Source organism: Rhodoferax sp., assembly GCF_028688795.1.
Classification (GTDB): Bacteria; Pseudomonadota; Gammaproteobacteria; order Burkholderiales; family Burkholderiaceae_C; genus Rhodoferax.
Genome location: NZ_JAQTXM010000012.1, coordinates 1 through 112422 on the forward strand (window position 1 = coordinate 1; position 112422 = coordinate 112422).

The window sequence follows — 112422 nt, forward strand, 5'->3', positions numbered from 1 at the left end:
TGATCAGCTCATCCTTTTGTGCATGGCTGAGTTCGGTGAGGTCGGGCAGGGTTGGCATCAAAACTAATTCTCGCTCACTATTTCATAGCGAACTCAAATTAATCTCCGTTGGGAGCTGAGTAGTTACAAAAAATACGTCACCATCAAGCTGACTTTGTTTGTGTTGATCAAATCGATCGTTTTGGCCATAATGGCCAAAACACGTAAAGGAGTTCAAGTCAAATGCAACATTCCATGAGAACCATGACATCGTCCGAGGCGAAGACAAACTTTGGCGAGGTGTTGTCGTCGTTGAACAGCAGTGGGCCGATTGAAATCACTCGCAATGGTAAATCCGTGGGCCTTTTGACCCTGCCACCGGCGCAGGCCGCCGATGCGGGTCGGCTGGCGGCGTTGGCTTCTGCCTACGCACAGGGTCGGGTGTCCTGGCCCCAGATTACCGAAGAAACCGGTGCGAGTTTTGGCGAGTTGTTGCTGGCGCTGGGGTTGCAAAAACTCTCTCTGCCCAAAGTGATGGCCAAAAAAAGCCCTGAGCAAACAGCGCTGCTAAACCAGGTGTTTGATGCAGCGGCTGGTCTGAAGGCGCAGGCATGAAACTGTCTTTGATCGTGACGGACTCCGGGCCACTGATCACGCTGGCCGTGTCCGGGGCGCTTGACGTGTTGTTTTTGCCGGGTCTGCCGGTCATCGTGCCTGACATGGTTCGGCATGAGGTGATTGCAGATTTGTCTAAACCGGGGGCGATGCGGGTGGCTGACTGGATTCGGGCCAACAACCCGCACCGGCTCACTGTGGCCCCCACTGAGGTGTTTGAAGAATTCATGCTGCTGAAGTCGCTCAACCCGGCTACCAAAACCAAAAATCGGGGTGAACAAGCCGCTGCAGAGGTGTTGGCCAAGGCGCTTGAGGGGCAGGACTTTGGCGCGGTGCTGGTGTTTGAGGACAGCGCGGTGCGCAAAACCAATTTTTTGCTGCGGTTGCCCGATGCCGTGGTGGTGACTTCCACGTCCGAGTTTCTGTTTGGGTTGGAAAGCCGTGGGGTGATCGCCAGCGCGCAGGCGATTCTGGACCGGGCGGTGGATGTGCGTGGCAATGAGGTTCTGGCCAGGTACCTTGCGGGCACGGACGACAGTGGCCCCTTGCCGGATTGGCCGCAGACTTTGCGCCCAAGTTAAACAGATCCACGCCCGCCGATAATGCGCAAAACTGCAATCAACACACATCGGAGGTTCGCTTGACAGCCACGCAAAACATTTTTTCGGATATCCCGGTCGACGTGGTCATCATGGCCGCAGGCAAGGGCACACGCATGAAAAGCAAGTTGCCCAAGGTGCTGCACTTGCTGGCCGGGCGTGCCCTGGTACAGCATGTAGTGGACACCGCAGCCGAATTGCACGCCCGCCAAGTGACCGTGATCATAGGTCATGGTGCTACAGAAGTAGAAGCTGCTCTCGCAGGTAATACGGTGGCTACAAGCCAATTTGTCTTAAATTTTGTGCGTCAGGAGCCACAACTTGGCACCGGCCATGCAGTGCAGCAGACCGTGCCGGTGCTGCAAGATGACGGCATCGTGGTGGTGCTCTCAGGTGACGTGCCGCTAACTCAGGCTGACACCTTGCAACAACTCATCAACGCCTGTGACGGCAACAAGCTGGCGCTGCTGACCATCGACTTTGCCGACCCCACGAGTTATGGCCGCATCGAGCGCGCGGGCGACAAAGTGCAGGCCATCGTCGAGCAAAAAGATGCCACGCCTGAGCAGCGCAAAATCACTGAGGTCTACAGCGGCATCATGGCCGTGCCCGCTGCGCCACTGAAAAAATGGCTGGCGCGGCTAGACAACAAAAACGCCCAGGGCGAGTTTTACCTGACCGACATCGTGAAGTTTGCTGTGGCAGACGGTGTGCCGGTCGTGGCGTACAAAATCTCTGATGCGGTTCAGGTGGCCGGCATCAACAGCCCGGTGCAACTGGCCGAGCTGGAGCGCGCTTACCAAAAACGCATTGCGCTGGCGCTGATGGAGCAAGGCGTGCGCCTGGCCGATCCGGCACGGCTTGATGTGCGCGGCACGCTCACCTGTGCGCAAGACGTGTCGATTGATGTGAACTGCGTCTTTGAAGGCCAGGTCAGCTTGGGCGAAGGCGTGCGCGTGGGCCCCAATTGCGTGATTCGTGACGCCACCATTGCCGCTGGCGCCGTGATTCATCCGTTCACCCACATCGAAGGCGGTAAACCCGGCAGCAAAGACGCGGTGGAAGTGGGCGAGGGCGCGCTGATTGGCCCGTTTGCCCGCCTGCGCCCCGGCGCCAAGCTGGGGGCCGAGGTGCACATTGGCAACTTTGTCGAGGTCAAAAACTCCACGCTTGCCAAGGGTGCCAAGGCCAATCACCTGGCGTATCTGGGTGATGCCACGGTGGGTGAGCGCGTGAACTATGGCGCGGGCTCCATCACGGCCAATTACGACGGTGCCTTCAAACACCGCACCATCATCGAGGCCGATGTGCACATTGGCAGCAACTGTGTGCTGATTGCGCCGCTGACCATTGGTGCGGGCGGCACAGTGGGTGGCGGCTCCACACTCACCAAAGATACGCCGCCGCTGGCCTTGGCGGTGGCGCGCGGCCGCCAGGTGAGCATTGCCAACTGGAAACGCCCGAGCAAAAAATGAGCACCGTGCAAGAACTGCAGCGCCAACTCGATGCCGCGCGCGCTGAGCTGCAGGACTTCACTTACACCGTGTCGCACGATCTGCGCGCGCCGCTGCGCCACATCCACGCCTTTGCCAAGATCATGCAAGAAGACTTGATCAACCCGCCGCCCGACATCCTGAGTCACCTGGCCACCATTCGTCAGTCCGCGCAGTTGCTCACCAACCAGCTTGACGGGTTAACGCGGTTTGCGCGCTTGGGCGCGCAGCCCATGCAGCCGCAGGCCGTGGATGTGTCGGCGCTGGTGCAGGTCTTGGTCAATGATTTGGCGCAGTTGCATCCGGCTGTGACGTGGCAGTTGGCACCCGACGTGCCGCTGGTTTGGGGCGATGGGCAAGCGTTGCGCCAGGTGTTGGCGCTGGTGCTAGACAACGCTGTCAAGTTCAGCCGCAGCCGCCCGGTGCCGCAGATCACACTGTCGTGGCAGTTGGCTGAAGCGCCCGAGCTAACCGCAGATGTGTTGCCAGGCACAAGTCAGCCAGCCCAGGCCAAGCTGTGCCAGATCAGCATCACTGACAACGGTATCGGCTTTGCGCCAGAGCAGGCCAGCAAGCTGTTCAAGGTGTTTGCCAAGCTGCACCCAGTGCGTGACCATGAAGGCTTGGGGCTGGGTTTGGTGAGTAGTCGCAAAATCGTGGAGCGGCTGGGCGGCAACATCGACATCACCGCGCAGGTGGATGCCGGCTGCCGGGTAATGCTCGCGTTGTCAATCGCGTAATGCTACTAAAAATAGAGCTATCTGCGCTTTATTTATAAGGGCTAGAGCCCTAAAACGCTTGTAATTTCAAACCGCAGGGGGCAATGGCAGGCGGGCGCCAAACTTACTGCGTTTGAGGCTGAAGAAACTCTTGACGTTGCGCACATTGGCATCTTCGGTGAACAGACGCTGCGTCAAGGCCAGATAGTCGGGCATGTCGCGCGCATGCACCACCAGCACAAAATCCGGCCCGGGCGACACGCGGTAACACTGCTGCACGGCATCTTCCAAAGCCACTTTTTTCTCGAACGCTTCCAGCGCGGTCTGGTCTTGCCGGTCGAGTGTGATTTCCACCAACGCGCACAAACCAGCGCCAATCACGCTGGCCAGTGTGTCGACGCTGAGGATGGCGATTTCGCGCTCAATCAGACCCGCTTCCACCAACCGCTTGACGCGGCGCAGGCAGGTGGGAGGCGACACATGCACCCGTTCGGCCAGCGTCTGGTTGCTCATTGAAGAATCGTTTTGCAGATGTTCCAACAGCTGCAGGTCAATGGCGTCAAGGTCGATCGGGTTCATAGGGCGCTCCGAAGTTAGTGGTGATAGCGTTGGCGTACCCAACACGGCCACAACAGGTTCAGCGCCAGCAGGAAATGTCGCAGTGAAAGGGTGTCGCTCATCGGGCGATTGTCAACCACGCCGCAGTGACTCGCAGCCGACTGGCTGGCTCAGCTCCCCGGTGCTTTGGCCAGAGTTGCCCGGGTCACGTCTAAGTTTTGGACGCCGTCGTAGCGTGGCGGCGCCGCTCCAGCCAGGCTTGCAATTCACCAACCACGCCTTTGCGAAAGGCCAGCACACACAGCACAAAGATCACGCCAATGATCACATTGACCCAGGAGCCCACTTTGTCGGCCAGTGTGTCTTGCAGCGAGATCACGATGCCTGCGCCCATCACCGGGCCAAAGAAGGTGCCCATGCCGCCCAGCAGCGTCATCAAAATCACCTCACCCGACATTGTCCAATGCACATCGGACAAGGTGGCAAACCCCATGATCAGGGTTTTGACCGAGCCAGCCAGCCCGGCCAGTGCGGCAGACAGCACAAACGCCAGCAGCTTGTAGCGGTCGACCTCGTAGCCCAGCGAAATGGCGCGCGGCTCGTTTTCGCGAATCATCTTCAGCACCTGGCCAAATGGCGAGTGCACGATACGCGACACAGCCAGAAAGCCGGCCACAAACAAAGCTACCACCAGGTAATACATGGAAGTGTCCGACTGCAGTGACAGCACGCCAAACAGCGCACCCCGCGGGACGCCTTGCAGGCCGTCCTCTCCGCCGGTGAAAGGCGCCTGCAGGCAAATAAAGTAAACCATTTGTGCCATCGCCAAGGTGATCATGGCGAAGTAAATGCCCTGTCGTCGAATGGCCACCAGACCGACCAGCAGCCCGATCAGGCCTGCGCCAAGTGCGCCGGCCAAAATGCCCAGTTCTGGCGTGAAGTTCTGCGACTTGATCAGGTAGCCGGTGATGTAAGCGCCCGAGCCAAAGAATGCGGCGTGACCAAAGGACAGCAAGCCGGTAAACCCCAGCAACAAGTTGAAGGCGCAGGCAAACAGTGCGAAGCACAGCAGCTTCATGACAAACACCGGGTAAAGCCCGAGCATGGGTGCAACGAGTGCCAGGATCAGCAGCGCGATGTAGGTGAATTGAAGAAGTTTTGAGGCTTTGGTCATCTTTTTGCTGTCATGGAGTGGGGTCGCGGCGCTGCTCATGGCTCAGGCCTCCTTGCCGAACAGGCCGGCGGGCCGGATCATCAGCACGATAACCATGATGATGAAGACCACGATGCTGGATGCTTCAGGGTAAAACACCCGCGTCAAACCCTCGATCACCCCCAGGCCCAGGCCGGTCAGGATCGAGCCCATGATGGAGCCCATGCCACCAATCACCACCACGGCAAACACGACAATGATCAGGTTCGAGCCCATCAATGGATTGACCTGGATGATGGGGGCCGCCAGCACGCCGGCCAGCGCTGCCAGTGCGGCACCGGCGCCGTAGGTCAGCATCACCATCAGGGGCACATTGATGCCAAAGGCCTGCACCAGCGGGGCATTTTCGGTGCCAGCTCGCAGGTAGGCACCCAGGCGGGTGCGCTCGATCAGGAACCAAGTGCCCAGGCACACCGTGAGTGACACCAGCACCACCCAGGCGCGGTAGTTGGGCAGCACCATGAAGCCGAGGTTGGTGGCACCAGACAGCAGTTCGGGAACGTTGTAGTTTTGGCCAGACACGCCGTAAAGCTCCCGGAAAATGCCCTCGGCAATCAGCGCCAGGCCAAAGGTGAGCAGCAAACCGTAGATGGGGTCAATTTTGTAGAGATGTTTGAGAAATAGTCGCTCGATCACGACACCCAACACACCGACGCTCAAAGGTGCCAGCAGCAGCGCCCACCAGTAATTGATGTCGAACTTGTCGAGCATGATCCAGGCCGCAAAGGCGCCGAGCATGTAGAGCGCGCCGTGTGCAAAATTAACAATACCCAGCAAGCCAAAGATCACCGCCAGCCCAAGGCTGAGCAGGGCATAAAACGCGCCGTTGACCAGGCCCAGCAGCAGCTGGCCCAGAAAAGCTTGAAGGGGGATGCCAAAAATTTCCATGGAGGCCCGTGGGTTGATGTCCTTGAGGGAAGGTGTGACAGTCGGCAGCCAGCGCCGCCGACCGTCTTGGATGTCAATTTATTTCTTGATCAACGCGCATTTGGAGTCGGCCACGGTGGTGAAGGCCTGTTCCCCTGGTACTTTGGCAATCATCTTGTAGTAATCCCATGGCGTGGTCGATTCTTTGGCCGACTTGACCTGGTACAGGTACATGTCGTGAATCATTCGGCCATCCGCACGAATCTGGCCCTTGTTATAAAAATCGTCAATCTTCATGCCTTTGAGGGTGCTCATCACCTTGTCGGCATCGGTGGTGCCGGCGGCTTGCACGGCCTTCAGGTAATTGGTCGCGGCTGAATAGTCGGCGGCCTGTACGCTGGTTGGCATGCGCTTGTATTTTTCAAAGAAACGCTTCGCAAATTTGCGTGACGCGTCGTCCTGGTTCCAGTACCAGCTGTCAGCCAGTTGCAGCCCTTCGGCGTTGGCCAACCCCAGGCTGTGCACGTCGGTGATGAACACCAGCAAACCAGTCACCTTCATGGTTTTGGTGATGCCAAATTCCTTGGCGGCCTTCATGGCGTTGGTGAAGTCGCCGCCCGCGTTGGCCAGCGCCAAGACCTGGGCTTTAGATGACTGGGCCTGCAGCAAAAAAGACGAGAAGTCAGAGGCATTGAGCGGATGCCGCACGGCACCCGCAACGGTGCCGCCGTTGGCCTTCACAACGGTGGAGGCATCGGCTTCAAGCGAATGGCCAAACGCATAGTCGGCGGTCAGAAAAAACCAGTTTTTGCCACCTGCCTTGACCAGGGCGGTGCCTGCCACCTTGGCCAGTGCCACGGTGTCATAAGCGTAATGCACGGTGTAAGGTGAGCAGGCTTCATTGGTCAAGCGGGCGGAGCCTGCGCCAATCGAGAAGAACGGGCGCTTTTTTTCTTCTGCAAGTTTGGCCATGGCCAGTGAGGTGCCGGAGTTGGTGCCGCCAATCAACATTGACAGGCCGTCCTTGTCGATCCATTCACGGGCTTTTGCGCGGGCAATGTCGGCTTTGTTTTGGTGGTCGGCGGTCACCACTTCAATCGGGCGGTTATGCACCTTGCCGCCAAAGTCCTGCGCTGCCCACTTGACCATTTCGCCGCCAGCCGGGCCGTCCAGGTCGGCATAGACGCTGGACATGTCGGTGATGAAGCCAATCTTCACGGGGCCGGTGTTTTGCGCCGATGCGGCGCCAGCAAAGCCAATGGCCATTGCGGCAACGAGGGTCTTGAATTTCATGTTGTCTCCTGAGGGGTGGTTGTTGAAAGGCGGGGGAATCGATGATTTTTATTAAAGGAAACAGTCTCAAACGCCAAGATAGTCCTGCAGCATGCCCATGTTTTGGGCCAGCTCATGTTGGGCAAATTGTTTGACGATGGCGCCATGCTCCATCACGTAAAAGCGGTCGGCCAGTGGCGCCGCAAAACGGAAGTTTTGCTCCACCAGCACGATGGTGTAGCCCTTGGCTTTGAGCGTCAGAATCATTTCGGCCAGCTTTTGCACAATCACCGGGGCCAGGCCTTCCGAGATCTCATCCAGCAACAACAAACGTGCGCCTGTGCGCAAAATGCGCGCTACCGCCAGCATTTGTTGCTCGCCGCCCGACAGGCGAGTGCCGGGACTGGCAGCGCGTTCTTCTAGGTTGGGGAACATGGCGTAAATCTCTTTCACGCTCATGCCGCCGGGCGCAATGACGGGTGGCAGCATCAGGTTTTCTTGCGCCGTCAGGCTGGCAAAAATGCCACGCTCTTCCGGGCAGTAGCCCACGCCGAGGCGGGCCACCTTGTGCGGTGCCAACTTGATGGTCTCAACGCCATGGATCTTGATACTGCCCTTGCGGCTACCAGTCAGGCCAACGATGGCGCGCATGGTGGTGGTACGCCCGGCGCCGTTGCGCCCCAGCAGTGTCACCACTTCGCCTTCGTTCACGGCTAAATTGACACCATGCAGGATGTGCGACTCGCCGTACCAGGCATGCAGGTCGTCAATGCGAAGCAATTCTTTGGTCATCAATGGGCACCCTGCAATTCAGTGTTGACGGTGCCCATGTAGGCTTCAATCACCAGAGGATTTCTGGACACCTCGGCATACGGACCGTCTGCAATGATGGCGCCGCGTTGCAGCACCGTAATGCGGTCGGCAATTCTGGACACCACATTCATGTTGTGTTCAACCATCAGAATGGTGCGCCCGGCAGACACCTTTTTGATCAGCTGAGTGACTCGGTCCACGTCTTCGTGGCCCATGCCTTGGGTGGGCTCGTCAAGCAGCATCAGCTCTGGCTCCAGCGCTAGCGTGGTCGCCAACTCCAGGGCGCGTTTGCGACCGTAGGGCAGGTTGACCGTTAGTTCGTTGGCAAACTCCTGCAAATCAACCTCGACCAACAACTCGTGGGCACGCTGATGCAGTGGTAGCAAGGTGCTTTCGGTCTTCCAGAAGTGAAACGAGGTGCCCAGATTGCGCTGCAGTGCCGCCCGCACGTTTTCCAGCACGGTCATGTGCGGGAAAACTGCCGAGATCTGGAACGAGCGAACAATGCCCCGGCGGGCGGTTTGCGCCGGCTTCTCTGATGTGATGTCTGCACCGTTGAACAGGATGCTGCCTTTGGTGGGCTGCAAAAATTTTGTCAACAAGTTGAAAAAGGTGGTTTTGCCAGCACCGTTTGGGCCAATCAGCGCGTGGATGTGGCCGCGCTGAACCTTCAGGTCCACATGATTGACGGCCACAAACCCCTTGAATTCTTTGGTCAAGCCGCGGGTTTCGAGAATAAATGTCTCTGACAAATTGCACTCCGGCTGGCAGGACTACGTTGAAAGACACGGTGGTCTGCAACACGAAGGTTCATGCTAACGAGTTGCATTGCGCCGCGTGAGCGGGTTAGCCCCTAGGTAGTTCTACGTGGGTGAACTCAATACTTGTCGTCATTGGCGTGGTGTTGCCTCATTTGGATGGCTGATGCGGTGCCACTCCACTTTTTAAAATAATTAAATTCCTAAAATTGAAAATTAATGAAATATAAAGTCAATTTACATAGTTAATGAAATTAAAGTTCAAAATGTAATAAATGTAATTTGCATATTTCTTTGGTTGGCTTGTACCATTGCACATTCATTTTTGGAGCAATCACTATGTGTGGCATCGTCGGCGCAGTATCCAGCCAAAACATCGTTCCCATTCTGGTCCAGGGCCTGGCCCGGCTGGAGTACCGGGGTTATGACTCCTGCGGCGTGGCGGTTTACGCCAACGGCTTGCAACGTGCCCGTAGCACCGCGCGCGTGTCTGAGCTGATGGATCAAATTGCTACCACGCATCTGGAAGGCAGCACCGGCATTGCCCACACTCGCTGGGCCACCCACGGCGCCCCTGCCGTGCACAACGCCCACCCACATTTCAGCCATGGCCCGGGTGCAGACGCAGCCAGTCGACCCGGCCGTATTGCCTTGGTGCACAACGGCATCATTGAAAACCATGACGAATTGCGCGCCGCCCTGCAAGCCAAAGGCTACGTGTTCCAGAGCCAGACCGACACCGAAGTCATCGCCCACTTGGTTGACAGTATTTACGACGGTGACCTGTTTGAAGCGGTTAAAGCAGCGCTGGGCTCACTGCGCGGTGCCTACGCCATTGCTGTGTTTTGCAAGGACGAGCCGCATCGCCTGATTGGTGCGCGTGCTGGCTCTCCGCTGATTTTGGGCGTGGGTCAAGGCGGCCAAGCCCATTACCTGGCCAGCGATGCCATGGCCCTGGCCGGCGTCACAGACCAGATTGTTTACCTGGAAGAAGGCGACGTGGCCGACATCCAGCTGGGCAAATACTGGCTGGTCGACAAAACCTTCAAGCCGTTGACTGCCGCGCAGCGCCCAGTCAAAACCGTGCATGCCCACAGCGGTGCCGCCGAGCTGGGCCCATACCGTCACTACATGCAAAAAGAAATTTTTGAGCAGCCGCGCGCCATTGCCGACACGCTGGAAGGCGTGACCAGCATCGTGCCGGAGCTGTTTGACGGCGCAAACGCCAGCGCCGCTCGCGTGTTCAAAGACATTGACTCGGTGTTGATCCTCGCCTGTGGCACCAGCTACTACAGCGGCTGCACGGCTAAGTACTGGTTGGAGAGCATCGCCAAAATCCCGACCCAGGTTGAAGTGGCCAGCGAATACCGCTACCGCGACTCGGTGCCCAACCCCCGCACCCTCATCGTCACCATCACCCAAAGTGGTGAAACGGCCGATACGCTGGCGGCCCTGCGCCACGCGCAAAGTCTGGGCATGACACACACCCTGACGGTGTGCAACGTGTCTACCAGCGCCATGGTGCGCGAATGCGAGCTGGCCTACATCACCCGCGCCGGCGTTGAGATTGGCGTGGCGTCCACTAAAGCGTTTACGGCGCAATTGGCCGGGCTGTTTTTGCTGACGCTGGCGCTGGCCAAAACACGCGGCCTGCTCAGTGAAGCAGAGGAAGCGCGCCACATCAACGCCATGCGCCACTTGCCGGCTGCGCTGCAGGCCGTGCTGGCGCTGGAGCCACAAGTGATTGCTTGGGCGCAAGACTTTGCGGCCAAAGAAAACGCCTTGTTCCTGGGCCGTGGTCTGCATTACCCCATTGCGCTGGAAGGCGCCCTGAAACTGAAAGAAATCAGCTACATCCACGCCGAGGCTTACCCGGCGGGTGAACTCAAGCACGGCCCGCTGGCGCTGGTGACCAGTGCCATGCCGGTGGTCACCGTGGCACCGAATGACGCCTTGCTGGAAAAGCTCAAGAGCAACATGCACGAGGTGCGCGCCCGTGGCGGCGTGCTGTATGTGCTTGCCGATGCCGATTCACACATCGCGTCCGCTGAGGGCCTGCATGTGATCCGCATGCCAGAGCACTACGGCGAGCTGTCGCCCATGCTGCACGTAGTGCCGTTGCAGCTGCTGGCCTATCACACCGCTTGCGCACGCGGCACCGATGTCGACAAGCCACGCAATTTGGCCAAGAGCGTGACCGTGGAGTAGTGTGTTTAGGGGCTCTATTTTTTCTGGTTTGACTGAAGGTAGTCATGAATGACTTCTGACACCTTTTCAAGCTTCTGCAGCGCTTCTGGCACAAACTTGGTGATCGGGTGCGCTGCCCGGTACTTGGTCAGGAAATCTTCCGTGGTCTCGTGCTGATCTGCTGGCAGGCGGGCGTCGAGTTCCCTCTTGGTGCTGTAAGCGTGTTGTTGTCGCAATTCAGCGGCTAGTTCCCTCACCTGAGCTGCAAGTATCAAGTCTTCAGTTTTCATGGTCACTCCTGGTTGAGCGTAAAAAAATGGGCTGACCCGGAGAATATTTTGCGCGTGTTTGTCCCTGAACGGTTCCCCTCTTGGGGTGGGTTTTTGCCCATTTTTTCAACGGCTGCTGGCGCTGAAGCGGGTTGTCATTCAGAAAATAAGTGAACTATTTTTGAAATAGGCCTAAATAACCCCTTATTTCTGCCGTTATAGATACAACGAACGGAGGTAGGTCCCAGACACATTCTGTCGGCCACACACCATGCAACTGCCATCACTTGATCGAATTCCCAATTTGCGGCCCGTGGCCGTAGAGTCGGCTTCATTGGCCACGGGCAGAGTTGTGCCTGTCGCGCCGGTCAATGTGCCCGCACAAAGTGCCGGGCCGGTGGAGCCAGTGCCCAGCGTGGTGAACCTTATCAACCAGGCCAACAAGCCCAATGATGGTGAAGGCGTGTACACCAGCGTGTCTGACCCAACCCGCCGTGGTGCTGACGCAGTCAGCCCTGACAAAGACTGGACCATCAAGCGCCCCGTCCCTGAAAAGGTGGAAGTCCCGCCGCCTGAACCGCTCTCCAAGGTCTTGATGGACCACATCAAGTCACTCTGGCTGGCCAGCGCAAGCGCCGTGCAGGTGCAGACACAAGTCAAAAACCAGCTGGACACGACGCAGAATGGCGTCAACGCCACCCAAGGCGCGCTGTCGGCAGAGGTGTTTACCTACTCGCCGACCAAAATCAACAAGACCGAAAAGCCGCAGACCTGACTTGAGTTGGCCCTTGGGCCTAAGCCATGCACCTGCAGGCGTCTGGTCAGCGAAGGCCTTCTTCGGCTCGAACCTCATAACGCGCCACAGCCTCTTTTGGCAGTTTCTCCAGCACCCATTGACGTGTGTGGAACTTGGCCACACTGGGTCGATGTGCTATTGAAATAATAGCTCCTTGCGCTTGCTTTACATGCTCTAGAAGCGTTCTATAGATAGATTCTTCGGCTGCAGCATCGAGTGCGCTGGTGGCTTCATCGGCAAACACCCAGCTGGGTTTCTTAAGCAACACGCGGGCAATGGCCAGCCGTTGCTGCTCGCCGCCTGACAAACTCTGGCCCCAAGCCGCTACTTCGTCCAATCGGTGGCTCAAATCCGGCAGCAGAGCCCTTTGAAGGGCGTCATGGAGTTGTGCATCGCTGAACTGCTCCGGGCTTTGCGGGTAGGCCAATGCGTCGCGCAGCGGCCCGTTGGGAAAATACGGTCGTTGTGGAATGAACATGCTGTTGGCCGGCCTGGCCACAGCACCGCTGGCAAACGGCCAGATGCCCGCCAATGCCCGAAACAAGGTGGATTTGCCGCTGCCAGATGGCCCTTGCAGCAAAATGCTGTCACCGGCTTGTGCAAACAGGTGTGCCTGGTCCAGCAGCACAGCGCCGCTGGGTAGTTCAAGGTGCAGATTGTTGGTTTCAAGTACTATTGAATCAGTAGCTGCTTGCGCTTTATTTGTAAGGGCTAGAGCCTGAAATGATGCCTCAAAACTGGTCAAGCGGTCAGTGGTGGCACGCCACGCCGCCAAGCTGCTGTAGCTGTCCACAAACCAGCTCAAGGCGCCTTGCACTTGGCCAAAGGCGCTGGAGATTTGCATCAGCTCGCCCAGCTGAATGGCCCCGCTGAAAAAGCGCGGCGCCGCCACCACAAACGGAAACACCACCGCTGCCTGGCCAAAAAAGCTGGTGAACCAGACCAGGTTTTTTTGCGCCTTGATCAGCGCCAGGTAGTTGCCCAGCACGCTGCCAAAACGCGCATCGAGCTGGCCGCGTTCCACGGTTTCGCCGCGGTCCAGCGCAATCGCCTCGCTGTATTCGCGCACCCGCACCATGTGGTGGCGAAAGTCGGCCTCCAGGCGTTGCTGCTCAAAGTTGAGCTTGATCTGCGGGCGGCCGATGTAGTGCGTCAGCACGCTGCCGGCCAGGCAATACAGCAGCGCCATCCAGACCATGAAGCCGGGGATATTGAACTCGGCCGCGCCCAGCTTGAAGGCAAAAGCGCCCGACAGCCCCCACAAAATGCCGACAAAACTAGCCAGCGTCACCACTGCATTGAGCAGGCCCATGGTCAGCGACACGGTGTAGCTGGTGAACTGGTTGATGTCTTCCTGAATGCGCTGGTCGGGGTTGTCGGGGTTCTGGCCACTGGCGTTTGGCGCGCCGGTGAAACGCATCAACTCCAGCCGGTAAAACGCCTGGTTGGCCAGCCAGCGCGCCAGGTAATGCCCGGTCATCCAGGCGCGCCAGCGCATTTCCAGCAGCTGCGTCAGGTAAAACTTGTAGACCGCGATCACGATGAAGGCAAAGGCCAGGTAGGTGAAGCGCCCCAGCTGTGCCCAAAAAACAGCGGCGTTTTTTTCTTGCAGCGCGTCGTAAAACAGCTTGTTCCAGTCATTGAACAGCACCGCCATGTAAACCAGCGCCAAGTTCAACACCACGATGGCAGCCAGCAGCGCACGCGCCTGCCATTTTTTTTCAGAGGCGAAGTAGGGGCGGGTCAGTGCCCAAGCCTGGGCCACGAAGGTGTTGAAAGCGGAGAGTTTGGTTTTGATGGTCATGGACTGCAAATTCACCCGTTGCGCACACCGCTGGCCACATGGCCAGACGGCACATGCTGGGCAGCGCTTTCAATGTGGCCAGTCTGGTCGTCAAAGAAAAAATCGGGCTCGAATTCACGCAAAAACTCGCCCTTGGCCAGGCCGCCCAAAAACATGGCTTCGTCAACTTCAATGTGCCAGTTCATCAGGGTGCGAATGGCGCGCTCATGCGCTGGCGCACTGCGGGCGGTGACCAGCGCGGTGCGAATGCGCATGTCGGGCGTGCCCGCCTGCTGCAGCCGTTGCAGGGCAAACAGCAGCGGCTTGAACGGGCCGTCAGGCAAGGGCAGGGCGGCGTTTTTAATCTCATGCTGGTGAAATGCCTGCAAACCCTGCGCCTGGTAGACGCGCTCGGCCTCGTCGCTGAACAGCACGGCATCGCCGTCAAAGGCAATGCGCACTTCTTGGGGATGTGCGTCGCTGGCGTGTACCGAGTGCGGGTAGACCTGCGCAGCAGGGACCCCAGCGGCCAGCGCGGCACGCACGTCGCTCAGGTGGGTGCTTAAAAACAGGTTGGCGTGCAGCGGTTTCAGGTAGCGCCAGGGCGCTTGGCCGCGCGTGAAACTGCCGCGCTCTATGGCCAGCCCGTAGTGCTGCGCCGAGCGAAACACCCGCATGCCCGACACCGGGTCGTTGCGCGAGAGGATGACGACCTCGACCGGGTGGTCGATGGGTGTTTGTGATGGTTCGCCATGGTTGGTGCCAGTCGACGCTACGGCGTTGAACGCCAGCAGTTTTTTCACCAGCGAAAACGCCACGCCGGGCTTGGCCGGAATGTCCAGCCGCGCCAGTTGCAGCGCCATGTAAGCCCGGTCATCACCCTGCTCAAACACCTCGTTTTCTTCTTCAAAGTCAAACAGGGCGCGGCTGCTGATGGCCACCACCAGCTTGCCGTCGAGTGTCATTGCCATGCGTCGCTCCTATCAGGAACAAAAAGGGGTCATTGCTGCAAAAACATCTTAAAAACCGGGTTTGCAGTTTCTTCCACATAGGGGAAACCCAGCGTCGCCAAAAACTCCTCAAACGCCGTGTTATCCGATTCTGGCACCTGCAGGCCGACCAAAATGCGGCCGTAATCTGCTCCCTGGTTGCGGTAATGGAACAAGCTGATGTTCCAGCCCGGGCGCATCAGGCTCAAAAATTTCAGCAGCGCACCCGGCCGCTCGGGAAACACGAAACGCAGCAAACGCTCTTCTTTTGCAAGCGCCGAATGCCCGCCCACCATGTGCCGGATGTGTTCCTTAGCTAGCTCGTCATGCGTCAAATCGAGCGCCTCAAAGCGGTGTTTGGTCAGGTGCGCGGCAATCTTGCTGGACTCGCCTTTGGTGGCGGTGGTGAGACCGACAAACACATGCGCTTTTTGCGAGTCGCTGATGCGGTAGTTGAATTCGGTCACGTTGCGCAAAGTCTTGGCGCCGCCAAACGCCGGCAGGTCGCCAATCAGCTCGCAAAAGCGCCGGAAGCTACCGCGCTCTTCGGGAATGGTCACGGCAAACAGGGCTTCGCGCTCTTCGCCCACCTCGGCGCGCTCGGCCACAAAACGCAGGCGGTCAAAGTTCATGTTGGCACCGCACAAAATGGCAGCGTAGGTTTCGCCCTTGGTCTTGCGGGCGGCCACGTATTGCTTGATGGCAGCCACCGCCAGCGCACCGGCGGGCTCCACAATGCTGCGGGTGTCGGTGAATACGTCCTTGATCGCCGCGCACACCGAGTCGGTATCAACCAGCATGTACTCGTCCACCAGGTTGCTGGCCACACGAAAGGTTTCTTCGCCCACCAGTTTCACCGCAGTGCCGTCGGAGAACAGGCCGACATCCGCCAAGGTAACGCGTTTGTGAGCTGCCACCGATTGCGTCATGGCGTCTGAGTCGTTCATTTGCACGCCAATCACCTTGATCTCTGGCCGCAGCGCCTTGATGTAATTGGCCACGCCGCTGATCAGCCCGCCGCCGCCAATCGCCACAAACACCGCGTCAAGCCGCCCTTGGTGCTGACGCAGCATTTCCATGGCAATGGTGCCTTGGCCCGCAATCACGTCTGGGTCGTCAAACGGGTGAACAAAGGTCAAACCCTCTTTTTTCTCCAGCTCCAATGAGTGCCCATAAGCATCTGAGTAGCTGTCGCCAAACAACACCACCTCGCCGCCAAAGCCGCGCACGGCATCTACTTTGAGTGCTGGCGTGGTGGTGGGCATGACGATTACGGCGCGTGCACCCAGGCGCTGCGCACTCAACGCCACGCCTTGCGCATGGTTGCCAGCCGAAGCACAAATCACGCCCTTTTTGAGCTGGGCCGGGGTTAAATGGGCCATCTTGTTGTAGGCGCCGCGCAACTTGAAGCTGTGCACGGGTTGCTGGTCTTCTCGCTTGAGCAGCACGGTGTTGTTCAGGCGCACGCTCAAACTGTGTGCAATTTCCAGATTGGATTCAACCGCCACGTCATACACACGGGCAGTCAGAATTTTTTTCAGGTAATCGGCCGGGGTCAGAGGTAGAGTTTTCATAGGAAGACAATGATAAGCGCCCGTCAAAAGCGACAATCGCGGGTCTTGAACACAGAAGGAAACCAGAACATGGAATGCACAGTGAGTTGGACCGGCGCTTTGGGCACGCGCTCAGGCATGGGTTTTGTGGCTGAAACCGGCAGCGGCCACACCTTGGTGATGGACGGTGCGCCCGATGTGGCCAAGCCTGAAAACGGCGGTCAAAACCTGGCCCCACGCCCTATGGAAACCCTGCTGGCAGGTGCTGGCGGCTGCACTGCCTATGACGTGGTGCTGATTTTGAAGCGTGGTCGGCATGATGTGCGCGGCTGCACCGTCAAACTGGAAGCCGAACGCGCCGAAGTTGACCCCAAGGTGTTCACCAAAATCAACATGCATTTCACCGTGACCGGCAAAGGCGTGCCCGCTGCCGCAGTGGAGCGCGCCATTGCCATGAGCCACGACAAATACTGCTCAGCCAGCGTGATGCTGGGCAAAACGGCGGCGATTACCACCAGCTTTGAGGTCGTGGAAGCCTGACCAGGCTTTGCTTAAACCCGGTGCGCCACGGTGGTCATCACCTTGGCCACAGCGGTCATCAGGCCTTTGACGGGCGCTGGCAAATCCAGTGCGCCGAGCTCTTGCGCATTGAGCGCATGTCGGGCCTCGTCATCTTTCATCTGCGCCACGATCGCGCGTGAGGCGTGGTCACCGGCGGGCAGAAGGCTCAGGTGGCTGTCCAGGTGCGCTTCCACCTGGTTTTCAGTTTCCACCACAAAGCCCAGGCTCACCTTGTCGCCCAGCCGCCCGGCAATCAGGCCAATGCCAAAGGCGCCGGCGTACCACAGCGGGTTCAGGTAAGAGGGGCGGTCGCCGAGCTCTCTTAGACGCTGCTCGGTCCATGCCAAATGATCGGTTTCTTCGGCCCCAGCCCTTATAAAATGGGCTCTAAGTGCTTCGTTTTTAGTGGCAAAAGCCTGTGCCGTGTAGAGCGCCTGGGCGCAAACCTCGCCCACGTGGTTAACGCGCATCAGCGCACCCGCCTCTTTCTTTTCCAGCTCGGACAGCTCGGTGGCATCACCCGGCACGGTGGGGCAGGGCTGCGCTGCGTTGTGCGAGGCAAACACGGTGCGCAGGGCGGAATCAAAGGTTGTGAAAAAGCGGTCAATCATGTCGGTCTCACTTCAAATAATGCTGAATTGTTGCATTCATTCAAAGTCCCATCTTGGGCGTTTGCTTTGATGGTGGCCAAGCGTTGCCAAACACAAAAAAAGCCCCTTGATAAAGGGGCTTTTTGGCGAACAGGGCAAGCCCTGAAATCAGAATCGGTGGCGAATGCCCAGTTGCACAGCATTGGAGTCGGTGCCAGCAGAGGCCGTGTAGCCGCCGATGAAACCATTTCCACCAGGAGCCACTTGGGCTGTGTTTTTGTTGTCGTAATGCACAAACACCGCATTCAGGTCAGTGCGCTTGGACAGTGCGTAGGTGTAAGCAGCGCCATAAGAGGAGACATCCGCATCGTAGGCACGTTGGTCATTAAATTTCGTATACGCCACTGAAATCGTGCTGGGTCCGGTGATGTAACGGTAGCCAACGTGAAACAGCGTACCGTCTTGCTTGAGTGCATTTTTATAGGCGTTTTCCACTGCAAGTCCTGCCGGTGCATAGACTGTTGAGTAGCCAGGTGTGCTGGAAGTTATGCCCGCACCAGCAAGCAGCAATCCGCCAACACCTGTTAACCCGGATGGGTTGTCGTCAGTAATCTTGATGGCCATGGTGCTAATGGTGCTGCTGCTACTCACATTCATGGAGGCGCCTAAAACAGTACTGGTCAAGGATTTGTCACCGTTTTCGTTGTTTTTGGTGTTATAGCCCAAGCCCACTGAGAATGTGTTCGTCTTGTAATTCATGTTCAGACCGAGTAGACGCCCGGCACTTGAATTACCAGCCACTTCACCCGGCGCGTACATGAGCGATCCGGAGACCCCCTCCTTTACAAATCGGTACGCCAGAGCATTGCTATTGCGAATTTCCAAAGCAGCCGGGTAGGCCACGATTTGCCCAGCTGCCAATCCAGACTGAGTTTGCATGATGTCGTACATCGAGTTGGTTTCAAACGCCGGGGTGTACATACGACCGGCCAAAACTGCGCCGAAGGGTGTAATCAGACCCATGAAGGCTTGTCGGTCAAAAACATTATTGGTGAGATTCACGCCTAAATTTGTACCCAAGCCCTTCGAGCTAGCACCACCCGCCACCAAAGCGGCAACCACGGGATTGACTGTGGACAACGGTGAACTTGGATTGGCTTGGTTCAACCCGGTAACTGTGGTCAGACGGTCAGGTAACTGTGTTCCAGAAATCGGCCGGTTGCTGCTTGCCCCCGTATCCAGCTCCACCCGCGCTTCCAGCGTAAAAATCGCCTTGTACCCGCCGCCCAAATCTTCAGAACCCTTCATGCCCCAGCGCGAGCCTTCCATGATGCCGCTGGCGACCTGTGTCACGGTGCCGGCCTTCAGGCCACTGGTGGATGTGATGCCCACGTCCGCCAAGCCGTAGAGCGTGACACTTGTGCCAGATTGCGCGTGGGCCAAGCTGGCGCAACACAGTGCACTTGCCAGCGCTACATGGCGCATACCGATCACCAGGGTGTTTGGGGAAATATGTTTGATCATGATTTGGTTACAGGTTGATGAAAACAGAGGGATAAATAAAACGTACGACCGTTCTAATTTTGCGTGAAGCGAGCCACGCCCACAAGCCACAGTAGTCATCAAGCGCACCGTTTTAGGCATTTCCCCAACAGGGGTTTTCCCTGATTTGGTGCGGTTTGCAGCCGTTTCTATCCATGCTCGGGGTCTCGTTGTAAATCAAAGGCTCCGACAACAGAGGTAGATATCTCTATTCCCACTCGGGTTATCCCTTATGACAAAAGTGTCGCAACAGCGCAACAAATCGTGTAAAGAAAAGCAGTTAACTGGCAAGAAACCCACCTTGTCGGCGTTATTTGCGCGTCTTCATGGTGAAATAAGTCCTGTGATGTTTTATTCGCCACTTCAAAACGATTCCTTAAAAAGGCGTTTTGATATCTTTCAACCTTAGGAGTTTTCAATGAAAAAAAGTCTGATTGCTTTGGCCGTAATGGCTGCTTCCGGTGCATCTTTCGCACAATCGTCTGTAACCCTGTATGGCTTGGCTGACATCTGGTTCGGCAGTGTCAAATCTACAAACGGTGTTGCTGGAACCAGCCTGACACAGACAAAGATGGACAGCGGCGGTGTGAATACCTCGCGTTGGGGCATGAAGGGCTCTGAAGACTTGGGTGGTGGTTTGAAAGCCAACTTCAAGCTAGAGCAAGGGTTCCAATTGGATGACGGCACTGCCACATCTGGCCAGGCTTTTTCTCGCGAGGCATATGTTGGCTTCTCGGGTGGCTTCGGTGAAGTCAAGCTTGGTAAAGTCTGGACAGCCTATGACGACGTGAGCGGTGCATCTAATGCAGTATTTGACTCCAAGCTTGCGCCGTTGAATTGGGTGTTTGTGAGCACCGGTTATGCAGGCAACCCTGGCAACACGATTTATTACGCAACCCCATCTTTTAGTGGTTTTGCTGGCGCTATCAGCTACAGCTTGGGTGAAAACAAGACCGCAACAGCAAGCGCGTCTGCAACCACCTCATTTAATGTTACCTACGGCGCTGGCCCTGTAGCAGTGCAGTTGGGCTACCAAGTCGAAGACAAAGACAATTCAGCCGCTGGTTCAGCTGATGCCAAATTCACACGTTTGGGCGGTTCTTACGATTTGGGCGTTGCAGCTTTGAAGGCAACCTACGGTAAAGTGAACAATGTTGGTGGTAATAGTGGTTACGACGCAACTGAGTACCAACTTGGTGTTGACTTCCCCGTGTCATCTGCTTTGACTTTGTCTGCCAGCTACGCTAAGTCTGACGACAGCAACCCCACTGGTGTCTACGAGCAGTCTCGTAAAGGCTACGGCATTGCCGCTGCTTACACCTTGTCTAAGCGTACATTCCTGTACGGTGGTTATACAGACAACAAATTCACCAACGCTGGCGGCTTTGGCGACGACAAGGTGAGCATTCTGGCTGTTGGCGTTCAACACAAGTTCTGATCAAACGCTGGCATTAGCCAGTTGACGATTTGAAGCAAAAACCCCGCCCGGGCAACCTGGCGGGGTTTTTTATGTGCGCGATAGCTAGATAGAGCGAGCAAATTGATCTCGCCATGCAGGCGCTGGTGTTCGTTGGCTTTGTATGCGCCGCCTTTTCTTGTATTAATTTGTTGCAATCCTGCAACGGATGCACCAAGTTTGCGCAGGTCCTCTTCCCTGTTTGGCTTTAAAACGGTTCGCATCTGTTTCAATACGTACAACTTCCTGAAATAGGAGGTTGGATCTGGGTCCTGAAACACGTTGGTTTCAGGGCCCCCATGTTTAACCTTGGAGAAATTTGAAATGAAAAAATCCCTGATTGCTTTGGCCGTTTTGGCTGCTTCCGGCGCCGCAATGGCCCAATCTTCTGTGACTCTGTATGGCCGTCTTGATGCAAGCGTTGGCCAAACCCGCACTGAAGCTACTGGTGCAGTGCCAGTCGCATCGTTGACCCAAACGAAAATCGATCAAAGCAATTTGAATACAACGTTCTGGGGCCTGAAAGGCACTGAAGACCTGGGCGGCGGCCTGACAGCCAACTTCAAGCTGGAAAGCGGTTTTGCGCTTGATACCGGCGTGGGCAACACAGGCATTTTCGAGCGTACAGCTACAGTCGGTTTTGCTGGCGGTTTCGGTGCTGTGAATCTGGGTCGTCAGTACACCGCTTACGATGCATTGCGTGGTGCAACGAACAACGTGTGGGACTCCAACCTGGCAACGACTTCCGCCGTTTGGGGAACTGGCGTTGCAGACTACACCAACCGTGTCTCCAACTCCATTCGTTATGACTCCCCTGCTTTCAGCGGCGTGAGCGGTGCTTTGGCTATCGGCTTGGGTGAAAACAAGACGGCAACGGTTGACGCCGATCAAAACCTCAGCTTGCACATCAAGTACGCTGCTGGCCCGCTGTTGGTCGGCTATGGCTACCAAGAGCAAAAAGCTCAGACGCCTGCTGCTCCCGCTGTGGCAACTGGCACAGTCACCAACAAGTACAACTTGCTCGGTGCATCTTATGACTTCGGCGTTGCTAAGCTGACTGGTAGCTACAACACCGCCAAGAACGGGACGCGTGACGACAAAGAATACCAAGTGGGCGTGAGTGCTCCGTTTGGTAAAGCTACTGTGGCCGCTGGTTACAGCCACTCCAATAGCACCGGCACTGGCTTGCCTGAGCTGAATGGCAAGGGTTTCACCCTGGTCGGCACGTATGACTTGTCCAAGCGTACAACGTTGTACACGGGCTACAAGTCCACTGAAGTGGAATCAGGCGCCGCCGCCCTCACCACTTCCAAAGCTTCGACCCTCGCACTTGGCGTTCGCCACACGTTCTAATCTGACGCTGGCGTAAGCCAGCTGACGGTTAAAACCTAAAAACCCCGCCTGGGCAACCCGGCGGGGTTTTTTAATTTGCCAATGCGTCGTGCATATTTGCTTGAAACCGTAGCAGCGCAAATCCACTCATCCCTTATGCCTCATCCCTAGGTTATTGCCGAGGTCCGTGTGGTCTTCGCATTCAAACGGAAAAGGCTTGCCGTCCATTCAAGTTCCAGCACGCAGCTAATCACCCCGCCGCCGCCTCCCACAGCCTCGCCCCCGAGGTTTCCAAATGCGACAAATACACCCGCACCTCAAATTCGAGCTGGTGGTAGTTGGGCGCCATGTGGGTGCATAAGTTGTAAAACGCTTTGTCATGCCCGCGCTCTTTCAGGTGCGCCAACTCATGCACGGTGATCATTTTCAGAAACTCATCGGGCACGGTTTTGAACAGCGTGGCGATGCGGATCTCGCGCTTGGCCTTGAGCTTGTTGCCTTGCACGCGCGACACCGTGGTGTGGGTGCCTAGGGCGTTTTTGACGACGTGCAACTTGGCATCAAACAGCACTTTGCCCACCTGATCGGCCCCGCGCAGGTACTCTGATTTGAGCGCTTGCACGTAGTCAAACAGCGCCCGGTCGGTGCGAACGGTGTGCGCTTGTGGGTATTTTTGCTGCAGCCAGTCGGCCACGCGGTCTTGCTGTAGCAGGCTTTCCACCTGCGCCAGTGTGGTCGCAGGGTAGCCTTGCAGGTATTTCAGTGGCCCCATGGATGTTTGATAAGCTATTTATTAAATAGCTACTGACGCTTTATCCATAAGGGATAGAGGCCTATTTGTCTTAAACTTCCCGGCGCAGGGCTGGGAACAAAATTACATCGCGGATGCTGCTGCTGTCGGTCAGCAACATCATCAGCCGGTCCAGACCCACGCCGCAGCCGCCGGTGGGGGGCATGCCGTATTCCAGCGCGCGAATGAAGTCGTGGTCGTAGTACATGGCTTCGTCGTCACCGCTGTCTTTAGCGGTTACCTGCGCCTGGAAGCGGGCTGCTTGTTCTTCTGCATCGTTCAGTTCGCTAAAGCCGTTGCCGAATTCGCGCCCGGTGATGTAGAGCTCAAAACGCTCGGTCACTTCAGGGCGGCTGTCGTTGGCGCGGGCCAGCGGAGAGATTTCGGTAGGGTGCTCCATGATGAAGGTGGGCTGCCACAGCTTTTCTTCCACCGTTTCTTCAAAATAAAACACCTGCAAGCTCGGCAGGCTGCGCGTGGAGATGTGGTGCTTGGCTTCGGTGATGCCTAGCTTGGGCAACACGGAGCGCAGCCAATCGGCGCTGTCGACCTTCAGGCCCGAGCCGTCGTCAAGCATTTGGCCGGCTTCGGTATATTTGCAAATGGCCTCGGTGATGGTCAGGCGCTCAAAGGGCTGCGCCAGGTCGACCGGCTTGCCGGCATAGCTCAATTGCAAGGTGCCCACGGCGCGCTGTGCGGCATCGCGAATCAGCGCTTCGGTGAAGGTCATCAAATCCTGGTAATCCCAATACGCCGCGTAGAACTCCATCATGGTGAATTCGGGGTTGTGCCGCACGCTGATACCTTCGTTGCGAAAGCTGCGGTTGATCTCGAACACGCGATCAAAGCCGCCCACAATCAGCCTTTTGAGGTACAGCTCGGGCGCAATGCGCAAAAACATTTGCTGGTCCAGCGCGTTGTGGTGGGTGGTGAACGGCTTGGCATTGGCACCGCCCGGAATCGGGTGCAGCATGGGCGTTTCAACTTCCAGAAAGTCGTGTGCCACCATGAATTCGCGAATGCCGCTGACGGCCTTGCTGCGGGCAATGAAGCGCTTCTTGGTCTCTTCGTCGGTCATCAGGTCGACATAACGCTGGCGATATTTGACCTCTTGGTCGGCCATGCCGTGGAACTTGTCGGGCATCGGGCGCAGGCTTTTGGTCAGCAGGCGAATGCTGCTGGCGTGAATCGACAACTCGCCGGTTTTGGTCTTGAATACCAGGCCCTCGGCGGCCACGATGTCGCCCAAGTCCCAATGTTTGAAGGCGTTGTAAAGCTCCTCGCCAATGTCGTCGCGCTTGATGTAGACCTGAATGCGCCCGGTGCTGTCTTGCAAGGTGGCAAAACTGGCCTTGCCCATGACGCGTTTGAGCATCATGCGCCCGGCAATCTTGGCTTTTGAGCCTTGCTCTAGCAGGCCTTCTGGCGTTTGGCCGGCGTGGGCGGCAAACAGGTCGGCGGCATGGTTGGCAGGCTTGAAGTCGTTGGGGAAAGCCGGGCCTTTGCCCTCGGCTTGCGCTTGGCGCAGGGCCTTGAGCTTTTCGCGCCGCTCCAAGATCAACTGATTTTCGTCTTGGGGTGCGGCTGCGGTAAGTTGTTCAGACATGTGGGGCAATCAATGGGCTACTGTGGGAATGTGTGCGTGCCAGAATGCGCAAAAGGCTTTCTGCGGCGGTCTGACTTAGCCCGCTATTTTAAATGGCCCGGGTGTCGCTATGATTCGTGGGCATCCTTCACCCCGCCTTTGAACTGCCGTTAACCCCGCCGTTTTGCCTGCCTTGACGCTTTAAACCACCATGTTGTACCAAATTGTTTCCCTGTTGCTTGAAATCGTCTGTGGCATCTTGAGCGGCGTGTGCCTGCTGCGCCTCTACATGCAGTACCAACGCATTCCCATGTCGGCCCGCTCTGGCAACCCACTGGGGCGTTTTGTGTTTGCCCTGACCGACTGGATCGTGCTGCCGCTGCGGCGTGTGTTGCCGTCAATTGGGGCCTTGGACACCGCCAGTCTGATGGCGGCTTTTTTGCTGCAGTTGGCCGAGTTTGGCGTGCTTTGGCTGCTGGCTGGTGCCTCAGGCGGGTTGTTTGCGGTGCCGATTTTGGCGGCGTTTGGCTTGGCGCGCATGACCATTTCTGGCATGACCGGTGCGGTGATTGTGTTTGCGGTGTTGTCTTGGATTCAAACCCAGTCACCTATGGCTGACATCATCGAGCGTCTGGTGGCGCCCTTGCTGATGCCGATTCGCCGCTTTCTGCCGCTGGTGGGTGGCATTGATTTGTCACCACTGGTGCTGCTGGTGATTTTGCAAATTTCCGCCATTGTGCTGGGCAACCTGCAGGCTGCGGCGTTGATGGCCTTTTGAGTCAGAATTATCAGTTTTTTGGTCCTCTAACCCCTTTAAATTTTATCGTCATCAGCTATATTAAAAATGGCATTCAAAAGGAACCCCACCATGTCTGAATCCTGGAAATTTGAAACCAAATCCGTTCACGCCGGCTATTCGCCGGACCCCACCACCAAAGCCGTGGCCGTGCCGATTTACCAAACCGTGGCCTATGCGTTTGACAGCGCCCAGCATGGCGCAGATTTGTTTGACCTGAAGGTGGCAGGCAACATTTACACCCGCATCATGAATCCGACCAACGACGTGCTGGAGCAGCGCGTTGCGGCACTCGAAGGTGGCATCGCCGCACTGGCCCTGGCCTCTGGCTCGGCAGCGGTTACGTATGCCATTCAGACCATTGCCGAAGTGGGCGACAACATTGTGGCTAGCAACGCGCTTTATGGCGGCACTTACAACCTGTTTGCGCACACCTTCCCGCTGTCTGGGATCACCGTGCGTTTTGTCGACACCAACGACCTGGCCGCTCTGGCGGCCTTGATTGACGACAAAACCAAGGCCGTGTTCATTGAATCCATCAGCAACCCACAAGGCCGGGTGACTGACATTGCCGCGATTGCCGAGGTGGCCCACCGTCAAGGTGTGCCGCTGATTGTGGACAACACGGTGGCCACGCCCTATCTGCTGCGCCCGATTGAGCATGGGGCCGACATCGTGGTGCAGTCGCTCACCAAGTACATGGGCGGCCACGGCAACAGCCTGGGTGGCGCCATCATTGACTCGGGCAAGTTCCCATGGGCTGAGCACAAGGCCCGGTTCAAACGCCTGAACGAGCCCGACCAAAGCTACCACGGTGTGGTTTACACCGAAGCGCTTGGGCCGGCCGCCTACATTGGCCGCGCCCGCGTCGTGCCGCTGCGCAATACTGGCGCCGCGTTGTCGCCGTTCAATGCTTTCCTGATTCTGCAAGGCATAGAGACATTGGCGCTGCGCATGGACCGCATCAACGACAACACGCTCAAAGTCACCCAGTTTTTGCAAGACCATCCCAAGGTGTCCTGGGTCAGCTATGCGGGCTTGCCCAGCCACCCGGACTATGCCTTGGCGCAGAAATACCTGGGCGGCAAAGCCTCGGGATTGTTCACCTTTGGGGTGAAGTCCGCGCCCGGTCAAGGCCGTGTGGCAGGCGCTGCCTTTCTGGACGCGCTCAAGCTCTTCACGCGCTTGGTCAACATTGGCGATGCCAAGTCACTGGCCACACACCCTGCATCTACCACGCACCGCCAGTTGTCGCCCGAGGAGTTGGCCAAGGTTGGCATTCCGGAAGACGCCGTGCGCCTGTCGGTGGGCATTGAGCACATTGACGACTTGCTGGCTGACCTAACGCAGGCCTTGGCCGCAGTTTGAGCGGCCCATGATGCCGGCGCGGTCAGCTGACCGCGTCGGCGCTCTGGCGCGTCAGCATGGCCAAGGTGTTGGCAATGGTTTTGCGCAGTTCGCGGCGGTCACAAATCAGGTCGACCGCGCCCTTGGTTTGCAAAAACTCGGCGCGTTGAAAGCCTTCAGGCAGTTTCACGCGCACGGTTGATTCAATCACCCGGGGGCCGGCAAAACCAATCAGGGCCTTGGGCTCGGCAATCACTACATCACCCAAAAAGGCAAAACCAGCGCTGACGCCGCCCATGGTGGGGTCGGTCAACACGCTGATAAAGGGCAGGCCTTTTTTGGCCAGATGGGTCAATGAGGCATTGGTTTTGGCCATTTGCATCAGGCTCAACAAGCCTTCTTGCATGCGCGCGCCACCGGTGGCGGTGAAGCAGACAAACGGCACTTTTTGCTCAATGGCGGTGTGTACGCCGCGCACAAAACGCTCGCCCACCACCGAGCCCATGCTGCCGCCCATGAATTCAAATTCAAAACAAGCGGCCACTAAGCCAACACCCATCACCGCGCCACCAATGACCACCAAGGCATCGGTTTCTCCGGTGTTTTCCATCGCCTCTTTCAGGCGCTCGGGGTATTTGCGGCTGTCCTTGAATTTAAGGGCATCCACGGGCAACACTTCCTGGCCAATTTCATAACGGCCTTCGTTGTCCAGAAACACGTTGAGCCGCGCCCGCGCACCAATGCGGTGGTGGTGGCTGCAACTGGGACAAACATTCTGGTTTTGTTCCAGGTCAGTTTTGTACAGCACGGTGTCGCAACTGGGGCACTTGATCCACAGGCCACCGGGCACACTGCGCCGGTCTTCCGGGTTGGTGTGCTGGATTTTTGGGGGAAGCAGTTTTTCTAGCCAACTCATATTTATTCTCCAGAAGCCTTCGTTTGACGGCGGTGCATTATGAATCCAGCGCGGTGCGAATTTCGCGCATGAACGCCTCAGCGGTGGCCGCCACCTGGTCACGGGGCTGGTCATCAATCAACTGAATCAGCCGGCTACCAATCACCACGGCATCGGCCACACGGCCTATGGCCTTGGCCGTGGCGGCGTCGCGAATGCCAAACCCCACCCCCACCGGGCATTGCACGTGGGCGCGGATGCGTGGCAGCATGGCTTCGACCGCGCCGGTGTCAAGCGCACCCGAGCCGGTCACGCCTTTGAGCGACACGTAATACACGTAGCCACTGGCAATGCGGGCCACTTGCTGCATGCGCTCATCGGTGGACGTGGGTGCTAACAAGAAGATCAGGTCGAGGCCGTGGCTTTTCAGCTCGGCGGCGAAGTCTTCACACTCTTCAGGCGGGTAGTCGACGATCAGCACACCGTCCACACCCGCTTGTGCAGCATCAAGAACAAATGGGCTTGTAGCTCCCGTGGATTGTGCGTAGCCAGCTATTGATGAAGTAGCACCGTGCTTTTGGTTGTAACGCTCCACCGGGTTGGCGTAGCCCATCAACACCACTGGAGTGGTCTGATTTTGGGTGCGAAAGACACGTACCATTTCCAGCACCTGAGTCAGGCCGATGCCAAAGGCCAGCGCTTTGTCGCCCGCCTTTTGAATCACCGGGCCATCGGCGCTGGGGTCAGAAAACGGCACGCCCAGTTCGATCACGTCCGCGCCACCTTTGACCATGGCATGCATCAGCTCAGGCGTGACATCGGCAAACGGGAAGCCAGCCGTGACAAACGGAATCAGCGCCTTGCGACCCTGGGCTTTCAAGTGGGAGAAGGTGGCGACAATGCGGCTCATTTGTATGCTCCTGAATCTGTAGCTGCTTGCGCTTGTTTAATAAGGGCTACAGGCACATTTTGTACATCACCTTTGACCGATTGGCCTTGGCAGCTGGGGCGGCAGAAGAAGTCGGCATGGCTCAGGTCAGCCACGGTGCCAATGTCTTTGTCACCGCGACCCGACAGGTTGACCAGAATCGACTGGTCGGTGCGCATGGTCTTGGCCAGTTTCATGGCGTAGGCCACGGCATGGCTGGATTCCAACGCGGGGATGATGCCCTCGGTGCGGCACAGGTAGTGGAACGCTTCCAACGCTTCCTTGTCGGTGATGCCGACGTATTGGGCGCGGCCAATGTCGTTCAAAAACGCGTGCTCGGGGCCCACGCCAGGGTAGTCCAGCCCGGCGCTGATGCTGTGCGTCTCGGTTACCTGGCCGTTGTCGTCTTGCAGTACATAAGTGCGGTTGCCGTGTAACACGCCGGGGCTGCCGCGCTGGATGCTGGCCGAGTGTTTGCCGCTGTCCATGCCTTCGCCTGCCGCTTCCACGCCAATCAGTTGCGTGGCTTCATGCGCGATGTAGGGGTGAAAAATGCCCATGGCATTGCTGCCGCCGCCCACGCAAGCCACCACCACGTCAGGCTGCTCAGTGGTGCAGCCAGCGCTTGCCAGCATCTCCGGCATTTGCACCAGGCATTCCTTGCCAATGACGCTCTGAAAATCGCGCACCATCATCGGGTAGGGGTGCGGGCCGGCCACGGTGCCGATGATGTAGAAGGTGTTGTCGACGTTGGCGACCCAGTCGCGCATGGCTTCATTGAGCGCGTCTTTCAGCGTGCGGCTGCCGCTGGTGACGGGCACCACGGTGGCGCCCAGCAGCTTCATGCGGTACACGTTGGGGCTTTGGCGCTTGACGTCTTCACTGCCCATGTAGACCACACATTCCATGCCGTAACGGGCGCAAATGGTGGCGGTGGCCACGCCGTGCTGGCCGGCGCCGGTTTCGGCAATCACGCGCGGTTTGCCCATGCGTTTGGCCAGCATGGCCTGGCCAATGGTGTTGTTGATTTTGTGCGCACCAGTGTGGTTGAGGTCTTCGCGCTTGAGGAAGATTTGCGCGCCCCCTTGCTCGCGGCTCATGCGCGCCGCGTGGTACACGGGCGATGGGCGGCCGACAAAATGTGCCAGTTCGTAATTGAATTCAGCGACAAATTCGGGGTCGAACTGGTATTTTGAGTAGGCGGCCTTGAGCTCGTTGATGGCGTGGGTCAGCGTTTCAGAGGCAAAACTGCCGCCGTATATGCCAAAGTGGCCACGTGGATCGGGTTGTTGGTAGTTAAACATAATAATATTAAATTGATAGCTACTCGCGCTTATATATAAAGGGCTAGAAGCCAATTTCTCTTAAATTTTGAGGGCGGGGCTGGTGTCGCTACCGCCTTGTTGTGGTCTATTTTGCAAGGCCTGCGTGATCACGGTCTGCCTGGCGAACCGCTGCCACAAACGCTTGTATTTTTGCCGGGTCCTTGATGCCTTTTTGGCCAGACACCTCAACCCCCGAGCTGATGTCAACGCTGAGTGTTTTGCAGCGCGGGCGCACGCTTGTGATGCCATCGATCACGTTGGCAGCGTTCAGCCCACCACTCAAGACGAGGTGAGCGTTGACGTTTGGAGGCAGCAGTGACCAATTGAATGCGTGCCCGCCACCACCGTACCCGTCAACTTGTGCGTCGAGCAAAATGGCTTGAGCCTGTGAATAATCTTGGGCAAATTTTAAGAGATCAAAGCCGACGCCGGCGTCACCCAAGGGAATTCGCGCGGCCCGCAAATACGGGCGCTTGCCCAGCTCGCTCGCCTGCCAGCAGGCCTGGGGTGATTCATCACCATGAAATTGGGCTATAGCCCCCGCCACGCTTGCACAAGCAGCTATTATTTTTGAAGTTTCTTCGTTGACGAACAGTAACACTGGTGTACAGAAGGGCGGCAGCCGGTGGGCCAATTCTGCCGCGCGCTGGACCGACACATGGCGCGGACTTTTTTCATACAGCACAAAACCAATGGCATCCACGCCCGCCGCCACGGCGGCATCCACATCCGATTCACGGGTCAGGCCGCAGATTTTGATGCGGGTGCGCAGCAAGCCAGGCTGGGTCGGGGCAGGGGTTTGCGTCATGGAAGTGCGTCAAAAAGTGGGGTTTGGTCGGGCAAGCCCCAATGCGCCGCATACCGCGGGCCCAAAAAGTACAGGCCGTCGGGTGAAAACGTGGGGGCCGCTGCATCGCGGTTGCGTGCGGCCAAGACGTCAGTGACCCATTCAGGCGGGCGGCGTTGGTCACCCACCAGCAGCAGGCAGCCCATCAGGTTGCGGATCATGTGGTGCAGAAACGAGTTGGCTTCAAATTCAAAGCGCCAATAAGCACCCCGGCGGCTGATGGCGATGCGCGTCAGGGTCTTTACCGGTGACAAGGCTTGGCAGGCGCTGGCGCGAAACGAGGTGAAATCGTGCTCGCCCACCAGCAGCGCGGCGGCCTGTTGCATCAGTTCAAGGTTCAAAGGCCGGTGCACCCAGCCCACTCGGCCTTGGTCAATGCTGGGGCGCACCGGTGACGCCAGCAAGCTGTAGGCGTAGCGGCGCGACAAGGCGCTGGCACGGCAATGGAATTCGGCCGGTACCTGTTTGGCCCATTGCACGGCTATGTCGCGTGGTAGCAAGGCGTTGGGCCCGCGTACCCAGGAAGCTTCAGGGCGGTTGACCGGGGTGTCAAAGTGGACCACTTGCATGAGGCCATGCACACCAGCGTCGGTTCGCCCGGCGCACAGTGTGGAGACGCGGTGCGCTGCAAACTCGCCCAGCGCCTTTTCCAGCTGGTCTTGCACCGTTTGCCGGGAGAGTTGGCTTTGCCAGCCTTGGTAATGACCACCGTGGTAGCTGATGCCCAGCGCCAGCCTCACGCGGTTTTGCCCGTCAGCGGCCATCCGTGGGGCGCGTCAAAGCTGCTTGAGCGCGAGTTGCGCTTTGGCTTTCATCTCGCCAGTGGCCTCAGCGATGACTTCTTCAATCAGGGCCCGTGCGCCGTCATCGTCACCAATGGCCTTGAATTCTTCGGCCAGCGCCAGTTTGGTTTCAAGCGGGTCACCGGAGGCCTCAGGGAAGGCGCCAGCCAGTGTGATGGGACCCTCATCCAAGTCGGGCAGGAGTCCACTGGAGGCGTCGTCGGGGGTGACAAATTCGCCGGGTTTGGTGCTGCTGAAATCAAGCGCGAGTGAGCCCAGGTCAAATTCCATCAGGCCGGAATCGGCGGCTGGCTTGTCAGCAGCAGCGGGCACGTTGAGCACTTGGGTTTTGTCAAAGTCATCGTTGCTGTTGAGCGTGTCGTCGCTCAAACCGGTGTAGTCGAGCTGCATGTGCGCTGACTCAGGCGCGGCGGGTTCTTCTGCTTCAGCCGTTTCAATTGGCTCGACCGGTTCAATGGGCTCCGGCATGGTCCAGGCAAAGTCATCTGGCAGGGTCAAAGGCGCCGGCTCGGTGGCAGCAGGCGCTGTCAGATTTGGCGCTGCTGACTCAATTTCCGGCAGATCAGGCAAATCTGGCTCATCCAGCGAAAAGTCAAGGTCTAAGTCCAGGTCGGTATTGCCTTCGGTCAGAGGCATGGGCTCGGTGCGCTGGTCTTTCTGATCGGTCTGCGCATCGGGAAGGACCGAGTCCAGGCCGGCCGGGCGTGTGGTGCTGCCAACTTCCGCAAACGGCTGGCCGCCAGGCAGGTAGAGCGCGTTATCTGGGTCGATGGTCAGGCCTTTTTCGCAAATTTGCTCCCAGTCTTGCCCCATGCCATTGGTTAAGTTGAAGGCCAGTGTGGCGATGGCTTCGAAGGCCTTGGCATCACGGCGCTTGGCATAAATTTCAAGCAATTTTTGATGAATGGCGAGGCGTTCAGGGCGGGTGCGCAGGGCATCCTTTAATATTTCTTCGGCTTGCAGATCACGGCCATATGCCAAATACACGTCGGCTTCGGCTACGGGGTCGACGTCATCGACCGCTTCAAGCTGACTGGGTGAATAAATCATCGACGAGCCAGTGACCGAGTTGTTGGTGTCCACATTTTGGCCACCGCTGTTGCCAAAAAAGGACTCGGGTTGCAGCCGGCTTTCGCCAAAAGCGCTGTCCTGCGCCTGGGCTTTCTTGCGCTGTCTGGCTTTGTAGAAGCCAAAGCCAACCAGCAAGGCAACCAGCCCCAAGGCGCCCCCGGGCAACAGCGGGTCTTCCATCAGGGTGTTCACAAAGCCGGGTTCCTCAGCAGCCACCGGTTCGACAGGTTTGGCCGCTGAAGCAGCTTTGGCAGGGGCTGACGCCGGCGCCAGCACAGGCGCAGAGGCGACTGCTGCAGCGGATGCTGCCACGGCTGCGCTGGCTGCCAAAGATGCTGAGGCAGCAGCTGTCGCGGATGCAGCTGGCGCTTCAGGCTGTGCCACTGGCACAGGCAGGGTGACCTGGGCGGGCTTGGGTTCAGAGGCGGCCGCACCCGCACTTGAGGCGGCTGCGATCTTGTTCAAGTCTTGAAGATTCTTGGCCAGTTCGGCGGCCCGGTTGGCTGTTTCCTTGGCGTTGCGGGCTTGTGCCAGCTGGTCTTCGCTGGCTTTGTCGGTGACGGCACCTTTGGACAAGGTCAGCTTGTCAGGTGTTGCAGCGCTTGGTTTTTTGTCCTCAACCTTGGCTTCAAGTTTGCCGCTCACTGCCCGGCTGGTTGGTGTCACTTGGGTGGTGGGGGCACTGCTGGCCAATTTGCGACGGAACGCATTGAAGTCCTGGCTTTGGGCAAAGATGATTTGGCTGGCTTGTGTGGTGCTGGTCGCTGTCGCCTCGGTTTCGGTGGGCAGCGTGACGACTGCCCCCGCCTTGATCCGATTCACGTTGTCACCAATGAACGCATCCGGGTTGCTGCGTAACAAAGCCACGAGCATTTGGTCGAGTGAGACGTTGGCGGGTTTGTTGTTGGCGGCAATGCGCCCTGCGGTGTCGCCGGTCTTGACGCTGACTTGCTGCTTGTCTGTGTCGGGCTGTTGGGTCTGGGGCTTGGATGCCGGGGCGGGCTTGACTGCGGCTGCCGGGCTTGGCGCTCGGGGCGGTGTGGCCTCGGGCCTGATGGGTGGGGGCAGAGCGCGCGCGGGCGCAGGCACGGGCTGCGGTGCTGGCGCTTGCGCCGGTGCGATGGCAGTGGTGGCTGAGTTGCGCAAACCTGGCGGGTCAAACAGCATGGTGTAGTCGCGCACGATGCGCCCCGTGCTCCAGCTGGCCTCAAGAATCATGTCGACAAAAGGCTCATTGATGGCCCGCTCGCTGCTGAGCTTGAGGTAGGCGTGGCCATTGCTGCGACGCTGCAAAGTGGCTTGCAAGCTGGACATGGCGGCGTTGTAGTCCAAGCCTGCGGCCCTGAAGGCGTCTGGTGGTGCGACCCGAGCGTTGAGCGTCGCGGCCTCTTCGGCGTTGATGTCCAAAATCTCAATTTCAGCCCTGAGGGGTTCACCCAGCGATGACTGCACATTCACCCGTCCCAAAGACAAAGCGTTCGCTGAAGTGCCCCACAAACCCATGAGCGCAGCTGCCGCCACGGCGGTCAGTTGCCATCGGTGAGATTTAGCAATCAATTTGTCAACTCCTGTTTGGCGGCCGACGGTAAGCGGGCTGCATTTGGCGCGATGGGCCGGTATCTTGAAATAATTAAAAGTACCATAGCAGCAACGGCTTAGCTTGACAAGTTAAGACAGCTGGTGAACTTGATACGATCTTCTTTGACGCCACAAAGTCGCAATTCTATGTTGTAGAACGACAACGGCCTGACACCCCAATCAAAGAGGGTGACAGGCCGCTAGGGCGAGTCAATACAGACTATGCCTGCAGCAAAATCCGCAGCATGCGGCGCAGTGGTTCCGCAGCCCCCCACAGCAGTTGGTCGCCAATGGTGAACGCGCCCACATAGTCCGGCCCCATGGCCAGTTTGCGGATGCGGCCGACCGGAATGTTCATGGTGCCAGTAACGGCAACGGGGGTCAGGTCGCGCATGGTGGCTTCGCGGTTATTGGGCACCACTTTGGCCCATGGGTTGTCCGCGGCAATCATGGCCTCAATATCGGCCACCGGCACGTCTTTTTTGAGCTTGAAGGTCAGGGCTTGGCTGTGGCAACGCATGGCCCCCACGCGCACGCAGAACCCGTCTACGGGAATGGCGGCTGAACTGAAACCTTCGCCCATGCCGAGGATCTTGTTGGTTTCAGCCATGCCTTTCCACTCTTCCTTGCTCATGCCGTTGCCCAGGTCTTTGTCAATCCAGGGAATCAGAGAGCCGCCCAGTGGGACACCAAAATTGGCGGTCTCGGTAGCGGTCAAGGCGCGTTGCTTGGCGATCACCTTGCGGTCGATTTCCAGAATGGCGCTTTTGGGATCGTCCAGCAGCGCTTTAACTTCGGCATTCAGGGTGCCGTACTGGGTCAGCAACTCGCGCATGTGCTGCGCGCCACCACCACTGGCTGCCTGGTAGGTCTGGGTGCTCATCCATTCAACCAACCCGGCCTTGTACAGCGCACCCACACCCATCAGCATGCAACTCACGGTGCAGTTGCCACCGACCCAGTTGTTGCCACCCTTGGCCAAGGCACTTTGGATCACGGGCATGTTCACCGGGTCAAGAATGATGACCGCGTCTTTTTCCATGCGCAGGGTGGATGCCGCGTCGATCCAGTGGCCAGCCCAGCCAGCAGCGCGCAGCTTGGGGAACACTTCGGTGGTGTAGTCGCCGCCTTGCGCGCTGATGATGATGTCGCAGCGTTTGAGGGCCTCAATGTTGAAGGCGTCCTGCAGGGTGGTTTCGTTTTTGGCGAGCGCTGGTGCTTTGCCGCCTGCGTTGGATGTGGAAAAGAAGATTGGCTCAATCAGAGCGAAGTCGCCTTCTGCCTGCATGCGGTCGATCAGCACCGAGCCCACCATGCCACGCCAACCAACCAAACCCACCAAATTTCCTACTTTCATCCTGTTCACCTTTTAAATGATTGAATCAATTCTTACCTGCCTACTTGGATCACAACAACCTAGCCACTACTTGATGGCTTTTGCCACGGCGTCGCCCATTTCACGGGTGCTGACGCGCGTCGTGCCTTCACTGAAAATATCGGCTGTGCGCAGGCCTTGGGCCAAGACGGCTTTGACAGCGGCCTCGATGCGGTCGGCGGCTTCGGGCTGGTTCAGGCTGAAGCGCAGCATCATGGCGGCGCTCAAAATCGTGGCCAACGGGTTGGCAATGCCTTTGCCAGCGATGTCTGGTGCGCTGCCATGGCTGGGCTCAAACAAACCCTGGTTGTTGGCGTTCATGGAGGCTGAAGGCAGCATGCCGATGGAGCCGGTGAGCATGGATGCTTCATCGCTCAAGATGTCGCCAAACAGGTTGCCGGTAACGACGACGTCAAACTTTTTGGGTGCGCGCACCAGTTGCATGGCCGCGTTGTCCACATACATATGGTCAAGCGCGATGTCCGGGTATTGCAGGCCAACCTCAGTGACCACGTCTTTCCAGAACTGGAAGGTTTCCAGCACGTTGGCTTTGTCCACGCTGGTGACTCGGCCTTCAGAACCCGCTGCCTTGCGTTTGCGGGCCGCTTGAAACGCCACGTGGGCGATGCGTTCGATCTCTGGGCGGCTGTAACGCATGGTGTCGAACGCTTCTTCCGCACCGGGGAAGTGACCATCCACCGCGATGCGGCGGCCACGTGGTTGGCCAAAGTAAATGTCCCCCGTCAACTCGCGCACGATCAAGATGTCCAGACCGGCAATCAGCTCAGGCTTCAGGCTGGAGGCGTCGACCAATTGTTCATAACAAATGGCCGGGCGAAAGTTGGCAAACAGCCCGAGGTGCTTGCGCAGACCCAAAATGGCTTGTTCGGGGCGCAAGGGCCGGTCAAGGGTGTCGTACTTCCAGTCGCCCACCGCGCCAAACAGCACGGCATCGGCCTCTTTGGCCAGTTTCAAAGTCGACTCTGGCAGGGGATGGCCGTGGGCCTCGTAGGCCGCACCGCCGACCAATGCGGTTTCCAGCTCGAACGTCAAGCCCAGGGTATGGAGCACCTTGACCGCTTCTGCAACGATCTCCGGACCAATCCCGTCACCGGGCAAAACTGCAATTTTCATGGTGATTTTCCAAAGTGTGGGGACCGGGCTGGCGCACGGATTGCCGTGGGTTTACGCCCGATCAGATCATATAAATGATAGCTGTCTACGCAATCATGGAGTGGGCTAGCCACGGTTTTTGTGCCAAACGTTCAGCCTCAAAGGCCTTGATCTTGTCGGCATGGCGCAAGGTCAGGCCAATGTCGTCCAAGCCGTTGAGTAGGCAGTATTTGCGAAAGGCTTGCACTTCAAATGGCAGTTCATCGCCACTGGGTTTGACGACGACTTGGCGTTCCAGGTCAATGGTCAAGCTGTAGCCCGGAAAAGCAGCCAATTCATCAAATAACTTGGCCACCTGCGTCTCTGGCAAAACAATCGGCAACAAACCGTTCTTGAAACTGTTGTTGAAAAAAATGTCGGCATAACTTGGGGCAATGATGGCGCGAAAGCCAAACTGATCAAGCGCCCAGGGCGCATGTTCACGCGACGAACCGCAGCCAAAATTTCTGCGTGCCAACAAAATAGATGCCCCAAGGTAGCGCGGTTGGTTCAATACAAAGTCAGGGTTGGGCTTACGGCTTTGAGGGTCTTGCCCCGGGTAGCCGGCATCCAGGTAACGCCATTCATCAAACAGGTTTTGACCAAAACCAGTCTTGCGAATGGACTTCAGAAATTGCTTGGGAATGATGGCGTCGGTGTCGACGTTTTCCCGGTCCATTGGGGCGACCAAGCCTTTGAGTAAGGTAAATTTTTGCATGGTGAGGACCTAATTTTTCTTGACAGTGCCTTCAATGGCAGAACCTGCTTTTTGCAGGTCCTGGCCCACGCCTTTGACCGTGTTGCAGCCCATCAGTGCTGACAGACTGGCAACCAGGAGCAATGCAGCAATTGATTTCATGAAACGCTCCTGTGAGGCTCAGACAAATTTTCTGACATCGACAAAATGGCCGTGGATGGCTGCCGCCGCCGCCATGGCCGGACTGACCAGATGGGTGCGGCCGCCAGCGCCTTGTCGACCTTCAAAGTTGCGGTTGCTGGTGGACGCACAACGCTCCCCCGGTTCAAGCCGGTCGGCGTTCATGGCCAGGCACATGGAACAACCGGGCTCACGCCACTCAAAACCTGCAGCGCGGAAAATTTCGTGCAAGCCTTCGCGTTCGGCCTGTTCTTTGACCAAGCCGGAACCTGGAACGACCATGGCCAAACGGATGTTGGGCGCGATTTTTCGGCCCAAAGTTTTTACTACGGCGGCGGCTTCGCGCATGTCTTCAATGCGGCTGTTGGTGCATGAGCCAATGAACACTTTGTCGACATACAGGTCGTTCAGTGCTTTACCAGGCTCCAGTGCCATGTATTGGAGCGCACGCTCAATCGCGCCGCGCTTGTTGGCATCTTTTTCTCGGTCTGGGTCAGGTACTCGGTCATTGATGCCCAACACCATTTCGGGTGAGGTGCCCCAGGTGACTTGCGGCACCAGTTGAGACGCATCAATGTCGATGACAGCGTCAAAGTGTGCGTCAGAGTCGGAGTGCAGGGTCTTCCAGTAAGCCACGGCCTGATCCCATTCCACGACTGCAGCGGGTTCATTGGGGGCATTGAAGCCAGGAGCCAAAGGGCGACCTTTGACATACTGAATGGTTTTTTCATCCACCGCCACCAAGCCCGCGCGTGCACCGGCTTCAATGGCCATGTTGCAAACCGTCATGCGGCCCTCCATACTGAGTGCACGAATCGCAGCACCGCCAAATTCGATGGTATAGCCGGTGCCCCCGGCTGTGCCGATTTTGCCAATGATGGCCAGCACGATGTCTTTGCCACCACAACCGCGCGGTGACACACCTTCGACCCGGATCAGCATGTTTTTTGCTTTTTTGGCCAGCAGGGTTTGCGTGGCCATGACATGTTCGACCTCGCTGGTGCCAATGCCGTGGGCCAGTGCGCCAAATGCACCGTGCGTGGAGGTGTGGGAGTCACCACAAACAACCGTCATGCCGGGCAGAGTGGCACCGTTTTCTGGGCCGATGACATGCACGATGCCTTGGCGGCGTGACATGAAGGGGAAATACGCCGCAGCGCCGTATTCCTTGATGTTCGCATCGAGCGTCAGCAATTGCTCTTTGCTGGTGGGGTCAGTGATGCCGTCATATCCAAGTTCCCAACCGGTGGTGGGGGTGTTGTGGTCTGCAGTGGCCACAATGGAACTGATGCGCCACACTTTTCGCTGTGTTTGGCGAAGTCCCTCAAACGCTTGCGGGCTGGTGACTTCATGCACCAGATGGCGGTCAATGTAGAGCAGGGCGGTGCCATCGTCTTCAGTGTGGACGACATGTTCGTCCCAGAGTTTGTCGTAAAGGGTGCGTCCCATCGTGGTTCCTTTGGTAAGCCGAAGATTTTAAACGGCGCTGCGATCAACCGAGATTACAAATGAAAAAGTCCGCCGGTGTTGCCAGCCGGCGGACTTTTGAAACAGCTCGCTGTGTTTAACGTTCGCCGACAGGCTTGACGTTGCGTGAGACGGCGCCCGTGAACAACTGACGTGGACGACCAATTTTGTACTCTGGATCACTGATCATTTCATTCAGCTGTGCAATCCAGCCCACGGTGCGTGCCAAAGTAAAGACACCTGTGAACAGATTGACGGGGATGCCAATGGCGCGCTGCACGATGCCGGAGTAGAAGTCGACATTCGGATAGAGCTTGCGCGATACGAAGTATTCGTCTTCCAGGGCAATCTTTTCAACTTCTTTTGCCAACTTGAACAAGGGGTCGTTTTCCAGGCCCAATTCTGCAAGCACTTCGTTGCAGGTTTCCTGCATGAGGGTGGCGCGTGGGTCGTAGTTTTTGTAAACGCGGTGACCAAAACCCATCAGCTTGACGCCAGAGTTTTTGTCTTTGACCTGTTCCATGAATTGGCCGACCTTGGAAATACCGCCTTGACGCTGAATATCTTCCAGCATGTTCAGGCAGGCTTCATTCGCACCGCCGTGGGCCGGGCCCCACAGACATGCGACGCCAGCGGCAATGGCTGCAAATGGATTCGTGCCAGACGAGCCGCACAGGCGCACGGTGGAGGTCGATGCGTTTTGTTCGTGGTCAGCATGCAAAATAAAGATGCGGTCCAACGCACGTTCAAGCACGGGGTTGACTTTGTACTCTTCGCAAGGTGTACCAAACATCATGCGCAAGAAGTTACCCGCATAGCTCAAGTCGTTTTGCGGGTACATGTAAGGCTGGCCAACACCGTATTTGTAGGCCATGGCCACCAAGGTGGGCATTTTGGCAATCAAACGAATCGCCGCAATTTCACGGTGCTCAGGGTTGTTGATGTCGGTGCTGTCATGGTAGAACGCCGACAGGGCACCCACCAAGCCAGTCAGCACTGCCATCGGATGGGCATCACGGCGGAAGCCACGCAGGAAAAACTGCATCTGCTCATTGACCATGGTGTGGTTGATGACGAGCTTGTGGAAATCTTGACGCTCTTGCACTTTTGGCAATTCGCCTTTGAGGAGCAAATAGCAAGTGTCAAGGTAGTCGCACTGCGTGGCCAATTGTTCAATGGGGTAGCCGCGGTACAGCAGTTCACCCTTGTCGCCATCAATGTAGGTGATGGCAGACTGGCATGAGGCTGTTGACAAAAAGCCCGGGTCATACGTGAACATGCCGGTTTGGCCGTAGAGCTTGCGAATGTCAATCACATCTGGACCAACGGTGCCTTGGTAAACCGGCAAATCGACGCTGGGGCTGCCGTTGCTGAACGACAGGGTGGCTTTATTCTCAGCTAGCTTCATTTTGACCTTTCAGGTGGTTCTTTCAACATACTTAAAACTTCACGGACTTCATCCTGCACAAGATCTGGGTCAACTTGGGCCAAAGTTTTGCGCCCAAGGTGCAAATCAAGCAAGTCAGAATCGCTTAAATCCATTAGAGCGTTCAGACCTTGCACCTGCTTGACAGTGAGTGTGGAAGCAAACTTTTTAAAGAAGCGTTCGATAAAAATGTCGTTTTCCAGCAAGCCTCGGCGGCAACGCCACCGCAGCTTGCTCAGCACTCTTTCATCAATGAGTTCGTCTGTTGCATCCATGCTCGGTGTTTTGATCTGTTCTTGATCAGATGGCACGACGGACCATCAACTCTTTGATTTTGCCAATGGCCTTGGTTGGGTTCAAGCCCTTCGGGCAGACGTCCACGCAATTCATGATGGTCGTGCAGCGGAACAAGCGGTAGGGGTCTTCCAGGTTGTCCAGGCGTTCGCTGGTCGATTCGTCTCGGCTGTCTGCAATGAAGCGGTACGCCTGCAACAGGCCGGCCGGACCAACAAATTTGTCGGGATTCCACCAGAACACGGGGCAACTGGTAGAGCAACTGGCGCACAAGATGCACTCGTAAAGGCCGTTAAGTTCTTCACGCTCTTCCGGGCTTTGCAGACGCTCTTTTTCTGGCGGACGGGTGTTGTTGACCAGATACGGCTTGATCGAGTGGTACTGTTTAAAAAACAGGGTCATGTCAACGATCAAATCACGCACCACTGGCAGGCCCGGCAGGGGTTTGAGAACGATGGTGTCTGGCAGCGTGCGCATGTTGATGAGGCAAGCCAAGCCGTTCTTGCCATTGATGTTCATCGCATCCGAACCACAAATGCCTTCGCGGCATGAACGTCGATACGAGAGTGTGGGATCCAATGCCTTGAGTTTGACAAGCGCGTCGAGCAACATGCGTTCGCTGCCGTCGAGCTCTAGCTCCAACGTTTGCATGTAGGGTTTTGCGTCGGTATCCGGGTTGTAGCGGTAAATTTGAAAGGTGCGTTTTGCCATGGTGTGCTTTCTGATTCGACTGGATTCAGGAGGTCGAGAATGTGGCTGGACTTAGAAGGTGCGAACCTTGGGCGGAATGGATTCCACGGTCAGTGGCTTCAGGTTCACGGGCTTGTAGCTCAGGCTGTTCGTGGCACTGTCCCACAAGGTGTGTTTGAGCCAGTTGGTATCGTCGCGACCTAATGGGCAGGTCGCGTCGTCCGCTGGGCGGTCGTAATCCATCACACTGTGTGCACCACGGCACTCGTGGCGAGCGGCTGCAGACACCATGGTCGATTGGGCGACCTCAATCATGTTTTGAACCTCAAGCGCTTCGATTCGCTCAGTGTTGAAGATCTGCGATTTGTCAGTCAGCTTGATGTTGCCGACACGCTCACGTAATTTGGCAATCTTGACAACACCTTCGTCCATACTCGCTTGGGTCCGAAACACGCTGGCATGCTGCTGCATGGTGTCGCGTATGTCGCCAGCAACCACTTGTGCGTACTCGCCGGTGTTGGCGGTATTCAGCCGGTCAAGCCGTTCCAAAGACATGTCTGCTGCGTTTGCTGGCAGGTCTTTGTGCTCTTTGTTTTTGTTGTTGTACTCGATGATATGAAGACCAGCTGCGCGTCCGAACACCACAATGTCCAGCAAAGAGTTGGTGCCGAGGCGATTGGCGCCATGCACGCTGACACATGAACACTCGCCGACCGCATACAGACCATTCACAATGGCCTGTGTGCCATTGGCAGCGGGTGCAACCACCTGTCCACTGATGCTGCTGGGGATGCCACCCATCTGGTAGTGGTTGGTCGGGATCACCGGGATAGGTTCCTTGGTGATGTCGACGTTGGCAAAGTTGTGACCAATTTCTTGAACGCTAGGCAAGCGCAACGCGATGGTGTCTGCACCCAAGTGCGTCATGTCCAGGTTGATGTAGTCCTTGTTGGGACCGCAACCACGGCCTTCCTTGATTTCCTGATCCATGCATCGCGACACAAAGTCGCGTGGCGCCAAGTCTTTCATCGTGGGGGCGTAACGCTCCATGAAGCGTTCGCCATTGCTGTTGCGCAAAATAGCGCCTTCACCGCGACAACCCTCGGTGAGCAACACCCCCGCGCCAGCCACGCCGGTGGGGTGGAATTGCCAAAACTCCATGTCTTGCAACGGGATGCCCGCACGTGCGGCCATGCCCAGTCCGTCGCCTGTATTGATGAAGGCGTTGGTGGATGCGGCAAAAATACGGCCCGCGCCGCCAGAGGCCATCATCACGCTCTTGGCTTGCAGAATGTGCACTTCACCTGTTTCCATTTCAAGGGCAGTGACACCCACGACATCGCCCTCGGTATCACGGATCAGATCAAGTGCCATCCATTCGACGAAGAAATTGGTGCGTGCCTTGACGTTTTGTTGGTACAGGGTGTGAAGCATGGCGTGGCCCGTGCGGTCGGCCGCAGCACAGGCGCGCTGAACCGGTTTTTCACCGTAGTTGCTGGAGTGCCCGCCAAAAGGACGCTGATAAATGGTGCCATCCGGGTTACGGTCAAATGGCATGCCAAAGTGCTCAAGTTCATAAACCACCTTGGGGGCTTCGCGGCACATGAACTCAATGGCGTCTTGATCGCCCAGCCAGTCGGACCCTTTGATGGTGTCGTAAAAGTGGTAGTGCCAGTTGTCTTCAGCCATGTTGCCCAGGCTTGCACCAATGCCACCTTGCGCTGCCACAGTGTGTGACCGGGTCGGGAATACTTTGGAGAGCACCGCCACATTCAGGCCAGCATTGGCCAGTTGCAGTGATGCGCTCATGCCAGCGCCGCCAGCGCCGATGATGACGACATCAAATTTGCGCTTGGTAAGTTTCGAAGTTGCAGTCATGATAAATTTTGTGTCTTGGTTGTTGGGTGTCGCGAACCACGGTGAACTACCGGGTGTGAAAAAGCCTTCTGTGGTGTGTCAGAGGGCTCACATGCGCCACAGGGCTTGAATTGCACCGCCGGTGCAAGCCACCAGCCATGCAATGGCAAACACGTGCATCACAAAACGCACCGCGTAGGGCTTGACGTAATCCTGAAAGATGTTGCGCATGCCAACCCAGACGTGGAACAGCATGGAAAGCAAGACGAGGAAGGTCAGCGATTTCATCCATTGCGGAGAAAAAATGCCAGCCCACAGTTCGTAGCCTATGGGGCCTTTGCTGAAGATCAGTTGTGCCAGCACCAGCACGGTGAAAAGCGCCATGAGGACGGCTGTGACGCGTTGCGCCAGCCAGTCGCGCATGCCGTAGTGCGCACCAACGACAGTGCGATGTGAACCATAATTTACAGACATGGGTTGCTCCTGATTTAGTAAAGGCCGAACAGCTTGGCGCCCAGCACCACTGTCAACGTAAGTGTGATGACCAAAACGGCCGCGGCGGTTTGTCGACCAAAATCCTTGGTTACATGCTCATGGTGGGTGTCCATCCAGAGATGGCGTAGGCCGGCAATAAAGTGGTGCAGGCTGGCCCAGATCAAACCCAGTACCACCAGTTTCCAGATGAAGCCCGGTAGGCCGAGCATGCCGACATTGAATGCCGCCTTGAACTTCATGAATGAAATTTCTGAGGAGATCGAGTTGTCAAACATCCAGATGATGAAAGGCATCAGGAAAAACATGATGGCGCCACTGACCCGATGCATACCCGATGCCAACGATGCCAGTGGCCATCGGTAACTGATGAGTGATGCACCATCAATGTTGCGGAATTCCGGACGTTTTTTTGCTGTGCTAGCCGCTGTTTCAGACATACGTTGCTTTCTATGTTTTGAGTAACTGCTCGGTAACCGGTAGATCCCGGCTCCCGTCAAATTCTATTGCAATGCAACATGTAAAACATGTGATCGCCGGTAAGGTGGGGTATTTTTGTCGGCTAAAAGGGCTTCATCCCTCGCTAAAAAAATGCATCTCGTTGAGATTTGATGACAATCTGACACCAAGGTTACAAGCTGGGTGCGTCCTAACCCAATGTGTTGTGGTAGTGGTGTGTGTCGGTGCGATAACAACCTCGGCGCAACTCCATGGGTTCATCGCGGTAGGTGTAAGCGATTCGCTCCACGCTCAAAAGTGGCGTCCCCACTTTCACCTTTAACAATTGCTCATGCAATTCAAGTGCCGGTATGGCACGAATACTTTCTTCGGCACGCACCATGCGGACATTGAATTCTGTTTCAAATAACGCGTACATGGGGCCTTGGTAGTTTGCCAGCCGTTCAGCGGTGAGTCCTTTGAATGGCGTGGCGGGCAACCAGATATCTTCAAGAATGATGGGTGTGCCGCCAAAGCTCAGGACGCGCCGGACTTGAAGCACGGTATCGCCGGTACGCAGTGCCAATGCACGAGCGACATCGGCGCTGGCCCGGCTGCGTCGGCATTCAATGATGTCTCGTTGGGCGGGGCCCTCGCTGCCCCGGGTGCCACTGTCAGGTACCAATTTCAGAAATCGGAACTGCACTTGTTGTTCTGCGTGGGTGGCGACAAATGTTCCCTTGCCTTGGCGCCGCAATAACAGGTTTTCTGATGCAAGTTCGTCAATGGCTTTGCGCACTGTGCCCTGGCTCACTTTGAAGCGTGCAGCCAAGTCCATTTCGCTGGGGATGGATTCACCTGGTTTCCACTCACCAGCGCGCAGGCTGTTCAGAATCAAACCTTTGATTTGTTGATAAAGGGGGCTGAAAGCGGGCGTGCTGTTGGCGACCGATTGTTCAAATGGATCGGGGGGCGGACTGCTTTCACTGATCAGCTCAGGGAGCGTTTGCATGGTGGTTTTGTCTCGTCTTTTATGGGCTGTTGTTTCTGCGAATCATATCTTATATAAGACATAAGACAAATTGACGGTTTAGGGTTTTCCAGAGTACACTTGAAAAGTTTGGCGGGCACGGCTGAGCGCTTTATGCCCCCGATCAATGAATTTTTCTTAACAATTTTGGAGATTCCACCATGAGCAAAAAGCCCGTCCGTGTAGCCGTTACTGGTGCAGCAGGTCAAATTGGTTACGCCATTCTGTTTCGTATCGCATCCGGCGAAATGCTGGGTAAAGATCAGCCAGTGGTGTTGAGTCTGTTGGAAGTACCGGTTGAAAAGGCCCAGCAAGCCTTGCAAGGCGTGATCATGGAGTTGCAAGATTGCGCATTTCCGCTGCTGGTGGGCATTGAGGCTCATAGCGATCCGATGACCGCGTTCAAGGATGTGGACTACGCCATGTTGATCGGTTCGCGTCCACGCGGTCCTGGCATGGAACGCGCAGAACTGTTGGCTGTGAATGCCGAGATTTTCACGGCGCAGGGCAAGGCGCTGAATGCTGTCGCCAGCCGCGATGTACGCGTCCTGGTCGTGGGTAACCCTGCCAACACCAACGCCTACATTGCCATGAAGAGCGCGCCAGACCTGCCCCGCAAAAACTTCACCGCCATGCTGCGCCTGGACCACAACCGTGCATTGAGCCAACTGTCGGCCAAAACCGGCAAGGCTGTGGCAGACATTGAAAAAATGGCGGTGTGGGGCAACCACTCTCCCACCATGTACGCTGACTACCGTTTTGCCACGGTCAACGGCGAAAGCGTTAAAGACCTGATCAACGACCAGGACTGGAATGCCAACACGTTCTTGCCCACCGTGGGCAAACGCGGTGCTGCCATCATTGCGGCACGCGGTGTGTCGTCGGCTGCCTCGGCTGCCAATGCAGCCATTGACCACATGCACGACTGGGCTTTGGGTACCAACGGCAAATGGGTCACCATGGGTATTCCTTCAGATGGTCAATACGGCATTCCGAAAGACACTATGTTCGGCTTCCCGGTGACTTGCGTGGGTGGTGAATACACGCTGGTTGAAGGCCTTCCCATTGATGCCTTCAGTCAAGAATGCATCAACAAGACGCTGAAAGAGCTGCAAGACGAACAAGCAGGCGTCGCGCATCTGCTTTAAGCTTCGAGCAAGAACCTGCCCGTGACTCATCCTCGCGACGTTCTGCTGGGCGCTGCGGCGGTCGCACCTTTGCCTGTGTGCGACCACTATTGCGGTGCCGAGTCGAGGATGGTCAAGAGTTTGGCCATGCAGGCTGAATTCATCCAGGAGTTCGGCACCTGTGTGTTTGACGTCACGTTGGACTGCGAAGATGGTGCCAGGGTAGGGGCTGAAAAAGATCATGCTTTTATGGTTCTAGCCCTTATAAATAAAGCGCAGTCAGCTATTAAAAGTGTAGCTTGTGCTGTGTTGCCACGGGTGGCAGTTCGTGTTCACCCGGTGGATCATCCGGCATTTGAGCAAGATGTAGAGATTCTGGTCGGCGGCGCTGCGCAGGCCTTGTGCCACCTGATGATTCCCAAGGTGGATTCGTTGGCGGAACTGGAGCGTGCGTTGGTGTGCATAGATCGCGCGGCGCAATCTTCATCGCGCATTGACCCGTTGCCAATTCATGTCTTGATTGAATCCCCGGCGGCGGTTCACTGTGTGGCCGACATCGTGGCGCATCCGCGGGTGCAGTCGGCAAGCTTTGGTTTGATGGACTTTGTCTCAGCACACGGCGGCGCGATACCAGCCAGTGCCATGGGGGTCTCAGCGCAAAGCTTGCCTGAGGACCTGGATCAGTTCAGTCATCCGCTGGTGGTTCGCGCCAAGCTGGAAATTGCAGCCACATGTCATGCCTTTGGCAAAGTGGCGTCCCATTGCGTCGTGACTGAGTTCAACAATGCTGCGGTGCTTGAAACCGCAGCGCGACGTGCCAGCCGAACCTTGGGATTCGGGCGCATGTGGAGCATTCATCCAGACCAAATTCGCCCGATTCTTGCTGCTTTTGCCCCTGATTTGACTGAGGTTGTGCACGCGAGTCGCATCATTTGTGCCGCGCATGCTGCGGACTGGGCCCCTATTTCAGTCAACGGTACCTTGCATGACCGGGCCAGCTACCGGTATTTTTGGCAAATACTGGTTCGAGCCCATCAGACGGCACGATTGCCGCCAGACGATGCGGCGCAGGTTTTTTTCCGGTGAATCCCGTATTCGTGAAATTCAAGGAGTTCCCATGATCAAAATTTCTTTGTCATCATTAGCGTTTCGTGTCGGTTTGCGTTGCGCTGTGCTTGGTGCACTGGCATTGGTCGCTCCGGGGTTGATGGCCCAGTCGGGTGCAGCGGTGCCTGGCAAGCAACCCGTGCCGCTGAAGAAACACGCGAAAGTTGCTTCCAAGAGCCGAGCCGATTTGAAAAGTGATGCCAATCAAATGGCGTCTGGCATTCGGGCTGCCGAGGCTGCATTAACTCCAGCAGAGTTGGTGATTGCCCAGCGCGTTGAGGTGGGTTATGTGCAGTGTGAATTGGGCGCTTCTGTGACCGTTGTTGCAGATCCCAAACTGCCAGGTTACTTTGATGTCCATGGCAAGAAATTTCGCTTTCGGATGGTGCCTGTTGTGACCAGCACTGGCGCCATTCGCCTGGAGGACACACATGCAGGTGCTGTTTGGCTTCAATTGGCCAACAAATCGATGCTGATGAACCAGAAGCTGGGCTTGCGCCTGGCGGATGCTTGTGTCACCCCAGCCCAGGCTTTGGTGGCAGCTGCCATGGAGAGGTCACCGCCCCCTGGGTTGCTGGATGCACCAGTGCTGGCCAAGCCACTGATTCTGCCAATGTCAGATTCTTCACCTGTGAGTGCTATTCAGTAGACGGCACGTCACGCCTATTTTTAAACGTCCCTAGCATTTTATTTTAAGGAGTTCACTATGTTGCAAGCCTATCGGGCCCACGTTGCCGAGCGCGCTGCGCTCGGAATCCCCGCGCTGCCGCTGACCGCCCAGCAAACCGCTGCGCTCATTGAGTTGCTGAAAAATCCGCCCAAGGGCGAAGAATCATTCTTGGTGGAGTTGATCACCCACCGCGTACCCGCTGGTGTCGACGACGCCGCCAAGGTGAAGGCCAGCTACTTGGCAGCTGTGGCGCACGGCACAGAAGCGTGCACCTTGATCAGCCGTGAAAAGGCGACTGAACTGCTTGGCACCATGCTGGGTGGCTACAACCTGACACCACTGATTGACTTGCTTGACGATACCGTCGTTGCAGGGGTTGCTGCTGAAGCGCTGAAGAAAACCCTGCTGATGTTTGACCAGTTTCATGATGTCAAGGAAAAAGCGGACAAAGGTAACGCGTATGCCAAAGCTGTGCTGCAAAGCTGGGCTGATGCCGAGTGGTTTACCAGCCGCCCTGAAGTTCCCAAAAGCATCACGCTCACCGTACTGAAGGTTACTGGTGAAACCAACACCGATGATCTGTCGCCGGCACCTGATGCCTGGAGCCGCCCTGACATTCCGTTGCATGCGCTTGCCATGTTGAAAAACAAACGTGATGGCATCATGCCTGAGGAAGATGGTAAACGCGGCCCTGTCAAGTTCATCGAAGACCTGCGTGCGCGCGGCAATTTGGTGGCTTATGTGGGTGACGTGGTCGGTACCGGCTCCAGCCGCAAATCTGCTACCAACAGTGTGTTGTGGTTCACCGGTGAAGACATTCCTTTTGTGCCAAACAAGCGTTTTGGCGGTGTCTGCCTCGGCAACAAAATCGCACCGATTTTTTACAACACCATGGAAGATGCGGGTGCATTGCCAATTGAACTCGATGTGAGCCAGATGGACATGGGTGACACCATTGAGTTGCGTCCTTACGAAGGCACCGCCCTCAAAGACGGCAAGGTGATTTCCAACTTCACCCTTAAAAGTGAGGTCTTGTTTGATGAGGTGCGTGCTGGTGGTCGGATTCCCTTGATCATCGGTCGCGGCTTGACAGCCAAGGCGCGTGAATCGTTGGGCTTGCCGGTGTCGACACTGTTCCGCCTGCCACAAAACCCCAAGGCAACTGGCAAAGGCTTTACCTTGGCGCAAAAAATGGTTGGCCGTGCCTGCGGCTTGCCAGAAGGTCAGGGCGTGTTGCCTGGCACCTATTGCGAACCCAAGATGACCAGCGTTGGCTCACAGGACACCACCGGCCCAATGACCCGTGACGAGCTGAAAGACTTGGCTTGCCTGGGTTTCAGTGCTGACTTGGTGATGCAATCGTTCTGTCACACCGCGGCTTACCCCAAGCCAGTGGACGTGAAGATGCACCATGAGTTGCCTGAGTTCATCAGCAACCGTGGTGGTATTCCACTGCGTCCGGGTGACGGCATCATCCACAGCTGGCTGAACCGCATGTTGTTGCCTGATACCGTGGGCACCGGTGGCGACAGCCACACCCGGTTCCCGATTGGTATCAGCTTTCCCGCAGGTTCCGGCCTGGTAGCGTTTGGTGCGGCCACGGGTGTGATGCCTTTGGACATGCCCGAGAGCGTGTTGGTTCGGTTCAAAGGCCAAATGCAACCTGGCATCACCCTGCGTGACCTGGTCAATGCGATTCCTTTGTACGCCATCAAGTCTGGCGAGTTGACTGTGGCCAAGCAAGGCAAGAAAAACGTGTTTTCTGGTCGCATTCTTGAAATTGAAGGCTTGCCGGATCTCAAGGTCGAACAAGCGTTTGAATTGAGCGACGCTTCTGCCGAGCGCAGCGCCGCCGGTTGCACGGTGCATTTGAACAAAGAACCGATCATTGAATACATCAATAGCAATATCGTGATGCTCAAGTGGATGATTGCCAATGGTTACTCGGATGTGCGTACCATCAACCGTCGTATCAAAGCCATGCAAGACTGGCTGGCCAATCCTCAGTTGCTCAAAGCCGATGCGGATGCCGAATACGCCAGCGTGATTGAAATCGATCTGGCCGATATCCATGAGCCTATCTTGGCTTGCCCGAACGACCCTGATGACGTTAAAACACTGGCTGAAGTAGCCGGCGTCAAGATTGATGAGGTGTTTATTGGTTCGTGCATGACCAACATTGGCCACTTCCGTGCAGCTTCCAAGCTGTTGGAAAACAAGCGTGACATTCCGGTCAAGCTGTGGATGGCACCGCCCACCAAGATGGATGCGAAACAGTTGAGCGAAGAAGGCCACTATGGTGTGCTGGGCAGCGCCGGTGCGCGCATGGAAATGCCAGGCTGCAGCTTGTGCATGGGTAACCAGGCCCAGGTCAAAGAAGGCGCTACCGTGTTGTCCACCTCAACCCGTAACTTCCCGAATCGCCTTGGCAAGAACAGCAATGTATACCTGGGTAGCGCCGAGTTGGCTGCGATCTGTTCGAAACTGGGCCGTATCCCGACCAAAGCTGAATACATGGCCGATATGAGTGTGCTCACGGCATCCAGCAGCAAAATTTACCAGTATCTGAACTTTGACAAGGTTCAGGACTACACCGATGCTGCCGCCACGGTCAAGGACACCGCTGCGGTGTGAATGACCGCTGAATGGGTTTGAAGAATCCGCCCCGCAAAGAGATTTGCGGGGCGTTTTTGTTGATGGCGGGCAATGTTGGACGGTTAAACTTGACGGTGTCATCAAGCTGTCACGGTTTTGACATTATTTCAAGGAGTTTCCTCTGTGTTTTTTGGCAAACTGTTACCGCGCGACACCAATTTTTTCATCATGTTCAACCAGCATGCCGACCACATTGTGGCGGCGGCACATGCGTTCTCCAATTTGGTCGCAAATTATGGAAACTTGGAGTTACGTGAAAAATATCACCGTGAGGTCGACCATGCTGAAGGCGCTGCAGACCGGGTGACGCATGAGGTGAACAAAGCCATTCACAAAACGTTCATCACGCCCATTGACCGTGAGCAAATTCATAGCCTGATCAACACCATGGATGATGTGGCTGATTTGATTCAGGACTCGGCCGAAACCATGGCGTTGTATGACGTGCACCACATGACGGAGGAAATCACACGGTTGACCGACTTGAGCGTCAAGTGTTGTGAGCGTGTTCGCGATGCCGTCTATTTACTGAACAAAATTGCCGACCCACTGACTGCCGAGGCAGCACTCAAGACCTGTGATGAGATTGACAAGCTGGAAAGCGATGCGGATCGTGTCATGCGAACAGCCATGAGTAAATTGTTTCGGGAAGAGCCTGATGTGCGTGAACTCATCAAGCTCAAAGCCATTTATGAGTTGTTGGAGACGATTACCGACCGTTGTGAAGACGTTGCCAATTTGATCGAGGGTGTTGTCCTCGAAAACTCCTGATTTTTCGAAAAGTTGGCGTAATGGAAACTGTACAAGCAGCGTTGTGGGTGGTCGTGGTCTTGGTGGCAATGGCCATTGTTTTCGATTTCATGAATGGGTTTCATGATGCCGCAAACTCTATCGCCACCGTGGTGTCAACCGGTGTGCTCAAGCCGGGCCAAGCTGTTGTGTTTGCCGCTTTTTTCAATGTGGTGGCAATCTTCATCTTTCATTTGAGTGTGGCTGCCACGGTAGGTAAGGGCATCGTGTTGCCAGGCGTTGTGGACACACATGTCGTTTTTGGCGCTCTGGTGGGGGCCATCACGTGGAACTTCATTACTTGGTACTACGGTATACCAAGCAGTTCTTCACACGCTTTGATTGGTGGCATCGCGGGGGCTGCTATCGCCAAGGCTGGTGTTGCCTCGCTGCTCTTGGCAGGCATCATGAAAACAGTTATCTTTATTTTTGTGTCGCCGCTGCTGGGCTTTTTGTTGGGCTCTTTGATGATGGTGATCGTGTCATGGACTTTTCGCGGGTTTCGTCCGCTCAAGGTTGACAAGTGGTTTCGGCGTTTGCAGTTGGTATCGGCCGGGGCGTACAGCCTGGGTCATGGCGGCAACGACGCGCAAAAAACCATTGGCATCATCTGGATGCTCTTGATTGCCACCGGCTACACCCAGGCCTCAGCGGCTTCGCCTCCTATCTGGGTCATTGTGATCTGCTACAGCGCGATTGGTATGGGCACCATGCTGGGGGGTTGGCGCATTGTTAAAACGATGGGGCAAAAAATCACGAAACTCAAACCGGTAGGTGGTTTTTGTGCTGAAACCGGCGGGGCCATCACCTTGTTCTTGGCGACGGCGCTAGGTGTGCCCGTGTCCACCACCCACACCATTACAGGTGCGATTGTGGGCGTCGGTGCCACGCGGCGTGCCAGTGCAGTGCGCTGGGGTGTAGCGGGCAACATCATTTGGGCATGGGTTTTAACCATTCCGGCCAGCGCATTGGTGGCGGCGGTTGCCTATTGGGTCAGCCGGGCGCTGTTTTGACGCGGGTTTGCACGACCTTAATTCGGGTTTGTGGTGTCGCCGCGCCCCAGTGCTTTATCCATCAGAACCACATCAAGCCAGCGCTCAAACTTCCAGCCACACGACTTGAGCGTACCGACATGGCTGAACCCCGCGCTGCGGTGCACGCCGATTGACCCTTGGTTGTTTGAGTCGCCAATGACTGCGATCAACTTGCGCACGCCAGCCCGCTCGGCTTGGCTGCTCAGTTCGGCCAAAAGCGCGCGGCCAAGTCCTTGGCCGATGGCTTTAGGGGCCAGGTAGATGGAGTCCTCGGCTGAGTAACGATAAGCCGGGCGAGGCTTAAACCAGTTGCAGTAGCCAAACCCCAAAACCTGGTCGCCTTCTGTGGCCACCAGATACGGCAGCCCCTTGCTCAGCACATCGGCGCGTCGCTGCGTCATGTCAGCTTCGGTGGGTGAATCAACCTCGAATGTCCCGGTTCCGTGGCACACATGGTGTGCATAAATTGTGGTGATTTGCGCAATGTCGCGGTCTTGGCTGGGGCGAATGATAGGCATGATGTGAGGAATAGATATAATGTGAGGCTGTCTGACGTGTCGCATAACCGGGTGGTTATGTTGCGTGTCTCAAACGTCGGATTAAGTGCCAATTTTCGTGGAATTTTTTCCACTCCCCTAAGGATAAATCATGGTCGTCATCCGACTCGCCCGTGGCGGTGCAAAAGCACGCCCGTTTTTCAATATTGTTGTTGCTGACAAGCGCACTCGCCGCGATGGCCGCTTCATTGAACGCATTGGTTTTTACAACCCAATTGCGACTGCCAATGAAGAAAGCATCCGTATCGCACAAGACCGCCTGACCTACTGGCGCAGTGTTGGTGCACAGGCTTCTCCCACTGTGGAACGTCTGGTGAATCAAGCTGCCAAAAAAGCAGCCTGATCTTCGTGATGTTGCCCGGCCTGGAGCCTGCCGAACTTCCGGCAGACGCAATCGAAGTCGGGCGCATCCTTGATGCTTGGGGCATCAAAGGGTGGTTTAAAGTCCTACCCTACAGCGCCGATCCCGAGGCGCTTTTTACTTCCAAGTGCTGGTTTTTGCTGCCTTCCGAGAAGGGCGCCAAGACTTTCGACGGCGTTGGCAAGTTAAAAATCAAAGAAGCCAAAATGCACTCAAGCACAGTGGTTGCTAATGCGCACACTGTGGATGACCGTAGCGCGGCCGATGCCCTGCGTGGCGCACGTATTTTTATCTCCAAATCGAGTTTTCCGGCTGCTCAAAAAGACGAGTACTACTGGGTTGATTTGATCGGGCTGGAAGTGGTTAACCGGGAAGGGCTGTGCCTGGGTCATGTGCGTGACCTGATGTCCACCGGGCCGCAAACGGTGCTGGTCATTGACGACAAGCAGCAAGCTGAGTCGGTGGAGCGCATGATTCCCTTTGTTGCCGCATACATCGATGATGTGAGCTTGGCAGAACGGCGAATTCTGGTGGACTGGCAACCCGATTACTGAAGTCACAGCCATGCGGTTTGATGTGGTGACGCTGTTCCCTGAGTTGTTTGCACCGCTGCTGACCACGGGTATCACACGCCGGGCGTTTGAGTCGGGTAAGGTTGATGTGCAGCTGCGCAATCCGCGAGATTTTGCACAGGGCAATTACCGTCGCGTGGACGATCGGCCATTTGGTGGTGGTCCAGGCATGGTGATGATGCCGGAACCACTTGCGCAATGCCTCTCCTCCATACGTGCCGAGCGCCAGGACACCGTGCCTGTCGTGCTGTTTTCCCCGACGGGCCGCACACTGAACCACACCATGGTCACGCGTTGGGCTGAAAGCCAAGGTGCAGTGTTGATTTGTGGTCGCTATGAGGGCATTGACCAACGATTTATAGATACCTACGTCACCGAACAGATCAGTCTGGGCGATTTTGTGTTGTCTGGCGGTGAGATTGCCGCCATGGCCTTGCTGGATGCTGTCGCCCGTTTGCAACCCGGTGTACTCAATGATTCCGGCAGCCATGAACAAGACAGCTTCAATTCAGCACTTGATGGTCTGCTGGATTGCCCGCACTACACACGCCCAGAGAATTGGCAGGGACAGACGGTGCCTGAAGTGTTGCTTAGCGGCCATCATGTGAACATTGACCACTGGCGACGAGAGCAACGTTTGTCGCTGACCTTGCGCTTGCGCCCTGAGCTGGTAGACCAAGCCCGCCGCCATGGGCTATTGTCGAAAGAAGACGAGCTGTTTTTGACACGCTATACTAGCCGGCTTACCGATCCTCTGTAAGGCCGCTTTGACACCCTGTGTCAGGGCATGCGTCATGGTGACGCTGGCGCTTGCATGATCATTGAAAGACACTATGAATCTGATCCAAATCCTTGAACAAGAAGAAATTGTTCGATTGAACAAAACCATCCCCGTTTTCGGACCTGGCGACACCGTGATCGTCAGCCTGAACGTGGTTGAAGGCACACGCAAGCGTCTGCAAGCCTATGAAGGTGTAGTGATTGCCAAGCGCAATCGCGGCCTGAACAGTGGCTTCACCGTTCGCAAGATTTCCAGCGGTGAGGGCGTTGAGCGTACCTTCCAAACCTACAGCCCGCTGATCGCCAGCATTGAAGTGAAACGCCGCGGTGATGTGCGTCGCGCCAAACTGTACTACCTGCGTGAACGCAGCGGCAAGTCGGCTCGTATCAAAGAAAAGTTGCCAGCACGCAAAGTGGCACCAGTGGCCGCCGTCGCCGCTGTTTGATCTGATTTGGCCTGAGCCAAATAAAACCGCCCCGCTCAATGTGTGGCGGTTTTTTTTCGTCCTGAGCGTGCAGCAGTTCTTGAAGTTTGACCACCATGTCCACGCCGTTGTTTGACCCACGTGAAGTGACGGTCACACAAATTGACTCGCACTTGCAACCGGTGCCTGCGCATGTCCTGCAACCGCAAGCGCTACGTCAGCGTTTTGCCTTGCCGCCGGCTTGGCAGCCTGAGTCGTTGACCGAAAAGCCATTCGTGGACCGTGCGCCGATGCAGGCCGCCGTATTGATTCCCATCGTGACGCGCAGCGAGCCTACCGTGCTGCTGACCTTGCGCACCTCTCATCTTTCAACCCACTCCGGACAAATCGCATTTCCCGGTGGCAAAGTTGACGCATCCGACGCTGATGCAGTGGCTGCTGCGTTGCGCGAGGCCCAAGAAGAGGTTGGTTTGGACCGAGAGTTCGTCGACGTGTTGGGGCAGTTGCCGGTGTATGTGACGGGTTCGATGTTTCATGTGACACCGGTCGTGGCCTTGGTAGCACCTGGGTTTTCACTGCATGCCAATCCCTTCGAAGTGGCCGATGTGTTTGAGGTGCCCTTGCATTTTTTGATGAACCCCGCGCACCACCGCCATCACCGGGTTGATTGGCAGGGGGGACAACGTGAATGGTTGTCCATACCTTACCAGGATGGTGGCGCAGAGCGCTTCATCTGGGGCGCTACGGCCGGCATGTTGCGCAACTTTTACCGTTTTTTGCAGGCGTGAGGCTGGCTGCCGCTATGATCATTGCATGAGCTTTATCTCTGTGTTGTTTGCCTTGTTGCTTGAGCAAGCGCGGCCGCTGGGCCGTGGCAACCCGATTCACGCTGTGATTCGGGCTTGGGTGCGTTGGTGCACCCGAAATCTGGATGCTGGCAAGCCGCTACATGGCTGGTTGGCCTGGGGCTTTGCGGTGGGGGGGCCATCGCTTTTGTCGCTGTTGGTGCACTGGCTGTTGGTGGTGTTTGTTGGCTGGCCCGTGGCCTTGCTCTGGAGCGCCTTGGTGTTGTACGCCTCGCTTGGCTTTCGCCAATTCAGTTTTCATTTCACCCAGATTCGGGATGCGTTGGCCGATGACGACGAACCCCTGGCGCGCTCACTGCTGGCTGACTGGCAACAGATTGAAGCGCAGGCGTGGTCGCGCAGCGACATGATCGGCAAACTTATTGAGTTTTCAGTACTCGCGTCACATCGCCATGTGTTTGGTGTGCTAGCCTGGTTTTCTGTCCTTGCCGCGTTTGGACTGGGGCCAACCGGCGCTGTGTTGTACCGGCTCAGCGAATTCGTGGCGCGCTATTGGCGTCACCAGAGCGAGGCGCATCTGCAGTCTGTCAGTGCCGCACTGCAAGACAACGCGCAGGCGGCTTGGACCTTGCTGGATTGGTTCCCTGCCCGAACAACCTGCTTGGGCTTTGCTGTTGTGGGTAATTTTGAAGAGGCCATTGATGGCTGGCGCCGGTACGCTGAACAGTCCGGTGGCCAGAGCGATGGTTTGCTGCTGGCCGTGACCTCTGGCGCCTTGAATATCCACTTGGCTGCAGCCGGTGTTGGCGAGCAAGCGCTGGCGCCCGGTATGTCTGAGCGGCGCGCACAAAGGCCGGCTCCTGAACTTGCCCACCTGGCCATCGTGGTGGGCTTGGTGTGGCGCGCGGTCGTGATGTGGGTTGTCTTGCTGGCACTGTTGACACTCGCCCGTTTGCTCGGATAGTCTGTTTCAAGACTTTGTGTAAAAAAGTAGTTCTAGCCCTCGTGGATAAAGCGTAAGCAGCTACAAATTTCAGAGTAAATCCGTGCCAAGTAATAGTTTTTTCAGTCCAATCGTGCCGCAACTTGTACCCTATGTGCCAGGCGAACAGCCCAAAATTGCCAACTTGGTCAAGCTCAACACCAACGAAAATCCCTACCCACCGTCACCCAAGGTGATTGCCGCCATTACCCAAGCGGCACAGCAGGGACTGCAGCTTTACCCGGACCCGGATGCCAATTTGCTGCGTGAAGCCATCGCCGCTCAGCATGGCTTGGCCGCCACGCATGTTTTTGTGGGCAATGGCTCAGACGAAGTATTGGCGCACGCATTTTTCGCCTTCTTCCAGCAAGGCTGCCCGTTGCTGATGCCGGACATCAGCTACAGCTTTTACAAGGTGTATTGCCGCTTGTATGGCATTGAGGCGCGCGCAGTGCCGCTTGATGACACCTTGCGGCTGAATGTCGCTGACTACGGGGGCGCTGATGGTGATGCGGTGGCTGGGGTGGTGATTGCCAACCCGAACGCACCCACCGGCATTGGCTTGCCGCTGAGCGACATTGAAGCCCTGCTACAGATGCACCCCGACCGGGTCGTGCTCGTGGATGAAGCCTATGTGGATTTTGGTGGCCAAAGCTCGCTGGGCTTGGTTGCCCGTTACCCGAATTTATTGGTGGTGCACACCCTGTCCAAATCGCGCTCGTTAGCCGGGCTGCGAATCGGTTATGCCTGCGGCCAAGCGCATTTGATTGGCGCGCTGGAGCGTGTCAAGAACAGCTTTAATTCTTACCCGCTGGACCGATTGGCCATCGCAGGCGGTGTGGCCGCATTCGACGACGTGGCGTATTTTGAGCAAAGCCGACAAGCCGTGATGAGCAGCCGCGAAGGGTTGGCGCTGGCACTTGAGGACTTGGGCTTTGTGGTGTTGCCCTCGCAAGCCAATTTCCTGTTTGTGCGCCACCCCAAGCATGACGCTGGTGAACTCGCCGGTGCGTTGCGAGATCGGGGCGTGTTGGTGCGGCATTTCAAGCAGCCACGCATCGAGCAGTACCTGCGCATCAGTGTGGGCACGCCCGTGCAGTGTGACCAACTGGTCTTAGCATTGGCTGCCCATCTGTCTGGGTACCCTGGTCTGGGAGATCAGAGCGCGCGGTTATGCGGCGTACTCAGTAGCGGCGCATCTGCTTGAGTTCAGCGTACAAATCACTGTAAATTTTGTAGCGGTTCTCGCTGATGGCATCGGGGCTATCGGCTGAACTGACCGCAGCAATCACGCCGCAGCCGGGTTCATGCAAGTGGCTGCAGTTGTAAAACTTGCAGTTCTTGACATGCGGCGTCAAGTCTGGCATGTAGGCGGCCAGCTGGGCCGGGTCGATGTGGTTTAGGCCGAATTCCTGAAAACCCGGCGAGTCAATCAGTGCTGTGGTTTTGTCGGCATCCACCCAATACCAGGTGGTGCTGGTGGTGGTGTGTTTGCCGCTGTTCAAGGCTTGCGACAAGATCCCGGTTTGCACCAGCGCATCCGGAATCAGGCAGTTGATCAGGGTACTTTTGCCGGCGCCAGAGGGCCCCAGCACCAGCGTGGTTTTGCCATTCAAGCGTGCATTGAGGGCCTCGCGGCTGGCTTTCAAATCTTTGAGCGACAGCGGCAACACGTCGTAGCCCATGTGCCGGTAGGGCGCCAGCCACGCCCAGGCGCGGGCGAATGGCTCGGTCAGGTCGCTTTTGTTCAGCGCGATGAGTGGCGTGATGTGTTGTTCTTCAGCCGCAATCAAGGCGCGTGACAACTGGCTGCTGGAAAACTCGGGCTCGGCAGCAATCAGAATCAGCACCTGGTCCAGATTAGCGGCAAAGGTCTTGGTGCGCACATCGTCCTGGCGGTAAAACAGGTTGCGCCGGGGCTCAATCTTTTCGATCGTGCCTTCGTCTTGTGAGGCCAGCCATTGCACCTTGTCGCCGACCACCCCCTGGCTCTTCTTGCCGCGTGAGTGGCAAATCAGGCGCTCGCCAGTGGCATTTTCGACTAAAAAATGCCGCCCGTAGTTAGCCACGATCAGGCCAGGTGCGCGCAGTGCTTGCGTCATGACGGCTGCGATACCGTGGCGACAGGCGTTGCCGAACCGGGCAGGGCATCGACGGCGGCGGCACATTCAAAATCAGCTTTTGAGAGCCCCGCCAGGTCGTGTGTCTGAAAACGCACGGTGCAGCGGTTGAAATGGACTTGCAATTCCGGGTGATGGTTGCGGGCCTGAGAAATCCAGGCCACAGCGTTCACAAAAGTCATGGTTTGGGCATAGTCGTTGAACTTGAGCGTCTTTTCAATGACCACTTCTGCGCCGTCACCGCTCAAACGCCAGCCGTCAAGCTTGGCTAAATTTGCTACTACTTCAGTAGCTGTTAGCGCTTTATTCATAAGGGCTAGAGGCCTATTTTGTATATAAAATTATTTAAACCGAGGCCGGTGCGATGCCATGCATACGTGACAGACGCTCGGAGGCACCGGGGTGCGAATAATAAAACCGCACATACAGCGGGTCTGGCGTGAGTGTGGACGCATTGTCTTCATACAGCTTGAGCAGGGCGGTGGACAGGTCTTGCGCACTGGTTTGTCCCACGGCGTAGGCATCGGCTTCAAATTCATGTTTGCGGGAAAGCTGGGCAAACAGGGGCGCGATGAAAAAGCTGAACACCGGCATGGCCAGCATGAACAGCAGCAAAGCCAGTGCGTCGTTGGCTGCAAACAGGTTGGGCTGCACGCCCAGACCGGTATAAAACCAACTTTGCTGCGCCAGGTAGCCCAGCAGCGCAAACCCGACTAAGCTCATGGCAAACATCGACACGATGCGTTTGATGATGTGCTTATGTTTGAAGTGACCCAACTCGTGCGCCAGCACGGCATCCACTTCTTCAGCACTCAGTTTGGACAGCAGCGTGTCATAAAAAACTACCCGCTTGGCCGCGCCGAAGCCGGTGAAATAGGCGTTGGCATGGGCGCTGCGTTTGCTGCCATCCATCACAAACAGGCCCTTGGCGTGGAAGCCGCAGCGTTGCATCAGGGCCGTCACCCGGGCCTTCAGGGTTTCGTCTTCAAGTGGCACAAACTTGTTGAACATGGGGGCGATCAGGGTCGGGTAAATCACCAGCAGCAGCAGGTTGAAACCCATCCAGAACAGCCACGCCCACAGCCACCACAGGCTGCCTGTGGCGCCCATCATCCACAAAATCAGGGCAGCAATGGGCAGGCCAATCAGTGCACCAATCAGGCTCGACTTGAGCAAATCCGCCAGCCACAGTCTGAGCGTCATTTTGTTAAAGCCAAATCGCTGCTCCAGCACAAAGGTCTGGTGCCACGACAGCGGCAGGTCGATCAGGCCCCCGATCACCACAAACGCGCCCAGCAGCCCGAGTTGCTGACCCATGCCCTGTCCTAGCCATGCGAGCAGCAGCTGGTTCAGTGTCGACAAGCCGCCAAGCAGCGTCCAGCCCAGCAACACAGCAGCGCCCAGTGCCATTTCCAGCAGACCTAGGCGTGCTTTGGCAATGGTGTAGTCGGCGGCCTTTTGATGAGCGGTTAGAGAAATAGTTTGGGCAAATGCAGCTGGTACGGCATCGCGGTGCGACGCCACATGGCGAATTTGGCGTGCGCTGAGCCAGAACTTGATCAGCAGGCCCAACGTCAGGGCCGCCGTGAACAAAAGGGTTAAAGCGAACGAGGGATCAGGCATGGGAGTAGAGGCAGACATGGCGGAGAAGTTTAGGGCATCAGCGACAATTCAACCCATGAGTAGCCCCAACATCCCCGTCGCCAGCGCACCGCTTGCCAAATCCGACCAAAACCTGGTCTGGCTCGATTGTGAAATGACCGGCCTGAACCCCGAACACGACCGCATCATCGAGATTGCGGTGATCGTGACCGACGCCAACCTTACCCAGCGCATTGAAGGCCCGGTGTTGGTGATTCATCAGAGTGATGACATGCTGAACGGCATGGACGCCTGGAACAAGGGCACGCACGGCAAGAGCGGGCTGATTGACAAGGTCAAGGCATCGACACTGACGGAAGAGGCTGCACAGGCGCAGATACTGGCGTTTTTGGCGCACTATGTTCCTCAAAGCGGTTCTCCCATGTGTGGCAACAGCATCGGGCAGGACCGGCGGTTTTTGGCCAAATACATGCCCAAATTGGAAGCATTTTTTCACTACCGCAATCTCGATGTCAGCACCCTCAAAGAACTGGCCAAACGCTGGGCACCGTTGGTTTACAAGGGCTTCAAAAAGAAGCAGCGTCATACCGCATTGGCCGATGTGCATGAGTCTGTTGACGAGCTGGAACACTACCGCACACACTTGCTGAAACTGCCCGATTAGGTAGAAACCCGAATCCGTGCCATAATTGTTGGCTGCGCTGCACACTGCAATGCATATTTGTACATCTCCCAACATTCACTGGGTCCAAAGTCACACTGCTCTGCAGTCTGTCTAAAAAGGGCCCCCAGCTTCAATAAGAACTCACAGCGGTGAGTCAGGGCCGGTTCCGTTTGATGGTTGATGTTTTTTAACCATCACACGGATCCACCGCACAACTTGCGGGGCTTCGCGTATTGAGGAAATTCCATGACTGACGCTACTTTAGCGGCTGGCGAAATCTCGTCTGCCGAAAACTTTTCTACCGACATTAATCTGTTGCCACACGACGGCATTGATGCGATTGACGCGACCGAGGCTGCGGCCCCAGTTGCTGAAGACATCCCCAACGGTTTTGTCACACTGGGCTTGGCCCCAGAGTTGATTCAGGCCGTGAAAGACCTGGGCTTTACCCAGCCTACCACGGTGCAACTCAAAACCATTCCTTTGGCCATGCAAGGCGTGGCCACCGAGGGCAAGGCTGCCAAATTTGTTGACCTGATGGTGTCGAGCCAAACAGGTAGCGGCAAAACAGCGGCCTTCCTGTTGCCCGTGTTGCACACCTTGCTCAAACAGCAAGAGCAAGTTGAGATCGATGCCCGCGTCGAATACGAAAACGCTGTGGCTGAGGCCGCCGCAAAGGGTGAAGCACCCCCAAAACGCGCCAAGCGCAAAGACCCGACCAACCCACGTCATTTCTCTGCCCCAACACCAGGCGCCCTGATCGTTTGCCCAACCCGCGAACTGGCCCAGCAAGTGGCCCATGACGCGATTGACTTGGTGCAGCATTGCCGTGGTCTGCGCGTGGCCAACATTGTGGGTGGCATGCCTTACCAGTTGCAAATTGCCAAGTTGCAAAACGCCAATCTGGTGGTGGCTACCCCAGGCCGTTTGCTTGACCTGCAACGCTCGATGCAAATCAAACTTGACCAAGTGCAGTTTTTGGTGGTGGACGAGGCCGACCGCATGCTCGATCTGGGCTTCTCTGATGACCTGGCTGAAATCAACCAGCTCACCATTGACCGCAAGCAAACCATGATGTTCAGCGCCACCTTTGCGCCGCGCATTCAACAACTGGCTTCCCGCGTGATGCGTGAGCCACAGCGCATCACCATCGACAGCCCGCAAGAAAAACACGCCAACATCAAGCAAGTGCTGTTCTGGGCCGACAACGCGCAGCACAAACGCAAGTTGCTGGACCACTGGTTGCGCGACACCACCATCAACCAAGCCATTGTGTTTGCCAGTACGCAAATTGAATGCGACGGCTTGGCCAATGACTTGCAGCAAGAAGGCTTTGATGCCGTGGCGTTGCATGGCGCTTTGAGCCAAGGCTTGCGCAATCGCCGTCTGATGGCGCTGCGTCAAGGTCAAGTGCAAATTTTAGTGGCAACCGATGTGGCCGCCCGCGGTATTGACGTGCCTACCGTGACCCACGTGTTCAACTATGGTTTGCCCATGAAGGCAGAGGACTACACCCATCGCATTGGCCGTACTGGTCGCGCCGGGCGTGATGGCCTGGCCGTGACATTTGCTGAGTTGCGTGACCGCCGCCGGATTTTTGACATTGAAGCGTTTAACCGCCAGCCCATCAAGGCTGAGGTGGTGCCTGGTCTGGAACCCAAGCAGCGCATTCCTGAATCGCGCCCAAGCTTTGGTGGCCGTGACAACCGTGGCGGTGGTGATTTCCAATCGCGTGACCGCAAATTTGGTGGCGGTGGCCGCCCAGGTGGTTTTGATGCACCGCGTGGCAATTTCGACGCACCGCGTGGCAATTTTGGTGATAGAAATTCCGCTGGCCCCCGTGTAGTAGGTGCAGGAAGCTATCAAAATAATAGCGGTGGTGGTTTTGCCGGTCGTGAAGATCGCTCTTTTGCTCCCCGTGAAAGTGCACCACGCGAAGGCTTCAGCTACGAGCGCAAGGGCGGTTTCAACGACCGCTTTGCCGGTGACCGCAATGGCGGCGGCGGTGCTGCAGCACCGCGCGGCGATTTCGCCCCCCGTGGTGACTCTGCCCCCCGTGGTGACTTTGCTGCCCGCAAACCAGCCTTTGGTAAGCCAGCTTTCGCCAAGCCAGCCGGCGGCGGCAAGGTGTTTGTCCCTCGTGACGCGCAAAAACGTTTCTCCAAGAACGACCGCTGATCGATAGCCTTTCATTAAAAAACCCGCAGGCTTTTCAACCTGCGGGTTTTTTTGCGCCTGAACCATTTGTTGCCGATCGGTGGCAACGTTCCGGGTCAAGCTCGCCCGGTTCTGTGGCGTTGAGTTGGCGGGTCAGAATTCAAATTAGACAGGCCTCCCCAGCTATTTTTTGTTGCAATGCAACAAAAAACTTGCAGGGTCACGGGTTTTCCCTATAATTCAGACCATGCTGCACTGCAACATTATTGTTTGAGGCAGCTGCAATGTCCCGCATTTCATCTCTTAAGGAACTCACCATGTTTATTACTGCTGACCAAATCACCGCCACCAACAAAACCAACCTCGACACCGTTCAAGGCCTGGCTACCAAGTCTTTTACTGGCCTGGAAAAGATGGTTGAGCTCAACTTGGCCGCTGCCAAGGCTTTGATGACTGAATCATTCAGCTACGCTCAAAGCTTGTTGGCCGCCAAAGACTTGCAAGCCGCTTTGGCTTTGCAAACGGCTGCTGTGTCTCCTTTGGCTGAAAAGACCGTGTCTTACAGCCGCCACGTGTATGGCATCGCTGTTGAAGCTGGTGCTGAATTCACCAAGGCGCTAGAAGGCAAGACTGCTGAAGCCCAAAAGACCTTCAACCAAGTGGTTGAAAACGTGGCCAAGAACGCACCCGCTGGCACTGAGTCTGCTGTTGCCGTGCTCAAAAGCGCCTTGGCTTCCAGCCAAAACGCCATTGACTCTGCACAAAGCTCTGCCAAGCAAGCTTTGGCCATGGCTGAGAGCAACATCTCTGCGGTGACAGAGCAAGCCCTGACCGCTGCTGCTTCGGTTGGCAAAAAGGCTTAATCGTCTTTCGCTTCGCGGCAACAAAAAAGGCACCTTCGGGTGCCTTTTTTGTTGGGGTTGTAGTTTGGTCAGCCCGGCAGTCTTAAAACAGCGCTGCGTTAGACCGCAATTGCTCAGGTGCAAAGCGGTGAATGGTCATGTTGCCAACGTCATAGGCGCCCATGCTCTTGTAAAACTGCAGGGTTGGTTCGTTCCAGTCCAGGCAGCCCCATTCCAGCCGATGGCAGCCACGATCAAGTGCCAGTTTTGACATGAACGACATCATGATCTTCCCCAAGCCCTTGGATCGCACGGCCTCGTCGATGAAGAAGCCGTCAATGTAAAGCCCTGTCTGCCCGATAAAGGCAGAGGAGGTTTGGCAGAAATAAACCATTCCTACCGTCTGGCCTTTATAAAGGCCAAAAATCGCCTCTCCTTTTTCCTCGGCCAGTAGTTTTCTGATGCCTTCGGTGGTGGCGATGATTTTGTCGGACATCTTCTGGTATTGCCCAAGCTTTTTCATGAAGCTCAAAACCAAGCCAGCGTCTTCAGGCGTGCCGAAACGCAGATAAAACTTGGTGTCTTTTGTCTGGATCATGTTCATGAGACCCATTGTCCGCCACTTGGGCACATGAATACAGTGTGCTGGAAGCGTTGGAGCCCTTAAGTCTCGTCTAAGTCTCGGTCTGCAAAATGGCAATTACATGTTCAGCATGTCTGGTCGCTGCGATGTCCTCCGAATCACCGCAACGACCGGGTTCAGTTCCAACCCAAACGAGGAGAACGCGATATGAATGCCACCCCAGCTGTTGTTGTGATGACCCAAGAAGACCAACGCGTGGGTGCAGCCGCGTTGACCGTGCCCCAACTTGTCGGGCAAGTTTATGAGGCGGCACCCGCAGCCGACCGAGGTCACATGCTTGAGCAGTTGTTGCGTCCTTTGGGCGTGCTGGCGCTAGTGGCCGTGGCCGACGGTGTCTTTGCAAAAATCCGGTTTCGCGGTGGCTGGCCGGATTTGCATGTTCGGCTTGAAGATGCGCAAAACGTGCAAGCCAGTGACGTGATCACCCTGGTGGACTATGTTCAACAAGTGAGTGTCCAGGCGGTTGATGGGCTGGCTCAGATGCTCACCATGACGCCCATGATGGCCACATCGGCCGCCGCCGGGCTGCTCGTTACGTTGTTGGTGCAGCGCGCCAGAACCCGCCGGGCGAACGACGTTGAACCGGGGCCTATGTAAGTTTGTGCCAATCGGCAAAATCATCCCATCTGTTTGCCGTTCAGTTTTTTAAGAGGCCACCGCCATGCAGTTCTTTCAGTTAATTACCACCAAAACCCTCAAGTGGCTTTTGGTTGCGTCCTTTTTCAGCCTTGGGCTGGCCATGGCGCAGACAGAGCCCACACTAAACCAGGTGTATGCCACCGCCCAATCGGGCAAGTTGGACCAGGCTCAGCTGATGATTCAACAAGTGCTGGTTTCGCACCCCAACAGCGCCAAAGCTTTCTTTGTTCAAAGCGAGCTTTACGCACGGCAGGCCAATTTGGCGAAGGCGCGTGACGCCTTGGCGACGGCCGAGAAATTGGCCCCCGGTCTGCCCTTTGCCAAAGCGGCATCGGTGCAAAGCTTGCGTGCGCAACTGGCTGGAAAAAGTGGCCAGGTGATGGTCAGTGGCTCTTCCACGCATGTGGCTGCGCTCAGTCCAGGCGATGGCGCTTTTCCAGCCGTTGCGGCCGCGTCGCCATCTTCCTGGCTGTTGCCACTGTTGTTGGCTGTCGGCGTGATCGGTCTGGGTTATGTTTTGTTTCGCAAGAAACAGCCTGAACCTTTTGCCCAGCAGTCCGGCTTTGCTAACCCGAACGGACTGAATGGCCCGCAGACGTTTGGCTCTGCTGTGAGCGCCACGCCCTATGCACCAGCTGGCTATCCAGCGCAGGGCGGCATGAGTAGCCCACAGACTTTTGGCCTGGGCAGCAACGCCTCTGCCATGCAAGCGCCCGCTGGCCAAGCCACTGGCAACGGTCTGGGCGGCCGAATCATGGGTGGTGTGGCCACCGGTTTGGCAGTTGGCGCCGGTGTCATGGCTGCACAAGCCATTGGCCGAAACCTCATGGGCAGTCATACGCCTGAAGCGGCCGCTGCCACCAACCCCGCCAACCAGAACTTTCAGGCGCTTGACCAGAACCCTGACATGGGTGGCGCAGACTTTGGCATCAGCGACACCAGTTCGTGGGACAGTGGCGATGTGGGTGGCTCAAGCGACTGGGACAACTGATAAAACGTTAAATCCAGAAGTGCCCTGCCATGATCCTCCCCTTGCTGAAACCGCTTGCTGTTGTCATCCTTCTTCTTGATGCCACAAGCAGCTACGCCCTGCAGCTCAAGTCCCAGCACGCCATTGTGGTCAGCAATGACACCGGTGCGGTTTTTTTTGAGAAAGGTGCTGGCGAATCGGTACCCATTGCATCGCTGAGCAAGCTCATGACGGCCATGGTTGTGCTTGACAGCAAGCCGGACATGAACGAACGAATCGCCATTGATGCCGCCGATGTGGACTTGCTCAAACACAGTAAATCACATGTGCCAGTTGGCACCACCTTGCCGCGCCAGCAGGTGCTTCAGCTGGCCTTGATGTCGTCAGATAACCGCGCCGCGGCTGCCTTGGCGGGCACCTATGCTGGTGCAACGCGGCTTTTCTCAAGGCAGTGAATGAAAAAATAAAGGCGCTGGGGATGACGCACACGGTCATCAGGGAGCCCACCGGGCTGTCGCCAGAAAACACACATCGGGTCTGAGCAGGGCTGGCCCATGAGGCCCGCAAGGCCCTGATCGCCCAGGGTGACAAAATGGCTTGAACTGAAAGAGTGATTGCATGCGCCTGCTGCTGGTAGAAGACGATTTGATGATTGGTGAATCCGTGCTGGATTTGCTGCGGGCCGAAGGCTATGCGGTGGATTGGGTAAAAGACGGCGAAATGGCCGACACGGCACTTAACTCTCAAAACTACAGCCTGGTGCTGCTTGACCTAGGCCTGCCGCGTCGCGATGGGCTCACGGTGCTGTGCCAATTGCGTGCCCGCAAAGACCGCACGCCCGTGCTGATTGCCACCGCGCGGGATGCCGTGGCGCAACGCGTTGAAGGACTCGACATGGGGGCCGACGACTACATCGTCAAACCCTACGAACTTGACGAACTGCTGGCCCGCATTCGGGCGCTGATTCGCCGTGCGGCAGGTCGCGCAGAGCCGGTTTATGAGCACTTGGGCATCAGCATTGACCCTGTCACCCGCGAGGTCACGCTGGACGGACAGCCGGTGGTGTTGTCGGCACGTGAATGGTCGATTCTGGAGCTGCTGCTGGCCCGCCCGGGCCTGGTGTTGTCGCGCAGACAGCTTGAGGAAAAACTGTACAGCTGGAAGGATGACCTCTCAAGTAACGCGATCGAGGTGTACATCCACGGGCTGCGCAAGAAGCTGGGGCCGGGCCTGATTCAAAACGTGCGCGGTGTGGGCTACATGATTCCCAAAGGTGCAGCTTGAGCCTGGCCCTGTCGCACTCGCTGCGCGCCCGTCTGCTTGGGCTGCTGCTGGTGGCCATTCTTTTCACCGCAGGTGCGCAAGCCCTGATTGCCTACCGCACGGCACTGGCCGAGGCAGACGTTATTTTTGACTACCAGATCGAGCAGATGGCGCTGTCGTTGCGCGCAGGTTTGCCCGTTGACAGCAAACTGGGCAAAGGCTTGGTGCCTGGCGACGAAAAAAATTTCGATTTTGTGATCCAGGTCTGGACCGCGGATGGTCTGCGCGTCTACCAGTCAGCCGCGCGCGCTGATTTGCCGAGAAGCTTGGTGCCTGGCTTCACGACCGTTCAGGCCCGCGGCACCAGCTACCGCTTGTTTTCAGTGGCATCAGGCACCCAGGTGATTCAGGTTGCGCAAGATCTGGCAGCACGCCGCGACATGGCGGGGGCGCTGGCCTTGCGCATCGTCAGCCCGATGCTGGTGATGGTGCCCTTGTTGATGCTGGTGGTGTGGTGGGTGGTCAGTGCGTCGTTGGCCCCGGTGGCCAGGGTGCGTGAGCAAGTGGCCGCGCGCCAGGCCGATGACCTGAGCGCCTTGAATGAGCGCGATTTACCTGATGAAATTCACCCGCTGGTGCACGAACTCAACTTGCTGTTCCTGCGCCTCAGCCAAGCCTTTGATGCGCAAAAGCACTTTGTGGCCGACGCTGCCCATGAGCTGCGCTCACCTCTGGCTGCGCTCAAGCTGCAGGTGCAGGGCTTGCGCCGCGCCACCGACGATGGCGCGCGTGATGTTGCCGTCAACCGCCTGAATGCAGGCATTGACCGGGCCACCCGGCTGGTGGCGCAACTACTGATCCTGGCGCGGCAACAGTCCAACTCGGCCGTCGGCATCAGGCCTGCCTGCATCGACTTGACGGCTCTGGCACGGCTTGCTTTGGCCGATGCGGCCCCGGCAGCGGCCCTGCGCCAGATTGATCTGGGTCTGGTGCAAGCGGCGTATGGCGAAGTGATGGGTCATGAAGAGGCGCTGCGCATTTTGCTGCGTAACCTGCTTGACAACGCCATCAAGTACACGCCGGAAGGCGGCACAGTCAACCTGGGCGTACACAGCTACGACGATCAAATTCGATTAACGGTTGAAGACAGCGGCCCGGGCATTGCCGCAGAAGACCGCCAGCGGGTGCTGGATCGGTTCTACCGCGTTGCCGGGTCCGAGGCTGGGGGTAGCGGCCTGGGCTTGGCCATTGTCAAAACCATCACCGATTTGCACCAAGCCAGCTTGGCCGTTGAGCGGTCCGATGCATTGGGTGGGCTACGCGTCAGAGTTGACTTCAAAGCGCTTCGGTGAGCACTTGTGCGCGCCTTGGCGCACTCAAAACATGCTGGCCGCAATGTTGATGGTGAACGCCAGAATGGCGGTATTGAACCCAAATGACAAGATGGACTGCAGCAGCACCAAACGGCGCATGGGTTGGGTCGTAACGCTCACGTCGGCAGTTTGCGAAGCTACGGCGATGGTGAAAGAAAAATACAGAAAATCGCCGTAGTCGGGCCTGAAGTCGGCATTGTCATCAGGAAACTTCAGTGCATGGCAGCACTGGGTTTGCAAGGTCATCCTGGCACGGCGGCAGGGCGCCACACTGGTGTGGCATTCACGCGTGTGTCACCCAATCGGAAAACTCGGGTGCATCCAAATGGTTCAGCGTGTTGTAGGTTTGCAGAGCGTAGCGTTTGGGCGTGAAGGTGAATTCGGTGACCGAACTGTTGCGCAGGCGCATGTTGAGTTCTACCGTCGCCTCGGGCGGTGCCTGCAGCACGTGGCTCACAGCGCAGGCAATCGGCCCACCGCTGGAGACCAGCAGCACGCGCTCAAACTGGCTTTGGCGCACATGGTCAAGCACCTCAACCACTTGTTGTCTGAAGGTGGGCCAATCTGGCATGCCTTTGGGGTGCGCCTGGCCCAGCATCCATTGCGTGAGGCCCGTGCGCAGCAACCGAAAGTGGTGGCGGTAGTTGTCGGGTGAAGGGGTGCGCTCCAGTGGCGCCGGGTGCACGGTAGCAACGATGGCGTCACTGTCGTACTCATTCAAACCCGGCCAACGCATGGCACTGAGGGCTGAGCCCATGCCTTCACCGATGCCTGAGAGGGTTTGGGTGTGGCGACGCAACGTGCCGGTTAGCACGGCGTCAAAGCGTGCGCCTTTGCTGGCGAAGTAGCGACCCAGCTGCACGCTTTGGCGCTGGCCAAGCGCGCTTAATTGGTCGTAATCGTCAGCGCCAAAAGACGCCTGACCGTGTCTTACAAGATAAAGGGTTGCCATGGCGCGCGAATGTAAGTCAACTATGTTGCGTGAAACTGTCGCGCTTGCGACCTGGTGTTGCAACAGTCACAAGCGCACTGTGCCATCGATACAGGTCACCGAGTCGCCGCCGACCCAAACCTGGCCACCTGCATCCCGCGAGAGGTGAACTTGGCCCATGCGCCCCAAGCAAGTGCCTTGTGTGGCGGTGTAGCGGGTGGGTGCCAGGCCCTCCGCCATCAGCCACTGCGCCAGACTGGCATTGAAGCTGCCGGTGACCGGGTCTTCGAGCACCGTCACACCGGTGTTGAAAAAGAACCGCACGCTGAGCTGCGCAGCTTCAGCCGATGCACCTGAGTGACCAGCAAATGCGCGTGCTTCGCGGTTGGAGCGTTTGATGAGGCCACTGTTGCTTTCAGGTGCATCAATCACCGCCAGGCCAATGCCGCTGATGTCAGCTGCCAGCATGGCGGCGCGCAGCGCGGTGGGGTCAGGCGCCAGCAGTTGCAACGCTTCGCCGCTGTTGATCAGCATGCCAAAGTGGCTTGGGCCATTGTTAAGGTGTTGCGCGGCCAGCAGTTGCGCGGGGCTTAGCCCCAAGGCGGCGGTCAAGTCTGCCAAGGTGTCGGGTGTGGGCTGGCGCCGTGTGAGGGCCGGCGCAGCAAAGGCGATGGGCTTCGCGCTGTGGCGAATGCGCACCAGCCCCACCGGGCATTGCTGCACGATGAACTCGGGGTGCTTGGGCTGGCCACCGGCTTCCAGCCAGGCGTGGCAACTGCCCAGCGTGGGGTGGCCAGCAAACGGCATCTCATAGGCGGTCGTGAAGATGCGCACCTGGTAGTCGGCACCCGCTGCGGCTGCTTCGGGCGTGGGTGGCAGCAAAAACGTGGTTTCAGACAGGTTGGTCCAGCAGGCAAAGTGCTGCATGTCTTCGGTTGACAGGCCTGAGCCATCCAGCACCACGGCCAGCGGGTTGCCCAGGTAAGGCGTGTCGGTGAAGACATCAACTTGTTTGAAGGCGCGAAGTTTCATGTGGTGTTGGCGTCGGTTGCGTGGTGGTGCAAAAGATGGCTTGTCATCCCGGCGCAGGCCGCAATCCTGAGTTCAAGCCTTCAGGCTGGCTGCATAGGTTTTCATGGCCACGGCCAGCGCCGCCACACCACGGTGGATTTCTTCCACGCTGGGGGTCACAAACGACAGGCGCAGGGTGCGCGCATCACCATGGTCGGCATAAAACGGCGCGCCAGGCACAAAGGCCACGCCTTGTTCCACGGCAAAGGGCAATAAATCGACCGCGCTCATGCCCTTGGGCAAGCGTGCCCACAAAAACATGCCGCCAGCTGGTGAATTCCAGATCAGCGTTGACTCCGGGTCGCCCACCGGCATTTCACGTGCCAAGGCGTCCAGCATGGCATCGCGCTGCGATTTGTAGAGGGCGCGAATGGTCGGCACGTGGCGGTCCAGAAAGTCGTCTTTCATCACCTCGGCAATCATCCGCTGGTTGAAGCCTGGGCTGTGCAGGTCGGCCGCCTGCTTGGCTTGCAGCAGTTTGGGGTAGACCGATTTTGGGGCCACCAAAAAGCCCAGGCGCAGACCGGGTGCCAGCACCTTGGAGAACGAGCCCAAATAAATGCAGCCTTCCGGGTTGCGCGCGGTCAAGGGGGCGGGTGGCGGGGCGTCAAACCACAAGTCACCGTAGGGGTTGTCTTCAATCAACGGCAGGCCGCGCTCGGTCGCCAGACTGCTAAGGGCGGCGCGGCGGTGCTCGGACATGGTGCGGCCGGTTGGGTTCTGGAAGTTGGGCAACACGTACAGAAACCGGGCGTCGCGCGCCTTGTCCGCAAGATCGTCAATGACCACACCATGGTCGTCACTGGCCACGCTGACCACGTTGGGTTCCATCGGGATGAAGGCCATCACCGCGCCCAGGTAGGTGGGGGATTCGACCAGGATTTTGCTGTCCGCATCAATCAGCACCTTGGCCACCAAATCCAGCCCCTGCTGGCTGCCGGTGGTGATCAAGACTTGGCTGGGGTCCACGTGCCAGGGCAGCATGGCAGCCACTTGCTCGCGCAGCGGGCCGTAGCCCTCAGAGGCGGCATATTGCAGCGCACCAGCGGGGTCGTCTTTTAAGACCTTGGCGCAGGCGGCTTCAAATTCGGCGACCGGAAACGTCTTGCTAGAGGGCAGTCCACCGGCAAAACTGATGATGCCGGGCTTTTCTGTGACCTTGAGAATTTCGCGGATCACAGACGGGTTCATGCGCGCGGCGCGGCGCGCCAAGTGCCAGGGGGAGGGTGTAGATGTGTTCATGAAATATGGGTGTTTGCGGTCATAGTATCGGCGAGGGCCCAAAGCGCGGCGCTGCGCGCGTGTAAGGCAGTGGTGTCAAACAGGGGTAATTCGCAATCGTGCGGCTGCACCAGCAGGGCAATTTCGGTGCAGCCCAGAATGATGGCTTGTGCGCCCTGGGCTTGCAGGTTGGCGATGACGCGAAGGTAGGCTTGGCGTGATGTGTCGCGTACCTCGCCCAGGCACAGCTCCTCGTAAATGATCTGGTGCACCAGGTCACGGTCGGCTTGGGGCGGAGTCAGCACCGTCAAGCCGTGGTCTTTTTCCAGGCGGGCGCGGTAAAAATCTTGTTCCATGGTGAAACGTGTCCCCAGCAGACCCACCACTGAGTGCCCGGCCTGTTTGATGGCTTGTGCCGTGGGGTCGGCAATGTGCAGCAGGGGAATGTTGACTGCGGCGCTGATGGTCCCGGCCACCTTGTGCATGGTGTTGGTGCACAGCACCAGCGCGTCGGCCCCAGCCGCTTCGAGTTTTTGCGCCACATCGGCCAGCAGTGCACCTGCGGCATCCCACTGGCCGGTGGCCTGCAGGTGTTCAATCTCGGCAAAATCGACGCTGAACAAAATGAGCTTGGCCGAGTGCAGGCCGCCCAGCTGCGCCTTCACCGTCTGGTTGATTTCGCGGTAATACGGCACGGTGGACTCCCAGCTCATGCCGCCAATCAGGCCCAGGGTCTTCAGTGTTTTTGCTTTGTTATTCATAGCTGCTTGCGCTTTATTTATATGGGCTGTAGGTTGATTTTATATAATATTTTGAATCAAATGGTGGCCATCCAGGCCGCTGTGGCCACGAGTACCGCTGCCATGCTGCGGTTGAACCAGCGCAAGCGTCGCCCGCCATGCTGTGGGTCTGCCAGCCATTGCCGCATCAGTGTGCCCATCAGTGCGTAACTCAGGTTGCTGGCCAGGGCAAAAGCCAGCAGCAGCGGCAGCACCACGGCAAAGCGCTGCCAGATGTCGCTGCGCCCGGCCAGCCAGCCAGCCACCACGGTGAGGGCCAGCATCCAGGCCTTGATGTTCAAAAACTGCAGCATCACACCTTGCCAGAAAGTCACATTGAGCTGGCTGTTTCTGGCCTGCGTCAACTGGTGGGCGTGCCAGAGCTTGTACGCCAGCCACAGCAGGTAAGCCACACCGCTGGCGGTCACTGCCATGCGCAGCGGCGGCAGGCTCACCACCAGCGCCCCCACACCACTGGCGCACAGACTTAGCAGCAAGCCCCAGCCGACTGGTACGGCCACCACAAAACGCAGCGCGTGTTTCAGGCCAAAGTTGGCCGCCAGCGCGGTGGACAGTGTGGTGTTGGGCCCGGGCGTGAAGCTGACAGCCGTGCATAGTAGCAACAAGGCGGTGAGTTCTGCGGTACTCATTGAGTGGACGTGTGGGAGTTCATGTCATGCACTTTAGCCTGAAAATCAACACACTTACAGTACACTTTTGTAAACAATTATGAGAACTGTGTTGGGCGTCAATACAACACAGATTGGTCATGTCGCATCACTTATGCCATGCCGGAGTGCCCGCAATGGCATGTCCATCCCTTCCCCTTGATACCGTGACAAGGAGCCGTTATGTTGGTTAAAGCCGCCTCACAGTCTCTGGCCGAGCAACTTGCCGGGCGTTTTGCCGAGCGCATACGCAGCCGCTTGCTGGCCCCGGGCACGCGCCTGCCTTCGGTGCGGCAGTGTGCGCAGCAGCAGGGTGTGAGCCCCAGCACCGTGGTTGCAGCCTATGACCGCTTGCTGGCGCTGGGGCTGGTAGAAGCCCAGCGTAACCGTGGGTTTTATATAAGAAACCAAGCTGTAGACCTTATAGGGAAAGCGCAAGCAGCTATTGATTCGATAGTATCGATCGAACTGCCGGAGCGTGCTGCAGCGGCCCCTAGCCTGCCGCATGTGCCGGTCGATGCGACGGCGCTGATCCGCGGTATGTTTCACAGCAGCAGTGGCCAGCCGCAGCCCGGCATGGGTGCATTTCCGCCAGATTGGCTGCAGAGCAACTTCATGTCGGCGGCAGTACGGCGCTTTTGCAGCGGGGCCGAGTTGAATGCCGCGTCACTCAGCTACGGCGAGCCCGCCGGCGATGGGTCTCTGCGTCAGGCGCTGGCCAGCCGCTTGAGCGCGTTAGGTATTGCGGCGACACCACAGCAGATCATCACCACCGTGGGGGCAACACACGCGCTGGACATCATCAGCCGCACCGTGTTGCGTGCGGGTGATTTTGTGATGGTCGAAGAACCCGGCTGGGCGGTGGAGTTTGCCCGGCTCGACGCCCTGGGCATGCGTATTTTGCCGGTGCCGCGCGGCCCGGACGGGCCTGATCTGGCGGTGATGGCGCGTTATTGCGAGTTGCACGCACCCAAATTGTTTGTGAGTGTCAGCGTGTTCCACAACCCCACCGGCTACTGCCTGAGCGCAGGCCACGCCCACCGCCTGCTGCAACTGGCCAACAGCCATGACTTTTACGTGGTGGAGGACGATACCTACAGCCACCTGGCGCCCGACCACGTCACCCGGCTGTGTGCGCTGGACGGCCTGCAGCGAAGCATCTACGTGAGCGGTTTTGCCAAAATTCTGGCCCCAGGCTGGCGCGTCGGTTTTCTGGCCGCGCCCACAGCCTGGTTTGAACGCTTGTTAGACACCAAGCTGCTCGGCACCCTGACCACGCCCGCGTTGTTTGAGAAAGCCCTGGCTTGGTGCATTGACCAGGGGCAATTACGCCGCCATGCCTTGCAACTGCGCGCCCGGTTGGACCAGGCGCGCTCGCGCAGCGTCAAACTGGCGCTTGAGCACGGTTGCACCTTTGCCGCGCCACCAGCGGGGCTGTTTGGCTGGGTTGACACCGGCGTGGACACCGATGCCTTGGCGCAGCGCATGCTTGACAAGGGTTATTTGCTGGCCCCGGGCGCGTTGTTTCACGCCAACCACGCGCCCAGCACGCTGATGCGCATCAACTTTTGCACCACGCAAGATGCGGCGTTCTGGCAGGTGTTTGCGCAAGTGCGAGCAGCAATGTTTGGAGGTGCGCTTAGCTTGCAATAGCAGTGCCATCCCGGTGCTATTTGCCTTAACCCGATTGGCTGAGTGCACTATGCTCAAGACAATAACTGCCCACGCGCTAAGCGCCACTCATAGTAGCGATATGTATTTGCCGACCGACACCCCCGATATCAGCCTTGACCCGCAAGACTGGCAAGTTCTGCGCCAGCAAGGCCATCGCATGCTGGACGACATGTTTGATTACATCCAGCACATTCGTGAGCGGCCCGTCTGGCAGCCGATCCCGATCGAAGTGCGTCAGGCTTTTTGTGAACCATTGCCGACGCAGCCGGTCAGCCTGGAGCACGCCCATGTAAGGTTCATGACGCAAGTGTTGCCCTATGCTGTGGGAAACACCCACCCCGCATTCATGGGCTGGGTGCATGGCGGTGGTACGCCAGTAGGCATGTTGGCTGAGATGCTGGCCGCAGGCCTGAATGCCAATCTGGGCGGGCGTGACCAGATGCCGCTGGAGGTGGAGCGGCAAATTGGCTTGTGGATGCGCGACCTGTTTGGGTTTCCTGAAACAGCTGCCGGGCTGTTCGTCACCGGCTCTTCCACCGCCAATTTGATGGGTGTGCTGGTGGCGCGGACCAAGGCGCTAGGCGTGTCCTCGCGAACTTCTGGTGTGGCTGAGCAACCGCAACTCATCGCTTATGCGGCCAACAGCGCCCATGGCTGCATCACCAAGGCCATGGACATGTGCGGCTTGGGAACCCAAGCGCTGCGCCTGGTGCCGGTTAACGAGTTGGGCCAGATGGATGTCAGCGCCTTGTCGAAAATGATTGTTGCTGATCGGGCCGCAGGCCTGCATCCGTTTTTCGTTGCTGGCACTGCGGGCACGGTGAACATTGGCGCCATTGACCCTCTGGACCAAATCGCCTTAGTTGCCAGGCAGCAAGACCTGTGGTTTCACGTGGACGGTGCGCTGGGTGCTTTGGGCATGATGTCGCCTGACGTGGCGCCCAAGCTCAAAGGGATTGAATTGGCAGATTCGATTGCGCTGGACTTTCACAAGTGGGGCCAGGTGCCATATGACGCGGGTTATTTCCTGGTACGCAACGGCGCTGATCAGCTCGATGCGTTTGCCTCGCCAGCGGCGTATCTGGCACGACATTCACGCGGCCTTGCCGCAGGATCGCCGTGGCCGTGTGACTTTGGGCCGGACTTGTCGCGCAGTTTTCGGGCCCTCAAGACCTGGTTTACCTTTGTCTGTCATGGCACGGAAAAACTGGGCGCAGTGATCTCGCACAGCTGCGCGTTGGCTCAATACATGAAGCAGCGCATTGAAGCCACGCCGGCACTGGAGTTGATGGCGCCGGTCGATTTGAACATTGTTTGTTACAGGTTTCATAGCGACAATGCCAATGAAATCAACGATGAGATCGTTGTGTTGCTGCACGAATCCGGCATTGCGGTGCCTTCCTCAAGCACGGTCAACGGGCACACCGTGATCCGTGCCGCGCTGGTCAATCACCGCACGGTGGCGGCGGATGTGGACGCGCTGCTGGATACCACATTGGCCTTTGGTCATGCCCTGACCTCTGCGACTAAACCTCTCATCAAAAACCTACCGAAAGCGCCCATGAACTCATCGCACCCCCCCTTGATGGGCCTTGCCAAACTCATGCGCATGGCTTTTGAGGGCCAAAGCCTGATGCCGTTGGCAGAAACCCTCAAGGCAAGGGCTGAAAGAGACGCTTCCGATGCCAACGCCTTGATGGACTTGTCTACCGCGCTTCAGCTGCATGGCCTGCGCGATGTGGGGCTGGCCACCTTGTCGGTTGCCTTGCAGACCCAGCGGGTTTATGAGTTGCCCGCCCTACAAAGTCCCGCGCTGCGCCTGCTGGCCATCATGGGCCCGGGTGACCTGATGGCTAACGCCCCCTTGCCGTTTTTGTTTGAAAACGCCGACATCTCCCTGACCATGCTTTACCTGCTGCCAGGAGAACCGATGCCAGCTTGTCTGCCCGAGCACGATGTGGCTTTCATTGCCATATCCGACGCAAGCCAGACGCATGCTTTGCTGGGACAGTTGGCCACGGAGGTAGACACCTGGCCCAAGCCGGTGCTGGTGCGACCTAAAGGTATTTTGCGCACCTCTCGCGAGAACGCCTATGCACTTCTGAAGGATGCGCCCGGTGTCTACGTGCCACCCACCGCGCAGGCCAGCCGTCAGGCGCTGGAAGAATTTTGTTCAGGTATCAGTGCGTTGTCGGATGTGTTGGCGGGCGGCGCCTTTCCGCTCATCATCCGCCCGCTTGACTCGCACGCCGGGCATGGACTTGAAAAAGTGGATACCGTGCAGGCACTGTCGTGCTATTTGGCAGCCAGTCAGGAAACTGATTTTTTCATCGCCTCGTTTGTGGATTACAGCGGACCAGACGGACTCTTTCGCAAATACCGCGTGGTGCTGATTGACGGTGTGCCGTTTGCCGGTCACATGGGTGTGTCATCACACTGGATGATTCACTATCTGAACGCCGGCATGGTCGACAGCGCGGTAAAGCGCGCTGAAGAAGAAGCCTTCATGCGCGACTTTGACACTGGCTTTGCCCTGCGCCAGCGAACGGGCCTGCAAAGTGTGTATGAGCGTTTCGGGCTGGACTACTTGGTGATGGATTGCGCTGAAACATCTAACGGCGACTTGTTCGTGTTTGAGGTGGACGCCGGTGCGGTGGTGCATTCGATGGACCCGCCGGACATGTTTCCGTACAAAGTGCCCGCCATGCAAAAAGTGTTTGATGCGTTTCGAGCCATGTTGCAGCGTGCCGCCGCCGGTCAGTTGCCGCGGTGAATGGCCAAAAACACCAAGAGCCGGACCACCATGTACGCCGCCACAGTTGCGCATTGCCCACCAGGGCATCACAGCCGGGTGAAAAGCCGCTGGATGTCGAACCAGGATATTGAGTCTGCTACGGCGCAAGTGTTGACGCAGGGTGGCGATACCCGCATCGAACTCAATGCGGCGGGTGTCAACATCTATGCTTGCGGGCCACGGCCAGACCCTGCGCTGGTGCAGTTTGGCTCATCCACTGGCTCGGTGATTTCGTCAACCGGATTTCAGGCGGCCGTGGCGCTGTACAAGCGTTTGTATAACCGGCAGGGCGACTACCACGCTGAAGTAGAGCGTCAGAGGTGTGAATTAAGCGCGCTCAGCGGCGCCAGTCGCTTGCCTGGCATTGATGTGGTGTTTGCTGCATCTGGCACTGATATTCACCTGTTTGCAGCCCAACTGGCGACGCTGGGCCAGCGCACGCCTTTGCAGGCGGTCATGGTGGAGCCTGCCGAGACGGGCAGCGGCGTACCGGCCGCGTTGGCCGCGCTGCACTTTGCTACGCGAACCTCTCAGGGGCGCCCTGTCACGTGTGGCGTGCCTTTGTCCGATACGCCATTGCAGCCACCGTTGGGCGTGAAGTTGCGCCAAACCGATGGCAGCTTGCGCAGCGTGGCTGAGGTCGATGCAGAATTTGCCGCGCATGTGAATCGCCTGATGCTCGCCGATGGACGCTGCATGCTGGTTATGACGGATGTCTCCAAAACCGGCTTGCTGGCACCGTCACTGGCTTGTGCAACAGCGCTGCGGCAACGCTTCGGTGATCAGCTCACCGTGTTGGTAGATGCGTGCCAGTTCCGCTTGTCGTCAGAGGCGCTGTTGGGCTACCTGTCGCAGGATTTCATGGTGGCCATCACCGGTTCCAAATTTATCGGTGGGCCGGCATTTTGCGGTGCCCTGTTGTTGCCACCGGCCGTGGCGCAGAGCAACCGGATGGTGTCGCTGAAAGTATTGGCCGACTACTCGGCCAGGTCAGACTGGCCGCCTGGCTGGTTGCCTGCAAAAGCGTTGGCCGAGTCGGTTAACTTGGGCGTGTTGTTGCGCTGGGAGGCCGCCCTAACCGAGTTGCGTCGTTTCAGGGCCATACCAGATCACGTGGTGCATGATTTTTTGCAGGCATGGCAGCAAGCGGTGACAAGCCGAATTGCTCAGGACGACAGTTTTGAGGTCTTGCCTGTCCTGCCGCTGGCGCGTAGCCATGCCAATGGCTTACAGCCCTGGGACAGTGTTCAAACCATTTTCCCGTTCCAGGTCTTCAAACCCAAGGCGGGTGGTGGCAGGCAAGCGTTAAGTCAGGAGGAAACAGCACATGTACATCGGCAACTGCGTGACCCACAGGGCGCGTTTGGGGCACCGGGTACGCGGTTTCAACTTGGGCAGCCTGTGCTGTGTGGGCTGCAGGGTGGTGAGCCGGTCAGTGCGCTGCGGATGTGCAGCAGCGCCCGTCTGGTCACAGAGTCGATGGCAGCTCGTCAGCCAGTGGACAAGGCCATTGCCCAAGCCATGCGGGCCTTTGACAAGCTGGCGCAGCTGGCTCAGGCTTTGCGCTGAATGATGGCGCCAGTGACCTGGTCAATGCCTTTGGCAATTTGCAGCATGGCTTCTGATGGAAATTGCAGGATGGTTTCGCCCGATTTTTGGTTAACCAGAGTCACCACCGACAGGCCCGTGCCTTTTTCGATGGCAAAGTGCAATTCGTTGGAGGTTTTGTTAGCCAGCACTTTGTTGGAGGCGTCTACTGCTTGCTGAAGCGTGGCCGCATCTGGTTCTTTGGCCGATTGTTTAGCCGCTTTTGCGACTTGGGCTGTTGGTGCTGGCAGATTTTGCGCCATGGGCCGGGTGGCGGCGGCGGGCGCATAGCTTTGCAGCCCTGCGGTGCGGGTTGTGGCGACTGGTGTGATGTCCATGGCTTACTCCTGGGGTGGCATGCCCAGCCTGAGTTGACAGGAAAAAACGCGACAGTGACATGCGAATCACGCTGGACTTATCCGTTGTATCGGCAAGTCTGTGAATTACTTGAGGGCTGCCAAGGTGCGCAGCAGGGCCAGGTTGACATCTTCCGGGTCAAAACCGTGGTGGCTGCAGCGTTCACGAGTGGTCTCCAAAAACGGGGCTTCAACGCCCATGGCCAGATCCAGGTAGGGCCAATACGGGCCGCTTTGCGACAACAGGGCCTCTTTGACCCTGCTGGGCAGGTGTATGGCGCGCAGCGCGCTGGTCATGGGCTCGCCCAGCAGCACGTCAATTTGCGACAGCAAACCACACAGGTACAGCTCTCGCTTCAAGGCCTCGCTTTCGCCCGCGTCCAGTAGCTCGGCCATCAGGCTGGCGCGCAGCACCATCGACTGGCGCACCGGTTGCAAATTCAGGTCCTGGGTGGCGTGTGCCAGCTGCTCCAGCAGCCAGGTTCTGGTGCGTGACAACCCCAGCACCAACAGGCCCTGGCGCAAGGCATCAATCTCATGGCGCAAGCCCAGCCCAGCGGAGTTGGTGTAGCGCAAAAAATGGTAGGCCAACAGCGGCTCGTCACCCAGCAAGCGCTCAAGGTCGTCCATGGAGGCCTCGACCTCAATGGCTTTGATCAGGCGGCGAATGGTTAGCTGGCTCGGCTGAACGCGTGCCTGGCGGTGGCTGTACAACACGTCGTCAACCGGCCAACCCAGCAGGGCAGCGGCAGCTTGCTCGTCCAGACAATGCTCGGCCAGCGCCCGGCTGGCGACGCCGTCATAAATTTGCCCGGCGCGTACCGGGCTGGCGGCGTGCAAGCCGGGCTGCTTGCTTGACGCGTGCAATTGGCGCGACACCCGCAGGGCCATCAGCGCGTCGTCAGTGCTCAGGTTGACGACGCCGTGGCCAAAACTCGCGGCAAACGCGGGCATGAGGGGCTGCTCAGACTCGCCGCGCCACACCAGCTGTAGCCCGCGCTGCTGGGCGCGTTGCACCCGCTGGGCAATAGCCGGGTCGTTCAGCAGGTCGGCCTGAACTTCGATTTGGGTCAGCGCAGGAGGCGTGAGGTCCAGCAAGTTGACCAAAAGCTGGGGTGAGGGTGAGCGCAGGTAAAAAGTGGGTGCTTGCGGCCCCCAAAGCTCGCTCAGTGTGGTGAGCAAGTGCCCGGCATTCAAGGTGCAGCCAGGCCGGGCGGCTAGCGTGAGCTCCACCCCGGCCAGTTGGCGTTGCGCGTTCCAGAGCAGCTGGTAGCCCAAGCTCACATCGTGTAAGACGCCGGCGGCCATGGTCTTGTCGTCTTAGCGGATGAAGTCGAACAGCGAGAGCTTTTGAATCTGGGCGTATGTCTGCATGGCGACCTGATAGCCGGTTTGTTGATTTTGGAAGTCTGAAATGCCTTTGACCATGTCAAGGTCTTCAGCGCGGGAACGGTCGGCTTCCATCTGGATGCTGCGCTTTTCCTGGTTGCCCGAGATGCGGTCGGCCCGGTTGAGCAGCTCACCAGCCTGGCCGCGCACCGCAGAGACGCGCTGCATGCCGATATCGATGTTGTGCAGGGCTTGACTGACGGCTTGGGACGCAGTGGTATTGCTGGTGGCTCCGCCGATGTCTTTGATTGCATTGTCCAGCACGCTGAACAAGCTGGCGTTGGGCACGATGTTGATGGTGTCGCCCAGCGTGGGTAGGCCGGTGAGGGTAAGACTTATGCCAGGTGCAGTTAGTGGAATGGTCGTGCTAGAACTGGGAAACGGAGGTCCGATTGTCGGTGTGCTTGTGCCCGCAGGGTTTTCCATGAGAGTATAAGTTGCCGTGCTGGTCGGTGGATTCGTTGCGGGTACTGGCAAGATGCTGATGGCGCTAATGCTGTAGGACGAGCCGTTGATCAATGTTGCATCTGTCACATTGATGGCACTCGCTTGTAGATTTGCATTGCCACCACCGAGGCTGACGTTGTACGACGCGTCCTGCGTGGAGGTGAGCATGAACGCGCTGTCACCATCCAGCGCGAACGGAATAGAGACTGCGGTACCGGCCGACTGGCCAGGCAGGCCATTGAAAGCATAGTCTGGTGCCGTGGCCTGTGGTCCCACAAAAGGCTTCAGCGCGCTGCCCAAGGCACTGAACAGTGGCAGGCCATTGGAGTCTTCGCGGTTGGCCAGCGAATAAATCTGATCTCGCAGCCCCTGCATTTCCAAGGCAATGGTCTTTCGCTCAGCACTGCTGTGAACACCGCTGCCCGCGCTGACGGTGAGTTCCCGAAAACGCTGCAGCGCATCGGTCACGTCACCCAGCACACTCTCGGCCTGGGTGATGGCGTCAACTTGGGATGCCAGTGCACGCTGGTCGGTGGCAATGCGGCTGATGCGGGTCAGCGCCCGCTCGGCAATGGCTGCGCTTGTGGGGTCGTCGCTGGCGCGCACCACACGTTTGCCGGAGGTCAGGTTTTCTTGCAGGGCTGACAGCGCCGATTGGCGCGACGTGATGTTGCGCACGGCGTTGTCGTAGGTGTTGGCAGACCCGAGTCGTGCGTTGGACAGTGTGGACATGGCGAGAGCTCCTGCGCTTGATGTTAGCGACCCATGGTCTGAATCAAGGTGTCGAAAATACCTTGTGCAATTTGAATCACCTTGGCCGAGGCCTGGTAAGCCTGCTGGTATTGCAGCAATTTGGCGGCTTCCTCGTCCAGATTGACACCTGAGACGGCGGTGCGGTCCTTTTCCAGCGTGGCGGCAATGGCGCTCGACACGCCTGCGGTGTAGCTAGCACTTTGCGAGCGGATGCCGATTTGTGCAATCAGTCCGGCGTAACCGTCGGTCAAGGAAGCGCCGTCAAACATTTTGGTATCCCGCAAATCCATCATGGTGGCTGCGTTTCCGGAGTTCAGTTTGAAGTCGATGCCGTTATTGTTGGTTGCATCCTTGATACCGACCACAGTGAAGGTATCTCCATTTTTTGGTGATCCTTGCAGAACGAGTTTCCAATTGGCAGTTTCGATGGATTGACCTGATTGGTATGTGTTAAAACCAACGCCGTTGATTGTGTATGTGTTCGGGTCACTAAATGCAATCACGACAGGTGTTGGTTGAGGCGGGGTCACTGCGTTGGTCTTTGCCTCCAGGCTCGTTAACTGCAGGCTACCTGTATTTGCTGTTCCCATCTTCCCGGCAACCGGGCTAGCCATGGCCAGTGCACGCGGGGAAGAAAACTCGGCGCTGATGCCACTGACGGAGGTGCTAAAGGGCTTGAGCAAAAGACGGTCGCCACTTGCCGCCACCGGCACCTGAGATATCGGTACCGCAGCCGTAGCATCAACCACTGAGGTGAGCGTCAAGCCGTCAAAAGTGATGAAGGTGCCGACACCAAAATCAAACGTCTTCTGCACACCATCAGAGCGGCGGGTGATCGTTCCTTGGGTGTTGTTGGTAAAGCTAATGTCGTATTCCGTTGCTTCAAATGAGGCAAATCCGCTGGGTGGCGTGGGCGCCAGGATGAAATTGCTGGCGGAAACGCCAGTATTTAAAGTGGCTGGCGCTTCTGGCTCCAACACACTGTTGCTGAAATCCATTGGGGTAAATAAATTTCCCCCCACATTGCCATTCAAATCCAGTCCGAGCGCGTGCTGGGCGTTCATGCTGGTCGTGATCGCCACAGCATAGCGCCCCAGCAGGTTGCGCGCCTCGGCCATGTCAGTGTTTTGAAAACGCAGCAGCCCGGGCACCTCGCCGCCGCCCAGGGTGGCTTCATTCAACGGAACGGTTTGGCCGTTGCGCGTCAGGGACAACTTGCTGTTTTGCACGCCAAAATCATCGGCACCCAGTTCAAGCTTGGCGGCGGTGTTGCCCAGTACCAGCGCCTGGCTGCCGCCAATGAAAATGCCCACGCTGCCGTCTGCGGCGGGGATCGACGTGGTTTGAATGTACTGATTGAGTTCGCGCACCAGCTGGTCGCGCTGGTCAAGCAGGTCATTGGGTGGCTGGCCGTTGCCCACCGCGCGGGAAATTTTTTCGTTCACCGAGGCAATGCCACTGGCCAGGCTGTTGATGGAAGTGACCTTGTTTTTTAGCTCCAACGTCAGGCTTTGTTGCAAGTCGTCCATGCTGGTTGACGTGTTGCTCATGCGCAGCGCAGTTTCACTGATGCGGGTCAGCGCCACGGTTCGAGCGGTCAGGTCGGTGGGGGCACTCGCCACGTCTGAGAACGCGTTGAGCATGTCGCTCACCGCAGCGCCCAAGCCGCTGGTGCCGCCCTGAAACAAGGTTTCAAGTTGTGTGAGTTTGTCAGCGCGTGCCGTGTCGCCTGAGCTGGTGGCCCCGGCAAGTGCCGATTGGCGGGTTAAGAATTCGCTGTAGGCGCGCTCAATGGTCGAAACCTCAACACCCTTACCAATATAGCCGGCGCCCGAGAATTGGCCTGGCACCGTTTGCATGACGGCGCTCTGGCGCGAGTAACCTGGCGTGTTGACGTTGGCAATGTTGTTGCCCGCCGTTTGTAGCGCGATCTGGTTGGCTTGCAGGGCACGCGTGCCCACGTTCAGAATGCCGCTCATATGCTTTGCGCCACAACTTGCGTGCGTGCTTGCAGGCGTTGGGTCGTCTCAATGGCGCGGCTCAGCTTGGCCGCATAGTTGGGGTCTGTGGCGTAGCCGGCTTTTTGCAGGCCACTGGCGTAGGCATAGGCTGAACTGGTTTGCTGGCTGGCTTTTTCGTAGCGCGGTGACTGGGTGATGAGCCGTGCGTAGTCGCGGAACGATTCGTCGTAAGAGTTGTAAGCGCGGAACTTGGCCACCTGCTTTTGCGCCACGCCATTGACGTATTCGGTGGTGGTGACCTCAGCCACCTTGCCCTTCCAGCCCGCGCCGGCCTTGATGCCAAACAGGTTGTAAGACGGGGCGCCGCCGCGCTGCTTGATCTCACTGCGGCCCCAGCCGGTTTCATGGCCAGCCTGGCCGACCATGTAGCTGGCCGGAATGCCGGTTTCTTTTTCGATGCGGATGGCGGCTTGTGTGTGGCGGTCCACAAAGCTGCTTTGGCTTGCCGTGGGGCTGGCTGCATTTTTGCCATAGGCGGCCAAGCTGGCGCTGCGCTGCAAGCTGCTGATGGCGGGGGCGGCGTCTTGAACTGCTCCTTTGGCGCCTGCCGCACCGGCTGCACCAGCGGCTGTGTCTGCCGGGTTTACGCCCATCTGGCGCGACAACTGCGCCGCAATCAGGTCTGATAAACCACCAGGCCGGCCAGACATTTGCACGGCATATTGCTGGTCCAGCAGGTCGGTGCCCAGGTTTTCGCCCGCGCTGTCATTCAAGCCGGACTTCATGGTGGCCTCGCGCATGCTCTTGATGAGTTCGCGCATGAACAGCGATTCAAACTGCTTGGCGGTTTCCTTGATTGCAGCCGGGCTGCTTTGTCCAGCCTGCAGTTTCAGGCTGTTCAACGAGCTGGCATCTGCCGCCAGCGAATTGGACATGGTGGTTTGACCGATGCTCATCAGATCACCTCCAGCTCAGCGTTCAAGGCCCCCGCGGCCTTGATGGCTTGCAAAATGGCCAGCAGGTCTTGCGGTGTGGCACCCAAAGAGTTCAGGGCGCGCACCACATCAGCGAGTTGTGGCGCAGCCGGCAGTTGGATCAGCATGCCGGGCTCGGCCTTGATCTGGATGTCTGACTTTTCTGTCACCTGGGTTGTGCCACCGGACAGTGCGTTGGGCTGGCTCACGCTGGGCGTGGTGTTGATGCTGATCGACAGGTTGCCGTGCGCAATGGCGCAGGGGCCTAAAGTGACAGCCTGGTTGAGCACGATAGAGCCAGTGCGGGCGTTGATGACCACTTTGGCCGCAGCCACAGAGTCTTGCAGTGGCAACTCTTCGAGCTCAGCCATGAAGGTTACCCGGGCGTCGGGCTCCATGGGGGCGTTGACCCGGATGGTGCGGCCATCCAGCGCCTGGGCCGATCCGGCGCCAAATTTGGTGTTGATGGCCTGTGCCACCTTGCGGGCGGTTTGAAAATCAGAGGCCTCCAGGCCCAGCGTCAACGTGTTGCCTTCTTGCAAAGGCGTTGGCACGATGCGCTCCACTTGCGCTCCGTTGGGAATGCGCCCAGCGCTCAGGTGGTTCACTTGCACTTTGCTGCCGGCAGCGGCAGCGCCTGCACCCGCGATGATCAGGTTGCCCTGGGCCACGGCATAAATCTCGCCGTCGGCCCCTTTGAGCGGCGTTGAAATCAGCATGCCGCCCTTGAGCGATTTGGAATTGCCCACCGACGACACATTCACGTCAATGGCTTGGCCCGGCCGGGCAAAGGCCGGCAACTGGGCGGTGACCAGCACGGCGGCCACGTTTTTCATTTGCAAGGAAGAGGCCGAGGCCGCTGGCAGTGTGATGCCTAGCTGTTGCAAATAGTTGGCGATGCCCTGCGAGGTGTAGGGCATTTGAGTGGTTTGGTCACCCGTGCCGTCCAGCCCTACCACCAAGCCAAAGCCGGTGAGCTGATTGCTGCGCACGCCTTCCACAGCCGCCACCTCCTTGATGCGGGCCGCTTGTGCGGGTGCGCTGAACAGCGCGGCCAGCAGCGCCAGCATGGAAACCAGCAGCAAGGCGGTGGCGGGCACTGCTCGGCTGGGTTTTGGTGTGATGAAAAAATTGTGCATTTGGTTTTACCCCTCGACACAATTTTGCGTAACTTTAGAACGGTAGAAAGCTGAAAAAGAACCGTGTTAACCAGCCAACTGTTTGCGCTTCAGCTTGCGCACCGCGCCCCTTGGACTCCATGCGGGCGTTCGCCACCTGGGTGGAATTGATCAAATTGCCGGGCTGGATCAGGCGTGGGTCAATGGTGCCGCTGAAGCGCATCACGTCCACATTCTGGTTCACGCCAATCTGTTTGTCGCCCGCCACCATCAGGTGGCCGTTGGGCAACACCTCGACCACGGTGGCAGTGATGGTGCCGTAGAACGTGTTGGCGCTCTCGGTGCCTCCCTTGCCGGCAAAGTCTTGCGCCGAGTTGGTGCTGACGCCCGCCTTGAGGTTGATCAGGTCTTGAGGCGACACCAGCGGAAACGCGCTGACGCTGGTCGAGCCCGTGCTGCTGCGGTTGGCAGTGGATTTGGACACCTGGCTGGCCGTGACTTTTTCAATGATCTGGATCGTGATGTTGTCACCCACGGCGCGGGCGCGCGGGTCTTCAAACGCCGGGCGGTATGAGGCTTTCTGGAACAGACTGCCTGATGCGGGAGTGTTGACGACCGGTGCGATCGCCACTGGTCGGGCTTGTGTGGTTTCCGGGAAATCCACACTGACGGTTTGCGGCAGGGAACTGCACGCCACACAAGCGGCGGATGCTATTGAATAAATAGCTGCTCGTGCATATTTAATAAGGTCTAGAGGCTTATTTTGTATAAATAATTGCATACCATGCCTCACTTGTTAAAGCTGAGCGAGCTTTTGCAGCATCTGGTCAGAGGTCTGAATGGCCTTGGAATTCATCTCATAGGCCCGCTGGGTCTGGATCATGGTCACGAGTTCTTGCACCACGTTCACGTTGGAGGTTTCCACAAAGCCCTGCATTAGAGCGCCCATGCCGTCAGAGCCGGGTGTGCCGGCCTGGGGTTGGCCAGAGGCGGCGCTCTCGGCATAAAGGTTGCCACCCAAGGGCGTCAAACCAGCCGGGTTGATGAAGCGGGCCAGCGCAATGCTGCCAATGCCTTGTGGCGCGGCTGAGCCAGGAATGGTGGCACTCACTGTGCCATCACCGGCAATGGTGACCGCGGTGGCGTTGGCTGGCACGGTGACACCGTTGGCAATGGGCAGGCCGGTGGCGGTGACCAGTGCGCCGGCCGAGTTCACCTGGAACGAACCGTCGCGGCTGTAGCTGGTGGTGCCGTCGGGCATGGTGACCTGAAAGAAGCCGTCGCCCTGAATCGCCACGTCAAGCTTGTTGCTGGTTTGCTGCAGGCTGCCTTGGGCGAATGAACGGCTGGTGGCCACGGTGCGCACACCCAGGCCCACTTGCAGGCCGGTGGGCAAGGTGGATTGCTCGGTGCTATTGGCACCCACTTGACGCAGGTTTTGGTACATCAGGTCTTCAAATACGGCGGTGGCGCGTTTGAAGCCGTTGGTCGATACGTTGGCCAAGTTGTTGGAAATCACGTCCAGCTGCATTTGCTGGGCTTCCATGCCGGTCTTTGAAATCCACAGAGAGTTGATCATGATGGTGTCCTAAAAAAATCAGCCTTGCATGCTGAGGAGCTGGGCAGCTGAGCGGTCGTCGGCTTCTGCGGTGGTCATCAGCTTGGTTTGTGTGTCGAATTGGCGCGCCGCCTGAATCATTTGCACCATGGTCTCGATGGCGTTGACGTTGGAGCCCTCGATCACACCCAGTTGCAGCCTGGCCACGTTGTCACCGGGCATGGGGTCGCCCGAGGTGGTGCGAAACAGGCCATCGGCACCACGTTTGAGCGGGTCTTCCGCCGTGGGCGTGGCCAGCTTGAGCCGGCCAAGGCCGGTGGGCGGCTGGTTGCCCACTTTGGCGGAAATCGTGCCGTCGCTGCCCAAGGTCACTTCGGCGCCGGTGGGCACGGTGATGGGCGCGCCACCGTCGCTCAGCACGGTCAGGCCGTTGTTGGTTTTAAGGGTGCCATCATTGGCTACTTCAAATGAGCCATTGCGCGTGTAGGCCTCGGTGCCGTCGAGCGCCTGCACGCCAAACCATGAGTTGCCGGTGGTCATGGCGTCCATGGCGCGCCCGGTGCGTTGCGGTGAGCCGGGAATGTCAGAAAAACCCGGCGTGGCCTCAATCGCCATCACCCGTGTGGTGCTGCCGTCACCGCGCACCGGCACGGCGCGGTAGGTGGACAACTCGGCTCGAAACCCGTTGGTGGAGACATTGGCCAGGTTGTTGGCCAGCACGGCTTGCCGGTTGGCAGACGCGTTTGCGCCAGTCATGGCGGTGTAGATCAGGCGGTCCATGGTGTCTCCTTGTCAAGCGGGCATCAAGCGCAGGGCGTTAGCGCAGGTTGACCAAGGTCGACATGATCTGGTCTTGCGTTTTGATGGTTTGCGCGTTGGCCTGGTAGGCGCGCTGCGCGGTCATCATGTTGACCAGCTCGGCAGTGAGGTCTACGTTCGACTCTTCCAGCGCACCTGAGCGCAAGTTCCCAAGCTTGCCAAGGCCGGGTGCGCCTTGCACCGGAATCCCGGACGCCTGAGTTGCGGCCCAGGCATTGCCACCGAGCGGACTCAAGCCTTGAATGTTTCGAAAGTCTGCCAAGGCAATTTGTCCGGCTGCTTGGGTTTGCCCGTTGGAGTAGCGCGCTGTAATGATGCCGTCATCACCGATGTTCAGGCCCGTGAGTTCACCGGCGGTGTAGCCGTCCTGGGACAGGCTGCTCACTGAGAAGGGAGTGCCAAATTGGGTGACGCCTTCCAGAACAATATCAAGAGGGCCCTCCAGATAACGAATGCCTGCGGCGTCGGGTGTAACGTTTGGGTTGGCCGAAACAAATGTGGTGGGCGAGGCAAGCGTGAAGCCCAGTTTTCCCGCATTGGGCCCAGCAGCGATAGTGCCCGTGAGAGTAGCGTCTGGTGTTCCCGTGTCGTTAAAGACGATGGATTTGACTTTTGTGGCCGTAGTGTCCAGCGAGTCGTAAACATCCCATGTGTTCGCGGCGTTTGTTTTGACGAAATAAAAATTGACTGACGATGCAACCCCTTGGGCGTCATAGACGTTGAGTGATGTTCCATAGGTTGATCTGGGAACTGGGGCCAAATTCAAATCACTTGTTGCTAAAGGGCCTAGTGCACGGGCATCAAGGTTGAATTCAGCGTTGATGGTGGTCGTTGCACTCGCGGGAATCGGGGCGCTCGTTGGCAATTGAAGTTTTTGAATGGAAGCACTTGTGGAGTTGCCTGCTTTGTCTGTGGGGAATCCCATCAGGTTGGCGTTGGCATTGGTTTTGATGTAACCACTACTGTCCAGTTTGAATGAGCCATCACGGGTGTAAGCCGGTGAACCATCAGCTTGGGTGAGTTGGAAAAATCCGCTGCCGTTGATGGCAACGTCAAGGTTATTCCCTGTGGTTGAGATGTTGCCCTGAGTGAAGATTTGTGCAGTGGTGGCAATTTCGACGCCAATGCCTGACCCGCCAGAGGTTGCCGAGCCAAGCGCGGAGGAAACCATGCCGCTGAATTCAGCGCGTGAGGTCTTCATACCGGTGGTGTTGGCGTTAGCAATGTTGTTGCCGATCACATCCAGATTGCGGCTGGATGCGTTGAGGCCTGAGAGTCCGGTTTGGAACGACATGATGGTTTCCTCTTAAAACGGTAAGTGAATTAAAGAATGGCTTTGACGCTGCTGTAGGCGGTGGTGCCGCGGCCTTGGAGTTGCATGGTCATGGCGCCGTTGTCTGTGCCGACTGACACCACCTTGTCGCTGCTGAGCGCTGTCGCGGCAATGTCTTTGCCACCCAGGGTGGCAGTGATCTTGAAGGTGGGGGTGCCGCCGCCCGTGTAGCCGCTGGCGTCCCAGTTGAAGTAATGGCGGCCAGCATCCAGTGCGCCGGCGTTGATGGTGTCAACGATTTGGCCGCCAGGTGACAGCACATCAATCTTGACGCTTTCGGCCCGACCACCCAAGTCAACGGCACCTACTGCTACGCCGTCAATGGGTGTCAGCGTGTTGCCTTCCATTAGCACGTTGTGACCCACCATGTTGGTGCCTTGCAGCGCCTGCATGGCGGTGAACTGCTCGGCCATGCTCTTGAGCGTGTCGTTCACCTGCTGAATGCCGGTGACGGTGTTGATCTGCGCCATCTGGCTGGTCATTTGCGCGTTGTCCATCGGGTTCATCGGGTCCTGGTTATTGAGCTGCGCCACCAGTAGTTTCAAAAACCGGTCTTGTGCGGCATCCGTGGTACTCGCACTGGTGGTCGCTGTGCTTGCCGTTGCGGCGGTGCTTGGGGTGTTTGCGATGGCGGTGATCATGGCGGTTTCCTGGTTTATTGACCCATTTGCAGCGTTTTAAGCAGCAGGGTTTTGGCGGTGTTCATCACCTCGATGTTGTTCTGGTACGAGCGTGAAGCTGAAATCATGTTGACCATTTCTTCCACCGGGTTCACGTTGGAATAGTTCACGTAGCCGTCCGCATCTGCCGACGGGTGGTTCGGGTTGTGGATGCGTTTGAAGGGCGCATCGCTCTCAGTGATGGCGTTCACCTTGACCCCGGCGGTAGCCTCGGTGCCCATGGGCACGGTTTGAAATTCCACTTGCCGGGCTTTGTAAGCCTTTCCGTCAGGGCCGGCCACAGCATCGGCGTTGGCCAGATTGCTGGCCACCACATTGAGCCGCTGCGACTGGGCGCTGATGGCGCTGCCAGAGACATTGAAAATTGAAAGCATCGACATGTCAGTTCTCCAGATGGCCAGGGCTTATTGGCCCTGGATGGCGCTCAAAATGGTCTTGGACTGACCGTTGATGAAGCGCAGGGTGGACTCGTAGTGCACCGAGTTGTCGACAAAGCTGGCGCGTTCACGGTCCAGGTCAACGCTGTTGCCATCGGCGCTGGGCTGGCTTTGCACGGTGTAGCCCAGCTCAGAGCCGCTGAGCTGGCTTTGGCTCAGGCCTGACAGCGCCATGTGCCTGGCGTTGGTGGTGCTTGGGCTGCTGCTGGCGCTGGTTTGTAGGCTGACCTTTGACAATTCGCTGCCACCCGCACCGGTCATTTGTGTGAGTGCTTCTTTGAAGTTGATGTCACGCGCCACATAACCCGGCGTGTCAGCGTTGGCAATGTTGCTGGCAATGATGCGCTGGCGCTCTGCGCGCAGCACCAACGCTTTGGCATGAATATCCAAACCGCTGGTGAATTGAGCAAACATATAACGCCTCTGCTTTCTAAAGTGGTGAGTGCCTGCAGGTGAATGTGGCACTGGCTTGGAGATTGATTATGAAAACGCTGAAGATTTTCTAAACTGCAAATAGAGGGAGAAACCGGGCGTACTTCATTTTTTATGCGGAACGAGACTGGCCTACAGTGAGGACCGTTATGGAAGGATTTGCCATGTGTCACCCCTTGATGTGTTTTGCGCGTCGCCTGTTCCCGCCAGTCTGGTTGGTGGCGGGCACGCTCGCGGGGCTGCTTGGCGTGGGTGCGCAGGCACAAGCCCAGCCGGTAGCTGAGGCGGCGGACACCGCTGCTATTTACTCAAACGCACAGCGCTGGTTGGACGATGCTCTGGCTGGCAGTGCCAGCAGTCTGCCGCTGCGCATGGAGGTTTCGGTGGGTGAGTTGGACCGGCGGCTGCGCTTGGCCCCGTGTGATCGGGTTGAGCCTTATATTCCGCCAAATGTGCGCCTGTGGGGTAAAAGCCGCCTGGGTTTGCGTTGTACCCAGGGCAGCAGCAAATGGAATGTGTTTTTACCCATCACCGTGAAAGCCTTCGGCCCGGCCTGGGTTGTCAAGGGCCTGGTGCAACAGGGTGCCGTTTTGTCTGAAGACGATGCGATGGCCGTCGAGGTGGATTGGGCCGAGTTCAACAGCCCGATCGTGGCCAACGTGTCAGACTGGGTGGGCCAAACGGCCGTTCGGATGCTGTCCACCGGCCAGGCCTTGCGCCAGGATATGGTGCGCGCCGCGCAGGTGTTTCAGGCCGGCGCGCAGGTGCGGGTGCTGGCGCGTGGCGTGGGGTTTGAGATCGCCACCAGCGGGCAGGCCGTTTCAGCCGGGGTGGTGGGGCATAGCGCCAGGGTTCGCATGGACAACGGGCGCATCATGACTGGCGAGGTACTTGACAGCCGCACGGTGGGGATGGTGCTGTGAAATTGATAGGTGTTTTTAAAATAGGATTAAAGTCTGGCCTGTTTTTGCCGAAAGTGATCCTACGAGGCTACATAAACAGTAGTTTTGGAGAACACCATGAAAATCAGCCAACCTTCAGACAAACCTGTTGCTGTCAGCAGCAACGCCGCCAACTTAGCCGCCAAAAATGGTCCGGTGGCGGGCACGCCTGCGAAAACCACGGCGGCCAAGAGCACCCAGGCCGCCGGTGTGGCTGTCACGGTGTCGCCCATGGCGCGCTCGCTCGAAGCGGGCAGCACAAGCGAAACAGCAGACATCGACACGGTCAAGGTGAATGCAGTGCGTGCGTCCATCGCGCAAGGCACGTACAAGGTCAACGCAGAAGCGATTGCCGACAAATTGTTAGCCAATGCCCAGGAAATGCTGACTCGCAGTCGCGGTTAAGTCGCTTTTCTCTGGTTTTTGAGGAAAAACCATGAACCCCCAATCTCTTGATAGCCAGTTGAGTAAATTCGAAGCTCAGCTGGCTTTGTTGTCTGCGGCCCTGATTCGCAATGATGCCAATGAACTGGTGGCCACATCGGCTGAGCTGCAGTCCATGGCGGTGATGTTTTCAAGGGTCTTGCAGCAAACCGCCGCCAGCCTGCGGCATAACCCAGCGGCTATGTTGCGGGTTAAAAAAATCCACGCCGCACTTGGGTCCATTCGCGAGGGCTTGCTGCGTCAGCGTGTGCAGGTAGACCGCAGTTTGGCGGCCTTGGTGCCTGCCAGCCAAAACAACACCTACTCGCCAAGTGCCGGCGGCTATGGTCGTCAGCCCTACGGCAGTGCGGGGCGGCAAAGCGGCGAATTCAGGGCGCTGTCAGCCTGATCAGCATCAAAAAAGCCCCGATTCGGGGCTTTTTTGTGGGCAGATGTCAGTGGCTGCGCATCTTGGCGCGCAGCCGGGCAATGGACTGGCTGTGAAGCTGGCAGATGCGTGACTCGGTCACGTCCAGCACGGCAGCAATCTCTTTGAGGTTCATGTCTTCTTCGTAATACATGCTCATGATGTACTGTTCGCGCTCTGGCAGGTTTTTGATGGCGTCCACCAGCGCCTGACGCATGCGGTGGTCGCTCAGCATATTGAGCGGGTCGGCTTCGGAGTCGCCCATGTGCCGGTCCAGAAAACTATCTTCGTCGTCCGCGTTGTGGTTCATGTCCTCAAGGTAGACCAGTTGGGTGCCTTTGACCTTGCCCAGCAAGCTTTGGTAGTCGGACAGGCTCATGCCCAGATCGGCGGCGATCTCGCTCTCCAGCGGGCTGCGTCCCAGCCGGTGTTCCAGGCGGCGCATCGACACCTCAATGTCTTTCTGGCTCTTGCGCACACCGCGTGACGCCCAATCGTTTTCACGCAGCTCGTCAAGCATGGCGCCGCGAATGCGTTGGGTGGCAAAGGTTTCAAACTGCACACCTTGGGTGGCTTCAAAGCGCGTCAGCGCTTCGGACAGGCCAATCAAGCCGACCTGGATCAAGTCGTCTACCTGCACGTTGGCGGGCAGTTTGGCCATCATGTGATGTGCCAGCTTGCGCACCAGCGGCTGGTATTGGCGAATCAGGGCATTGCGATCGAGTTGACCCTTGGCGGTATACATCAATGCGTCCTCTGTAGGGGGTGACGTTCCAGAAACACGGCGCTTTCCAGTAGTTGCAACGCCAGGCGGTTGATTTCATCGCGAGAATCACCCGCATTGGCCGTGGCCGACACCGTAAGGGGCCTGATGTCAAGGCCCAGAAAATTCTTGGCGCAGTCTTGCAGATTTTGAGCGGGGCTGGTCATGGCAGAACGTGCATTTGGAACCAGTGCAATGTTAGCAACAGTTGGGTTCAAACGCGCACCCAGCAGCAGCTGTTTAAGTGCTTGATAGGCACTTAAAGACGAGGCCTTGAGCGGGGCAACCACCAAAAGTGGCGCCAGTCCACTGCCCTGAACCAGGCCAGTCAGTGTGGCCGCGTCGGCATACAGCAGTACCACGCCGTAGTTTTGAAATGAATTGCCCACCGTGTGGGAATTGAATCCTGCCTGGGCAAGTTCGGCAAAGCCCAGAGCCGCGGGCAGTACAGACCATGCCACTGACTCATGCTCATCGTGAAAATCCCCCATGGGGTCCGCCAGCATCTGGAAGAGCCCGGGGTTTTGATCAGATTCCAGCGAATGGCCGTCCAGCACCATGACCGGCAGACCCATGTCGACCCACGTGGTGCACAGGCTCCACAACAGCGGCAGTTCGCCCTGTTGCTGGCCGTGACTGGTGACGGCAATGAGTTTTGGGGCCAGTTGCGGTGCCAGGCTTTGCAAGCCCGCCGCCTGGTTGACGCAGGGTTCAAGCATGGAACTGCCCGGTGTGCATGGGTGAGCTGTCGGCAAAGAAGAAGCCCAGATCGGTGGCCTTGGGGTCAAATGCCGACTTGGTGGGCGAGCGCATCGACATGGCGACCAGTTTTGTGGCGTCTGCACGCTCCCAGTCTTCAGGCACTTTTTGGCCCATGGTGACACCGCGCATCAGCAACTGGTGGCGTATCACAGCATCCAGCGCCGGGCCAATTTTTGCGGCTTCGTCAATTTTGGAAAGAATGGCCTGTTGCACGCCGCCTGTTTTGAAAGAGGCCACCACGTCGTCGAGCGTGTCGCCATGGCCGCCAGCGTTGAGCACCAGCAGGCGGTTGACACCAGGCAAGTCAAGCACATCAAGCATGTCGCGCTTGCGCGGGTCGCTCGGGGCAATGCCGGTGGTGTCAATGAGCACCATCTTTTTGTTGCCCAGCAAGCCCAATAAATCTTGCAGTGCAGCGCGGTCATGGGCCAGATGAGCCACCACGCCCAGCATGCGGCCATAGGCGCGCAACTGTTCATGGGCGCCCACGCGGTAGGTGTCAAGTGTGATCAACCCCACGCTGTTGGCACCGTGGGTGCGAGCGCACAGGCCAGCCAGCTTGGCGGCTGTGGTGGTCTTGCCGACGCCGGTGGCGCCCACCAGCGCGAAAGTGCCGCCTTCTTCATGGATGGCGCTGGCGCTGGCGTCGGTGCGCAGGTTGCGCGTCAGCACATCCATGACCCAGCGGATCGCATCGGGTGCGGAGATGTCTTCAGGCATACGCTCCAGAATGGTTCTGGACAGCGCAGGCGAGTAGCCCGAGCGGATCAGCTTGAGCATCAAGTTGGAGTGAATCGGGTTTTGACGCGCCTGGCCGAGCCATGTCAGGGTATTGAAGCGGTCTTCAATCAGTGTCTTCATGGCTTGCAGCTCATCCACAATGCCTTGCGACATGGCGGGTGCAGGCGCCGCGGCCTGGCTAACTGCTGGCCGGGGTGTTGGGCGAGTAGCAGCTTGTGGTGCGGGTCGAAATGCCGGTTGTGGCGTGGTTACTTTGGGTGCCTGAAACGAAGTGATCTGGATCGGGGCAGGGCGCACGTTGATGGGGGCGATGCGGGGCTGCTCGGCTCGCTCTTCCAGGCTTGGCTGGCCACTGAGCGCTTCATGACGGCGGCGCAACATGCGTTCACGCACGTAGTCCTGGAACGACAGGGTGCTCATGGCCAGCTGGGTGGTGTCGTCTACCACTTGGCTATCGGGGTCAACCCGCGGCTGGGTGAACGATTGGGCTTGTGGCTGCGCCGAAGGCTGGCGTTTGCCTTGGCGTGCCAGTTCATTTCGGTCCAGTGCTGCCAGCGTGTCTTCGCCGGTGGCCACCACTTCAATGCCGGAGTCCGTAGGGCGATTCGACAAGATCAGGGTGCCGTCGCCAAAGGTCATGCGGGCTTTGGCAAGGGCTTCGCGGGCGGTGGGGGCGGTAAAGCGTTGGATGTTCATGATGCTGCACCTTTGAGAATGGGGCCAATGCGAATGGTGTGCGACTCAGGAATTTCGCTGTGCGCGAGCACCTGCAGCCGTGGGGCAACGCGTCGCACCAGGCGTGCGACCGAGCTGCGAATCTGATCCGGCACCAACAGGCAGGCCGGAATGCCAATTTCTTCTTGTTTGAGAGCCATCTCTGCTGCTTTTTGCGTCAGGATGTCGGCCACACCTGGGTCAAGCGCCTGGCCTTGGCCCGATGTGTTGCCCAGCGCTTGCACCAGCAGGCGCTCCAGAGGCGGGTCGATGGCAATCACGTTCAGTTCATGCGTGGATCCATAAATTTGCTGCACGATGGCCGGTGACAGGGCAATGCGCACACGTTTGGCCAGCTCAGCCGGGTCGGTGACGGTGGTGGCGTGCTCGGCAATGGATTCGATGATGGTGCGGATGTCGCGAATGTGCACGGACTCTTCCAGCAGCAGTTGCAATATTTTCTGAAAGACGGCGATGGAGACCATTTTTGGAACCACTTCTTCGATCAGTTTGGGGGCCAGCTTGCTCACGTGTTCTACCAGTTGTTGGGTTTCTGTGCGGCTTAGCAACTTGGCTGCCTGCACTTGCATCAAGTGTGACAAATGCGTGGCCATCACAGTCTCTGAATCAACCACGGTAAATCCGGCCATTTGTGCGGCTTCTTTTTGGCTGGCATCGATCCAGTGCGCTGGCAAGCCAAACGCAGGGTCGGTGGTAGGGGTGCCAATCAGGGGGGTGCTGATGCCACCCGGGTTGATGGCCAGGAACATGCCCGGAAAAGCCTCGCCTTCGCCCACAATCACGCCACGCAAGGTGATGCGGTAGCCGCTGGGTTTGAGTTCGAGGTTGTCGCGCACATGCACGGGTGGCGGCAAGAAGCCGACCTCTTGCGCGAACTTGCGGCGCACCCCTTTGATGCGGGTGAGCAAATCGCCCTGGCGGTTTTTGTCCACCAGGGTGATCAGGCGGTAGCCCAGCTCCAGGCCCAGTTGGTCTACGGGTTGCAGATCGTCCCAGCTGGCTTCGCCGTCAGAGGCGGGGGCAGCGGGTGCGACGTCGGTGGTATCAGCGGGTGGCGGCTGGTGCGCCAGCACCCAGGCCATGTAACCCAGCAGCATGGCAATGCCAAGAAACACTGTGTGTGGCATACCGGGAATGACCCCCATGATGCCCATGATGGTGGCAGTGATGCCCAGCACCTTGGGCGAGATGAACATCTGCGTGACGATCTGGCTGCTCAGGTCGCTGTCTTTGCCCACCCGTGACACCACCATGGCGGCAGCCACTGAGATCAACAGGCCTGGAATTTGCGCCACCAGCGCGTCACCCACGGCCAGCAAAATGTACGCGTCGGCAGCTTGTGAGGCGGTCAGGCCGTGCTGCACCATGCCGACGATGAAGCCGCCAAAGATGTTGATCAGCAAAATCAAGATGCCGGCCACAGCGTCGCCGCGCACAAACTTGGATGCACCGTCCATCGAGCCAAAAAAGTCTGCTTCTTCCGACACTTCAGAGCGGCGTCGTTTGGCTTCTTTTTCATCGATCAGGCCAGCATTCAGATCGGCATCCACGGCCATTTGTTTACCCGGCATGGCATCCAGGGCAAAACGGGCCGACACCTCGGCAATGCGCTCGGCACCTTTGGTGATCACCACGAAGTTAATCACCACCAAAATCGCGAACACGATCAAGCCCACGGCAAAATTACCGCCAATCAAAAAGTGGCCAAAGGCCTCGATCACCGCACCCGCAGCGCCCGGGCCGGTGTGGCCTTCAAGCAGCACAACCCGGGTGGACGCCACGTTCAAAGACAGGCGCATCAAGGTGGTGAGCAGCAGCACGGCAGGGAACGCTGCGAAGTCCAGTGGCTTGAGCATGTAGGCCGCCACCATCATCACCATCAGCGCCACGGCGATGTTGAACGTGAAAAACGTGTCGAGCAGCCATGGCGGCATCGGCAGCACCATCATCGACAAAATGGCCACCACCAGCATTGGGGCGGCAGCACCTTTCATCATGGCAGAGTTGCTGCCAAACCAGTTCTTGAAGGCGCTTAAAGACGAGTTCATGGCGTGTCAGTGGTGGCAACCACTTTGGATAAGGGGTCAAGCTCAGGCGGCACAAAGGGCAGGGGTGGCTCACCCGGCATCGGGCCATCACCACGCATGGCGGCTTTCAGCCGGTAAATATAGGCCAGCACCTGCGCCACCGCTGTGTACAGGCTGGTCGGAATATCCTGGTCAATTTCTGCGTTGGCATACAAGGCCCGCGCCAGCATGGGTGACTCCAACACGGGAATGTTGTGCGCTTTGGCGATGTCGCGAATCTTGAATGCCAACAGGTCGGCACCCTTGGAGATCACTCGGGGGGCAGCCATGCTGCTGTCGTCATACTGAATGGCCACGGCAAAGTGGGTTGGGTTCATCAGCACAAAGTCGGCTTTGGGTACCGCGCTGATGCTGCCACCCTGGGCAATGTCGCGCTGGCGCTGGCGTTGGCGGCCCTTCATTTGCGGGTTGCCGTCAGATTCCTTGTGTTCCTGCTTCATTTCCTGTTGTGACATCTTCATGCGTGACCCATGCAGAAACTTTTGCAAAGGTATGTCCACCATCGCCACCAACAGCACCACCAGCAGCATCAAACCCATGCCTCGGGTCAACCAGTCTGAGAGGTAGCCAATCGATTTGGCGGAAGGCTGTAACACCAGGGAACCCAGGGTGTCCAGGCCGGAAGACAAGTAAGTGAACCCGACTGCCAGCAAGGTGAAGGCAATAAAGCTCATCTTGAGCACTTCGGTGGCCTTGTCTTTGGTGAACATCCGGCCAAAACCGCTCAAGGGGTTGACACGGCTGAAATCCGGCGTGATGGGCTTCAGGCTGGTGACCCAGCCACCCACGGCCAATGTGCTGCCCACAGCAATCAGGCTGATGATGAGCCCAAACACGGCAGAGGCCGCCAGACCCACGGCCACCATGGCACCCAAGCGGTGCATCATGATCGTGGGGTCTTTCATGGTTTGTGCATCAAACAGCATTTGCAGACTAAATGCATTTTTGAGATGGTCAAACATCATCGGGGCCAGAGCAATCAGGCAAACGGCGCCACCGCCCAGCACCGCCAAATGCGACAACTCACGCGAACGCGCTACCTGACCGTCATCACGGGCTTTTTGCAGCTTCCTCTCGGAGGCTGGTAGGTTGCGGTCTTGGCTACTTGAATCCATGGTGGGGAGATGGTGTTGTTCTCCCCATTGTCATAACGCGGCCCTGAAACTAAAGGGCAATAAGCAGGTGTTTCACCCGCTTGTTTGGCGTTGCCTCAGAAGCCCAGGCTGGCGAGCAGGTCGTCCACCTCAGACTGGCCTTTGACGACATCGGGGTTGCCTTCAGGGTTGACCACTGGCCCTTGCAAAATAGGCTCAGTGATTTCCTTGACAGACTCAACAACAGGCGCTTTGACCGGCGCATCTGCGGGCGCGGTCAGAATCAACAATTGAAGCAACTGACTCTCAATACTGGCAGCCAGATTGACCACTTTTGAGATCACCTGCCCGGTCAGGTCATGAAAGTCTTGCGCCATCATGATATCGGTCAGGTTCTTGTCGATTTGCTTGGTGGCTTCTTCCACGTCTGTAATGAAATTCATCACATGGCCCTTGGCCACAGCAGCCACCGGGTCTTTGACAATCAAGGCACCAATGCGGCGCGTCTCTGCGGCAATGTGGTCGTGGTGAGCTTTCGCCTGATCCACGTTGTTCAAAACCTTCTCTGCTGCCTCACCGGTGAGTCGTGCAATGTAGGTCAGGCGGCTCTTGGCATCAGGAATTTCACCGGCCCAGCTCTTAACTTGTTCAGTCAGGCCTAAACCATTCAGGGAGTCGTGCAGCTGGCGTGTTAGCGCGCCCAGGCGTTGGTGCACGTCTTGCGGCACGTCTGTGGCAGGGCTTGGGCTGGCGGCGGCGGCGTTCATTTGAGCCCCAGTTTGGTCAGGATCAAGTTCACCTTGTCTTCCAGGGTGGCTTTGGTAAACGGCTTGACGATGTAGCCCGCAGCGCCGCTTTGGGCCGCCAGCACAATGTCTTCCTTGCGTGCTTCGGCGGTCACCATCAGCACCGGAATGTGCTTGAGCTTTTCGTCGGCTTTCATTTCCTTGAGCAACTCAAAGCCATTTTTGTTGGGCATGTTGATGTCGCTCACCACGAAATCAAAATTACCGTTGCGCAGCTTGTGCAGGGCAACCACGCCGTCCTCAGCCTCGTCGGCCTCGGTAAAGCCGCTTTCTTTAAGAAGATTGCGCACGATGCGGCGCATGGTCGAGAAATCGTCCACGACTAAAAACTTGAGCTCATTTGCCATGGAAGAACCTCTTAGAAGCACAATTAACGACGGTCATACTTATGTACCTGATCTTGAAGACAATGATCTTACTGTGAAGCCGCCGGCTTTAAGTCAGCCGGTGCGGTGTTGGGTTCGGTGATGACTTCTTCGCGGCGTGGGCCCAGCAAACGCTCTTCTGCCTCGCGGGTCATCACAGTGATGCTGATTCTACGGTTTGCTGGGCTGCGCGGATTGTCCTCATCAAGCAATACGCTGGACGCCAGCCCCATCACACGCGCAATTTTGTCGTCAGGCATGCCTCCCGCAATCAGTTCACGGCGTGAGGCGTTGGCCCGGTCAGCGGATAATTCCCAGTTGCTGTAGCCACGTGCCCCTGCGCCGTAGGGCGTTTGGTCGGTGTGACCATCCATGCTGATTTTGTTGTCAATGTCGACCAGGGCCGCGCCAATCTCTTGCAAAATATCGCGCATATAGGGCTTGACGGTGGTACCACCACTGTCAAACATGGGCCTCTTCTGGTCGTCCACAATTTGAATTTGCAGGCCATCGGGTGTCATGGTCAGCTTGATTTGCTTGCTGAACTCTGCCAGTTTCGGCGTGCTGGAAATGATGGCGCTGATTTTGGCACTGAGCTCAGCCAGCTTTTGCGCATCTTGCCTGGCGCGTGCTGCTTTGGCCTGGTCGCCAGCTTGTTTTTTGCTTTTGGAGTCTGTGCTGTCTGTGCGCTTTGACTGGCCGGCGCTTTGCGTTAAATCGGTACCACCGCCGCTGATAATGCTGGCGCTGGCGCCCGCGCCGCTGCCGCCTTGCATGGCGACTTTTAAGGGTGATTGAAAATAATCCGACAAACCCTTTTTGTCACCCTCAGATGTGCTGCCCAACAGCCACATGAGCAAAAAGAACGCCATCATGGCGGTCACAAAGTCGGCGTAGGCAATCTTCCAGGCGCCACCATGCGCGGCGTGGCCGCCTTTTTTGACCCGCTTGATGATGATGGGTTGTAGTTTTTTGGCTTCGGTGGCCATGGTGCAGTGCCGCTTGTGTTATTTTTTCTTCACGAAGGCTTCCAACTCACCAAACGTGGGTCGATCGGTGGAGTAAAGCACTTTGCGGCCAAATTCAATGGCAGTGGCAGGGTTGTAGCCTTGCATGCTGGCCAGCAACGTGGTTTTGATGCACTGAAATTCTTTGCCGGCTTCTTCAACCTTTTGCTCCAGCAAGCCAGCCAGAGGCTCGGCAAAAGCATAGGCCAGCAAAATACCCAAAAACGTCCCCACCAGTGCCGAGGCAATCATGCCGCCGAGCACGGCCGGTGGCTGACCCACCGAACCCATGGTGTTCACCACGCCCAGCACGGCCGCCACAATGCCAAACGCTGGCAAGCCGCCAGCAATGCGCTGCAAGGCGGCCACAGCGGCGTATTCTTCAGCATGATGGGTGTCGATTTCGCTGTCCATGAGCGACTCGATCTCATGCGCATTCAGGTTGCCAGAGACCATCATGCGCAGGTAGTCGGTGATGAATTCGACCACATGGTGGTCATGGCCCACGTCGCCGTGTTTTTTGAAGATTTCAGACGAATGCGGCTCTTCCACATCTTTCTCAATGGCCATCAGGCCTTCTTTGCGGGCTTTTTGCAAGATGTCAAACAACAGCGCCAACAAGTCCATGTAGCGGGCTTTGGTGTACTTGCTGCCCTTGAAGCACATGCCCAAACCCTTGATGCTGGCCTTGATGACCTTCATCTGGTTGTTGGCCACAAACGCACCCATGGTGGCCCCGCCAATGGTGATCAACTCGAACGGCAATGCCTTCAGCACCACCATGATGTTGCCACCGTGGAAGATGTACACGCCAAAGACGCACACCATAACAATCAACCAACCAACAATGACGAACATAGACCTGAGGTGTCAGAAGAAGCGCTGGCTTCTAAAAATTGAGCGGTTCACCCCGCGTGAACCTGTCTCTATCATATCGTCCCCAAAATAGCGACCTTGAAGATTTTTACTAAATAGAACTCTAGCCCTTATAAATAAAGGGTAAGCAGCTATATATTTTATAGTTGTTAATGCAGCAAAATGCCGCCGGCATTGGCACCTTTGCCAGCGCGTGCCGGTGGGGTGCACAGGCCGCACTCAAAGTGGCGGCTGTTCTCGTAAGCCTCACTCACAAAATGCCCGCCACACTTGCAGCACTTGGTCATGGCCAGCATGTGGTTGTCGACAAACTTCACCAGTCGCCAAGCGCGTGTGATGCTCAGCAGGGGCTCGACACCGCAGGTGGCAATCTGCTCGGTGTAAAGTTTGTAGGCCTTCATGATGGCGTCAATGTCATCAAGCGCGCTGACCTTGTTCAGGTACTCATACGTGTTCAAAAACAAAGACGCATGAATATTGGGCTGCCAGGTCAAAAACCAGTCGGTGGAAAACGGCAACTGACCCTTGGACGGTGATTTGCCAGCCACTTCTTTATAGAGGCGCAGCAAACGCTCATAAGACAAACTGGTTTCACTCTCAAGCACCTGCAAGCGGGCGCCGAGCTGAATCAACGCCACAGCGCGCTCAACCTGCTTGGAATCATTCAGAACGCTTTTGGTAGATGCGGTGGCCATGGTGTGTGCTCCGGGAAACTTGGGGTGATGTCGGGTGACGAAATTACAGGGCTTCGGCAAAACGCCCGGCCATCAAAATACTGGCGTGCAGCTTGGTGGTGGCATCGTTGTCGACCTTGGCTGGCGTGTGGTTGGTGAGCAAGCCCCACACCATGTCATCGTCCACCCGAAAGCGGCACAGCAACATCGGGCTGGTGGCAATCTTCAAAATCTGCGCTGGCGACAACATGGCAATCATGTCGGCAGATTCTTCAGAGATGCCCAGGCGGAACAACGCTTCAGCCTTGTCCTTGCGAATCACGTTTTGCGCCAGCATCAGGTAAGTGAGGTTGGCATCACGGATGTCGTTGGAGAGTTGCTCGTCGTTCATGGTGGGCTCCTGGAAAAAGGCTTCAATCAATTGGATGGTGTTTGGGGCCTAATTGCCTGCTTCACCACCATGGAGCCGATTCTGAACGGGCCAATTGAAAACTTGAATCGGTCAATGGCTAATGCGGGTGTCGGGTAAACCGCTGGGCTTGTAGGAAAAAGCCCTACATGGCGCTGGTTTGGCCTGCCTTTTCGGTGCTTTGCCCGGCGCCCGCGCATCTGCCTAAAATCAATCCACTGTTAGCGTCCTGTTGACTGGATCGATTTAAAAAGGCAATGACCGTGGTAACCAGCAAAACCTTGATACCAGATATTGCGCCCGGCAAAAGCCGCCCAGCATGGCTGCAAACCCTGCGTGATGAGCCTGAGCTTGATTTTGCAGTGCTGGTGGGGAGCCGTGCCACCGACACCGCCCGCGTCGACAGCGACTGGGACATTGCGCTGCAATGGTCACATCAGCTTGACTGGCTGACTGTCTTAGGTAAAACCGAAACCCTGCGGCGCACACTGGCGCGCCACTTGAATATTGCGCCCACTGCGATTGACCTGATCGAACTTCGCCGCGCCAACTTGGCCATGCGTGCCAGCGTGGCAGAAGAAGGCGTGCCGCTGGCGGGCGAAGACTCTTTGGCGTGGGCGCGGTTTCTTCAGCGCACTTGGCGTGAACTGGAAGACTTTTATTGGGATAAACAACATGCGGCTTGACCTTTACCAGGCGGAGACTGCACGCGTTGCCGCTGAACAAAGCGCCCTGCTGGCGCAAGCCAAAGCTATCCTTGGGCAGGGCCGCGCACTTACGCCCCTGGAGCAAGGCGGCGTGCTTCATGCCCTCCAAATACTCATTGAAAACGCCATTGGTAAAGCCAAACAATTGCTCAAAGCCAGTGACCAGCCCGTACCCGTGTCGGGCTATGACGCATTCAAGGCCCTGGCCACCCGTAACCTGGTGGCGCAGGTTGACCTATCTGCCTGGAACGCCATCATTGGACTTCGCAACCGCATCGTGCATGACTACATGAACATCGACATGGACCAAGTTATTGCATTGATTGCCGCCGACAAAGACCAATTTGTCGTGCGGTTTTTGGTGACTGAGTTCCTGGATTGAACTGTCATCATTCTGATGATATTTGATAAAATAGGCCTCTAGGCTTTGATGATGTTGCGCAAGAGGCTATCGAATTCGTAGCGTTTCCACCTCGAAATCGACGATGTTGCGGCTGGCCTTGCTGAACTCCACCCCAATCAAGTGGATCGGCTCACCGCGTGCACGGTACTTGTCGGCGTAGCCCTTGTCCTTGATCTGCTGCACCCGGGCACCGAGCTAATGCGCTTCGCCCGATTCGCCGACGCCAGAGACCATCAAGGGACGCTGACGCTCGATCTGCAACTGGATTGGGCGCGCGAGTATGTCGCACGAACGAGCACCGTTACGGCAGCGCGCAGGCTGGAGGTCGTCCGACCGTTCGCGACCTATTACCGCCAATTCGAGCCCGCCACTGAGGTGCCGCCGCCATTCATCTTGGGCCGCGGCCATCGACGGCTTGCCCCTCACATCTACACCGACCAGGAGATTCGCGATCTGCTGGCCCTGACTGACCGCATGACGCCGCCAGGCGGGTTGCGGCCTAAGTTCGCAGCATTGCATCCGCTCTTCCTTCGTCAATTCCAGCGTTTCCAGCTTCATTTCGATCAATACCCATTTCGTGATGGCTGGCATCATATTAAGGTGTGACTTTCCGGTAAGCGCATATTCACAGATTCAAATAGTTAGAAATAAACCACTTTTTAGCAATCTCATAGCCCATTGGGATCAGTTGATCCTTATTTTCAATAGAAATTGAACCAGGATGTGCTCGGAAATAAACTAATGGATCAGCCACATAGGAAATATGTGAATATTTTAATGAAATTAAAGCATAAATGAGCCAATCCACTCCTGCTCCAGTTTTAGCAAAATCATACCCATCTACTCCATCCAACTTGTCTTTTATAGCATTTTTGAGATCTGACGTTCTAAACAAGGCTGCACCTGGCGAAACAGGAACGAAATGATCCAAAAAGGTCGAAATTCTTACATAACTGTTTCTTGTAATTTTTGTATCACCTAAAAAAGCTTGGTATTGAATGCTACCTTGCCAGTCATTATGACCAACATATGCTGGTGTGTAGACAAAGGCACACTCCTGAATTAAGATATAAGGTAGCGTTTTTTCTAAAAATGATTCATGAATTAAATCATCACTAAATAATATCTTGGCATATTTAGAATTTGCCATGTTTGCACATTTTAACCAATTTAAAACAGGCCCAATATTATTTTTATTTTCAAAAAACTTTATTCTTTTATCTTTTTTTTGCAAATTTTTGACGATTAGGGGTGTGGCATCCGTGCTGGCATTATCAATGACGATAATTTCAATATCTGAAACTGTTTGATTTAATGCTGAATTAATTGTTTTCTCTATTAAATTTTCCCTATTAAAAACCGGAATTAATATTGATACAAGAGGGTTTTTCATGAGTTATATGTAATGATAATTAATTGGATGGAGTCACAATCTCAGAATTGGTATCAGAAATCATCATATGGTTAGAAAAATTGCCAGTTAAAATGTTTCTCTCTTTCATAATTAAAATTAAAAAGCTATGAAACCTCTCTAGTAAAAATCCAATTGTTCGTCGCTGATATCCTGAACGGTCAATGTAACTGTCTGAGTAACGAAATAAGGCAGCCTGTTCTAAAAGCCCCATTAAATTTGTAAATTCTATCTTTTTAAAAACACCGATACTACAGGAGGGAATAAAATTTTTAATATTTAAAAATTTGCAGGCATCATTTTTTGAAATAATTTCATTTGAAACGAGATATTTTGTAAAATTTAAAATATCTTCAAGGAAATGATTGGATGCATATTGCTCCAGCATTCCATCTTTAAAATAAACTGGGGTATTGTATAATTCATTACTAACTAAATTTAAAAAATCTTCTTTGTATAAACTAACATCACTACTTTTTACCAGATTAATCCAAGGTGCATTGGTGGACTTTCTAGAATTTCTGATGTTTGATGCGGTGAATCTTCGGTAGTGAAATACCCTTATATATTTTAGATTTTTGCAAAAATAGTCTATATTCTTTGATAGCCAAATTAGTTGAGAGTATTCAGAGAGTGAATTTCCATTTATTCCGTAGATTTCATCTGGTATCACTAAAGCATTTGGCACTTCTTTTATTTCAATTGGCGATATAAATATATCAAAGGTATCGTTAAAATAACTCGGCGGAGCTTTGTGTCCGATGCATACATTTAACACATTTTTTTGGTCAAGATTATTATTAACGAGCGTAAGAAAATCATTCCATTTTTTTTTGTATTCAAAAAAATTACTGCTCCAAATTTCACCGCCAAACGCACCACCACTTTGATGCGTAAGGTGAACACTCCAAGTTCCAAGCGTCAAGCCAGATTCTCTAGCCGTGCGGCAAAAATCCACATCGTAAAAGTGAAAAGCAAACTGTGGATCAAATTGCACCTTACTGGTTATTAACGTGCTTTTACGAGCTGCAATAAACACCCCATCTAACAATTCGCAAGCAGAAGGCACTTCACCAAAATTTGACAGTTGACCGAAGGCATTTACACCATGGCCAACGTGGCCACTGAGGTTGTTCTTGTCATCCCATGTGAAGTTTTGATCGACAAAGCACCATGCCGGTTGATTTGGTAAGCGTCGCTTATTACCAGCCACTCCAATTACGTCAAATTTCTTTAATCCAGCAGCAACGGTTTGCGAGAAGTTGTATTCGTCAATCCAGACATCGTCATGCATGAAAACAAGAATGTCTTCGGGGTGTGCCCGCTCAATGGCAGCGTTGAAAATTTCAGGCAATCCACGTGCGTTTTGAAAGGCGATATCAACGGAAATATTTTCACCTTGTTGTACTAACCGTTTGATGGATAGACCCAGCGCAGATTGCGCCCAAAAAGCATACTCAGAGAGTTTGCTTGCGCTCACCACCACCAAAGACGGCAGCTCTGACAAGATGGGCTCAAAACGGGCCTTAGAGTTGCGAGGGAATGTATGGTTGTTATTAATATTGAGACTCTGTACCGCAGCATCTATGCACCACCCCTGCCACATGGTGCGCAGCATGGTTTCAAACGCATTGGCAAATTCTTTGGGCTGCCCCAGCATTGAGGATGCAAAACGCTGCCGCATCCCAGAGCGCAGTTGTGCCAATGCGTCAAGGTGGTCTGACCAATAGCGCCCTATATGCACAAACTCTTCAATGCTTCCCGCCACAAAATCGTCCAACCCCAGTTGATGCATCAGTGCGGCACTGAATCGGCTGGCCGGTGTTTGTCCGGCCATTCCCAATGTGGGCACGCCCATCCAGGCTGCGTTGGCTGTGGTGGCACCGCCAGCGTGCGGAAACGTGTCTAGGCAAATGTCAACCTGATGGTGCAGCGCCAAGTAATCTGCAGTGGCCACACGGGGACAAAACCCAAGTCGGTCTGAGGTGATACTTTCCGCTGCGAAGCTTTTAATAAGATCGTCTTTGTCTTCATTTTCTATAGCGCAAAGAAACAAGCAAGATGACGGAATGCTGCGCAACAACATGCTCCAAAGCGCAATCACAGAAGCATTGATTTTGTTGGCGCGGTTAAAGCTGCCAAAGGTGATGGCCCCATGTTTCAATGCGGGCAGGGCGTTGACTGGTGGTGACGAAGCATGTGGCTTGAAAGTGACCACCGACGGCAAATAAGCCATTTTTTCTGCAAACTGCCAGTCCAGATCACCCGGGGGAATCCAATAGGCATCGCTGATGTAGTAGTCCATGGCTTTCAGACCTGTCGTGCCCAGGTAACCCAGCCAACTGGCCTGAATGGGCGCAGGTTTGCGGGCAAATGCCAGCAGCCGGTTTTTGGCGGTGTGGCCTGCCAGGTCTATCAAAATGTCAATTTTTTCAGCACGTACCAGCTCCGCCAGTTGGGCGTCATCAAGGTCGACCACGCTATGCCATGTGTGAAACTGTTGGCGCATGCGCTGGGTGTATTCGTCATCATTGCCTTTTGTATAAAAAGCATGAAGGGTTAGCCTGCTTTTCTTGGCGAGTTGCTCAAACAGGGGCTCCAAAAAGTTGGCCAGTGCGTGGTGGTTCAGGTCGCCAGACACAAACCCAATGTGTAGAACACGGTCAGGGTCTTTGTTGTTGGAGTGGGGGTGTTGTTGCGCAAGCAGCGGGGTCTGAAAGCGTTGGCCAAATGCCAGGTGTTCTTCAAACAAATGCTGGGGCTCTACCAGCACGTCGTGGTTCAGCAGGTACAAGACGTTGCTGTGCGCCACCTCGCGCCGCGGCTCGTGCGCCATGTCGGCACGGTAATAGCACGCTTGCGCCTCAGAGATTTGGCCCTTTTCTTCAAATACCTTGCCCAGTTGGATGTAAGCCGACGCGTCTTGTTCGTCCAAACGAAGGGCAGCTTCGCAATTGGCCTGCGCGGCATCCACGTCCCCCTTGAATTGCTGCACCATGGCCAAGTTGACCAGCGCTTTGACGTAACCCGGGTCAAGTCGCACAGCTTCTTGCAGGTGGGGTAGGGCCTGGTCAGCCTGATTCAGGGCCACCAGCGCCATGCCCAGGTTGTGTTGAGCTACCGGGTCGTCAGCGGCAATGAATAGCGCTTGCTTGAGTGGGGTAATTGACGCAGCGTAATTTTCTTGCGCTTGCAAAACGTAGCCTAAAACTCGCCAGGCCACGGCTTCGCCGGGGTATTGCAGAGTCAGCCGCTTCGCCAACGCATGGGCTGCCGGGTAGTCTTTAGCTTCAAAAAAATCTACCAATGTGGTCAGCAGTATTGGCGGCGCAGGGGTGGGGGTAGATGCGGGTTGTGTTGAGGGCGTGATGAACACTGTAGTGTCGACATCGATGGCATCAGGCGGCAGATCGTCGCACCAGCGATGCCACATGCTGCGCACCAGTAATTCAAAATGTGTAGCATTCTGCGCATTCTGCATAAGGTTTGAGTTCCTAAAACGTTCACGCATTCCAGCGCGAACGGCTGCCAGATCAGTCACATGGCTTGCCCAGTGCTGCGCTTTTTCAAGGTAGTCGTCAATGCTGGTGGCAACAAAACCGTCCAAACCCAAGTGGTGCATTTCCATCGCACCCAAGCGGCTCGCTGGTGTTTCGCCAGCAAGGCATAGCGAAGGCACGCCCATCCAGGCCGCATGGGCTGTGGTGGCCCCACCGCCATGCGGGTAGGTGTCTAGACAAAAATCAACCTGGTGATGCAGTGCCAGATAGCTTGGCAAGTTGCAGCGTTCAAAAAACGTCAAGCGCTCCATGGCGATGCCTTCGTTGGCAAAGCTCTGGCGCAGCAGGCTCTGGCTGTCTTGGGGCATCCCACCAAACATCAGGCGCGACGTTGGCACATTGCGCAGCAACATGCTCCAGAGCATCATCATCGACGCATTGACTTTGTTGGGGCGGTTAAAGCTACCAAAGGTGACATAGCCGTTTTTCAACGCTGGCAACTCATTCACAACAGGGGACAATTCGCTGGGCTGAAAAACAATGGCTGATGGCAAATAGGCCGCTTTCTCAGCCAATTGCCAGGTCAATTCAGGTGGAAGCCATGCCTTGTCACACAGGTAGTAGTCCATGGCCTGCAAGCCGGTGGTGCCCAAATACCCCAAATAACTCACTTGCACGGGCGCGGGTTTACGGACAAACGTTAACAAACGGTTATGGGCAGAGTGCCCAGACAAGTCAAACAAAATATCAATGCCGTCAGTGGTAATTTTTGTAGCCAGGTCAGCATCGGTGTAGCCGGCCACAAAATTCCAAGCCTTGAAACTGGGTTGCAAACGCTTCGTTACCGCGTCGTCATAAACATGGGTGTAGTAGGCGTGTAGCTCAAGGCTTGGCAGTGCACTGAGCGCACTGAACATGGGCTCAAAAAAGTTGGCCAGCGCATGGTCATAAAAGTCCCCAGAAACAAAGCCCACTTTCAGCTGGCGATGTGGATCTTTGCTGTTTGTGAATGTTGCTCTATTGCATGCTGGTAGTGACTCAAAATGCGAGCCAAATGCCAAGTGTTGCTCGTGCAGTGCTTGCGGTGTGGTGTTGACGTCCAGGCTCAAGCAAAAAAGCAAATTGCTGTGCGCAGCGGCCCAGTCTGGTTTGATGCGCAAGGCCGCCCGGTACGCCGCTTGTGCAGGCTCAGATTCACCCAGGTCTTTCAAAACAATAGCCAGGTTGTTCAGGGCTTCAGCCCAGTCAGGTTTTAAGACCAACGCTTGTTGGTAACTTTGCACAGCCTCTAAAAATTTGCCCTGTGCATGCAACGCATTGCCCAAATTATTGTGAGCCATTGCCATGTCAGGTTGTAATTCCAACGCTTGGCGGCAATACATCTCAGCTTGCGCATTCAAGCCCATCGTTTTAAAAATATTGGCTAAATTGTTGTAAGCTGTGGGGTTGTTGGGTTGCAGGCCAAGCGCCGTAAGATAGCTTTGCACGGCTTCGTCCAGCAAGCCCTGTTGCTGCATTTCACAGGCCAAATTGAAATGTGCTTCGTAGTCGTTGGGGCGGTATTGCACTGCAGACCTGTGTGCCAGCAATGCCTCTTTGTAGCGACCCATTGGGCGCAACACCGCGCCCAACATTTTGCGTGCCAAGCCGTGCTCAGGGCATTGAACAATCAAGGTGTGGGCCAGCGACTCAGCTGCCTCAAACCGGTTTTGGTTGAATAGGTTGTTGAGCTCTTGCTGTTCCAGTGCCGATGGCTCACCACTTGGCGCAGTAGCCGCAGATGTGTTTGTCATGTCATTTCCAATACTTGCAGTGTCCGCATCTATACCCGCACACCAACGCTGCCACACCATACGCAAACTGGTTTCAAAATGATCGGCAAAGCCATTGAAATTGCATAAGGCAGACCTGCGAAATTGTTCACGCAAACCTGCCCTAACTGCTGCCAAGTCATCAATGCGAGTAGCCCAGTCACAAGCCAGTTCAATAAAGTCGTGAGCGTTGGGCGCAATGAATTCTGCAAGCCTTAGGTGCGCCATTTCGGCTGCGCCAAAGCGGCTGGCTGGCTTCTCGCCAGTCCAGCACAGGGTGGGCACACCCATCCAGGCTGCATGGGCAGTGGTGGCACCGCCACCAAAGGGGAACGTGTCCAAGCACAAATCGA

Annotated in this window: 111 protein-coding genes and 1 pseudogene (1 of these 112 only partly in view); 41 read left to right on the plus strand and 71 right to left on the minus strand. The window is 56.9% G+C overall.

Features of this window, described 5'->3' with window-relative positions:
- Positions 1 to 234: 234 nt before the first annotated feature.
- The 4 genes from PHQ58_RS10450 to PHQ58_RS10465 all read left to right on the plus strand — a co-directional run bounded on the left by PHQ58_RS10450 (position 235) and on the right by PHQ58_RS10465 (position 3426).
- On the plus strand, positions 235 to 594 hold the full coding sequence (locus tag PHQ58_RS10450; protein ID WP_300110857.1) for a type II toxin-antitoxin system Phd/YefM family antitoxin: 360 nt from the start codon (positions 235 to 237) through the stop codon (positions 592 to 594).
- Positions 591 to 1175 carry a hypothetical protein gene (locus tag PHQ58_RS10455; RefSeq protein ID WP_300110859.1) on the plus strand — a complete coding sequence of 195 codons (585 nt, stop codon included), beginning with the start codon at positions 591 to 593 and terminating at the stop codon, positions 1173 to 1175. Before PHQ58_RS10450 ends, PHQ58_RS10455 begins: the two co-directional genes overlap by 4 nt.
- 110 nt (positions 1176 to 1285) lie before the next feature.
- On the plus strand, positions 1286 to 2668 hold the full coding sequence (glmU, locus tag PHQ58_RS10460) for a bifunctional UDP-N-acetylglucosamine diphosphorylase/glucosamine-1-phosphate N-acetyltransferase GlmU (RefSeq protein ID WP_300111056.1): 1383 nt from the start codon (positions 1286 to 1288) through the stop codon (positions 2666 to 2668).
- Positions 2665 to 3426, plus strand: coding sequence for an ATP-binding protein (locus tag PHQ58_RS10465; RefSeq protein WP_300110860.1), 762 nt, complete (start codon positions 2665 to 2667; stop codon positions 3424 to 3426). Before glmU ends, PHQ58_RS10465 begins: the two co-directional genes overlap by 4 nt.
- A gap of 66 nt (positions 3427 to 3492) precedes the next feature.
- Here the strand turns inward: PHQ58_RS10465 and PHQ58_RS10470 are convergent, their stop codons facing one another.
- The 6 genes from PHQ58_RS10470 to PHQ58_RS10495 form a co-directional block, all read right to left on the minus strand.
- Positions 3493 to 3984, minus strand: a complete 492-nt coding sequence (locus PHQ58_RS10470) for an Lrp/AsnC family transcriptional regulator (protein ID WP_300110862.1) — start codon at positions 3982 to 3984, stop codon at positions 3493 to 3495.
- A 190-nt stretch (positions 3985 to 4174) separates the two neighbouring features.
- Positions 4175 to 5137: a branched-chain amino acid ABC transporter permease gene (locus PHQ58_RS10475; protein ID WP_300111057.1), complete on the minus strand. Its 963-nt coding sequence runs from the start codon at positions 5135 to 5137 to the stop codon at positions 4175 to 4177.
- Positions 5138 to 5179: 42 nt separating this feature from the next.
- A complete protein-coding gene (locus PHQ58_RS10480; protein ID WP_300110864.1) occupies positions 5180 to 6064 on the minus strand; it encodes a branched-chain amino acid ABC transporter permease in 885 nt (294 codons plus the stop codon).
- Positions 6065 to 6142: 78 nt separating this feature from the next.
- Positions 6143 to 7336 (minus strand): ABC transporter substrate-binding protein, encoded by a 1194-nt coding sequence (locus PHQ58_RS10485; RefSeq protein WP_300110866.1) that lies wholly within the window; start codon positions 7334 to 7336, stop codon positions 6143 to 6145.
- A 66-nt stretch (positions 7337 to 7402) separates the two neighbouring features.
- Positions 7403 to 8107 (minus strand): ABC transporter ATP-binding protein, encoded by a 705-nt coding sequence (locus PHQ58_RS10490; protein WP_300110868.1) that lies wholly within the window; start codon positions 8105 to 8107, stop codon positions 7403 to 7405.
- A complete protein-coding gene (locus PHQ58_RS10495) occupies positions 8107 to 8880 on the minus strand; it encodes an ABC transporter ATP-binding protein (protein ID WP_300110870.1) in 774 nt (257 codons plus the stop codon). The genes PHQ58_RS10490 and PHQ58_RS10495 overlap by 1 nt, the downstream gene beginning before the upstream one ends.
- A 345-nt stretch (positions 8881 to 9225) precedes the next feature.
- On the opposite strand from PHQ58_RS10495, the gene glmS reads away from it, so the two are divergent.
- Entirely contained in the window at positions 9226 to 11094 is a 1869-nt protein-coding gene (gene glmS / locus PHQ58_RS10500; protein ID WP_300110872.1) for a glutamine--fructose-6-phosphate transaminase (isomerizing), read from the plus strand.
- A 14-nt stretch (positions 11095 to 11108) separates the two neighbouring features.
- On the opposite strand, the gene PHQ58_RS10505 is transcribed toward glmS, so the two are convergent.
- Positions 11109 to 11363, minus strand: a complete 255-nt coding sequence (locus PHQ58_RS10505; protein ID WP_300110874.1) for a hypothetical protein — start codon at positions 11361 to 11363, stop codon at positions 11109 to 11111.
- Positions 11364 to 11613: 250 nt separating this feature from the next.
- Here PHQ58_RS10505 and PHQ58_RS10510 point away from each other — a divergent pair, with 250 nt between their 5' ends.
- Complete coding sequence (locus tag PHQ58_RS10510) at positions 11614 to 12117, plus strand: hypothetical protein (RefSeq protein ID WP_300110876.1); 504 nt, start codon at positions 11614 to 11616, stop codon at positions 12115 to 12117.
- 46 nt (positions 12118 to 12163) lie between these two features.
- On the opposite strand, the gene PHQ58_RS10515 is transcribed toward PHQ58_RS10510, so the two are convergent.
- Genes PHQ58_RS10515 through ilvA form a run of 3 tightly spaced genes read right to left on the minus strand, consistent with a single transcriptional unit; the run spans position 12164 to position 16484 of the window.
- On the minus strand, positions 12164 to 13942 hold the full coding sequence (locus PHQ58_RS10515) for an ABC transporter ATP-binding protein/permease (RefSeq protein ID WP_300110878.1): 1779 nt from the start codon (positions 13940 to 13942) through the stop codon (positions 12164 to 12166).
- 11 nt (positions 13943 to 13953) lie between these two features.
- A complete protein-coding gene (locus tag PHQ58_RS10520; RefSeq protein ID WP_300110880.1) occupies positions 13954 to 14892 on the minus strand; it encodes a 5'-nucleotidase in 939 nt (312 codons plus the stop codon).
- A 29-nt stretch (positions 14893 to 14921) separates the two neighbouring features.
- The gene (ilvA, locus tag PHQ58_RS10525; protein ID WP_300110882.1) at positions 14922 to 16484 is read right to left on the minus strand and encodes a threonine ammonia-lyase, biosynthetic; all 1563 of its coding nucleotides are present in this window, start codon (positions 16482 to 16484) and stop codon (positions 14922 to 14924) included.
- 69 nt (positions 16485 to 16553) lie between these two features.
- Here ilvA and PHQ58_RS10530 point away from each other — a divergent pair, with 69 nt between their 5' ends.
- Positions 16554 to 17003: an OsmC family protein gene (locus tag PHQ58_RS10530; protein WP_300110884.1), complete on the plus strand. Its 450-nt coding sequence runs from the start codon at positions 16554 to 16556 to the stop codon at positions 17001 to 17003.
- Positions 17004 to 17014: 11 nt separating this feature from the next.
- Here PHQ58_RS10530 and coq7 read toward each other — a convergent pair whose 3' ends face one another.
- A complete protein-coding gene (coq7, locus tag PHQ58_RS10535; RefSeq protein WP_300110886.1) occupies positions 17015 to 17635 on the minus strand; it encodes a 2-polyprenyl-3-methyl-6-methoxy-1,4-benzoquinone monooxygenase in 621 nt (206 codons plus the stop codon).
- A 147-nt stretch (positions 17636 to 17782) separates the two neighbouring features.
- Positions 17783 to 19138: a porin gene (locus tag PHQ58_RS10540; protein WP_300110887.1), complete on the minus strand. Its 1356-nt coding sequence runs from the start codon at positions 19136 to 19138 to the stop codon at positions 17783 to 17785.
- 436 nt (positions 19139 to 19574) lie between these two features.
- Between PHQ58_RS10540 and PHQ58_RS10545 the strand changes: the two genes are divergently transcribed.
- On the plus strand, positions 19575 to 20594 hold the full coding sequence (locus tag PHQ58_RS10545; RefSeq protein WP_300110888.1) for a porin: 1020 nt from the start codon (positions 19575 to 19577) through the stop codon (positions 20592 to 20594).
- On the opposite strand, the gene PHQ58_RS10550 is transcribed toward PHQ58_RS10545, so the two are convergent.
- Positions 20579 to 20845: a hypothetical protein gene (locus tag PHQ58_RS10550; protein ID WP_300110890.1), complete on the minus strand. Its 267-nt coding sequence runs from the start codon at positions 20843 to 20845 to the stop codon at positions 20579 to 20581. The genes PHQ58_RS10545 and PHQ58_RS10550 overlap by 16 nt on opposite strands.
- Before the next feature lie 91 nt (positions 20846 to 20936).
- On the opposite strand from PHQ58_RS10550, the gene PHQ58_RS10555 reads away from it, so the two are divergent.
- Positions 20937 to 21965, plus strand: coding sequence for a porin (locus PHQ58_RS10555; RefSeq protein ID WP_300110892.1), 1029 nt, complete (start codon positions 20937 to 20939; stop codon positions 21963 to 21965).
- 229 nt (positions 21966 to 22194) lie between these two features.
- Here the strand turns inward: PHQ58_RS10555 and PHQ58_RS10560 are convergent, their stop codons facing one another.
- Both PHQ58_RS10560 and lysS read right to left on the minus strand, forming a co-directional pair.
- Complete coding sequence (locus tag PHQ58_RS10560; protein ID WP_300110894.1) at positions 22195 to 22716, minus strand: YgjP-like metallopeptidase domain-containing protein; 522 nt, start codon at positions 22714 to 22716, stop codon at positions 22195 to 22197.
- A gap of 70 nt (positions 22717 to 22786) precedes the next feature.
- The gene (gene lysS / locus PHQ58_RS10565; RefSeq protein ID WP_300110896.1) at positions 22787 to 24340 is read right to left on the minus strand and encodes a lysine--tRNA ligase; all 1554 of its coding nucleotides are present in this window, start codon (positions 24338 to 24340) and stop codon (positions 22787 to 22789) included.
- A gap of 190 nt (positions 24341 to 24530) precedes the next feature.
- Here lysS and PHQ58_RS10570 point away from each other — a divergent pair, with 190 nt between their 5' ends.
- Together PHQ58_RS10570 and PHQ58_RS10575 are read left to right on the plus strand one after the other, a co-directional pair.
- Complete coding sequence (locus PHQ58_RS10570) at positions 24531 to 25097, plus strand: YggT family protein (RefSeq protein WP_300110897.1); 567 nt, start codon at positions 24531 to 24533, stop codon at positions 25095 to 25097.
- A 90-nt stretch (positions 25098 to 25187) separates the two neighbouring features.
- A complete protein-coding gene (locus PHQ58_RS10575; protein ID WP_300110899.1) occupies positions 25188 to 26483 on the plus strand; it encodes an aminotransferase class I/II-fold pyridoxal phosphate-dependent enzyme in 1296 nt (431 codons plus the stop codon).
- 22 nt (positions 26484 to 26505) lie between these two features.
- Here the strand turns inward: PHQ58_RS10575 and accD are convergent, their stop codons facing one another.
- From accD to PHQ58_RS10665, 18 genes are all read right to left on the minus strand, one after another.
- Positions 26506 to 27378 carry an acetyl-CoA carboxylase, carboxyltransferase subunit beta gene (gene accD / locus PHQ58_RS10580; protein WP_300110901.1) on the minus strand — a complete coding sequence of 291 codons (873 nt, stop codon included), beginning with the start codon at positions 27376 to 27378 and terminating at the stop codon, positions 26506 to 26508.
- Between the two features lie 37 nt (positions 27379 to 27415).
- Entirely contained in the window at positions 27416 to 28267 is an 852-nt protein-coding gene (gene trpA, locus PHQ58_RS10585) for a tryptophan synthase subunit alpha (RefSeq protein ID WP_300110903.1), read from the minus strand.
- Positions 28264 to 29589: a tryptophan synthase subunit beta gene (trpB, locus tag PHQ58_RS10590; RefSeq protein ID WP_300110905.1), complete on the minus strand. Its 1326-nt coding sequence runs from the start codon at positions 29587 to 29589 to the stop codon at positions 28264 to 28266. The genes trpA and trpB overlap by 4 nt, the downstream gene beginning before the upstream one ends.
- 106 nt (positions 29590 to 29695) lie before the next feature.
- Positions 29696 to 30418 (minus strand): phosphoribosylanthranilate isomerase, encoded by a 723-nt coding sequence (locus tag PHQ58_RS10595; RefSeq protein ID WP_300110907.1) that lies wholly within the window; start codon positions 30416 to 30418, stop codon positions 29696 to 29698.
- Positions 30415 to 31197 (minus strand): tRNA pseudouridine(38-40) synthase TruA, encoded by a 783-nt coding sequence (gene truA, locus PHQ58_RS10600; RefSeq protein ID WP_300111058.1) that lies wholly within the window; start codon positions 31195 to 31197, stop codon positions 30415 to 30417. The genes PHQ58_RS10595 and truA overlap by 4 nt, the downstream gene beginning before the upstream one ends.
- A gap of 36 nt (positions 31198 to 31233) precedes the next feature.
- The gene (locus tag PHQ58_RS10605) at positions 31234 to 33888 is read right to left on the minus strand and encodes a FimV/HubP family polar landmark protein (RefSeq protein ID WP_367187303.1); all 2655 of its coding nucleotides are present in this window, start codon (positions 33886 to 33888) and stop codon (positions 31234 to 31236) included.
- A gap of 241 nt (positions 33889 to 34129) precedes the next feature.
- Positions 34130 to 35266 carry an aspartate-semialdehyde dehydrogenase gene (asd, locus tag PHQ58_RS10610; protein WP_300110908.1) on the minus strand — a complete coding sequence of 379 codons (1137 nt, stop codon included), beginning with the start codon at positions 35264 to 35266 and terminating at the stop codon, positions 34130 to 34132.
- Between the two features lie 66 nt (positions 35267 to 35332).
- Positions 35333 to 36418, minus strand: coding sequence for a 3-isopropylmalate dehydrogenase (gene leuB / locus PHQ58_RS10615; RefSeq protein WP_300110910.1), 1086 nt, complete (start codon positions 36416 to 36418; stop codon positions 35333 to 35335).
- Positions 36419 to 36503: 85 nt separating this feature from the next.
- Positions 36504 to 37154 (minus strand): 3-isopropylmalate dehydratase small subunit, encoded by a 651-nt coding sequence (gene leuD / locus PHQ58_RS10620; protein WP_300110912.1) that lies wholly within the window; start codon positions 37152 to 37154, stop codon positions 36504 to 36506.
- 9 nt (positions 37155 to 37163) lie between these two features.
- Positions 37164 to 37295 carry an entericidin A/B family lipoprotein gene (locus PHQ58_RS10625; protein WP_300110914.1) on the minus strand — a complete coding sequence of 44 codons (132 nt, stop codon included), beginning with the start codon at positions 37293 to 37295 and terminating at the stop codon, positions 37164 to 37166.
- An 18-nt stretch (positions 37296 to 37313) separates the two neighbouring features.
- Positions 37314 to 38762 carry a 3-isopropylmalate dehydratase large subunit gene (gene leuC / locus PHQ58_RS10630; protein ID WP_300110916.1) on the minus strand — a complete coding sequence of 483 codons (1449 nt, stop codon included), beginning with the start codon at positions 38760 to 38762 and terminating at the stop codon, positions 37314 to 37316.
- 115 nt (positions 38763 to 38877) lie between these two features.
- Positions 38878 to 40188 carry a citrate synthase gene (locus tag PHQ58_RS10635; protein ID WP_300110918.1) on the minus strand — a complete coding sequence of 437 codons (1311 nt, stop codon included), beginning with the start codon at positions 40186 to 40188 and terminating at the stop codon, positions 38878 to 38880.
- Positions 40185 to 40481, minus strand: coding sequence for a succinate dehydrogenase assembly factor 2 (locus PHQ58_RS10640; protein ID WP_300111060.1), 297 nt, complete (start codon positions 40479 to 40481; stop codon positions 40185 to 40187). Before PHQ58_RS10640 ends, PHQ58_RS10635 begins: the two co-directional genes overlap by 4 nt.
- 25 nt (positions 40482 to 40506) lie before the next feature.
- The gene (locus tag PHQ58_RS10645; RefSeq protein WP_300110920.1) at positions 40507 to 41211 is read right to left on the minus strand and encodes a succinate dehydrogenase iron-sulfur subunit; all 705 of its coding nucleotides are present in this window, start codon (positions 41209 to 41211) and stop codon (positions 40507 to 40509) included.
- Between the two features lie 51 nt (positions 41212 to 41262).
- Positions 41263 to 43068, minus strand: a complete 1806-nt coding sequence (gene sdhA / locus PHQ58_RS10650; protein ID WP_300110922.1) for a succinate dehydrogenase flavoprotein subunit — start codon at positions 43066 to 43068, stop codon at positions 41263 to 41265.
- Positions 43069 to 43155: 87 nt separating this feature from the next.
- Positions 43156 to 43521, minus strand: a complete 366-nt coding sequence (gene sdhD / locus PHQ58_RS10655) for a succinate dehydrogenase, hydrophobic membrane anchor protein (protein WP_300110924.1) — start codon at positions 43519 to 43521, stop codon at positions 43156 to 43158.
- A gap of 14 nt (positions 43522 to 43535) precedes the next feature.
- Positions 43536 to 43979, minus strand: coding sequence for a succinate dehydrogenase, cytochrome b556 subunit (sdhC, locus tag PHQ58_RS10660; RefSeq protein ID WP_300110926.1), 444 nt, complete (start codon positions 43977 to 43979; stop codon positions 43536 to 43538).
- 209 nt (positions 43980 to 44188) lie between these two features.
- The gene (locus PHQ58_RS10665; RefSeq protein ID WP_300110927.1) at positions 44189 to 44989 is read right to left on the minus strand and encodes a GntR family transcriptional regulator; all 801 of its coding nucleotides are present in this window, start codon (positions 44987 to 44989) and stop codon (positions 44189 to 44191) included.
- Positions 44990 to 45168: 179 nt separating this feature from the next.
- On the opposite strand from PHQ58_RS10665, the gene PHQ58_RS10670 reads away from it, so the two are divergent.
- The 6 genes from PHQ58_RS10670 (at position 45169) to PHQ58_RS10695 (ending at position 52368) form a co-directional block, all read left to right on the plus strand.
- Positions 45169 to 46155 (plus strand): malate dehydrogenase, encoded by a 987-nt coding sequence (locus tag PHQ58_RS10670; protein WP_300110929.1) that lies wholly within the window; start codon positions 45169 to 45171, stop codon positions 46153 to 46155.
- A 21-nt stretch (positions 46156 to 46176) separates the two neighbouring features.
- Positions 46177 to 47220: an aldolase/citrate lyase family protein gene (locus tag PHQ58_RS10675; protein ID WP_300110931.1), complete on the plus strand. Its 1044-nt coding sequence runs from the start codon at positions 46177 to 46179 to the stop codon at positions 47218 to 47220.
- Between the two features lie 31 nt (positions 47221 to 47251).
- The gene (locus PHQ58_RS10680; RefSeq protein ID WP_300110933.1) at positions 47252 to 47890 is read left to right on the plus strand and encodes a hypothetical protein; all 639 of its coding nucleotides are present in this window, start codon (positions 47252 to 47254) and stop codon (positions 47888 to 47890) included.
- Positions 47891 to 47947: 57 nt separating this feature from the next.
- A complete protein-coding gene (acnB, locus tag PHQ58_RS10685) occupies positions 47948 to 50545 on the plus strand; it encodes a bifunctional aconitate hydratase 2/2-methylisocitrate dehydratase (protein ID WP_300110935.1) in 2598 nt (865 codons plus the stop codon).
- Positions 50546 to 50689: 144 nt separating this feature from the next.
- The gene (locus PHQ58_RS10690) at positions 50690 to 51337 is read left to right on the plus strand and encodes a DUF47 domain-containing protein (protein ID WP_300110937.1); all 648 of its coding nucleotides are present in this window, start codon (positions 50690 to 50692) and stop codon (positions 51335 to 51337) included.
- Positions 51338 to 51357: 20 nt separating this feature from the next.
- Complete coding sequence (locus PHQ58_RS10695) at positions 51358 to 52368, plus strand: inorganic phosphate transporter (protein ID WP_300110939.1); 1011 nt, start codon at positions 51358 to 51360, stop codon at positions 52366 to 52368.
- A 17-nt stretch (positions 52369 to 52385) separates the two neighbouring features.
- Here the strand turns inward: PHQ58_RS10695 and PHQ58_RS10700 are convergent, their stop codons facing one another.
- Positions 52386 to 52907 (minus strand): GNAT family N-acetyltransferase, encoded by a 522-nt coding sequence (locus PHQ58_RS10700; protein ID WP_300110940.1) that lies wholly within the window; start codon positions 52905 to 52907, stop codon positions 52386 to 52388.
- A 130-nt stretch (positions 52908 to 53037) separates the two neighbouring features.
- Here PHQ58_RS10700 and rpsP point away from each other — a divergent pair, with 130 nt between their 5' ends.
- The 7 genes from rpsP (at position 53038) to hisC (ending at position 58079) form a co-directional block, all read left to right on the plus strand.
- On the plus strand, positions 53038 to 53289 hold the full coding sequence (gene rpsP, locus PHQ58_RS10705) for a 30S ribosomal protein S16 (RefSeq protein ID WP_078364027.1): 252 nt from the start codon (positions 53038 to 53040) through the stop codon (positions 53287 to 53289).
- A gap of 8 nt (positions 53290 to 53297) precedes the next feature.
- Positions 53298 to 53861, plus strand: a complete 564-nt coding sequence (gene rimM, locus PHQ58_RS10710; RefSeq protein ID WP_300111061.1) for a ribosome maturation factor RimM — start codon at positions 53298 to 53300, stop codon at positions 53859 to 53861.
- Positions 53862 to 53871: 10 nt separating this feature from the next.
- Positions 53872 to 54639, plus strand: coding sequence for a tRNA (guanosine(37)-N1)-methyltransferase TrmD (trmD, locus tag PHQ58_RS10715; protein WP_300110943.1), 768 nt, complete (start codon positions 53872 to 53874; stop codon positions 54637 to 54639).
- A gap of 73 nt (positions 54640 to 54712) precedes the next feature.
- A complete protein-coding gene (gene rplS / locus PHQ58_RS10720; RefSeq protein ID WP_300110945.1) occupies positions 54713 to 55105 on the plus strand; it encodes a 50S ribosomal protein L19 in 393 nt (130 codons plus the stop codon).
- A gap of 95 nt (positions 55106 to 55200) precedes the next feature.
- A complete protein-coding gene (locus tag PHQ58_RS10725; RefSeq protein WP_300110946.1) occupies positions 55201 to 55872 on the plus strand; it encodes a CoA pyrophosphatase in 672 nt (223 codons plus the stop codon).
- Positions 55873 to 55897: 25 nt separating this feature from the next.
- Positions 55898 to 56854, plus strand: a complete 957-nt coding sequence (locus PHQ58_RS10730; protein WP_300110947.1) for a cobalamin biosynthesis protein — start codon at positions 55898 to 55900, stop codon at positions 56852 to 56854.
- Between the two features lie 112 nt (positions 56855 to 56966).
- A complete protein-coding gene (hisC, locus tag PHQ58_RS10735; protein ID WP_300110949.1) occupies positions 56967 to 58079 on the plus strand; it encodes a histidinol-phosphate transaminase in 1113 nt (370 codons plus the stop codon).
- Here hisC and rsgA read toward each other — a convergent pair.
- Genes rsgA through PHQ58_RS10750 form a run of 3 tightly spaced genes read right to left on the minus strand, consistent with a single transcriptional unit; the run spans position 58057 to position 60633 of the window.
- Positions 58057 to 58974, minus strand: a complete 918-nt coding sequence (gene rsgA, locus PHQ58_RS10740) for a ribosome small subunit-dependent GTPase A (RefSeq protein ID WP_300110951.1) — start codon at positions 58972 to 58974, stop codon at positions 58057 to 58059. The genes hisC and rsgA overlap by 23 nt on opposite strands.
- The gene (locus PHQ58_RS10745; RefSeq protein WP_300110952.1) at positions 58971 to 59303 is read right to left on the minus strand and encodes a 4a-hydroxytetrahydrobiopterin dehydratase; all 333 of its coding nucleotides are present in this window, start codon (positions 59301 to 59303) and stop codon (positions 58971 to 58973) included. Before PHQ58_RS10745 ends, rsgA begins: the two co-directional genes overlap by 4 nt.
- A 34-nt stretch (positions 59304 to 59337) precedes the next feature.
- Positions 59338 to 60633, minus strand: coding sequence for a M48 family metallopeptidase (locus PHQ58_RS10750; protein ID WP_300110954.1), 1296 nt, complete (start codon positions 60631 to 60633; stop codon positions 59338 to 59340).
- 37 nt (positions 60634 to 60670) lie between these two features.
- Here PHQ58_RS10750 and orn point away from each other — a divergent pair, with 37 nt between their 5' ends.
- The 3 genes from orn (at position 60671) to PHQ58_RS10765 (ending at position 64278) form a co-directional block, all read left to right on the plus strand.
- Entirely contained in the window at positions 60671 to 61258 is a 588-nt protein-coding gene (gene orn, locus PHQ58_RS10755) for an oligoribonuclease (RefSeq protein ID WP_300110956.1), read from the plus strand.
- A gap of 246 nt (positions 61259 to 61504) precedes the next feature.
- Positions 61505 to 63436 (plus strand): DEAD/DEAH box helicase, encoded by a 1932-nt coding sequence (locus tag PHQ58_RS10760; RefSeq protein ID WP_300110957.1) that lies wholly within the window; start codon positions 61505 to 61507, stop codon positions 63434 to 63436.
- Between the two features lie 296 nt (positions 63437 to 63732).
- Positions 63733 to 64278 carry a phasin family protein gene (locus PHQ58_RS10765; RefSeq protein ID WP_300110959.1) on the plus strand — a complete coding sequence of 182 codons (546 nt, stop codon included), beginning with the start codon at positions 63733 to 63735 and terminating at the stop codon, positions 64276 to 64278.
- Positions 64279 to 64360: 82 nt separating this feature from the next.
- Here PHQ58_RS10765 and PHQ58_RS10770 read toward each other — a convergent pair whose 3' ends face one another.
- Positions 64361 to 64855 (minus strand): GNAT family N-acetyltransferase, encoded by a 495-nt coding sequence (locus PHQ58_RS10770; protein WP_300110961.1) that lies wholly within the window; start codon positions 64853 to 64855, stop codon positions 64361 to 64363.
- 192 nt (positions 64856 to 65047) lie between these two features.
- Here PHQ58_RS10770 and PHQ58_RS10775 point away from each other — a divergent pair, with 192 nt between their 5' ends.
- The 5 genes from PHQ58_RS10775 to PHQ58_RS10795 all read left to right on the plus strand — a co-directional run bounded on the left by PHQ58_RS10775 (position 65048) and on the right by PHQ58_RS10795 (position 69124).
- The gene (locus tag PHQ58_RS10775) at positions 65048 to 65497 is read left to right on the plus strand and encodes a hypothetical protein (RefSeq protein WP_300110963.1); all 450 of its coding nucleotides are present in this window, start codon (positions 65048 to 65050) and stop codon (positions 65495 to 65497) included.
- Between the two features lie 64 nt (positions 65498 to 65561).
- Positions 65562 to 66530, plus strand: coding sequence for a hypothetical protein (locus PHQ58_RS10780; protein WP_300110964.1), 969 nt, complete (start codon positions 65562 to 65564; stop codon positions 66528 to 66530).
- A 29-nt stretch (positions 66531 to 66559) separates the two neighbouring features.
- The gene (locus PHQ58_RS10785) at positions 66560 to 66964 is read left to right on the plus strand and encodes a serine hydrolase (RefSeq protein ID WP_300110966.1); all 405 of its coding nucleotides are present in this window, start codon (positions 66560 to 66562) and stop codon (positions 66962 to 66964) included.
- A gap of 163 nt (positions 66965 to 67127) precedes the next feature.
- Positions 67128 to 67793, plus strand: coding sequence for a response regulator (locus PHQ58_RS10790; protein ID WP_300110968.1), 666 nt, complete (start codon positions 67128 to 67130; stop codon positions 67791 to 67793).
- Positions 67790 to 69124 (plus strand): ATP-binding protein, encoded by a 1335-nt coding sequence (locus PHQ58_RS10795; protein WP_300110970.1) that lies wholly within the window; start codon positions 67790 to 67792, stop codon positions 69122 to 69124. The genes PHQ58_RS10790 and PHQ58_RS10795 overlap by 4 nt, the downstream gene beginning before the upstream one ends.
- A gap of 24 nt (positions 69125 to 69148) precedes the next feature.
- On the opposite strand, the pseudogene PHQ58_RS10800 reads toward PHQ58_RS10795, so the two are convergent.
- The 6 genes and pseudogenes from PHQ58_RS10800 to PHQ58_RS10825 all read right to left on the minus strand — a co-directional run.
- Positions 69149 to 69361: pseudogene (locus PHQ58_RS10800) on the minus strand (DUF1345 domain-containing protein); the annotation flags it as partial.
- A 67-nt stretch (positions 69362 to 69428) separates the two neighbouring features.
- Positions 69429 to 70097: a histidine phosphatase family protein gene (locus PHQ58_RS10805; protein WP_300110972.1), complete on the minus strand. Its 669-nt coding sequence runs from the start codon at positions 70095 to 70097 to the stop codon at positions 69429 to 69431.
- 66 nt (positions 70098 to 70163) lie between these two features.
- Positions 70164 to 71108, minus strand: coding sequence for a PhzF family phenazine biosynthesis protein (locus PHQ58_RS10810; RefSeq protein WP_300110974.1), 945 nt, complete (start codon positions 71106 to 71108; stop codon positions 70164 to 70166).
- A 72-nt stretch (positions 71109 to 71180) separates the two neighbouring features.
- Positions 71181 to 72389: a PLP-dependent aminotransferase family protein gene (locus tag PHQ58_RS10815; protein ID WP_300110976.1), complete on the minus strand. Its 1209-nt coding sequence runs from the start codon at positions 72387 to 72389 to the stop codon at positions 71181 to 71183.
- Positions 72386 to 73129: an aspartate/glutamate racemase family protein gene (locus PHQ58_RS10820; protein ID WP_300110978.1), complete on the minus strand. Its 744-nt coding sequence runs from the start codon at positions 73127 to 73129 to the stop codon at positions 72386 to 72388. Before PHQ58_RS10820 ends, PHQ58_RS10815 begins: the two co-directional genes overlap by 4 nt.
- Before the next feature lie 56 nt (positions 73130 to 73185).
- On the minus strand, positions 73186 to 73797 hold the full coding sequence (locus tag PHQ58_RS10825; protein WP_300110980.1) for a LysE family translocator: 612 nt from the start codon (positions 73795 to 73797) through the stop codon (positions 73186 to 73188).
- Positions 73798 to 73998: 201 nt separating this feature from the next.
- Between PHQ58_RS10825 and PHQ58_RS10830 the strand changes: the two genes are divergently transcribed.
- Genes PHQ58_RS10830 through PHQ58_RS10840 form a run of 3 tightly spaced genes read left to right on the plus strand, consistent with a single transcriptional unit; the run spans position 73999 to position 79852 of the window.
- Positions 73999 to 75468, plus strand: a complete 1470-nt coding sequence (locus PHQ58_RS10830; RefSeq protein WP_300110981.1) for a PLP-dependent aminotransferase family protein — start codon at positions 73999 to 74001, stop codon at positions 75466 to 75468.
- Positions 75469 to 75517: 49 nt separating this feature from the next.
- Positions 75518 to 78262 (plus strand): pyridoxal-dependent decarboxylase, encoded by a 2745-nt coding sequence (locus PHQ58_RS10835; RefSeq protein WP_300110983.1) that lies wholly within the window; start codon positions 75518 to 75520, stop codon positions 78260 to 78262.
- A gap of 30 nt (positions 78263 to 78292) precedes the next feature.
- Positions 78293 to 79852 carry a hypothetical protein gene (locus tag PHQ58_RS10840; protein WP_300110985.1) on the plus strand — a complete coding sequence of 520 codons (1560 nt, stop codon included), beginning with the start codon at positions 78293 to 78295 and terminating at the stop codon, positions 79850 to 79852.
- On the opposite strand, the gene PHQ58_RS10845 is transcribed toward PHQ58_RS10840, so the two are convergent.
- The 13 genes from PHQ58_RS10845 to flgB all read right to left on the minus strand — a co-directional run bounded on the left by PHQ58_RS10845 (position 79837) and on the right by flgB (position 92109).
- On the minus strand, positions 79837 to 80208 hold the full coding sequence (locus tag PHQ58_RS10845; protein ID WP_300110987.1) for a flagellar protein FlaG: 372 nt from the start codon (positions 80206 to 80208) through the stop codon (positions 79837 to 79839). The genes PHQ58_RS10840 and PHQ58_RS10845 overlap by 16 nt on opposite strands.
- A gap of 105 nt (positions 80209 to 80313) precedes the next feature.
- A complete protein-coding gene (locus tag PHQ58_RS10850; protein WP_300110988.1) occupies positions 80314 to 81534 on the minus strand; it encodes an HDOD domain-containing protein in 1221 nt (406 codons plus the stop codon).
- A gap of 12 nt (positions 81535 to 81546) precedes the next feature.
- Entirely contained in the window at positions 81547 to 82794 is a 1248-nt protein-coding gene (gene flgL / locus PHQ58_RS10855; protein WP_300110990.1) for a flagellar hook-associated protein FlgL, read from the minus strand.
- Positions 82795 to 82817: 23 nt separating this feature from the next.
- Entirely contained in the window at positions 82818 to 84794 is a 1977-nt protein-coding gene (gene flgK / locus PHQ58_RS10860; protein ID WP_300110991.1) for a flagellar hook-associated protein FlgK, read from the minus strand.
- Positions 84791 to 85732 carry a flagellar assembly peptidoglycan hydrolase FlgJ gene (flgJ, locus tag PHQ58_RS10865; RefSeq protein ID WP_300110992.1) on the minus strand — a complete coding sequence of 314 codons (942 nt, stop codon included), beginning with the start codon at positions 85730 to 85732 and terminating at the stop codon, positions 84791 to 84793. Before flgJ ends, flgK begins: the two co-directional genes overlap by 4 nt.
- Positions 85732 to 86820, minus strand: a complete 1089-nt coding sequence (locus tag PHQ58_RS10870; protein ID WP_300111062.1) for a flagellar basal body P-ring protein FlgI — start codon at positions 86818 to 86820, stop codon at positions 85732 to 85734. Before PHQ58_RS10870 ends, flgJ begins: the two co-directional genes overlap by 1 nt.
- A 103-nt stretch (positions 86821 to 86923) precedes the next feature.
- Positions 86924 to 87649 (minus strand): flagellar basal body L-ring protein FlgH, encoded by a 726-nt coding sequence (locus tag PHQ58_RS10875; RefSeq protein WP_300110993.1) that lies wholly within the window; start codon positions 87647 to 87649, stop codon positions 86924 to 86926.
- A gap of 15 nt (positions 87650 to 87664) precedes the next feature.
- On the minus strand, positions 87665 to 88447 hold the full coding sequence (gene flgG, locus PHQ58_RS10880) for a flagellar basal-body rod protein FlgG (protein ID WP_300110994.1): 783 nt from the start codon (positions 88445 to 88447) through the stop codon (positions 87665 to 87667).
- An 18-nt stretch (positions 88448 to 88465) separates the two neighbouring features.
- Positions 88466 to 89206: a flagellar basal body rod protein FlgF gene (locus PHQ58_RS10885; protein WP_300110995.1), complete on the minus strand. Its 741-nt coding sequence runs from the start codon at positions 89204 to 89206 to the stop codon at positions 88466 to 88468.
- A gap of 37 nt (positions 89207 to 89243) precedes the next feature.
- Positions 89244 to 90539 carry a flagellar hook protein FlgE gene (flgE, locus tag PHQ58_RS10890; protein ID WP_300110996.1) on the minus strand — a complete coding sequence of 432 codons (1296 nt, stop codon included), beginning with the start codon at positions 90537 to 90539 and terminating at the stop codon, positions 89244 to 89246.
- 29 nt (positions 90540 to 90568) lie between these two features.
- Positions 90569 to 91219, minus strand: a complete 651-nt coding sequence (locus PHQ58_RS10895; RefSeq protein ID WP_300110998.1) for a flagellar hook capping FlgD N-terminal domain-containing protein — start codon at positions 91217 to 91219, stop codon at positions 90569 to 90571.
- Positions 91220 to 91233: 14 nt separating this feature from the next.
- The gene (gene flgC, locus PHQ58_RS10900; protein ID WP_300111000.1) at positions 91234 to 91638 is read right to left on the minus strand and encodes a flagellar basal body rod protein FlgC; all 405 of its coding nucleotides are present in this window, start codon (positions 91636 to 91638) and stop codon (positions 91234 to 91236) included.
- Positions 91639 to 91662: 24 nt separating this feature from the next.
- Positions 91663 to 92109: a flagellar basal body rod protein FlgB gene (flgB, locus tag PHQ58_RS10905; protein WP_300111002.1), complete on the minus strand. Its 447-nt coding sequence runs from the start codon at positions 92107 to 92109 to the stop codon at positions 91663 to 91665.
- Positions 92110 to 92291: 182 nt separating this feature from the next.
- Between flgB and flgA the strand changes: the two genes are divergently transcribed.
- The 3 genes from flgA to PHQ58_RS10920 all read left to right on the plus strand — a co-directional run bounded on the left by flgA (position 92292) and on the right by PHQ58_RS10920 (position 93900).
- A complete protein-coding gene (flgA, locus tag PHQ58_RS10910) occupies positions 92292 to 93050 on the plus strand; it encodes a flagellar basal body P-ring formation chaperone FlgA (protein ID WP_300111004.1) in 759 nt (252 codons plus the stop codon).
- 96 nt (positions 93051 to 93146) lie between these two features.
- Positions 93147 to 93473 carry a flagellar biosynthesis anti-sigma factor FlgM gene (gene flgM / locus PHQ58_RS10915; protein ID WP_300111006.1) on the plus strand — a complete coding sequence of 109 codons (327 nt, stop codon included), beginning with the start codon at positions 93147 to 93149 and terminating at the stop codon, positions 93471 to 93473.
- 31 nt (positions 93474 to 93504) lie between these two features.
- Positions 93505 to 93900 carry a hypothetical protein gene (locus tag PHQ58_RS10920; protein ID WP_300111007.1) on the plus strand — a complete coding sequence of 132 codons (396 nt, stop codon included), beginning with the start codon at positions 93505 to 93507 and terminating at the stop codon, positions 93898 to 93900.
- Positions 93901 to 93946: 46 nt separating this feature from the next.
- On the opposite strand, the gene PHQ58_RS10925 is transcribed toward PHQ58_RS10920, so the two are convergent.
- The 11 genes from PHQ58_RS10925 to flhD form a co-directional block, all read right to left on the minus strand.
- Positions 93947 to 94663: an RNA polymerase sigma factor FliA gene (locus PHQ58_RS10925; protein WP_300111009.1), complete on the minus strand. Its 717-nt coding sequence runs from the start codon at positions 94661 to 94663 to the stop codon at positions 93947 to 93949.
- Positions 94663 to 95400 carry a hypothetical protein gene (locus PHQ58_RS10930; RefSeq protein ID WP_300111011.1) on the minus strand — a complete coding sequence of 246 codons (738 nt, stop codon included), beginning with the start codon at positions 95398 to 95400 and terminating at the stop codon, positions 94663 to 94665. The genes PHQ58_RS10925 and PHQ58_RS10930 overlap by 1 nt, the downstream gene beginning before the upstream one ends.
- On the minus strand, positions 95393 to 96880 hold the full coding sequence (gene flhF / locus PHQ58_RS10935) for a flagellar biosynthesis protein FlhF (protein ID WP_300111012.1): 1488 nt from the start codon (positions 96878 to 96880) through the stop codon (positions 95393 to 95395). The genes PHQ58_RS10930 and flhF overlap by 8 nt, the downstream gene beginning before the upstream one ends.
- Complete coding sequence (gene flhA, locus PHQ58_RS10940) at positions 96877 to 98967, minus strand: flagellar biosynthesis protein FlhA (protein WP_300111014.1); 2091 nt, start codon at positions 98965 to 98967, stop codon at positions 96877 to 96879. The genes flhF and flhA overlap by 4 nt, the downstream gene beginning before the upstream one ends.
- Positions 98964 to 100121, minus strand: a complete 1158-nt coding sequence (locus tag PHQ58_RS10945; RefSeq protein ID WP_300111016.1) for an EscU/YscU/HrcU family type III secretion system export apparatus switch protein — start codon at positions 100119 to 100121, stop codon at positions 98964 to 98966. Before PHQ58_RS10945 ends, flhA begins: the two co-directional genes overlap by 4 nt.
- 95 nt (positions 100122 to 100216) lie before the next feature.
- Positions 100217 to 100867: a protein phosphatase CheZ gene (locus tag PHQ58_RS10950; protein ID WP_300111018.1), complete on the minus strand. Its 651-nt coding sequence runs from the start codon at positions 100865 to 100867 to the stop codon at positions 100217 to 100219.
- Positions 100864 to 101253, minus strand: coding sequence for a chemotaxis response regulator CheY (gene cheY / locus PHQ58_RS10955; protein ID WP_300111019.1), 390 nt, complete (start codon positions 101251 to 101253; stop codon positions 100864 to 100866). The genes PHQ58_RS10950 and cheY overlap by 4 nt, the downstream gene beginning before the upstream one ends.
- A 68-nt stretch (positions 101254 to 101321) precedes the next feature.
- Positions 101322 to 102260: a flagellar motor protein MotB gene (gene motB, locus PHQ58_RS10960; RefSeq protein WP_300111021.1), complete on the minus strand. Its 939-nt coding sequence runs from the start codon at positions 102258 to 102260 to the stop codon at positions 101322 to 101324.
- Positions 102261 to 102278: 18 nt separating this feature from the next.
- Complete coding sequence (gene motA / locus PHQ58_RS10965) at positions 102279 to 103136, minus strand: flagellar motor stator protein MotA (RefSeq protein ID WP_300111023.1); 858 nt, start codon at positions 103134 to 103136, stop codon at positions 102279 to 102281.
- Positions 103137 to 103303: 167 nt separating this feature from the next.
- Positions 103304 to 103849: a flagellar transcriptional regulator FlhC gene (flhC, locus tag PHQ58_RS10970; protein WP_300111025.1), complete on the minus strand. Its 546-nt coding sequence runs from the start codon at positions 103847 to 103849 to the stop codon at positions 103304 to 103306.
- A gap of 43 nt (positions 103850 to 103892) precedes the next feature.
- Complete coding sequence (flhD, locus tag PHQ58_RS10975) at positions 103893 to 104219, minus strand: flagellar transcriptional regulator FlhD (RefSeq protein WP_300111027.1); 327 nt, start codon at positions 104217 to 104219, stop codon at positions 103893 to 103895.
- A gap of 281 nt (positions 104220 to 104500) precedes the next feature.
- On the opposite strand from flhD, the gene PHQ58_RS10980 reads away from it, so the two are divergent.
- Together PHQ58_RS10980 and PHQ58_RS10985 are read left to right on the plus strand one after the other, a co-directional pair.
- Entirely contained in the window at positions 104501 to 104923 is a 423-nt protein-coding gene (locus PHQ58_RS10980) for a nucleotidyltransferase domain-containing protein (RefSeq protein ID WP_300111029.1), read from the plus strand.
- Positions 104913 to 105326: a DUF86 domain-containing protein gene (locus PHQ58_RS10985; RefSeq protein WP_300111031.1), complete on the plus strand. Its 414-nt coding sequence runs from the start codon at positions 104913 to 104915 to the stop codon at positions 105324 to 105326. Before PHQ58_RS10980 ends, PHQ58_RS10985 begins: the two co-directional genes overlap by 11 nt.
- A 66-nt stretch (positions 105327 to 105392) precedes the next feature.
- Here PHQ58_RS10985 and PHQ58_RS10990 read toward each other — a convergent pair whose 3' ends face one another.
- A complete protein-coding gene (locus PHQ58_RS10990) occupies positions 105393 to 105530 on the minus strand; it encodes a PD-(D/E)XK nuclease domain-containing protein (RefSeq protein ID WP_300111033.1) in 138 nt (45 codons plus the stop codon).
- Between PHQ58_RS10990 and PHQ58_RS10995 the strand changes: the two genes are divergently transcribed.
- Positions 105468 to 105953, plus strand: coding sequence for a hypothetical protein (locus PHQ58_RS10995; RefSeq protein ID WP_300111064.1), 486 nt, complete (start codon positions 105468 to 105470; stop codon positions 105951 to 105953). The genes PHQ58_RS10990 and PHQ58_RS10995 overlap by 63 nt on opposite strands.
- Positions 105954 to 105972: 19 nt before the next feature.
- Here PHQ58_RS10995 and PHQ58_RS11000 read toward each other — a convergent pair whose 3' ends face one another.
- On the minus strand, positions 105973 to 106740 hold the full coding sequence (locus PHQ58_RS11000; protein ID WP_300111035.1) for a glycosyltransferase family 2 protein: 768 nt from the start codon (positions 106738 to 106740) through the stop codon (positions 105973 to 105975).
- A gap of 19 nt (positions 106741 to 106759) precedes the next feature.
- On the minus strand, positions 106760 to 112422 hold the 3' portion of the coding sequence (locus tag PHQ58_RS11005; RefSeq protein WP_300111037.1) for a tetratricopeptide repeat protein. Its footprint extends 1447 nt past the window's final position; 5663 of the gene's 7110 nt are visible here — the last part of the coding sequence; its start codon lies beyond the right edge, outside the window — the gene reads right to left on this strand; it ends in the stop codon at positions 106760 to 106762.

Bases quoted from the DNA above. Each gene is read 5' to 3' on its own strand.
- PHQ58_RS10575 (WP_300110899.1), top strand. From the start codon at position 25,188: ATGTCTGAATCCTGGAAATTTGAAACCAAATCCGTTCACGCCGGCTAT.
- motB (WP_300111021.1), bottom strand. From the start codon at position 102,260: ATGGCCACCGAAGCCAAAAAACTACAACCCATCATCATCAAGCGGGTC.
- PHQ58_RS10825 (WP_300110980.1), bottom strand. From the start codon at position 73,797: ATGAGTACCGCAGAACTCACCGCCTTGTTGCTACTATGCACGGCTGTC.
- PHQ58_RS10780 (WP_300110964.1), top strand. From the start codon at position 65,562: ATGCAGTTCTTTCAGTTAATTACCACCAAAACCCTCAAGTGGCTTTTG.
- PHQ58_RS10665 (WP_300110927.1), bottom strand. From the start codon at position 44,989: ATGCAAACGCTCCCTGAGCTGATCAGTGAAAGCAGTCCGCCCCCCGAT.
- PHQ58_RS10760 (WP_300110957.1), top strand. From the start codon at position 61,505: ATGACTGACGCTACTTTAGCGGCTGGCGAAATCTCGTCTGCCGAAAAC.
- PHQ58_RS10530 (WP_300110884.1), top strand. From the start codon at position 16,554: ATGGAATGCACAGTGAGTTGGACCGGCGCTTTGGGCACGCGCTCAGGC.
- PHQ58_RS10480 (WP_300110864.1), bottom strand. From the start codon at position 6,064: ATGGAAATTTTTGGCATCCCCCTTCAAGCTTTTCTGGGCCAGCTGCTG.
- sdhC (WP_300110926.1), bottom strand. From the start codon at position 43,979: ATGTCTGAAACAGCGGCTAGCACAGCAAAAAAACGTCCGGAATTCCGC.
- PHQ58_RS10950 (WP_300111018.1), bottom strand. From the start codon at position 100,867: ATGAACGCCGCCGCCGCCAGCCCAAGCCCTGCCACAGACGTGCCGCAA.
- PHQ58_RS10645 (WP_300110920.1), bottom strand. From the start codon at position 41,211: ATGGCAAAACGCACCTTTCAAATTTACCGCTACAACCCGGATACCGAC.
- PHQ58_RS10700 (WP_300110940.1), bottom strand. From the start codon at position 52,907: ATGCCTATCATTCGCCCCAGCCAAGACCGCGACATTGCGCAAATCACC.
- flgJ (WP_300110992.1), bottom strand. From the start codon at position 85,732: ATGAGCATCGGTCAAACCACCATGTCCAATTCGCTGGCGGCAGATGCC.
- PHQ58_RS10560 (WP_300110894.1), bottom strand. From the start codon at position 22,716: ATGGGGCCACTGAAATACCTGCAAGGCTACCCTGCGACCACACTGGCG.
- PHQ58_RS10625 (WP_300110914.1), bottom strand. From the start codon at position 37,295: ATGAAATCAATTGCTGCATTGCTCCTGGTTGCCAGTCTGTCAGCACTG.
- PHQ58_RS10505 (WP_300110874.1), bottom strand. From the start codon at position 11,363: ATGAAAACTGAAGACTTGATACTTGCAGCTCAGGTGAGGGAACTAGCC.
- PHQ58_RS10745 (WP_300110952.1), bottom strand. From the start codon at position 59,303: ATGAATAAAGCGCTAACAGCTACTGAAGTAGTAGCAAATTTAGCCAAG.
- flgE (WP_300110996.1), bottom strand. From the start codon at position 90,539: ATGTCGTTCCAAACCGGACTCTCAGGCCTCAACGCATCCAGCCGCAAT.
- trmD (WP_300110943.1), top strand. From the start codon at position 53,872: ATGCGGTTTGATGTGGTGACGCTGTTCCCTGAGTTGTTTGCACCGCTG.
- cheY (WP_300111019.1), bottom strand. From the start codon at position 101,253: ATGGCAAATGAGCTCAAGTTTTTAGTCGTGGACGATTTCTCGACCATG.
- trpA (WP_300110903.1), bottom strand. From the start codon at position 28,267: ATGAGCCGCATTGTCGCCACCTTCTCCCACTTGAAAGCCCAGGGTCGC.
- PHQ58_RS10540 (WP_300110887.1), bottom strand. From the start codon at position 19,138: ATGATCAAACATATTTCCCCAAACACCCTGGTGATCGGTATGCGCCAT.
- PHQ58_RS10775 (WP_300110963.1), top strand. From the start codon at position 65,048: ATGAATGCCACCCCAGCTGTTGTTGTGATGACCCAAGAAGACCAACGC.
- flhD (WP_300111027.1), bottom strand. From the start codon at position 104,219: ATGAACGACGAGCAACTCTCCAACGACATCCGTGATGCCAACCTCACT.
- flgC (WP_300111000.1), bottom strand. From the start codon at position 91,638: ATGTCGATGCTTTCAATTTTCAATGTCTCTGGCAGCGCCATCAGCGCC.
- PHQ58_RS10875 (WP_300110993.1), bottom strand. From the start codon at position 87,649: ATGCAATTATTTATACAAAATAAGCCTCTAGACCTTATTAAATATGCA.
- PHQ58_RS10895 (WP_300110998.1), bottom strand. From the start codon at position 91,219: ATGATCACCGCCATCGCAAACACCCCAAGCACCGCCGCAACGGCAAGC.
- PHQ58_RS10830 (WP_300110981.1), top strand. From the start codon at position 73,999: ATGTTGGTTAAAGCCGCCTCACAGTCTCTGGCCGAGCAACTTGCCGGG.
- rsgA (WP_300110951.1), bottom strand. From the start codon at position 58,974: ATGACGCAAGCACTGCGCGCACCTGGCCTGATCGTGGCTAACTACGGG.
- flhF (WP_300111012.1), bottom strand. From the start codon at position 96,880: ATGAACATCCAACGCTTTACCGCCCCCACCGCCCGCGAAGCCCTTGCC.
- leuC (WP_300110916.1), bottom strand. From the start codon at position 38,762: ATGGGACGCACCCTTTACGACAAACTCTGGGACGAACATGTCGTCCAC.
- PHQ58_RS10920 (WP_300111007.1), top strand. From the start codon at position 93,505: ATGAACCCCCAATCTCTTGATAGCCAGTTGAGTAAATTCGAAGCTCAG.
- PHQ58_RS10555 (WP_300110892.1), top strand. From the start codon at position 20,937: ATGAAAAAATCCCTGATTGCTTTGGCCGTTTTGGCTGCTTCCGGCGCC.
- trpB (WP_300110905.1), bottom strand. From the start codon at position 29,589: ATGTTTAACTACCAACAACCCGATCCACGTGGCCACTTTGGCATATAC.
- flhA (WP_300111014.1), bottom strand. From the start codon at position 98,967: ATGAACTCGTCTTTAAGCGCCTTCAAGAACTGGTTTGGCAGCAACTCT.
- glmU (WP_300111056.1), top strand. From the start codon at position 1,286: ATGGCCGCAGGCAAGGGCACACGCATGAAAAGCAAGTTGCCCAAGGTG.
- ilvA (WP_300110882.1), bottom strand. From the start codon at position 16,484: ATGAAAACTCTACCTCTGACCCCGGCCGATTACCTGAAAAAAATTCTG.
- PHQ58_RS10765 (WP_300110959.1), top strand. From the start codon at position 63,733: ATGTTTATTACTGCTGACCAAATCACCGCCACCAACAAAACCAACCTC.
- PHQ58_RS10835 (WP_300110983.1), top strand. From the start codon at position 75,518: ATGCTCAAGACAATAACTGCCCACGCGCTAAGCGCCACTCATAGTAGC.
- PHQ58_RS10545 (WP_300110888.1), top strand. From the start codon at position 19,575: ATGAAAAAAAGTCTGATTGCTTTGGCCGTAATGGCTGCTTCCGGTGCA.
- PHQ58_RS10725 (WP_300110946.1), top strand. From the start codon at position 55,201: ATGTCCACGCCGTTGTTTGACCCACGTGAAGTGACGGTCACACAAATT.
- PHQ58_RS10595 (WP_300110907.1), bottom strand. From the start codon at position 30,418: ATGACGCAAACCCCTGCCCCGACCCAGCCTGGCTTGCTGCGCACCCGC.
- PHQ58_RS10570 (WP_300110897.1), top strand. From the start codon at position 24,531: ATGTTGTACCAAATTGTTTCCCTGTTGCTTGAAATCGTCTGTGGCATC.
- PHQ58_RS10845 (WP_300110987.1), bottom strand. From the start codon at position 80,208: ATGGACATCACACCAGTCGCCACAACCCGCACCGCAGGGCTGCAAAGC.
- PHQ58_RS10475 (WP_300111057.1), bottom strand. From the start codon at position 5,137: ATGACCAAAGCCTCAAAACTTCTTCAATTCACCTACATCGCGCTGCTG.
- sdhA (WP_300110922.1), bottom strand. From the start codon at position 43,068: ATGACTGCAACTTCGAAACTTACCAAGCGCAAATTTGATGTCGTCATC.
- PHQ58_RS10455 (WP_300110859.1), top strand. From the start codon at position 591: ATGAAACTGTCTTTGATCGTGACGGACTCCGGGCCACTGATCACGCTG.
- motA (WP_300111023.1), bottom strand. From the start codon at position 103,136: ATGTTCGTCATTGTTGGTTGGTTGATTGTTATGGTGTGCGTCTTTGGC.
- flgK (WP_300110991.1), bottom strand. From the start codon at position 84,794: ATGAGCGGCATTCTGAACGTGGGCACGCGTGCCCTGCAAGCCAACCAG.
- PHQ58_RS10670 (WP_300110929.1), top strand. From the start codon at position 45,169: ATGAGCAAAAAGCCCGTCCGTGTAGCCGTTACTGGTGCAGCAGGTCAA.
- PHQ58_RS10510 (WP_300110876.1), top strand. From the start codon at position 11,614: ATGCAACTGCCATCACTTGATCGAATTCCCAATTTGCGGCCCGTGGCC.
- leuD (WP_300110912.1), bottom strand. From the start codon at position 37,154: ATGCAAAAATTTACCTTACTCAAAGGCTTGGTCGCCCCAATGGACCGG.
- flgL (WP_300110990.1), bottom strand. From the start codon at position 82,794: ATGTCCACACTGTCCAACGCACGACTCGGGTCTGCCAACACCTACGAC.
- coq7 (WP_300110886.1), bottom strand. From the start codon at position 17,635: ATGATTGACCGCTTTTTCACAACCTTTGATTCCGCCCTGCGCACCGTG.
- sdhD (WP_300110924.1), bottom strand. From the start codon at position 43,521: ATGTCTGTAAATTATGGTTCACATCGCACTGTCGTTGGTGCGCACTAC.
- PHQ58_RS10840 (WP_300110985.1), top strand. From the start codon at position 78,293: ATGTACGCCGCCACAGTTGCGCATTGCCCACCAGGGCATCACAGCCGG.
- PHQ58_RS11000 (WP_300111035.1), bottom strand. From the start codon at position 106,740: ATGAAAAACCCTCTTGTATCAATATTAATTCCGGTTTTTAATAGGGAA.
- rimM (WP_300111061.1), top strand. From the start codon at position 53,298: ATGTTGCCCGGCCTGGAGCCTGCCGAACTTCCGGCAGACGCAATCGAA.
- PHQ58_RS10870 (WP_300111062.1), bottom strand. From the start codon at position 86,820: ATGCTGGCGCTGCTGGCCGCGCTGTTCAGCGCACCCGCACAAGCGGCC.
- rplS (WP_300110945.1), top strand. From the start codon at position 54,713: ATGAATCTGATCCAAATCCTTGAACAAGAAGAAATTGTTCGATTGAAC.
- asd (WP_300110908.1), bottom strand. From the start codon at position 35,266: ATGAAAGTAGGAAATTTGGTGGGTTTGGTTGGTTGGCGTGGCATGGTG.
- PHQ58_RS10680 (WP_300110933.1), top strand. From the start codon at position 47,252: ATGATCAAAATTTCTTTGTCATCATTAGCGTTTCGTGTCGGTTTGCGT.
- flgB (WP_300111002.1), bottom strand. From the start codon at position 92,109: ATGTTTGCTCAATTCACCAGCGGTTTGGATATTCATGCCAAAGCGTTG.
- PHQ58_RS10450 (WP_300110857.1), top strand. From the start codon at position 235: ATGAGAACCATGACATCGTCCGAGGCGAAGACAAACTTTGGCGAGGTG.
- PHQ58_RS10470 (WP_300110862.1), bottom strand. From the start codon at position 3,984: ATGAACCCGATCGACCTTGACGCCATTGACCTGCAGCTGTTGGAACAT.
- PHQ58_RS10925 (WP_300111009.1), bottom strand. From the start codon at position 94,663: ATGTATACCGCCAAGGGTCAACTCGATCGCAATGCCCTGATTCGCCAA.
- PHQ58_RS10770 (WP_300110961.1), bottom strand. From the start codon at position 64,855: ATGATCCAGACAAAAGACACCAAGTTTTATCTGCGTTTCGGCACGCCT.
- PHQ58_RS10815 (WP_300110976.1), bottom strand. From the start codon at position 72,389: ATGAACACATCTACACCCTCCCCCTGGCACTTGGCGCGCCGCGCCGCG.
- PHQ58_RS10790 (WP_300110968.1), top strand. From the start codon at position 67,128: ATGCGCCTGCTGCTGGTAGAAGACGATTTGATGATTGGTGAATCCGTG.
- PHQ58_RS10885 (WP_300110995.1), bottom strand. From the start codon at position 89,206: ATGGACCGCCTGATCTACACCGCCATGACTGGCGCAAACGCGTCTGCC.
- accD (WP_300110901.1), bottom strand. From the start codon at position 27,378: ATGAGTTGGCTAGAAAAACTGCTTCCCCCAAAAATCCAGCACACCAAC.
- PHQ58_RS10465 (WP_300110860.1), top strand. From the start codon at position 2,665: ATGAGCACCGTGCAAGAACTGCAGCGCCAACTCGATGCCGCGCGCGCT.
- PHQ58_RS10640 (WP_300111060.1), bottom strand. From the start codon at position 40,481: ATGGATGCAACAGACGAACTCATTGATGAAAGAGTGCTGAGCAAGCTG.
- PHQ58_RS10930 (WP_300111011.1), bottom strand. From the start codon at position 95,400: ATGCTTGAACCCTGCGTCAACCAGGCGGCGGGCTTGCAAAGCCTGGCA.
- PHQ58_RS10850 (WP_300110988.1), bottom strand. From the start codon at position 81,534: ATGGCCGCCGGCGTCTTACACGATGTGAGCTTGGGCTACCAGCTGCTC.
- PHQ58_RS10805 (WP_300110972.1), bottom strand. From the start codon at position 70,097: ATGGCAACCCTTTATCTTGTAAGACACGGTCAGGCGTCTTTTGGCGCT.
- flgG (WP_300110994.1), bottom strand. From the start codon at position 88,447: ATGATCAACTCTCTGTGGATTTCAAAGACCGGCATGGAAGCCCAGCAA.
- PHQ58_RS10785 (WP_300110966.1), top strand. From the start codon at position 66,560: ATGATCCTCCCCTTGCTGAAACCGCTTGCTGTTGTCATCCTTCTTCTT.
- PHQ58_RS10985 (WP_300111031.1), top strand. From the start codon at position 104,913: ATGCGGCTTGACCTTTACCAGGCGGAGACTGCACGCGTTGCCGCTGAA.
- orn (WP_300110956.1), top strand. From the start codon at position 60,671: ATGAGTAGCCCCAACATCCCCGTCGCCAGCGCACCGCTTGCCAAATCC.
- PHQ58_RS10635 (WP_300110918.1), bottom strand. From the start codon at position 40,188: ATGAAGCTAGCTGAGAATAAAGCCACCCTGTCGTTCAGCAACGGCAGC.
- PHQ58_RS10695 (WP_300110939.1), top strand. From the start codon at position 51,358: ATGGAAACTGTACAAGCAGCGTTGTGGGTGGTCGTGGTCTTGGTGGCA.
- leuB (WP_300110910.1), bottom strand. From the start codon at position 36,418: ATGAAAATTGCAGTTTTGCCCGGTGACGGGATTGGTCCGGAGATCGTT.
- PHQ58_RS10485 (WP_300110866.1), bottom strand. From the start codon at position 7,336: ATGAAATTCAAGACCCTCGTTGCCGCAATGGCCATTGGCTTTGCTGGC.
- flgM (WP_300111006.1), top strand. From the start codon at position 93,147: ATGAAAATCAGCCAACCTTCAGACAAACCTGTTGCTGTCAGCAGCAAC.
- glmS (WP_300110872.1), top strand. From the start codon at position 9,226: ATGTGTGGCATCGTCGGCGCAGTATCCAGCCAAAACATCGTTCCCATT.
- PHQ58_RS10810 (WP_300110974.1), bottom strand. From the start codon at position 71,108: ATGAAACTTCGCGCCTTCAAACAAGTTGATGTCTTCACCGACACGCCT.
- rpsP (WP_078364027.1), top strand. From the start codon at position 53,038: ATGGTCGTCATCCGACTCGCCCGTGGCGGTGCAAAAGCACGCCCGTTT.
- PHQ58_RS10515 (WP_300110878.1), bottom strand. From the start codon at position 13,942: ATGACCATCAAAACCAAACTCTCCGCTTTCAACACCTTCGTGGCCCAG.
- PHQ58_RS10490 (WP_300110868.1), bottom strand. From the start codon at position 8,107: ATGACCAAAGAATTGCTTCGCATTGACGACCTGCATGCCTGGTACGGC.
- PHQ58_RS10750 (WP_300110954.1), bottom strand. From the start codon at position 60,633: ATGTCTGCCTCTACTCCCATGCCTGATCCCTCGTTCGCTTTAACCCTT.
- PHQ58_RS10520 (WP_300110880.1), bottom strand. From the start codon at position 14,892: ATGGCAATGACACTCGACGGCAAGCTGGTGGTGGCCATCAGCAGCCGC.
- acnB (WP_300110935.1), top strand. From the start codon at position 47,948: ATGTTGCAAGCCTATCGGGCCCACGTTGCCGAGCGCGCTGCGCTCGGA.
- lysS (WP_300110896.1), bottom strand. From the start codon at position 24,340: ATGTCTGAACAACTTACCGCAGCCGCACCCCAAGACGAAAATCAGTTG.
- flhC (WP_300111025.1), bottom strand. From the start codon at position 103,849: ATGGCCACCGCATCTACCAAAAGCGTTCTGAATGATTCCAAGCAGGTT.
- PHQ58_RS10820 (WP_300110978.1), bottom strand. From the start codon at position 73,129: ATGAATAACAAAGCAAAAACACTGAAGACCCTGGGCCTGATTGGCGGC.
- PHQ58_RS10730 (WP_300110947.1), top strand. From the start codon at position 55,898: ATGAGCTTTATCTCTGTGTTGTTTGCCTTGTTGCTTGAGCAAGCGCGG.
- PHQ58_RS10945 (WP_300111016.1), bottom strand. From the start codon at position 100,121: ATGGATTCAAGTAGCCAAGACCGCAACCTACCAGCCTCCGAGAGGAAG.
- flgA (WP_300111004.1), top strand. From the start codon at position 92,292: ATGTGTCACCCCTTGATGTGTTTTGCGCGTCGCCTGTTCCCGCCAGTC.